The organism is Pseudomonas sp. MN1F (genome assembly GCF_009391885.1).
Classification (GTDB): domain Bacteria; phylum Pseudomonadota; class Gammaproteobacteria; order Pseudomonadales; family Pseudomonadaceae; genus Aquipseudomonas.
Map to the genome: position 1 here is coordinate 1 of NZ_VZII01000004.1, position 97,848 is coordinate 97,848.

The 97,848-nt window shown below is 63.3% G+C and carries 90 protein-coding genes, 1 tRNA gene, 2 pseudogenes and 1 riboswitch; of the genes and pseudogenes, 53 read left to right on the top strand and 40 right to left on the bottom strand.

Annotated elements, in window-relative coordinates:
* Positions 1–323: 323 nt before the first annotated feature.
* From F6X59_RS01485 to F6X59_RS01510, 6 genes are all read left to right on the top strand, one after another.
* Positions 324–1,967 (top strand): acetolactate synthase large subunit, encoded by a 1,644-nt coding sequence (locus tag F6X59_RS01485; protein ID WP_152954077.1) that lies wholly within the window; start codon positions 324–326, stop codon positions 1,965–1,967.
* A 194-nt stretch (positions 1,968–2,161) separates the two neighbouring features.
* Positions 2,162–2,716, top strand: a complete 555-nt coding sequence (locus F6X59_RS01490) for a UPF0149 family protein (protein WP_152954078.1) — start codon at positions 2,162–2,164, stop codon at positions 2,714–2,716.
* A gap of 124 nt (positions 2,717–2,840) precedes the next feature.
* Positions 2,841–3,464: a glutathione S-transferase family protein gene (locus tag F6X59_RS01495; RefSeq protein ID WP_152954079.1), complete on the top strand. Its 624-nt coding sequence runs from the start codon at positions 2,841–2,843 to the stop codon at positions 3,462–3,464.
* A gap of 28 nt (positions 3,465–3,492) precedes the next feature.
* Positions 3,493–5,505 carry a pyridoxamine 5'-phosphate oxidase family protein gene (locus F6X59_RS01500; protein WP_152954080.1) on the top strand — a complete coding sequence of 671 codons (2,013 nt, stop codon included), beginning with the start codon at positions 3,493–3,495 and terminating at the stop codon, positions 5,503–5,505.
* A 61-nt stretch (positions 5,506–5,566) separates the two neighbouring features.
* On the top strand, positions 5,567–6,463 hold the full coding sequence (locus F6X59_RS01505) for a LysR family transcriptional regulator (RefSeq protein WP_152954081.1): 897 nt from the start codon (positions 5,567–5,569) through the stop codon (positions 6,461–6,463).
* A 196-nt stretch (positions 6,464–6,659) separates the two neighbouring features.
* Complete coding sequence (locus F6X59_RS01510; protein ID WP_152954082.1) at positions 6,660–7,955, top strand: MFS transporter; 1,296 nt, start codon at positions 6,660–6,662, stop codon at positions 7,953–7,955.
* Between the two features lie 44 nt (positions 7,956–7,999).
* Here the strand turns inward: F6X59_RS01510 and F6X59_RS01515 are convergent, their stop codons facing one another.
* From F6X59_RS01515 to F6X59_RS01550, 8 genes are all read right to left on the bottom strand, one after another.
* Positions 8,000–8,869, bottom strand: a complete 870-nt coding sequence (locus F6X59_RS01515; protein WP_152954083.1) for an aldose 1-epimerase — start codon at positions 8,867–8,869, stop codon at positions 8,000–8,002.
* On the bottom strand, positions 8,869–9,789 hold the full coding sequence (locus F6X59_RS01520; RefSeq protein ID WP_152954084.1) for a DMT family transporter: 921 nt from the start codon (positions 9,787–9,789) through the stop codon (positions 8,869–8,871). Before F6X59_RS01520 ends, F6X59_RS01515 begins: the two co-directional genes overlap by 1 nt.
* 157 nt (positions 9,790–9,946) lie before the next feature.
* Positions 9,947–11,227 (bottom strand): TRAP transporter large permease, encoded by a 1,281-nt coding sequence (locus F6X59_RS01525; RefSeq protein WP_152954085.1) that lies wholly within the window; start codon positions 11,225–11,227, stop codon positions 9,947–9,949.
* Entirely contained in the window at positions 11,228–11,755 is a 528-nt protein-coding gene (locus F6X59_RS01530) for a TRAP transporter small permease (protein ID WP_152954086.1), read from the bottom strand.
* Positions 11,756–11,821: 66 nt separating this feature from the next.
* Positions 11,822–12,793 (bottom strand): TRAP transporter substrate-binding protein, encoded by a 972-nt coding sequence (locus tag F6X59_RS01535; RefSeq protein ID WP_152954087.1) that lies wholly within the window; start codon positions 12,791–12,793, stop codon positions 11,822–11,824.
* 65 nt (positions 12,794–12,858) lie between these two features.
* A complete protein-coding gene (locus F6X59_RS01540) occupies positions 12,859–13,734 on the bottom strand; it encodes an SMP-30/gluconolactonase/LRE family protein (RefSeq protein ID WP_152954088.1) in 876 nt (291 codons plus the stop codon).
* Positions 13,735–13,760: 26 nt separating this feature from the next.
* A complete protein-coding gene (locus tag F6X59_RS01545) occupies positions 13,761–14,567 on the bottom strand; it encodes an NAD(P)-dependent oxidoreductase (protein ID WP_152954089.1) in 807 nt (268 codons plus the stop codon).
* Between the two features lie 210 nt (positions 14,568–14,777).
* Positions 14,778–16,022, bottom strand: a complete 1,245-nt coding sequence (locus tag F6X59_RS01550) for an OprD family porin (protein WP_152954090.1) — start codon at positions 16,020–16,022, stop codon at positions 14,778–14,780.
* A 409-nt stretch (positions 16,023–16,431) separates the two neighbouring features.
* On the opposite strand from F6X59_RS01550, the gene F6X59_RS01555 reads away from it, so the two are divergent.
* Complete coding sequence (locus F6X59_RS01555) at positions 16,432–16,671, top strand: type II toxin-antitoxin system RelB/DinJ family antitoxin (protein ID WP_103449480.1); 240 nt, start codon at positions 16,432–16,434, stop codon at positions 16,669–16,671.
* Positions 16,661–16,945: a type II toxin-antitoxin system RelE/ParE family toxin gene (locus F6X59_RS01560; protein ID WP_152954091.1), complete on the top strand. Its 285-nt coding sequence runs from the start codon at positions 16,661–16,663 to the stop codon at positions 16,943–16,945. The genes F6X59_RS01555 and F6X59_RS01560 overlap by 11 nt, the downstream gene beginning before the upstream one ends.
* 88 nt (positions 16,946–17,033) lie before the next feature.
* On the opposite strand, the gene F6X59_RS01565 is transcribed toward F6X59_RS01560, so the two are convergent.
* The 5 genes from F6X59_RS01565 to F6X59_RS01585 form a co-directional block, all read right to left on the bottom strand.
* Positions 17,034–17,336, bottom strand: coding sequence for a helix-turn-helix domain-containing protein (locus F6X59_RS01565; RefSeq protein ID WP_152954092.1), 303 nt, complete (start codon positions 17,334–17,336; stop codon positions 17,034–17,036).
* 309 nt (positions 17,337–17,645) lie between these two features.
* Positions 17,646–18,182 carry a Bro-N domain-containing protein gene (locus F6X59_RS01570; RefSeq protein ID WP_152954093.1) on the bottom strand — a complete coding sequence of 179 codons (537 nt, stop codon included), beginning with the start codon at positions 18,180–18,182 and terminating at the stop codon, positions 17,646–17,648.
* Positions 18,183–18,577: 395 nt separating this feature from the next.
* The gene (locus F6X59_RS01575; RefSeq protein ID WP_152954094.1) at positions 18,578–20,050 is read right to left on the bottom strand and encodes a P-loop ATPase, Sll1717 family; all 1,473 of its coding nucleotides are present in this window, start codon (positions 20,048–20,050) and stop codon (positions 18,578–18,580) included.
* Positions 20,051–20,126: 76 nt separating this feature from the next.
* The gene (locus F6X59_RS01580) at positions 20,127–21,377 is read right to left on the bottom strand and encodes a ribonucleotide-diphosphate reductase subunit beta (RefSeq protein WP_152954095.1); all 1,251 of its coding nucleotides are present in this window, start codon (positions 21,375–21,377) and stop codon (positions 20,127–20,129) included.
* A 246-nt stretch (positions 21,378–21,623) separates the two neighbouring features.
* Entirely contained in the window at positions 21,624–24,503 is a 2,880-nt protein-coding gene (locus F6X59_RS01585) for a ribonucleoside-diphosphate reductase subunit alpha (RefSeq protein ID WP_152954096.1), read from the bottom strand.
* Positions 24,504–25,161: 658 nt separating this feature from the next.
* On the opposite strand from F6X59_RS01585, the gene F6X59_RS01590 reads away from it, so the two are divergent.
* A complete protein-coding gene (locus tag F6X59_RS01590) occupies positions 25,162–25,860 on the top strand; it encodes a response regulator transcription factor (protein ID WP_152954097.1) in 699 nt (232 codons plus the stop codon).
* Positions 25,857–27,458, top strand: coding sequence for an ATP-binding protein (locus tag F6X59_RS01595; protein ID WP_152954098.1), 1,602 nt, complete (start codon positions 25,857–25,859; stop codon positions 27,456–27,458). The genes F6X59_RS01590 and F6X59_RS01595 overlap by 4 nt, the downstream gene beginning before the upstream one ends.
* A gap of 3 nt (positions 27,459–27,461) precedes the next feature.
* Here F6X59_RS01595 and F6X59_RS01600 read toward each other — a convergent pair whose 3' ends face one another.
* Positions 27,462–28,163, bottom strand: a complete 702-nt coding sequence (locus F6X59_RS01600; protein ID WP_152954099.1) for a 4'-phosphopantetheinyl transferase — start codon at positions 28,161–28,163, stop codon at positions 27,462–27,464.
* A 49-nt stretch (positions 28,164–28,212) separates the two neighbouring features.
* Complete coding sequence (locus F6X59_RS01605) at positions 28,213–29,007, bottom strand: dienelactone hydrolase family protein (RefSeq protein WP_152954100.1); 795 nt, start codon at positions 29,005–29,007, stop codon at positions 28,213–28,215.
* 128 nt (positions 29,008–29,135) lie between these two features.
* Here F6X59_RS01605 and F6X59_RS01610 point away from each other — a divergent pair, with 128 nt between their 5' ends.
* The 4 genes from F6X59_RS01610 to F6X59_RS01625 all read left to right on the top strand — a co-directional run bounded on the left by F6X59_RS01610 (position 29,136) and on the right by F6X59_RS01625 (position 33,465).
* Entirely contained in the window at positions 29,136–29,741 is a 606-nt protein-coding gene (locus tag F6X59_RS01610; protein ID WP_152954101.1) for an outer membrane protein, read from the top strand.
* Positions 29,742–29,826: 85 nt separating this feature from the next.
* On the top strand, positions 29,827–30,504 hold the full coding sequence (locus tag F6X59_RS01615; protein ID WP_152954102.1) for a response regulator: 678 nt from the start codon (positions 29,827–29,829) through the stop codon (positions 30,502–30,504).
* Positions 30,501–31,847 (top strand): ATP-binding protein, encoded by a 1,347-nt coding sequence (locus F6X59_RS01620; protein ID WP_152954103.1) that lies wholly within the window; start codon positions 30,501–30,503, stop codon positions 31,845–31,847. Before F6X59_RS01615 ends, F6X59_RS01620 begins: the two co-directional genes overlap by 4 nt.
* 295 nt (positions 31,848–32,142) lie before the next feature.
* Positions 32,143–33,465: a dicarboxylate/amino acid:cation symporter gene (locus tag F6X59_RS01625; RefSeq protein ID WP_152954104.1), complete on the top strand. Its 1,323-nt coding sequence runs from the start codon at positions 32,143–32,145 to the stop codon at positions 33,463–33,465.
* 53 nt (positions 33,466–33,518) lie between these two features.
* On the opposite strand, the gene F6X59_RS01630 is transcribed toward F6X59_RS01625, so the two are convergent.
* On the bottom strand, positions 33,519–34,013 hold the full coding sequence (locus F6X59_RS01630; protein ID WP_152954105.1) for a SprT family zinc-dependent metalloprotease: 495 nt from the start codon (positions 34,011–34,013) through the stop codon (positions 33,519–33,521).
* A 140-nt stretch (positions 34,014–34,153) separates the two neighbouring features.
* A complete protein-coding gene (locus F6X59_RS01635) occupies positions 34,154–34,753 on the bottom strand; it encodes a Yip1 family protein (protein ID WP_054885573.1) in 600 nt (199 codons plus the stop codon).
* A 263-nt stretch (positions 34,754–35,016) separates the two neighbouring features.
* Between F6X59_RS01635 and ttcA the strand changes: the two genes are divergently transcribed.
* Together ttcA and F6X59_RS01645 are read left to right on the top strand one after the other, a co-directional pair.
* On the top strand, positions 35,017–35,841 hold the full coding sequence (gene ttcA, locus F6X59_RS01640; RefSeq protein ID WP_027918067.1) for a tRNA 2-thiocytidine(32) synthetase TtcA: 825 nt from the start codon (positions 35,017–35,019) through the stop codon (positions 35,839–35,841).
* Between the two features lie 4 nt (positions 35,842–35,845).
* Positions 35,846–36,517 carry a DNA-3-methyladenine glycosylase I gene (locus F6X59_RS01645; RefSeq protein ID WP_152954106.1) on the top strand — a complete coding sequence of 224 codons (672 nt, stop codon included), beginning with the start codon at positions 35,846–35,848 and terminating at the stop codon, positions 36,515–36,517.
* A 33-nt stretch (positions 36,518–36,550) separates the two neighbouring features.
* On the opposite strand, the gene F6X59_RS01650 is transcribed toward F6X59_RS01645, so the two are convergent.
* Genes F6X59_RS01650 through arsC form a run of 3 tightly spaced genes read right to left on the bottom strand, consistent with a single transcriptional unit; the run spans position 36,551 to position 37,912 of the window.
* Positions 36,551–36,964, bottom strand: a complete 414-nt coding sequence (locus tag F6X59_RS01650) for a DUF2069 domain-containing protein (RefSeq protein WP_110638818.1) — start codon at positions 36,962–36,964, stop codon at positions 36,551–36,553.
* Positions 36,957–37,562, bottom strand: a complete 606-nt coding sequence (wrbA, locus tag F6X59_RS01655; RefSeq protein WP_016501124.1) for an NAD(P)H:quinone oxidoreductase — start codon at positions 37,560–37,562, stop codon at positions 36,957–36,959. The genes F6X59_RS01650 and wrbA overlap by 8 nt, the downstream gene beginning before the upstream one ends.
* Positions 37,559–37,912, bottom strand: a complete 354-nt coding sequence (gene arsC, locus F6X59_RS01660; protein WP_110638817.1) for an arsenate reductase (glutaredoxin) — start codon at positions 37,910–37,912, stop codon at positions 37,559–37,561. The genes wrbA and arsC overlap by 4 nt, the downstream gene beginning before the upstream one ends.
* Before the next feature lie 85 nt (positions 37,913–37,997).
* Here arsC and F6X59_RS01665 point away from each other — a divergent pair, with 85 nt between their 5' ends.
* The gene (locus tag F6X59_RS01665; protein ID WP_152954107.1) at positions 37,998–38,462 is read left to right on the top strand and encodes a TlpA disulfide reductase family protein; all 465 of its coding nucleotides are present in this window, start codon (positions 37,998–38,000) and stop codon (positions 38,460–38,462) included.
* A 36-nt stretch (positions 38,463–38,498) separates the two neighbouring features.
* Here F6X59_RS01665 and F6X59_RS01670 read toward each other — a convergent pair whose 3' ends face one another.
* The 4 genes from F6X59_RS01670 to F6X59_RS01685 all read right to left on the bottom strand — a co-directional run bounded on the left by F6X59_RS01670 (position 38,499) and on the right by F6X59_RS01685 (position 43,219).
* A complete protein-coding gene (locus tag F6X59_RS01670) occupies positions 38,499–38,903 on the bottom strand; it encodes an META domain-containing protein (protein ID WP_346653357.1) in 405 nt (134 codons plus the stop codon).
* Positions 38,900–39,337 carry a hypothetical protein gene (locus tag F6X59_RS01675; protein ID WP_152954108.1) on the bottom strand — a complete coding sequence of 146 codons (438 nt, stop codon included), beginning with the start codon at positions 39,335–39,337 and terminating at the stop codon, positions 38,900–38,902. Before F6X59_RS01675 ends, F6X59_RS01670 begins: the two co-directional genes overlap by 4 nt.
* A 31-nt stretch (positions 39,338–39,368) precedes the next feature.
* On the bottom strand, positions 39,369–40,358 hold the full coding sequence (locus tag F6X59_RS01680) for a 2-hydroxyacid dehydrogenase (protein WP_152954109.1): 990 nt from the start codon (positions 40,356–40,358) through the stop codon (positions 39,369–39,371).
* Between the two features lie 101 nt (positions 40,359–40,459).
* Positions 40,460–43,219, bottom strand: a complete 2,760-nt coding sequence (locus tag F6X59_RS01685) for a response regulator (RefSeq protein WP_346653360.1) — start codon at positions 43,217–43,219, stop codon at positions 40,460–40,462.
* A gap of 193 nt (positions 43,220–43,412) precedes the next feature.
* On the opposite strand from F6X59_RS01685, the gene F6X59_RS01690 reads away from it, so the two are divergent.
* The 7 genes from F6X59_RS01690 (at position 43,413) to F6X59_RS01720 (ending at position 51,689) form a co-directional block, all read left to right on the top strand.
* Positions 43,413–44,129: a response regulator transcription factor gene (locus F6X59_RS01690; RefSeq protein WP_152954110.1), complete on the top strand. Its 717-nt coding sequence runs from the start codon at positions 43,413–43,415 to the stop codon at positions 44,127–44,129.
* A gap of 3 nt (positions 44,130–44,132) precedes the next feature.
* Entirely contained in the window at positions 44,133–45,500 is a 1,368-nt protein-coding gene (locus F6X59_RS01695) for a sensor histidine kinase (RefSeq protein WP_152954111.1), read from the top strand.
* Between the two features lie 94 nt (positions 45,501–45,594).
* On the top strand, positions 45,595–46,494 hold the full coding sequence (gene cysM / locus F6X59_RS01700) for a cysteine synthase CysM (protein WP_103449500.1): 900 nt from the start codon (positions 45,595–45,597) through the stop codon (positions 46,492–46,494).
* On the top strand, positions 46,495–47,853 hold the full coding sequence (rlmD, locus tag F6X59_RS01705) for a 23S rRNA (uracil(1939)-C(5))-methyltransferase RlmD (RefSeq protein ID WP_152954112.1): 1,359 nt from the start codon (positions 46,495–46,497) through the stop codon (positions 47,851–47,853). It begins immediately after the preceding gene.
* Between the two features lie 96 nt (positions 47,854–47,949).
* Positions 47,950–50,190 (top strand): GTP diphosphokinase, encoded by a 2,241-nt coding sequence (gene relA / locus F6X59_RS01710; protein ID WP_152954113.1) that lies wholly within the window; start codon positions 47,950–47,952, stop codon positions 50,188–50,190.
* Positions 50,191–50,289: 99 nt separating this feature from the next.
* Positions 50,290–51,123, top strand: a complete 834-nt coding sequence (gene mazG, locus F6X59_RS01715; RefSeq protein WP_152954114.1) for a nucleoside triphosphate pyrophosphohydrolase — start codon at positions 50,290–50,292, stop codon at positions 51,121–51,123.
* Between the two features lie 26 nt (positions 51,124–51,149).
* Positions 51,150–51,689 (top strand): DUF2058 domain-containing protein, encoded by a 540-nt coding sequence (locus F6X59_RS01720; protein ID WP_152954115.1) that lies wholly within the window; start codon positions 51,150–51,152, stop codon positions 51,687–51,689.
* 58 nt (positions 51,690–51,747) lie between these two features.
* Here F6X59_RS01720 and F6X59_RS01725 read toward each other — a convergent pair whose 3' ends face one another.
* From F6X59_RS01725 to purM, 4 genes are all read right to left on the bottom strand, one after another.
* The gene (locus F6X59_RS01725) at positions 51,748–51,930 is read right to left on the bottom strand and encodes a hypothetical protein (protein WP_152954116.1); all 183 of its coding nucleotides are present in this window, start codon (positions 51,928–51,930) and stop codon (positions 51,748–51,750) included.
* Between the two features lie 169 nt (positions 51,931–52,099).
* A complete protein-coding gene (locus F6X59_RS01730) occupies positions 52,100–52,810 on the bottom strand; it encodes a DUF3108 domain-containing protein (RefSeq protein WP_152954117.1) in 711 nt (236 codons plus the stop codon).
* An 8-nt stretch (positions 52,811–52,818) separates the two neighbouring features.
* Positions 52,819–53,472: a phosphoribosylglycinamide formyltransferase gene (gene purN, locus F6X59_RS01735; protein WP_152954118.1), complete on the bottom strand. Its 654-nt coding sequence runs from the start codon at positions 53,470–53,472 to the stop codon at positions 52,819–52,821.
* The gene (gene purM, locus F6X59_RS01740) at positions 53,472–54,530 is read right to left on the bottom strand and encodes a phosphoribosylformylglycinamidine cyclo-ligase (RefSeq protein WP_152954119.1); all 1,059 of its coding nucleotides are present in this window, start codon (positions 54,528–54,530) and stop codon (positions 53,472–53,474) included. Before purM ends, purN begins: the two co-directional genes overlap by 1 nt.
* Positions 54,531–54,976: 446 nt before the next feature.
* On the opposite strand from purM, the gene F6X59_RS01745 reads away from it, so the two are divergent.
* From F6X59_RS01745 to F6X59_RS01770, 6 genes are all read left to right on the top strand, one after another.
* On the top strand, positions 54,977–56,047 hold the full coding sequence (locus tag F6X59_RS01745; protein ID WP_152954120.1) for a DUF2066 domain-containing protein: 1,071 nt from the start codon (positions 54,977–54,979) through the stop codon (positions 56,045–56,047).
* A 12-nt stretch (positions 56,048–56,059) separates the two neighbouring features.
* On the top strand, positions 56,060–57,133 hold the full coding sequence (locus tag F6X59_RS01750) for an AI-2E family transporter (protein ID WP_152954121.1): 1,074 nt from the start codon (positions 56,060–56,062) through the stop codon (positions 57,131–57,133).
* A gap of 153 nt (positions 57,134–57,286) precedes the next feature.
* Positions 57,287–57,994 (top strand): DnaA regulatory inactivator Hda, encoded by a 708-nt coding sequence (gene hda / locus F6X59_RS01755; protein ID WP_152954122.1) that lies wholly within the window; start codon positions 57,287–57,289, stop codon positions 57,992–57,994.
* 127 nt (positions 57,995–58,121) lie between these two features.
* Positions 58,122–58,760 carry a C40 family peptidase gene (locus F6X59_RS01760; RefSeq protein ID WP_152954123.1) on the top strand — a complete coding sequence of 213 codons (639 nt, stop codon included), beginning with the start codon at positions 58,122–58,124 and terminating at the stop codon, positions 58,758–58,760.
* 135 nt (positions 58,761–58,895) lie between these two features.
* Positions 58,896–59,429, top strand: a complete 534-nt coding sequence (locus F6X59_RS01765) for a C40 family peptidase (RefSeq protein ID WP_152954124.1) — start codon at positions 58,896–58,898, stop codon at positions 59,427–59,429.
* A 96-nt stretch (positions 59,430–59,525) separates the two neighbouring features.
* A complete protein-coding gene (locus tag F6X59_RS01770) occupies positions 59,526–62,072 on the top strand; it encodes a dermonecrotic toxin domain-containing protein (protein ID WP_152954125.1) in 2,547 nt (848 codons plus the stop codon).
* 7 nt (positions 62,073–62,079) lie between these two features.
* Here the strand turns inward: F6X59_RS01770 and F6X59_RS01775 are convergent, their stop codons facing one another.
* On the bottom strand, positions 62,080–62,997 hold the full coding sequence (locus F6X59_RS01775; protein ID WP_152954126.1) for a LysR family transcriptional regulator: 918 nt from the start codon (positions 62,995–62,997) through the stop codon (positions 62,080–62,082).
* A 124-nt stretch (positions 62,998–63,121) separates the two neighbouring features.
* Here F6X59_RS01775 and F6X59_RS01780 point away from each other — a divergent pair, with 124 nt between their 5' ends.
* On the top strand, positions 63,122–64,180 hold the full coding sequence (locus tag F6X59_RS01780) for a tartrate dehydrogenase (RefSeq protein ID WP_152954127.1): 1,059 nt from the start codon (positions 63,122–63,124) through the stop codon (positions 64,178–64,180).
* 2 nt (positions 64,181–64,182) lie between these two features.
* Here F6X59_RS01780 and F6X59_RS01785 read toward each other — a convergent pair whose 3' ends face one another.
* Complete coding sequence (locus F6X59_RS01785; RefSeq protein WP_152954128.1) at positions 64,183–64,761, bottom strand: hypothetical protein; 579 nt, start codon at positions 64,759–64,761, stop codon at positions 64,183–64,185.
* Positions 64,762–64,927: 166 nt separating this feature from the next.
* Positions 64,928–65,149: riboswitch (cobalamin riboswitch) on the top strand.
* A 118-nt stretch (positions 65,150–65,267) separates the two neighbouring features.
* Here F6X59_RS01785 and cobO point away from each other — a divergent pair.
* From cobO to F6X59_RS01855, 15 genes are all read left to right on the top strand, one after another.
* Positions 65,268–65,879, top strand: a complete 612-nt coding sequence (gene cobO / locus F6X59_RS01790; RefSeq protein WP_152954129.1) for a cob(I)yrinic acid a,c-diamide adenosyltransferase — start codon at positions 65,268–65,270, stop codon at positions 65,877–65,879.
* A complete protein-coding gene (locus tag F6X59_RS01795) occupies positions 65,876–67,171 on the top strand; it encodes a cobyrinate a,c-diamide synthase (protein ID WP_372240273.1) in 1,296 nt (431 codons plus the stop codon). The genes cobO and F6X59_RS01795 overlap by 4 nt, the downstream gene beginning before the upstream one ends.
* Positions 67,168–67,818, top strand: a complete 651-nt coding sequence (gene bluB, locus F6X59_RS01800) for a 5,6-dimethylbenzimidazole synthase (RefSeq protein WP_152954130.1) — start codon at positions 67,168–67,170, stop codon at positions 67,816–67,818. Before F6X59_RS01795 ends, bluB begins: the two co-directional genes overlap by 4 nt.
* Positions 67,815–68,723, top strand: a complete 909-nt coding sequence (cbiB, locus tag F6X59_RS01805; RefSeq protein ID WP_152954131.1) for an adenosylcobinamide-phosphate synthase CbiB — start codon at positions 67,815–67,817, stop codon at positions 68,721–68,723. Before bluB ends, cbiB begins: the two co-directional genes overlap by 4 nt.
* Entirely contained in the window at positions 68,716–69,708 is a 993-nt protein-coding gene (cobD, locus tag F6X59_RS01810; RefSeq protein ID WP_152954132.1) for a threonine-phosphate decarboxylase CobD, read from the top strand. Before cbiB ends, cobD begins: the two co-directional genes overlap by 8 nt.
* A complete protein-coding gene (locus tag F6X59_RS01815; protein ID WP_152954133.1) occupies positions 69,705–71,159 on the top strand; it encodes a cobyric acid synthase in 1,455 nt (484 codons plus the stop codon). The genes cobD and F6X59_RS01815 overlap by 4 nt, the downstream gene beginning before the upstream one ends.
* Position 71,160: 1 nt before the next feature.
* On the top strand, positions 71,161–71,682 hold the full coding sequence (cobU, locus tag F6X59_RS01820) for a bifunctional adenosylcobinamide kinase/adenosylcobinamide-phosphate guanylyltransferase (protein WP_152954134.1): 522 nt from the start codon (positions 71,161–71,163) through the stop codon (positions 71,680–71,682).
* Positions 71,679–72,734 carry a nicotinate-nucleotide--dimethylbenzimidazole phosphoribosyltransferase gene (gene cobT, locus F6X59_RS01825; protein WP_152954135.1) on the top strand — a complete coding sequence of 352 codons (1,056 nt, stop codon included), beginning with the start codon at positions 71,679–71,681 and terminating at the stop codon, positions 72,732–72,734. Before cobU ends, cobT begins: the two co-directional genes overlap by 4 nt.
* A complete protein-coding gene (locus tag F6X59_RS01830) occupies positions 72,731–73,288 on the top strand; it encodes a histidine phosphatase family protein (protein WP_152954136.1) in 558 nt (185 codons plus the stop codon). Before cobT ends, F6X59_RS01830 begins: the two co-directional genes overlap by 4 nt.
* Position 73,289: 1 nt before the next feature.
* Positions 73,290–74,018: an adenosylcobinamide-GDP ribazoletransferase gene (locus F6X59_RS01835; RefSeq protein ID WP_152954137.1), complete on the top strand. Its 729-nt coding sequence runs from the start codon at positions 73,290–73,292 to the stop codon at positions 74,016–74,018.
* 146 nt (positions 74,019–74,164) lie between these two features.
* Complete coding sequence (locus tag F6X59_RS01840) at positions 74,165–75,343, top strand: glycoside hydrolase family 5 protein (protein WP_152954138.1); 1,179 nt, start codon at positions 74,165–74,167, stop codon at positions 75,341–75,343.
* A 42-nt stretch (positions 75,344–75,385) separates the two neighbouring features.
* Entirely contained in the window at positions 75,386–75,790 is a 405-nt protein-coding gene (locus F6X59_RS01845) for a MarR family winged helix-turn-helix transcriptional regulator (protein ID WP_152954139.1), read from the top strand.
* Between the two features lie 63 nt (positions 75,791–75,853).
* Entirely contained in the window at positions 75,854–77,056 is a 1,203-nt protein-coding gene (locus tag F6X59_RS01850; RefSeq protein ID WP_152954140.1) for an MFS transporter, read from the top strand.
* Positions 77,053–77,175, top strand: coding sequence for a hypothetical protein (locus F6X59_RS28530; protein ID WP_256592168.1), 123 nt, complete (start codon positions 77,053–77,055; stop codon positions 77,173–77,175). The genes F6X59_RS01850 and F6X59_RS28530 overlap by 4 nt, the downstream gene beginning before the upstream one ends.
* 46 nt (positions 77,176–77,221) lie before the next feature.
* Positions 77,222–77,773 (top strand): glutathione peroxidase, encoded by a 552-nt coding sequence (locus tag F6X59_RS01855; RefSeq protein WP_152954141.1) that lies wholly within the window; start codon positions 77,222–77,224, stop codon positions 77,771–77,773.
* A 117-nt stretch (positions 77,774–77,890) separates the two neighbouring features.
* Here the strand turns inward: F6X59_RS01855 and F6X59_RS01860 are convergent, their stop codons facing one another.
* From F6X59_RS01860 to F6X59_RS01870, 3 genes are all read right to left on the bottom strand, one after another.
* Complete coding sequence (locus tag F6X59_RS01860; protein ID WP_152954142.1) at positions 77,891–79,156, bottom strand: OmpP1/FadL family transporter; 1,266 nt, start codon at positions 79,154–79,156, stop codon at positions 77,891–77,893.
* Positions 79,157–79,302: 146 nt separating this feature from the next.
* The gene (locus F6X59_RS01865; protein WP_152954143.1) at positions 79,303–79,785 is read right to left on the bottom strand and encodes a hypothetical protein; all 483 of its coding nucleotides are present in this window, start codon (positions 79,783–79,785) and stop codon (positions 79,303–79,305) included.
* A gap of 248 nt (positions 79,786–80,033) precedes the next feature.
* The gene (locus tag F6X59_RS01870) at positions 80,034–80,258 is read right to left on the bottom strand and encodes a hypothetical protein (RefSeq protein ID WP_152954144.1); all 225 of its coding nucleotides are present in this window, start codon (positions 80,256–80,258) and stop codon (positions 80,034–80,036) included.
* A gap of 953 nt (positions 80,259–81,211) precedes the next feature.
* Here F6X59_RS01870 and F6X59_RS01875 point away from each other — a divergent pair.
* A pseudogene (locus tag F6X59_RS01875) lies at positions 81,212–81,553 on the top strand (sel1 repeat family protein); the annotation flags it as partial.
* 172 nt (positions 81,554–81,725) lie between these two features.
* Entirely contained in the window at positions 81,726–83,099 is a 1,374-nt protein-coding gene (gene rmuC, locus F6X59_RS01880) for a DNA recombination protein RmuC (protein WP_178120022.1), read from the top strand.
* On the opposite strand, the gene F6X59_RS01885 is transcribed toward rmuC, so the two are convergent.
* Together F6X59_RS01885 and F6X59_RS01890 are read right to left on the bottom strand one after the other, a co-directional pair.
* Positions 83,071–86,547 carry a hybrid sensor histidine kinase/response regulator gene (locus tag F6X59_RS01885; RefSeq protein WP_152954147.1) on the bottom strand — a complete coding sequence of 1,159 codons (3,477 nt, stop codon included), beginning with the start codon at positions 86,545–86,547 and terminating at the stop codon, positions 83,071–83,073. The two genes, rmuC and F6X59_RS01885, sit on opposite strands and share 29 nt — an antisense overlap.
* Before the next feature lie 111 nt (positions 86,548–86,658).
* On the bottom strand, positions 86,659–87,837 hold the full coding sequence (locus tag F6X59_RS01890) for an MFS transporter (RefSeq protein WP_152954148.1): 1,179 nt from the start codon (positions 87,835–87,837) through the stop codon (positions 86,659–86,661).
* Positions 87,838–87,986: 149 nt separating this feature from the next.
* Here F6X59_RS01890 and F6X59_RS01895 point away from each other — a divergent pair, with 149 nt between their 5' ends.
* The 3 genes from F6X59_RS01895 to F6X59_RS01905 all read left to right on the top strand — a co-directional run bounded on the left by F6X59_RS01895 (position 87,987) and on the right by F6X59_RS01905 (position 90,950).
* On the top strand, positions 87,987–88,718 hold the full coding sequence (locus tag F6X59_RS01895; protein WP_152954149.1) for a GntR family transcriptional regulator: 732 nt from the start codon (positions 87,987–87,989) through the stop codon (positions 88,716–88,718).
* A 102-nt stretch (positions 88,719–88,820) separates the two neighbouring features.
* Positions 88,821–90,095, top strand: a complete 1,275-nt coding sequence (locus F6X59_RS01900) for an MFS transporter (RefSeq protein WP_152954150.1) — start codon at positions 88,821–88,823, stop codon at positions 90,093–90,095.
* Between the two features lie 21 nt (positions 90,096–90,116).
* Entirely contained in the window at positions 90,117–90,950 is an 834-nt protein-coding gene (locus F6X59_RS01905) for an amidohydrolase (protein ID WP_152954151.1), read from the top strand.
* A gap of 93 nt (positions 90,951–91,043) precedes the next feature.
* Here the strand turns inward: F6X59_RS01905 and F6X59_RS28870 are convergent, their stop codons facing one another.
* Positions 91,044–91,907, bottom strand: a complete 864-nt coding sequence (locus tag F6X59_RS28870) for a methyl-accepting chemotaxis protein (protein WP_372240274.1) — start codon at positions 91,905–91,907, stop codon at positions 91,044–91,046.
* A pseudogene (locus F6X59_RS28875) lies at positions 91,899–92,963 on the bottom strand (methyl-accepting chemotaxis protein); the annotation flags it as partial. The gene F6X59_RS28870 and the pseudogene F6X59_RS28875, both read right to left, overlap by 9 nt.
* Positions 92,964–93,229: 266 nt before the next feature.
* Between F6X59_RS28875 and F6X59_RS01915 the strand changes: the two are divergent.
* Complete coding sequence (locus tag F6X59_RS01915; protein ID WP_152954153.1) at positions 93,230–95,107, top strand: MFS transporter; 1,878 nt, start codon at positions 93,230–93,232, stop codon at positions 95,105–95,107.
* A 10-nt stretch (positions 95,108–95,117) separates the two neighbouring features.
* Here F6X59_RS01915 and sugE read toward each other — a convergent pair whose 3' ends face one another.
* The 3 genes from sugE to rdgC form a co-directional block, all read right to left on the bottom strand.
* Complete coding sequence (gene sugE / locus F6X59_RS01920) at positions 95,118–95,435, bottom strand: quaternary ammonium compound efflux SMR transporter SugE (RefSeq protein ID WP_152954154.1); 318 nt, start codon at positions 95,433–95,435, stop codon at positions 95,118–95,120.
* 95 nt (positions 95,436–95,530) lie between these two features.
* Positions 95,531–96,496 (bottom strand): bile acid:sodium symporter family protein, encoded by a 966-nt coding sequence (locus tag F6X59_RS01925; RefSeq protein WP_152954155.1) that lies wholly within the window; start codon positions 96,494–96,496, stop codon positions 95,531–95,533.
* 133 nt (positions 96,497–96,629) lie between these two features.
* Positions 96,630–97,550, bottom strand: a complete 921-nt coding sequence (gene rdgC, locus F6X59_RS01930; RefSeq protein ID WP_152954156.1) for a recombination-associated protein RdgC — start codon at positions 97,548–97,550, stop codon at positions 96,630–96,632.
* Positions 97,551–97,766: 216 nt separating this feature from the next.
* On the opposite strand from rdgC, the gene F6X59_RS01935 reads away from it, so the two are divergent.
* Positions 97,767–97,842, top strand: a tRNA-Val gene (locus F6X59_RS01935).
* The last annotated feature ends 6 nt before the right edge of the window (positions 97,843–97,848 follow it).

Below are 97,848 nucleotides of genomic sequence, written 5' to 3' on the forward strand. Positions count from 1 at the left end.
TTTCCCCATGTGAGAGTAGGTCATCGTCAAGATTCATTTCGCAAAACCCCTATCTGCACATGCAGGTAGGGGTTTTGTCTTTTCCGCCCACCGGCAATGCGGCGCTATGACGCTGCAGCCAAATGTCTTTTGTCTGTATCCTCCTATCTGCACCGTTTGTACGGTGCGACAATATTTCTCGCAAATTAACGTGACTTGTTTGCGCTTAAGCTGCGTCAAGACTTAAGTTCGGGGCAATCCTGGCCCCCGAACCGAGCGATGCCAGCGTACCGTGCTGCGCATTTCTGGACTCCACCGTCCGATCACTTGAGGTTACAAGCAAGATGGCCAAGGCCGCCGATGTCGTTGTGCAATGCCTGGAAAACGAAGGTGTCGAGTATGTGTTCGGCATTCCTGGTGAGGAAAACCTCGACCTGCTGGAATCCCTGCGCAAGTCGAAGATCAAGCTGGTACTGACCCGCCACGAGCAGTCTGCGGGCTTCATGGCTGCCACCTATGGCCGCCTGACTGGCAAGACCGGCGTCAGCCTGTCGACCCTGGGCCCTGGCGCAACCAACCTGGTAACCGCCAGTGCGTACGCCTACCTGGGCGGCATGCCGATGATGATGATTACCGGCCAGAAGCCGATCAAGAAGTCCAAGCAGGGCCGCTTCCAGATCATCGACGTGTGCGGCATGATGGACCCCATCACCAAGTACACCCATCAGTTCGCTTCGGCCGACAACATCCCGGCCCGTATGCGCGAAGCATTCCGCCTGGCTGAGGAAGAAAAGCCCGGCGCCGTGCACCTGGAGCTGCCGGAAGACATCGCCGCCGAGCAGACCGACGCCCTGCCGATCCCGCGCAGCCTGCACCGTCGCCCGCTGGCCGAGCACGTGGCCATCGAAGCCGCCGTCGAGAAACTGAAGAAGGCTCGCAGCCCGATCCTGGTGATCGGCGCCGGCGCCAACCGCAAGATGACCGCCAAGGTCCTCAAGCAGCTGATCGACAAGACTGGTATCCCGTTCATCACCACCCAGATGGGTAAAGGTGTGGTCGACGAGCGCCACCCGCGCTTCCTGGGTAACGCTGCGCTGTCGTCCGGTGACTTCGTTCACCGCGCCATCGAAGCGGCCGACCTGATCATCAACATCGGCCACGACGTGATCGAGAAGCCGCCATTCTTCATGGTCCGTGGCGGCACCGAAGTCATCCACATCAGCTTCCGCTCCGCCGAAGTCGATGCCGTGTACTTCCCGCAGGTCGAAGTGATCGGTGACATCGCCAACGCCGTGTGGCAGATCAGCGAAGCGCTGAACGACACCGCGCACTGGGACTTCACCCGCCTCATGGCCATCCGTGAAGCCAACGAAGCGCAAATCGCCGAAGGCGCCGACGACAACCGCTTCCCGGTCTACCCGCAGCGTCTGGTCGCCGACATCCGTCGTGTGCTGCCATCCGAAGGCATCGTTGCCCTGGACAACGGCATCTACAAGATCTGGTTCGCCCGCAACTACAAGGCGCACAAGCCGAACACCGTGCTGCTGGACAACGCCCTGGCGACCATGGGCGCCGGCCTGCCATCGGCCATGGCTTCGCACCTGGTCTACCCGGATCGCCCGGTAATCTCGGTGTGCGGCGACGGCGGCTTCATGATGAACAGCCAGGAGCTGGAAACCGCGGTGCGTCTGGGCATGCACATCACCGTGGTGATCCTGCGTGACGACGGCTACGGCATGATCCGCTGGAAGCAGGCCAACATGGGCTTCACCGATTTCGGCCTGGACTACGGCAACCCGGACTTCGTCAAGTACGCCGAAGCCTACGGTGCCAATGGTCACCGCGTCGAAAGCGCCGAAGCCTTGCTGCCGCTGCTCGAGCACTGCATCAAGACCCCTGGCGTGCACGTGATCGACTGCCCGGTCGACTACAGCGAAAACGACCGCATCCTCAACAGCGAGCTGCGTGAGCGCGCGCTGGCGGTATAAGCCTTAGCGTCCTGTTCGCGGCGGTTCGGCGCCCCGATGAACCCGCCCCCACAGAGACTGCACAGCGTTTGATAGTTGTGCAATCCCTGAGGGGGCGGGTTCATCGGGGCACCTAACCGCCGCGAATGCTTTCTGCAGACCCGATCCCCCATGTGCTAGGGTGCACGCTAATCTTCACCCCAGGACACCCGCACATGCTCCCCGCCCTCAGCGAAAAAGAACTCGCCCGCCTCGAAGACCTGCTGATCACCTACGGCAACGATTATTCGGTGCTCAACCTGGCCGAGCTCAACGGTTTTTTCACCGCCCTGGCCAGCTCGCCGGTCGACGTGCTGCCAGAGCAATGGCTGCCCACCGTCGCTGGCGGCAAGGTACCGAAGTTCAAGAAACCCGCCCATGAGGAGGCCTACACCGCCTTGATGTTGCGCTATGCCTACCAGGTCGCCGAGCAACTGGCGGAGGACCTCGAAGGCTTCGAGCCGTTGTTCGAGGAGAGCGAGGCCGAGGAAGGGCCGGCGATCATCATGGAGGAGTGGTGCTTCGGCTACATGCGCGGCACGCAGGTCGCGGCTTGGGGCGAGTTGCCAGCAGAGCAGGATCAGCTGCTCAAGGCGATTTCACTGCATGGGCTTGAAGACAACTTCGAGTTGCTCGATGCCATGAGCTTCGATGAGTTGCAGGCTTGCGTGCCGCATGTGATTGAGGCTGCGCGGGGCTTGTACCGCTATCAGAAGCAGTCGCGGCACTGATCCGTCGATTATTTCGCTAGGCGAAATTATGGTTTGTCCCCGGCACTGATTCTGCTGCCAGCCGAATCAGCGCAGGATGGGCTCCACCTGGCACCACCCCGGTGCCAACCCTGGAGCCCAACCCATGATCAAACTCTACAACTTCCCCAAGTCTGGCCACGCCCACCGCATCGAGCTGATGCTGTCGCTGCTCGGCCTGCCTACCGAGCTGGTGTTCGTCGACCTGGCCAAAGGCGCGCACAAGCAGCCAGATTTCCTCGCCCTCAACCCGTTCGGCCAGGTGCCGGTGATCGATGACAACGGCACTGTGATCGCCGATTCCAACGCCATCCTTGTCTACCTGGCCAGCACCTACGACAAGGCGGGCAAGTGGCTCCCCCATGACCCGGTGAATGCCGCCCGCGTACAGCGCTGGTTGTCGGTTGCCGCCGGGCCATTGGCCTTCGGCCCTGCAGCCGCCCGCCTGGTGACGGTGTTCGGCGCTTCGTTCAACGCCGACGAAGTCATCGGTCGCGCGCACACCTTGCTCAAGGTAATGGATGCCGAACTGGCCAAGTCGGCGTTCCTCGCCGGCAATGAGCCGACCATCGCCGATGTTGCCAACTACTCGTACATCGCCCACGCCCCCGAGGGCAATGTCTCGCTGGAACCCTATCCCAACGTGCGCGCCTGGCTGGCCCGGATAGAAGCGTTGCCTGGCTTCGTCGCCATGCCGCGCACTGCCGCTGGCTTGCAGACCACCATCTGAGCCGCTACTCCACACGAGGACTGCCGCCATGCAGCAACTCCCCCGTCATCGCACTTCGCCCTGGCATGCCGGCGAGAAGCGCCTGCAGGAACAGGTCGGTGTTTCAGAGCGCATGGAAGTGTTCGGGCAGAAGGTCATTCGTGACTACATGCCCGACCAGCACCGCGCGTTCTACCAGCAGCTGCCGTTCATCGTCGCCGGCGCTGTGGACCAGGCCGGCAGGCCTTGGGCGACGCTGCTCGAAGGCCCGGAAGGCTTCGTCAGCTCGCCCGACCCGCGGCAATTGCGGATAGACACCCGCCTGGCCAGCGACGACCCGGCAACGCCCGGGCTGGCTGATGGCGAGGCGATCGGGCTGCTCGGCATCGAGCTACATTCGCGCCGGCGCAACCGCATTAACGGGCTGATCGCTCACACGGCGGGTGGGGCGCTGGAGGTGCGGGTCGAGCAGGCTTTCGGCAATTGCCCGCAGTACATCCAGCTGCGCGGATACCGCCGCGTCGATGAACCTTCGCAAGGGCGGAGCGATGCGCAAGGGCTGGATGCAACGACCACCCAGATGATCGCCAACGCTGATACCTTGTTCGTCGCCAGTTACATCGATCACGCCGACGGGCAACGTTCGGTGGACGTCTCGCACCGTGGCGGCCGCCCTGGCTTCGTCAGGGTTGAAGGCAACCGCCTGAGCATTCCCGATTATGCCGGCAACCTGCATTTCAATACCCTCGGCAACCTGCTGGAGAACCCGCTCGCCGGGTTGTTGTTCGTCGATTTCAGCAGCGGTGATGTACTGCAAGTGACCGGGCGCACCGAGGTGATACTCGACAGCCCGTTGATCACCGCGTTCGAGGGCGCCGAGCGGCTGTGGACGCTGGACATCGAGCACGTGGTACTGCGCCGTGCAGCGGTGAGTTTGCGCTGGGCCTTTGAGGAATACGCGCCAACCAGCTTGCTGACCGGCACCTGGGCCGAGGCGGAGCAGCGCCTTCAGCAACGTGAGCGGCAGCGCCAGTGGCTGGCCTGGCGGGTGGCGCGCGTGGAGCAGGAGAGTCGCGATATCCGCTCGTTCTATTTCGCTGTGGATGAGCCGGTCGCGTTCACGCCAGGCCAACACATTCCCGTGCGTATCCCGCTGGGGGCCGATGCACCGCTGATTCGCACCTACAGCCTGTCCTGCGCGCCGTCCGATGGCTACCTGCGGATCAGCGTCAAGGCGCAGGGCCCGGCGTCGCGCTATCTGCATGAGCATGTCAGGGCAGGGGACAGGCTGGAGGTGCGCCTGCCCATGGGCAGCTTCACCCTGGATAGCGCCAGCGACAGGCCTGTGGTGCTGATCGGTGCGGGCGTGGGCATCACACCATTGATCGCCATGCTGCGCGAGCTGTTGGCGAACGAGCAGGGGCGGCGCATCCATCTGTTCCACGGTGCCCGCAGCCTGAGTGATCTGCCGTTCCAGCAGGAACTGGCCGAATTGCGTCAGCGAGCCGGTGCACGTTTGAGCGTGCATCGTTCGTTGAGCCAGCCTGAGGCTGAAGCGGTGCAAGGGCGTGACTATGAGCACACAGGGCGCTTGGGTATCGAGCAGGTCAAGGCAACGCTGGGGCTGGACGATTACGACTTCTACCTGTGCGGTCCGGCCAGCTTCACCCAGGACGTGTACGAGGGGCTGCGCAGCGTGCATGTGCCGGATGCCCGCATTCGTGCCGAAGCGTTCGGGCCATCGACGCTGCGGCGGCATGGCGACGACAACCGGCCCACGCTGCAACAGCCTCCGCCTGCCAGCGAGCCGGTGCCGGTGTACTTCGCCAGCTCTGCCAAGGAGGCGCGTTGGGCGCCTGGTGCTGGCACCTTGTTGGAGCTGGCCGAGGCACGCGGGCTGTCGCCGGAGTTCAGTTGCCGGGGTGGGTCGTGCGGGACGTGCAAGACCAAGGTGGTGAGTGGGCAAGTGCATTACCCGAATCCGCCTGCCGAGATGCCGGAGGAGGGGACTGCGCTGATCTGTTGTGCGGTGCCGGCCCAGGCGTTGGTGCTGGAGCTGTGAGGCCGGCACAGGCAACGCAAATAACGGATAATGCCGACACCCCCGATGCCCAGGAGCGCGCATGGACCAGATCCACCTGATGAGGGTGTTCGTTGCCGTCGGCGAGCTCGAAAGCTTCGCCGCTGCCGCCCGCCGCCTGGACATCTCGCCCGCCGCCGTCACCCGTGCGGTCAGCGCGCTCGAAGAACAGATCGGGGTCAAGCTGCTGTTGCGCACCACCCGCAGCGTGCGCCTGACCGAGGCAGGCAGCCGCTACCTGGAGCACACCCGGCACATCCTCGCCAGCATCCACGAAGCCAACGAAGCCGCGGCCGGTATCAACGCCACGCCCAAGGGTGAACTGGCGGTCACCGCGCCGATCCTGTTCGGCAAGAAGTTCGTCATGCCCTGCATCGTGCGCTACCTGCAGCAATACCCCGAAGTCGATGTGTCGGCGTACTTCCTCGACCGCGTGGTGAACATGGTCGAGGAGGGCATGGACGTGGCCGTGCGCATCGGGCCGCTGCCCGACTCCGGCCTCAAGGCGCTGCGCGTGGGCCGGGTGCGGCGGATGCTGTGCGCATCGCCCGACTACCTCGCGCGGATGGGCGAGCCGCAGCACCCGTCGGACTTGCCGGAACATGCGGTGATCGCCACTACCACCCTCTCGCCGCGCGCTGGCTGGCGCTTCGGCCTGGCCGATGAGCCGACCCTGGTACGCATGAAGCCGCGGCTGACAGTCACCAGCAACGATGGCGCGATCGCTGCGGCAGTGGGCGGGTTGGGCATCGCCCGGCTGCTGTCGTACCAAGTGGTCGATGAACTGGCCAGCGGCCAGTTGCAGGTCATTCTCGCCGATTACGAGGAGGCTCCCTGGCCGATCCATATCCTGCACCGTGAGAGCAAGTACGGCTCGGCCAAGGTGCGTTCGTTCATCGACATGCTGGCGCAGGACCTGCGAGCCCGGCAATTGGACTGAGCGACGAGGTCGTACAACTAAGCTGGTTTACCCATAGGCTTGCAGCAAGAGCACCCTTTTGACGGGTCATGAATAATTGTTGTTGTACGATGACCTATGACGTGGCAATCTTCGCCTGAAACAATTTGTCTCATTTCGCCCTGCCGGCGCATGAGGCCGATCACCCGTCACTCTAAAAACAAGATTCAGGTGAACCATGAAGATCAAAGGCATCCGTTGGTGGATGGTCAGCCTTGTCACGGCCGGGCTCGTCGTCAACTACCTCGCCCGCAATACCCTCTCGGTGGCAGCCCCCACGCTGATGACCGACCTCTCCATCACCACCGAGCAATACGCCAAGATCGTTGCGACCTGGCAGATGTGCTACGCGCTCATGCAGCCGATCGCTGGCTGGCTCATCGATTTCATCGGCACCAAACTGGGCTTCGCCGTGTTCGCCCTGGCCTGGTCGCTGGCCTGTGCAGGGGCCGCGCTGGCCAGCGGCTGGCAGAGCATGGCGTTGCTGCGCGGGTTGCTGGGCATGACCGAGGCTGCCGGCTTGCCGGCCGGGGTCAAGGCCACCACCGAGTGGTTCCCGGCCAAGGAACGCTCGGTCGCCATTGGCTGGTTCAACATTGGCTCGTCCTTGGGTGCACTGCTGGCGCCACCGCTGGTGGTGTGGGCGATCCTGCACAGTGGCTGGCAGCTGGCGTTCGTCATCGTTGGCGTGTCCGGTGTGCTGTGGACCTTGCTGTGGATGCTGCTGTACAAGCATCCGCGTGATCAGAAGCGCCTGAGCGACGCTGAGCGTGACTACATCCTGTCCGGCCAGGAAGCCCACTTCAAAGCCGAGCAGCGCGAGAAGGGGGCCTGGAAGCGCATCTTCAAGACCCGCAACTTCTACGCGATCGCTTCGGCACGTATTCTCTCCGAGCCGGCCTGGCAGACCTTCAACGCCTGGATTCCGCTGTACCTGATGACCGAGCGGCACATGAACATCAAGGAAGTGGCGATGTTTGCCTGGCTGCCGTTCCTTGCTGCCGACATCGGTTGCGTGCTCGGGGGTTACCTGAGCCCGATGTTCCATCGATACTTCAAGGTGTCGCTGTTCACCTCGCGCAAGATGGTGCTGGTATTCGGCGCCAGCTGCATGATCGGCCCGGCTTGCATCGGCTTGGTCGAAAGCCCGTACATGGCGATTGTGCTGCTGTGCGTTGGCGGCTTTGCCCACCAGACCCTGTCGGGGGCGCTGTATTCGATCACTTCGGATTCGTTCAGCAAGGACCAGGTGGCGACCGCGACCGGCATGGGCGGGATGTGTGGTTACCTGGGCGCGGCGCTGTTTACCCTGGTGTTTGGCATCCTGGTTACGCAGATCGGCTACAGCCCATTGTTCGTGGTGCTGGCGGCGTTCGATATCGTGGCGGCAGTGCTGGTGTGGAAGGTCGCCCGCGAGGTCAATGGGGCTGCTTCGCAAAAACCGCTGGAAGCGTCGGCTGAAGCATTGGCGTAGGGTTTGAGATTCCGGGGCTGCAAAGCAGCCCCAATCTCAGGCAGTCACAATGGCTGATATTGCATCCTGAATCCCAGACTGGTTGTTTCTCCCTCCTGCAACAATCTCAATCCCGGCCGCCCCGGCAGATGATGCGCATTGATCGGGTGGCTAACCGGCTCGAAGCAAAAGAACGGCTGTTCATGGGGGCAGAACAACAGAAAGTGTTCGGCTCCGCGAGCGTTGCACACTAGCCGATACCCCGCGCCCGGTTGTTCGATCACACAGTTACCAGGCCATTCGCTAAAGGCGTGATCGACCACGGCTGCCGGCAATGCCTGTTCGGTTGAGAAGTTCCAGTGATCAGGTATCTCAGCTTGCCGTGACGGCAACGCTCCATTCTCCGCCAGCCAAACGGTGCGCGCCTGTGCATGCAATCGTGTATCGGGATGGCGCGGGAAGTACGGGTGCAGACCCAACCCATACCAGGTGGCCGCCGGGTCCAGATGCGTCACCTGCAGGTCAATGTTCAGGCAGCCCTCGTGCAGCTGCACATCAAGCGTCGCCCGGTAGGCGAACGGTATTGTGCTGTCGAGGCTCAAGCGGGCGTGGTGCTCGCTGTGGTGCTCCACCTGCCAGGCCTGTTGCCAGGCACTGCCGTGGATCGGGTAAGGGTCATGCCCGGTGTTCGGTGCCAGGGCCAGCCAGCCATCAGGGCGCTGAAAGCCGCCCTCGGCGATGCGGTTGGACCATGGCGCCAACGGGTAGCAGCCCAGGCGCCGCGGGTTGCCGCTGGCCAGGGCGGCTTCGTCGGCAGGGCGCAGCAGCGCCTGGCCGGTGGCGCTGGCCTGCCAGTTGACCAGGCTGGCGCCCAGTTCGGGGGCGATGCTCAGGCAGGTAAGGCGGTCTTGCAGGTGCAGCAGGGGGACGCTCATCAGGGCCTCCGGTAGGTCAGCAGGACGATGCCGCACACCACCACGGCGCCGCCAATCAATTGCACGCCACTGAGATGCTGGTCGAGCAATGCCCAGCCCAGCAGCAGCGTGGCGATGGGTTCGACGTTCATCACCGGCGCGTTCTGCGCCATGTTCAGCTTCGGCACGCAGACGAACAGCAAGGTGAAGGCCACGCCATACAGCACCACCAGGCTGGCCAGCGCCATCCAGCCGCTGGCGCTGCCAGGCAGCGACAAGCCGGCCGGCATCACGCCGCTGATACCGGCGACCAGCATGCTGGTGAACACGATCAGCAAGGTCAGCAGGCTGCGCACCGGGCCGCGCACGGCGGCCAGCTTGTGGTCGGTGATCCACAGGGCGCAGGCGAACACACAGGCGGCGCAGAACGCCAGGCTCACACCGATGGCCCAGTGCGGGTTGGTGTCGTGGTTGTCGCTCAGGTGGCTCGGCACGTCCAGCGCCAGCACCAGGCCGCAGAGGATCAGGCCCATGAACAACACGCTGCGCCCAGTCGGGCGGGTGCCGCCCAAGGCCCAGGTGAGCAGCGCCAGCAGCATCGGGAAGGTGTTGCCCACCAACAAGGCCAGGGCCACCGGAATGCGCGCCACGGCCGAATACAGGCACAGGCTCTGGGTGGCAATCAGCAGGCCCAGCAGCAGTTGCCAGCGCCGTGTGCCGGCAGGCAGGCCCAGCGGCTGGCGTTGCCACAGCACCAGGCTGGCCAGCACCAGCAAGGTGATGCCCGAGCGGCAGAGAATGGCCAGCAGCACGCCGGTGTCGTCGTCGAAGGCGATGCGCGCGGCGATATGGTTGCCGGCGAACGAACAGGCCAGCAGGGCCAGCAGGGCGATGGCCAGTTTGCGCGGGAAGAGGTTTGCAGCAGAAGAAGGGACAGCCATGTGCAGGATCCGTTTGCATTGAGAACCTGGGGCTGCTTTGCAGCCCATCGCAGGCAAGCCAGCTCCCACAGGGGTGTTGCAAGCCCTGAGTCCTGCGCGGTCCCTGTGGGAGCTGGCTTGCCTGCGATGGGCCGCAAAGCGGCCCCAATTACCAGCGTTACAAGACGACGCTCGGCAGCCAAAGGGAGATGGCCGGAATGTAGGTCACCGCCATCAGCACCATGAACAGCGCCACGTAGAACGGCAGCAGCGCCTTCACCGTGGCCTCGATGCTGACCTTGCCAATCGCCGACCCGACGAACAGCACCGCCCCCACCGGCGGGGTGATCAGTCCGATCCCCAGGTTGACCAGCATGATCATGCCGAAGTGCACCGGGTCCACGCCGATACCGGTGATCACCGGCAGCAGGATCGGGGTGAGGATGAGGATCAGCGGCGCCATGTCCATCACCGTGCCCAGCAGCAGGAGCATGAAGTTGATGCACATCAGGATCACATAGCGGTTGTCCGACAGGGTCAGGAACGCCGTGGTGATCTTCGACGGGATCTGCATCAGGGTCATCACGTAGCCGAAGCTGGCGGCGAAACCGATCAGGATCATCACGATCGAGATGGTCCTCACCGTGCGGTGCATCAGCTTGGGCAGGTCGCGCCACTTGTAGTCGCGGTAGATGAACATGGTCACGAAGAACGACCACACCACCGCCACCGCAGCCGACTCGGTCGCGGTGAACACGCCCGACAGGATGCCGCCGAGGATGATCACCATGGCCATCAGGCCCCACAGGGCTTCACCGGCGATCTTCAGCGCCTGGCGCAGCGGGATCACCTCGCCCTTGGGGTAGTTGCGCTTTTTGGCGAAGATCAGGCACAGGCCCATCATCACCGCGCTCAGCAGCAGCCCGGGCATCACCCCGGCCATGAACAGCGACGCGATCGACACCGTGCCACCCGCCGCCAGCGAGTACAGCACCGAGTTGTGGCTGGGCGGGGTCAGCAGCGCTTGCACCGAGCCGCTGACGGTCACGGCGGTGGAGAACTCGCGGGGGTAGCCCTTGCGCTCCATTTCCGGGATCAGCACCGAGCCCACCGAAGCGGTGTCGGCCACCGACGAGCCGGAGATGGCGCCGAAGAAGGTCGACGCGGTGATGTTCACCAGCGAAAGGCCGCCGCGCACGAAGCCCACCAGCACCCCGGCGAACGCCACCAGGCGCCGTGACATGCCGCCCTCGGCCATGATCGCACCGGCCAGCACGAAGAACGGAATGGCCAGCAGCGAGAACTTGTTAACCCCACTGGCCACCTGGATCATCATCGCCTGCAGCGGGATGTCGATGTACCAGGCGCCGATCAGTGCCGACAGGCCCAGGGCATAGGCCACCGGCATGCCCAGCAGGATCAGCGCAATGAAACTGCCCAACAGAATGAACGCATCCATTTACGCCGCCCCCTCGTTTTCTTCCACCAGGTCGAACCGCACCACCTTGCGCTGGCTCTGGTCGCCCAGCAGGAGTTTCTCCAGCACGAAGATCAGCGTCAGCACGCCACCGACCGGGATCGGCGCATAGCTCATGCCTACCCGCACGCTGGGCAGCGAGGCCATGTACTGGTTCCAGGTGGTGACGCACAGCTTGAAGCCGTAGCAGGTCATGAACACGCAGACCCCCACCATCAACAGCTGCGTGAACACCGACACCAGCCGGCGCAGCGGTTCCGGCAGCCGGTCGGTCACCATCGCCACCGCCATGTGTGCGCCGGCGCGGTAGCTGGCGGCGGCGCCGACGAAGGTGAATACCACCATCAGCATGATGGCCACCGGCTCCGGCCAGCTGGAGCCGGTGCCGAGCACGTAGCGGGCAAAGATGCCCCAGGGAATGATCAGCGTCATCGCCAGCACCGACAGCCCGGCGACCCAGATGCAGGCGCGGTACAGCGTGTCGTTGACGCTCAGGAAAAGCATTTTCATAGGCATCACCAAAGCGACAGGGCGACGGGCGTCGCACTGCCGAGGTCATCTTGAAAGGGGCGGGGGTTACTGGACCGCGTCGATACGCTTCATCAGGTCGGCATACTGCGCACCGTACTTCTCGCGTACCGGGGCGGTGGCGTCATAGAACGGCTTGGTGTCGACGGCGATGAACTCCACGCCGGCGGCCTTGAGCTTCTCTTCGCTGGCGGCGGACTTGGCATCCCACAGCACGCGCTCTTCCATCTGCGCCTCGCGGGCGAGCTTCTTCACCAGCACCTGCTGCTCGGGGGTGAGCTTGTTCCAGGTGGTCTTGGACATCACCACCGGTTCCGGCAGGATCAGGTGGTTGGTCAGGGTGAAGTACTTGGCGCTCTGGTAGTGGTTGTGTTCGAGCAGGGTCGGCGGGTTGTTCTCGGCGCCGTCGATCACCCCGGTCTGCAGGGCGCTGAAGATTTCGCCGGTGTCCATGGCGATGCCATTGCCGCCCATGGCGTTCATCATGTCGATGAACAGCGGGTTGCCCTGCACGCGAATCTTCATGCCCTTGAGGTCAGCGAGGCTGCGCACCGGCTTCTTGGTGTAGAGGCTGCGCGAGCCGCCATCCATCCACGCCAGCGCCACCAGGTTGAATTCGGAGTGGGTGATCTTGTCGAGGATCTCCTGGCCGATCTCGCCGTCGATGACCTTGCGCATGTGCTCATGGTCACGGAACACGAACGGCATGTTGAACACGTTCACGTCCGGCACGACCGGGCCGACGATACCGAGGCTGACGCGGGTCATCTGCACCGCACCGATCTGCGCCTGCTCGATCACTTCCTTCTCCGAGCCGAGCACGCCGCCGGGGAACATCTTGAAGGTGATTTCGCCATTGCTGGCCTGTTCGAGCTTCTTGCCCATGTTCTGTTCGGCGACCACGGTCGGGTAGCCGGCCGGGTGGATCTCGGCGAACTTGATGTCGAGTGCCGAAGCTGGCATCGACAGGCTGAAAGCGAACGGGAGTACGGCAAGAAGCAGCTTGCGTTTGAAGGTCATGGTGAAACTCCGTGGTTTTTATTATCTGGTTTCGCGCGTGAGTGTCGGGTGCTGCAATGTCGTGTTCAGCCGCGCCAGGCAGGTTCCTCCAGGCCCTGGACGCCGGGGCGCAGGGCGAACACGCCACCGGCCAGGGGCTGGTCGCTGAGGTCGCTGCCTGCAGGGCGGATCGAAGTGACGAACAAGGTGTCGAGGTTGGCGCCGCCAAAGGCGCACATCGCCGGCTTCTTCACCGGCACGCTGAGCGAGCGGTCGAGGCGCCCGTCAGGGGTGAAACGGTGGATCTGCCCGGCGTCGTTGCCGCAGATCCAGTAGCAGCCGTCGGCATCGATGGCAGCGCCGTCGGGGCGGCCGGGGAAGGCGCGCATGTCGACGAACAGCCGCTGGTTGTGCGGGGTGCCGCTGTCGATGTCGTAATCGAAGGCCCAGATCTTCTGCACGTTGGGGTGCGAGTCGGACAAGTACATGCGCGAGCCGTCCGGGCTGAAGGCCAGGCCGTTGGGCACGATCATGTCCTTGAGCTGCCGGTGCAGCCGGCCCTCGCCGTCGACCCGGTACAGCGCGCCGACGTGGGCGCCTTGCTGCATATCCATGAGCATGCTGCCGGCCCAAAAGCGGCCTTGGCGGTCGCAGCGGCCATCGTTGAAGCGCATGCCTGGTTGTGGGTGTTCGACCGCAGCGAACAGGCGGCTGTCGAGGCTGCCGTCAGCCCCGGCCTGCAACTGGAAGATGCCGCTTTCCATGCCGGCGAGCCAACCCCGTTCAGTGCGGGCGATGCAGGCGAGTATCTCGTCCCCCTGCCACACCTGATGGGCGCCGTCCTGCCAGCGGTGCAGCTGACGGGCCGGGATGTCGACCCAGTACAGGGCCTGTTCGCTGGGGTGCCACACCGGGCTTTCACCGGTGCCATTGCGGGCGTCGACGATCAGTTCGCAATGCATGCTGGAGCCTCCTGGCAGGGCGCGGATCAGCTGAATGGGCCGGCAGCGACGAAGGCGCCACCCTGGTAGACCATGCTCGGGTCGTCGGCGGCGGGTGCCGGTTTGGCCTCTACCGCAGCGCGGAACACTTCCGAGCTGTCCTTGGGCTGGTAGCCCAGGTGTTCGGCGTAGCGGTTGTCCCACCAGACGGTACGGTTGTCGGATGCGCCGTAGACCACGGTGTGGCCGACATCGGCGGTGAACAGGCCGCGCTCGATCAGCTGGGTGAGGTCGTCGTAGCTCAGCCAGGTGCTGAGCATGCGCGGGTTCTGTGGTTGTTCGAACGAGGAGCCGATACGGATGCTGACGGTCTCGATGCCGTAGCGGTCGAAGTAGAAGCTGGCGACATCCTCGCCGTAGCACTTGGACAGGCCGTAGTAGCTGTCGGGCCGGCGCAGGGCATGGGCGTCGATCGTCTGGCCCTGGCGGTAGAAGCCGATCACATGGTTGGAGCTGGCGAAGATGATGCGCTTGACCCCGTGCTGGCGTGCGGCTTCGTAGATGTGGAATACGCCACAGATGTTGGGGCCGAGGATGTCCTCGAAAGAATGCTCGGTGGACACGCCACCGAAGTGGACGATGGCGTCGACGCCTTCGACCAGAGCATGGACCGCAGCCTTGTCGGCCAGGTCGCAAGGGATGACTTCTTCATGGGGGCCGGTGGCAGGGGCCATCGGCGCGATGTCGGAAAGGCGCAGGACTTCGGCGCAGCCGGTGAGGCGTTGGCGAAGCACCTTGCCCAGGCCGCCTGCGGCTCCGGTGAGCAGCAGGCGCTTGAAGGGGGTGGTGGTCATGGCGGCTCTACTTGTGATTGTTGTAAGTTGTCGTATGACTTTGCTGATTATCGGCAGCGCTTTCCGAGGTTGTCAATGCTGTTTGCGTGGGATTCTCCGGCCTCATCGCGGCTAAAGCCGCTCCTACAGGTACAGCGTTGCCTTCAGGTGCCACGCGGGCCTTGAGGAGCGGCTTTAGCCGCGAACACGGGCCAAGCCCGTGCCATGCGATCACAACAACGACAGCGGATAGTTGAAGATCAACCGGTTCTCATCGAACTCGTTGTTGCTGTAGTCACGACGAATGCTCGAGTTGCGCCATTTCACGCTCAGGTCCTTGAACGGCCCGCTCTGGATCACATACGCCAGCTCCGACTCGCGCACCCATTCTTTGCCATCGGTCACCGCCCCGGTACGCACATCGTGGCCACTGATATAGCGGTTCATCAGGGTCAGCCCCGGCACCCCGAGCGTCACGAAGTTGAAGTCATGGCGCACCTGCCACGAGCGCTCCTCGGCATTGTCGAAACTGGAGTTGTAGCTGTCATTGGCCAGGGTCCCGCCGCTGGTGCCGTTGACCCGCATCCAGGTGTCGCCATCGACTTTCTGCAGCCCGACCCAGAAGGTGTTGCCGCCGTACTTGGCCGAGAACATCCCCGAATAGGTCTTGTTGTCCAGCTTGCCGGCGCGTTCCGAACCGTCCTCGCCACCGTGGAAGTAGCCCAGGTTGGCGCCGAGGGTCCAGTCGCCCAGCGGCTGGCTGTGGCTCAGTTGCAGGTACTGCTGCTCGTAGACATCCTTGAGCACCGCGTTCCACAGCCCGACCAGGGTGCGGTCCTGGTTGAACTTGTACTCACCACCGACGAAATTGAAGCGGTCCGACAGGCCGCGGCCGTAGCTCATGTCTTCCATGCTCGCGTCGTTGCGCGGGCTGTTGCCGCGGAACTGGCCGCCGTACAGGGTCAGCCCGGCAATTTCGCTGGAGGTCACCTGGCCGCCGCGGAAGGTCTGCGGCAGCGAGCGGCCATCGTCAGAGCGCAGGATCGGCAGCACTGGCATCCATTCGCCGATCTTCAGTTCGGTCTTGGAGATACGCGCCTTGCCCGCCACTGCCAGGCGCCCGTAGTCATCCGCCGGCCGTCCGTCATCATGACGTGGCAACAGCCCGGTGCCATAGGTGCCGCCACCGCCATCGAGCTTCACCGACCACAGCCCCAGCACGTCCGCGCCAAACCCCACCGGCCCCTCGGTGAAGCCCGAACGGGCATCGAGAATGAAGCTCTGGGTCCACTCTTCGGCCTTGCTCTGCGGGTTGCTGGGGTTGGTGAAGTTACGGTTGATGTAGAAGTTGCGCAGGCCCAGCACGGCCTTGCTGTCTTCGATGAAGCCTTGGGCGAGGCTGATCCCCGGCATGCCGCCGAGCAGGCTGGCGCCGATCAGCGCAAAGGGAAGGGATGTCTGGCAGATTTTCGACATGGGATGGGTCCGCTGATATTGTTTTTGTTATGTGTTGTCGTACAACTGCGGCGATTTTTATCAAGCCGAAAATCAACTGTCAACGCTTTGAAGATCAATAAATTCGAGCCGTCAAGTGAAAACTCATCGGCGATGGCTCTAGCTCAAGGACTTGGATGAATTTAAAGTCATACTATGACAGCGGGCACATGGATGGCCGCTGGCGCCTTTTTTTCGTTAACTGCTTCGGCTATGCAGAGCCTCGTGCCTAGCGCCTCACCCAGCGGTAGCGCGCTTGCCCGTGAACACCGGCGGAGTTGGTGCCATGAAGGCCCATCATTCCTAGGGTTCTTAAAGACGGACAGCAGTTGCGCAATGGCTAAGATAAGTGCATTGTAATGACGAATGTCTTTACCTGGAGGGTCGTCCCATGGCGTCCATCAATATCCGCGTCGATGACGAACTCAAAGCCCGCGCTTACCAGGAACTAGAACGGCTGGGCGTAACCCCTTCCGAACTCATGCGCCAGGCGCTGCAATACGTGGCCGAACGAGGCAAGCTACCTTTTCGACCCGTCCTGATGACTGAGGAAGACGAAGACCTGATCGCGATTGTGAGGGAGCGACTTGCCTCCCCGCAGCGCGTGAGGGTCCAACTGGATGACCTATAGTCTCGACTTCGATTCACGTGCGTTGAAAGAATGGAAGAAGCTGGGGGATACGGTTCGTCAGCAGTTCAAGAAGAAGCTGGCCGAGGTTCTGCTGAACCCGCGAGTGGAGGCCAACCGGCTTGGCTCGTTGCCCGATTGCTACAAGATAAAACTTCGCAGCAGTGGCTACCGCTTGGTCTATCAGGTCATTGATCAAGAGGTGGTGGTGTTTGTGGTGGCCGTTGATCGTCGCGAGCGCGATCAGGTTTATCGGAAGGCGGCCGAGCGATTGTAGTGACCCTTTCAACTGCTTTTCGCCCTTGAGTTCATTCCGCTCAGACTCCTCTACTGCACGCCTTTCAGGTTCGACTCTGCCGCCTCGATCAGAAGTCTTTCTCGGTCACCGATTTGAGACGCACCCTGTGTTCAGTTGCGAATGAAGCAGGGGAAGACATCGGCACGTCCTGGAATACCTCGTCGAGCAAGCCCAAGTGCCAGAGCGCGATCATGTAGCTACGCATCTCCACGGTCGGCGTTCCTGCCTCAATTTTGGCAAGCGTGGTGATGGACAATCCGGACTGAGCGGCAAGGTCTTTCTGGCGAATTTTTCGTTCAAGGCGCCTGGTTTTGGCCAGATGCCCTATTTTCATTAGCCTGTCGGCGCATGCCAAGGGAAAAACGTTCATTTTAAGACCTGCTATAGCAGTGCTTATGAGAGATAAAAACTACTATAGCAAGTCTTATGATTGAGAGGGGGTCGCATGCCCGGGCGTTATACATGACCCACTGCTCACATCAAGCGGCGTGGCGAATGGCACCGGCTCCGTCGGTGTTCGCGGGCAAGCCCGCTTCCACAGGATCTCCGTTTGCTCTGGGATCTCTTGGTACTTGTGGGAGCTGGCCTTGCCAGCGATGAGGCCGGCGAAGCCGGTGCCAGACACCGCGTCGTTTGCTTCGCTGGGCAAGCCCGCTCCCGAAGTACCTGCGCAGCCCAGCTAGACCCCGTGTAGTCTGAGTGCCCGCTGAGCACACTCCCGCCAGTTCATCCTGCGCTTCACCATCGGCGTCATCTCTGCATCTTCAGCCGCCATCACCACCGGCATATCCCGCATCCTCACCCAAGGCTCACTCTGCCAATACAACAACGTCGCCGTCCGCCCTCCAGGCCAGCACATTCGCCCCAGTCGCGGTGTATCCGCTTCTCCATCCACCTGGCCATCACGCAGCACCGCCACCACCTCATGGGTCAGCCACCAGCGCAGATGGCGGTTCTCCGGAACATGATGATGCGCCAGCAAGGTATACGCCCCGGACTCGCTGACCATCGTGGTCTCCTGATACTGCCCATAGCGCAGCAGTTGCACGTTGCGGTACTGGTCCGGGTCGAGCTTGCGGATGCAGTGTTCGTCGAAGAAGCGAGCGCTCAGCCGGCCGAGTTCGTGGGCGCAGAACCAGGCTTGGGATTCGAGCCATAGGGAGTGGAGGGGGCGGTTGTGGCGGGTGAAGAGCGTGGGGGTGCGAAGGTCAGTCATGGTTGGCCTCCGTAGTCCTGGATGAATTGAACTCGCCAGATGCATGTGCGAAAGGCGGGGTATTGCTAGCTTTTATAGGCATTTCCTTACCTCTACGTGATTTCAGCTTTCTTAGGGCTGGGTGTCGGGAGCTAAGAAATCCCACGTAGTGGACCGGACGTATTCCCCTTGCGGGTCTTGTATTAGTCCGCTCCCGACATAACACGTTTTCTGCGCGCAGGATTAGACCACAGGCACAAAAAAGCCGCATCTGTCGGGTGCGGATTGACCGCTACGTGAGGCGTTTCTTAGGCGCCGAACAATAGTTAAAACGCAGCGGTTTAACAGGTCAATCTGAAATTCTGTAGGACTTTTCTGATTTGATGCTGAGCCATCTTAATAGATGGCTCTTTTGGCTAGCGCTCTCGTCGAATGTCTATTTTTTCAGACAAAGCATAGAGTACTTTAGGGTCGCGAATCTCATACATGGTACTACCGTTTGGTCCTTTTTCTTCGCATCTAACAATCAGGCCAATGCTTTCCATGCCGACAATATAGTTCGTAGTTGAGCTGCCTGTTTTTGCCTGTTCGTTTAGCGCGTTAGCAGTAAATTTAGGGGCGTCAAGCTTGGAGAGGTGCGAGATGTAGGAGTATACATCCATTGAATTCTTTCTCGCAGTGCTCTTGCGCGGATAGTACTCGTAGAAGCTGAAACCTTTTACAAAGTTTGCAATTCCTGTTTGTACAGCGCTTTCAGTTAGTAGCTCTGAGTTTTTATTGCTTTTGTGCTGGGCTTTAAATATGTAGTTGAGCGCTTGGAGCATGTCTCGGGGGTTGCCATGAGAGATGTTCCATAATTTATCGAAGTCATTTGGGTTTGCCATGATGGATTTCATGGAGCTTACTTTGCTTCCGGAAAAGCTACCTAGGCGAGTATCAAGTAGTTTTTCAAGCTCATCTTTTTCCCACTTTATCTCTTCGCAGCAAAATTTGTTCTTCCTGAAATAGGGTAGGATTCTATTAAAGGGGATAGACCATACGGAGATAACAATTTGGATATCTCTATGAAGCAAGAATTTGTTATCAGTGAATAGCGGCTTTATGAATTCCGATATTTTATCAGCGTCATTCTCTAAGCGATGATCTTCATCGATTTTGTCCAAGCAAAAAACTGCTTTCTGGCCATTGATTTTTTTATACAAGGCTAGGGTTTTTTCTAGGATATGGTAGTTTTCGGGGCTTTGCTCCGGGTCGGAGATTTTATCAAGGCTGAGTTCTTTGAAAAAATCCCTTGCTTCAAAGGTGTTTGTTGAAGGGAGATTTAGGTGTTTTAGTACCGCATCTGAAGCTATGTCGATAGTAGATGAGGCAATGTTGTTTAGTAAGGACCTAAACGGATTGTAGATTTTGACTGCAAGTGCCTTGAGCGGGTTTTGCTGTATCGACTTTATCTTCTCGTGAGCCAATTCCATCGTGGTATGGTTGGCGTAGAATTTTATAAGATATGAGACCAGTATCTTTTCGTCGTTAGCAAGAAAAGCTTTTCTGACTCTTTTTGATGATAGGTCAAGAAGTAAACTTTTAGTTATCCCGATCAGGAAAAGATCATAGATCTTTTCGCTTGAGCTTTCGACAGGGACTGAAGAGAAATTGTCAATGTCGATGGTTTTTTTGTTGTTTGTGATCTCTTTAAGAAGTACGGTTTTACCTGTGCCTCGCTCCCCGTAGATGAATGCAGGTGCTCCGCTCTCTATATTCTGCCGAATCGGTGAGTATGCACTGGGCTGAACGAAGATATCCTTTAGGTCTTCAAGTTCATTTTCTGCGGTGAAAGCTGAGAAAGGGTATTTGTCAAAGCCAAATTTTTTATAGAATTTTTCGAATGACATATGCTGTCCGGAGGAAAGCCTCATTCCTGAGGCTTTCGTCGTTGCATGAAATTAAGATGGATTCAGTAGATAATGCTTAATCCCAGCTCAGCGCCCCACCCGTCTGATACTCGATCACGCGAGTCTCGAAGAAGTTCTTCTCTTTCTTCAAGTCCATGATCTCGCTCATCCACGGAAACGGGTTGGTAGTCCCCGGATATTCTTCCTTCAGACCAATCTGAGTCAGGCGACGGTTGGCGATGAACTTGAGGTAATCCTCCATCATCGCCGCGTTCATGCCCAACACACCGCGTGGCATGGTGTCACGGGCGTATTCGATCTCCAGCTGGGTCCCTTGCAGGATCATCTGGGTCGCTTCTTCCTTCATCGCCGCGTCCCACAGGTGCGGGTTCTCGATCTTGATCTGGTTGATCACGTCGATACCGAAGTTCAGGTGCATCGACTCGTCACGCAGGATGTATTGGAACTGCTCGGCAACGCCGGTCATCTTGTTGCGGCGGCCCATCGACAGGATCTGGGTGAAGCCGCAGTAGAAGAAGATGCCTTCCAGAACGCAGTAGTAGGCGATCAGGTTGCGCAGCAGCTCTTTGTCGGTTTCGACGGTACCGGTGTTGAATTCCGGGTCGGAGATGGCGCGGGTGTACTTCAGGCCCCAGGCTGCCTTCTTGGCGACCGACGGGATCTCGTGGTACATGTTGAAGATCTCGCCTTCATCCATGCCCAGCGACTCGATGCAGTACTGGTAGGCGTGGGTGTGGATCGCCTCTTCGAAGGCCTGGCGCAGGATGTACTGGCGGCACTCCGGGTTGGTGATCAGGCGGTACACGGCCAGTGCCAGGTTGTTGGCAACCAGCGAGTCGGCAGTGGAGAAGAAGCCGAGGTTGCGCATGACGATGCGGCGCTCGTCTTCGGTCAGGCCGTCCATGCTCTTCCACAGGGCGATGTCGGCGGTCATGTTGACCTCTTGCGGCATCCAGTGGTTGGCGCAGCCGTCGAGGTACTTCTGCCAGGCCCAGTCGTACTTGAACGGCACCAGCTGGTTGAGGTCGGCGCGGCAGTTGATCATGCGCTTTTCGTCAACGGCGACGCGGGCCGAGGAGCCTTCCAGCTCGGCCAGGCCTTCGGCGACGTCGAGGGCGTCGAGGGCGGCCTTGGCGCGCTTGACAGCGTCGGAGTCAGAGGCGGTGGCGGCGCGGGCTTCCAGGGCGGCGGCACCGCCGGCGCTGTCGAGCTTGTCGAGGGTGGCGGCGGCAGTGGCCTGCGCAGCGGTGTTGCCTTTGGCGGCGACTTCGCCGTCTTCCTTATCGAATTCGTCCCAGCTCAGCATGGTGAGATTCTCCTGCTTGAGGGCCATCTATGAAGTATGGCCGGTGGATCTTGGTTGCGGTGCGGTGCACGCAAATCTGGAGTGCCCGGGGAGGGCTGGCCGGGGCTTTGCAGTCACGGCTTATTGTGTCTGGCTGTGGAGAGGCGGCGGGAATGCCGGCCTCATCGCGGGTGAACCCGCTCGCACAGGGTCCGCAGTGATGCGGAAAACGCGTCGAGGCTTCCCGAAGGAAGCCTCAGCCCGGCCTTACTGGCAGGCTTCGCAATCCGGCTCGTCGATCGCGCAGGCCTTCGGCACTGGCGCGGGGCCCGCTGCCTGGACCGGGGCGCTGTCGCCACCGCTGGAAACGGCGTTGAGCTTGCCGGTGTTGATGGTCGACTTCTCGGTGCTGGTCGCGGCCAGGGCACGGAGGTAGTAGGTGGTCTTCAGACCACGGTACCAGGCCATGCGGTAGGTCACGTCCAGCTTCTTGCCCGAGGCGCCAGCGATGTACAGGTTCAGCGACTGGGCCTGGTCGATCCACTTCTGGCGACGGGAGGCAGCGTCGACGATCCACTTGGTCTCGACTTCGAACGCGGTGGCGTACAGGTCTTTCAGCTCTTGCGGGATACGCTCGATCTGCTGCACCGAACCGTCGTAGTACTTCAGGTCGTTGATCATCACCGAGTCCCACAGGTCGCGGGCCTTCAGGTCGCGAACCAGGTACGGGTTGATCACGGTGAACTCGCCCGACAGGTTCGATTTCACGTACAGGTTCTGGTAGGTCGGCTCGATCGACTGCGACACGCCAGTGATGTTGGCGATGGTCGCGGTTGGCGCGATGGCCATGATGTTCGAGTTACGAATGCCTTTCTGCACGCGGGCACGCACCGGCGCCCAGTCCAGCGACTCTTCCAGGTTGACGTCGATGTACTTCTGGCCACGGGCTTCGATCAGGATCTGTTGCGAGTCCAGCGGCAGGATGCCCTTGGACCACAGCGAACCCTGGAAGGTCTCGTAGGCGCCACGCTCGTCGGCCAGGTCGCAGGACGCCTGGATCGCGTAGTAGCTGACCGCTTCCATCGACTTGTCGGCGAACTCGACGGCAGCGTCGGAGCCGTACGGGATGTGCTGCAGGTACAGCGCGTCCTGGAAGCCCATGATGCCGAGGCCGACCGGGCGGTGCTTGAAGTTCGAGTTACGCGCTTGCGGCACCGAGTAGTAGTTGATGTCGATCACGTTGTCGAGCATGCGCACGGCGGTGTTCACGGTGCGTTGCAGCTTGGCGGTGTCCAGCTTGCCATCGACGATGTGGTTCGGCAGGTTGATCGAGCCCAGGTTGCAGACCGCGATCTCGTCCTTGTTGGTGTTCAGGGTGATCTCGGTGCACAGGTTCGAGCTGTGGACCACGCCCACGTGCTGCTGCGGCGAACGCAGGTTGCACGGGTCCTTGAAGGTCAGCCATGGGTGGCCGGTCTCGAACAGCATCGACAGCATCTTGCGCCACAGGTCTTTGGCCTGGATGGTCTTGAACACCTTGATCTTGTTGTACTCGGTCAGGGCTTCGTAGTACTCGTAGCGCTCTTCGAAGGCCTTGCCGGTCAGGTCGTGCAGATCAGGCACTTCCGATGGCGAGAACAGGGTCCACTTGCCGTCATCGAAGACGCGCTTCATGAACAGGTCAGGGATCCAGTTGGCGGTGTTCATGTCGTGGGTACGACGACGGTCATCACCGGTGTTCTTGCGCAGCTCGATGAATTCTTCGATGTCCAGGTGCCAGGTTTCCAGGTAGGCGCACACGGCGCCTTTGCGCTTGCCACCCTGGTTGACGGCAACGGCGGTGTCGTTGACCACTTTCAGGAACGGCACGACGCCCTGGGATTTGCCGTTGGTGCCCTTGATGTAGGAGCCCAGTGCACGCACAGGGGTCCAGTCGTTGCCCAGGCCACCGGCGAATTTCGACAGCATGGCGTTGTCGTGGATCGCGTGGTAGATGCCCGACAGGTCGTCCGGCACGGTGGTCAGGTAGCAGCTCGACAGCTGCGGGCGCAGGGTGCCGGCGTTGAACAGGGTCGGGGTCGAAGCCATGTAGTCGAACGACGAGAGCAGGTTGTAGAACTCGATCGCGCGGGCTTCTTTGTCTTTCTCTTCCAGCGCCAGGCCCATGGCCACGCGCATGAAGAACACCTGCGGCAGCTCGAAGCGCACGCCATCCTTGTGGATGAAGTAGCGGTCGTACAGGGTCTGCAGGCCCAGGTAGGTGAACTGCTGGTCGCGCTCGTGGTTGATCGCCTTGCCCAGTTTTTCCAGGTCGAAGTCGGCCAGTGCCGGGTTCAGCAGCTCGAACTCGATACCTTTGGCGACATAGGCCGGCAGGGCCTTGGCGTATAGGTCGGCCATCTCGTGGTGGGTGGCGCTGTCGGCCACTTCGAGGAAGCCCAGGCCTTCGGCGCGCAGGGTGTCCATCAGCAGGCGGGCGGTGACGAACGAGTAGTTCGGCTCACGCTCGACCAGGGTACGGGCGGTCATCACCAGGGCGGTGTTGACGTCCTTGATGGCCACGCCGTCGTACAGGTTCTTCAGGGTTTCGCGCTGGATCAGGTCGCCATCGACTTCGGCCAGGCCTTCGCAGGCTTCGCTGATGATGGTGTTCAGGCGCGCCATGTCCAGCGGCGCCAGGCTGCCGTCGGCCAGGGTGATGCGGATGCTTGGGTGCGGCTCGACCACGGACTCGGCGTTGCTGCGGGTCGCGCGCTCCTTGGCGCGCTGGTCGCGGTAGATCACGTAGTCACGGGCGACTTTCTGCTCGCCGGCACGCATCAGGGCCAGTTCGACCTGGTCCTGGATTTCTTCGATGTGGATGGTGCCACCCGATGGCATGCGACGCTTGAACGTGGCGGTGACCTGCTCGGTCAGGCGTGCAACGGTGTCGTGGATGCGCGACGAGGCAGCGGCGGTGCCGCCTTCAACTGCGAGGAACGCCTTGGTGATGGCCACGGTGATCTTGTCGTCGGTGTAGGGGACGACAGTGCCGTTGCGCTTGATCACGCGCAGTTGGCCCGGAGCGGTGGCGGCCAGATCCTGGTTGGAATCGGCGGCCTGCGGCGCCAAAGCCTGCGGGTTCTCGCGAGTCGTGTCGGTTTGCATGGGTGGGTGTCTCCACAGTTTCAATAGTGTTCAGGCGCCTTCTGGGCGCCCACCGTTCCGTCCACTTGCTCGATGGCCTTGGCGAGGATGCGTCATGCGCGCGCATCCACCCGCTCGGGCGTACCGACTTCGGGACAGATCAGGAAATGGGGGCAAGAACCTTGCCGCTCCCTGGCCGAAGTCAAATGCTCTGGGTTGAGCCAGAGCAGGCTGTTCAGTATCCGCTAGGAGCGGTTGGATCGTTGAAACCACGACGAGTTCTGCCAGAAAAATCGCTTGAATTTTTCTGCTGACTCATGCTTGGCGTGGGTGACTGAAACCCAACATCTAGTGGTTTGCTGCGCTGGGGATACAAGATAATGCGGTACAGGGGTCTTTGCAAGGCGATCGGCTGTGGATAACTTGTGCGTACTTTGTGAGTGAATAGTGGGTAATCGCTGTAGGCCTAGTGCCAAGTGGTGTTCACTATTTTTCTCTTGCTCGCTGCCCCCAGGCAGAATTTTGCGGGGGCGAACCCTACCACAAAAAACGGTTCAGTCGAGGTTACCGCCGGGCAGCTTGGCAGTGCCGGCGGGCGGCACGTAGTATCCGGGGGTGATGTTGCCTTTTGGTTAAAGGCGGGTACCGACATAAAAACAACAATACAAAGGCAGGGGCCATGGACCAACCCAGCAATCGCATCCTCATCGTCGAAGACGACCAGCGCCTGGCCGAGCTCACCGCCGAATACCTGCAGGCCAACGGCTACGAGGTCACCGTGGAGGGCGATGGCGCCCGTGCCGCTCGCCGCATCATCGACAGTCAGCCGGACCTGGTGATCCTCGACCTGATGCTGCCCGGCGAAGACGGCCTGAGCATCTGCCGCCGCGTGCGCGGCCAATATCCCGGCCCGATTCTGATGCTGACGGCCCGTAGCGACGAGCTCGATCAGGTCCAGGGCCTGGACCTGGGCGCAGACGACTATGTGTGCAAACCGGTGCGCCCGCGGTTGCTGCTGGCGCGGATTCAGGCCCTGCTGCGGCGCAGCGAAAGCACGGACAACAAGCGCCACGACCTGGCCTTCGGCCCGCTGCGCATCGACAACCGCCTGCGCGAAGCCTGGCTCGACGCGCAGCAGATCGACCTCACCGGTGCTGAATTCGACCTGCTCTGGCTGCTGGCCAGCAACGCCGGGCGGGTGCTGTCGCGCGAGCAGATCTTCACCGCCTTGCGCGGGGTCGGCTACGACGGCCAGGACCGCTCCATCGACGTGCGCATTTCCAGGATCCGCCCCAAGATCGGCGACGACCCGATCCACCCGCGGCTGATCAAGACACTGCGCAGCAAGGGTTACCTGTTCGTTGGCGATGCCCCATGAACCGCTCGATCTTCCTGCGCATCTACGGCGGCATGCTCGCTGTGCTGGTGCTGGTGGCGCTGCTTGGCGCGCTCAGCCTGCACCTGGTCAACGAAGTGCGCGCGGCCCAGCACCGCGAGCGGCTGGCCCAGGGCACGTTCAGCCTGATGGCCGACAACCTGGCGCAGCAGAACGAGACCGAGCGCAAGCGCTCGTTGCTGATGTGGGAGCGCTTGCTGGGCGTGCCGCTGGAGCTGCAGCCGATGTCGGCGCGCACACTCGATGGCGGCCAGCGCGCCCGCCTGTACCGTGGCCTGGTGGTGGTGGAGAAGACCGGGCCGCACGCCGCCCAGGTGCTGCGCAAGGTCGGCCAGGAAGACCTGTTGCTGGTGGCCCAGGTCAAGCAGGTCAGCGAGCAGTTGGCACGTGCCACGCTTTATCTGCTGGCCGATGAACTGGTGCGCTACCCGGTGACCGAGCAGCAGCAGCGCCTGGCAGACATCACCCAGAGCAAGGGCTTCGGTTTCGGCGTCGCCTTGCAGCGCATCGAGCGGGTCGGCCTGGACGATGACCAGCGGCGCCGGGTGGAGGAGGGGGATACGGTGATGGCGCTGGGGCGCGATGGTGATTCGATCCGTGTGTTCGCCGGCCTGCCAGGCTCGCCGCTGGTGCTGGAGATCGGCCCGCTGTATCAGCTCAACCCTTATCCGCCGCAGTTGCTGATCCTGATTGCCTTCCTCGGCCTGTGCCTGATCGGCCTGGTGGTGTACCTGCTGGTGCGCCAGCTGGAACGGCGCGTGTCGGGCATGGAAATCGCCGCCACGCGCATCGCCCAGGGCAGCCTCGACACCCGCGTGCCGGCCGGTGATGCCGATTCGGTGGGGCGCCTGGCTGCGGCCTTCAATGGCATGGCCGAGCACCTGCAGCGCTCGCTTAACATGCAGCGCGAGCTGGTGCGTGCGGTGTCCCACGAACTGCGCACCCCCGTGGCACGCCTGCGCTTTGGCCTGGAGATGATCGAAAGCGCGACCACCGAGCAGGCCCGCGCCAAGCACCTGGCCGGCATGGATGGCGATATCCAGGACCTGGACAAGCTGGTCGACGAGATGCTGACCTACGCACGCCTGGAGCAGGGCGCCCCGGCGCTGAAGTTCCAGCGTATCGAACTGGATGCCTTGCTCGACCGGGTGATCGAAGAGTTGGCGCCGCTCAACAGCAAGGTGCGCTTGCTGCGTGGGGCGTGCCAGGCCAGCGACGGCTGCTGGGTCGAGGCCGAACCGCGTTACCTGCATCGTGCGCTGCAGAACCTGGTGAGCAATGCCCTGCGCCATGCCGGCAGTGAGGTGCGCCTGAGCTACCAACTGGGCCAGCAGCGTTGCCGCATCGATGTGGAAGACGATGGCCCGGGCATCCCCGAAGGCGTCTGGGATCGCATCTTCACCCCCTTCACCCGGCTCGACGACAGCCGCACCCGTGCTTCCGGCGGGCATGGCCTGGGGCTGTCGATCGTGCGGCGGATCATCTACTGGCACGCTGGCCGCGCCACGGTGGGGCGCAGCGAGGCGCTGGGCGGGGCTTGCTTCAGCCTCAACTGGCCGCGTGAGCAAGCGCCGCAGTAAGGCTCAGACGCTGATCAGGCTGAGCAGGTGGCCGTCCTGCAGGCCGAACTGGCCTTCGACTTCGGCGCCTTGGCGCCATTCGGGTGACAGGTCGGTGAGCAGGCGCAGGCGGGCCAGGCCTGCGGCAGACCACTCCAGCACTTCGGCATGCTCGAAATAGAAGCGCTGTCGGGTCAGGGGGTAAAGCGCCTTGAACAGGCTTTCCTTGAGCGAGAAGGTCAGAGTAACCGTCAGGCCCAGCTGGCCACGGTCCAGGCGCTCGCGTTCGGCTGGCGTCAGGATCTCGCCCATCAATCGCTCGGCACGCGCGTCATCCAGCAGCGCTTCCTGGTCCAGGCCCAGGCTGCGGCAGGCACCATCGGCAGCGACCACCGCAGCGGCCCAGCCTTTGCCATGGGTGATCGAGCCGTGGATGCCGGTGGGCCAGATCGGCGAGCGGTCCTCATGGGTGCCGGGCACGTAGTCGCGGCCATCCAGGCGCTGCAGCGCGGCGCGGGCGCAAACGCGGCCGGCCAGGTACTCGGCCTGGCGCTTGGCCACCGAACGTTGCAGGCTGGCGCTGGGCACGATGCCGGCGCGCTGGAAGTCATCGGCGGCCAGGTGGGCGGGGTCGAAGGCGCAGCTGACCAGCACCGCACCGGGCAGCGGGCAGGGCAGGGGCCAGTGATGCTGGAGCGGGGCGCAGCAGGCGGGGAGTGTGTTCATGGCGACCATTGTGCCAGCCATGAGCCCTGCGAAGCAGCCCCAGCGATCTCTACTTGAATACTTGCTTGAAAAACGCCTGCATGTCCGCCCAGGAGCTCTTGTCCGCCGCCTCGTTGTAACCAATGTCCGGACCACCGTGGTCGCCATGGCTCAGCCGGTCCGCATCCGGGTTGGTAAACCCATGCTTGGCGCCCGGAATGCTGACGAACTGGTAGTTGACCTTGGCCGCGTCCATCTCCTTCTTGAAGGCATCCACCTGCTGCGGGGTGACCATGCTGTCGTCCGCCCCGTGTTCGACCAGCAGGTAGGCCCGCACCACACCAGGCTGGGTGACCGGTGTCTGGGTGGCCAGTGCGCCGTGGAAGCTCACTACGGCATCCAGCCTCGCACCCCTGCGTGCGGCATCAAGCACCACCTTGCCGCCGAAGCAGTAACCCACCGCACCGAGTTTGCGCTTGTCGGTGTTAGGCTGTTTTTTCAACAGTTCCAGCCCGGCGTCGAAGCGCTGTGCTGCCGCTTTCGGGTCCTTCATTGCCTCGGCCATGAACGCCTGGGCGTCCTGTGGGTGCTCGGTGTGCTTGCCGTCGCCATACATGTCGATGGCCAGTGCGTTGTAGCCCAGTGCAGCGAGGTCGCGGGCACGGCGTTTGGCATAGTCGTTCAGCCCCCACCATTCGTGCACCACCAGCACGCCTGGGCGCTTGCCATCCACGGCGTCGTTGTAGGCGTAGTAGCCAATCAGTGCCGTGCCGTCGTCGGCCTGGTATCGGATCTCGCGGGTTTTCACATCCGCTTGGGTGAGGGCGGCGCTGCACATCAGTATCAGGGCCAGCAGGACGCGCATGTTACTACTCCTTGTTTGGCAGGTAGATCGTTCAGCCGCGGTTCAGCCTGGGTTCAGCCGCGGTTCAGTGCACCCTGCTTACTCTAGCTTCCAGAGCGCAACAGCGCATTCATCTGGAGTACCGTGCTATGAAAACCTTCAATTCCCTGCTCGCCGCCATGGCCGTCTGCGCCGCTGGCATCACCAGCGCCCAGGCTGCGGAAGTAAACTTCGCCAGCCTGACCTATGGCCAGACCAGCGACAAGGTACGCAAGTCCGGGCTGCTGCAGAGCAACACCGACCACCTCAACGCCGACGGCATCATCGCCAAGGACGCTACCTGGGGCGTGCGCCTGGGCAAGATCAATGATCAGGCTCGCTACTACATGACCTACGACAACGTTTCCGGCGACCACAGCGGCTACAAGCTGCGCCAGGAAAACCTGCTCGGCAGCTACGACCTGCTCCTGCCGGTAGGGGACACCACCAAGCTGTTCGGCGGTGGCAGCCTGGGCATGACCAAGCTGACCCAGGATTCGCCAGGGGCCAGCCGTGATACCGGCTACGGTTATGCAGTGGGCTTGCAGGCCGGTGTTATCCAGGAGATTACCGACAATGCTTCGATGGAGTTGGGGTACCGCTACCTGCGCACCAATGCCGACACTGAGGTAGGTGCCAGTGGCGGGCCGAAGGAGGGCACCTTGCGCCTGACCAGCAGTGCACAAACCTACCTGGCGGCAACCTACAAGTTCTGACCGGCGAGCCAGGTTATCCTGTACCGGCCTCTTCGCGGGTTTACCCGCGAGCCGGTACAGGCAATACATTAAAGAGGAGCCCTGAATGAAACTGCTGGTGGTCGAGGACGAAGCCCTGCTGCGGCACCACCTCCATACACGCCTGGGTGAAAGCGGCCATGTGGTCGAAGCCGTGGCCGATGCCGAAGAGGCGCTGTACCAGGCCGAACACTTCCATTTCGACCTGGCCATCGTCGACCTGGGCCTGCCTGGCATCAGCGGTCTCGAGCTGATCGGCCGCCTGCGCAGCCAGGGCAAGACCTTCCCCATCCTCATTCTCACCGCCCGTGGCAACTGGCAGGACAAGGTCGAAGGCCTGGCTACCGGTGCCGACGACTATCTGGTCAAGCCGTTCCAGTTCGAGGAGCTCGAAGCGCGCCTGAACGCCTTGCTGCGCCGTTCCAGCGGTTTCACCCAGTCGACCATCGCCGCCGGCCCCCTGGTGCTGGACCTCAACCGCAAGCAGGCAACCCTGGATGAGCAGCCGCTGGCGTTGACGGCCTACGAGTACCGCATCCTCGAGTACCTCATGCGTCATCACCAGCAGGTGGTGGCCAAGGACCGCCTGATGGAGCAGCTCTATCCCGGCGACGAGGAGCGCGACCCTAACGTCATCGAGGTGCTGGTCGGCCGCCTGCGCCGCAAACTCGAGGGCGAGAACGGTTTCAAGCCGATCGACACGGTGCGCGGCCTCGGCTACCTGTTTACCGAGCGCTGCCGATGATCCGTTCGCTGCGGGTGCGGCTGATGCTCGCGGCGGCAGTGCTGGCACTGCTGTTCATGCTGGGCTTGCTGCCGGCCTTGCAGAAGGCCTTCAGCCTGGCCCTGAAGGAATCGATCGAGCAGCGCCTGGCCTCGGACGTGACCACGCTGATATCCGCTGCGCGCATCGAGCACGGCCAGCTGCAGATGCCCGAGCTGTTGCCGGACGAACGTTACAACCTGCCGTACACCGGCTTGCTGGGATATATCTTCGACCGTGACGGCAACCTGGTGTGGCGCTCGCGCGCCACCGCCGACCGGCACATCAATTACCGCCCGCGCTACGACGGGCGCGGCAACGAGTTCGCCCGCATCCACCAGGCGGATGGCGAAGAGTTCTTCGTCTATGACGTCGAGATCAAGCTGCTCGGTGGCCAGAGCGCGGCCTACAGTATCGTGGCGCTGCAGCCGGTGAGTGAATACAAGGCCACGCTCGATGGCCTGCGCGAAAAGCTCTACCTGGGCTTTGGCGCGGCCCTGCTGGCCTTGCTGGCGCTGCTCTGGGCCGGCCTGACCTGGGGGTTGCGCTCGTTGCGCCGGTTGAGCCTTGAGCTGGATGAGGTGGAGTCTGGCGCGCGGGATGGGCTCAGTGGCGAGCACCCGCGCGAACTGCTGCGCCTGACCCGTTCGCTGAACCGTCTGTTGAGTAGCGAGCGCGAACAGCGCACTCGCTACCGCGACTCCCTGGGCGATCTGGCGCACAGCCTGAAGACCCCGTTGGCGGTGTTGCAGGGCGTGGGCGAGAGCATGCAGCAGCGGGCTAGCGAGCGCGAACAGGCACGGGTGCTGCAGAGCCAGATCGAACGCATGAGCCAGCAGATCGATTACCAGCTGCAGCGCGCCAGCCTGCGCAAGAGCGGCCTGGTACGCCACCGCGTGCGGTTGCTGCCGGTGCTGGAGAGCTTGTGCAGCACCCTGGCCAAGGTCTATCGCGACAAGCGGGTGGAGGTCCAGCTGGATGTGCCTGCGCAGGCACATGTGCCGATGGAGCAGGGAGCGTTGCTGGAACTGCTGGGCAATCTGCTGGAAAACGCCTACCGGCTGAGCCTGGGGCACGTGCGGGTGAGCCTGCAGGAGGCGCCCGGCACGCTGACGCTGTGCATCGAGGACGACGGCCCCGGGGTACCGGCTGACCAGCGTGAGCGGATTCTCGAACGCGGCGAACGGCTGGACCGGCAGCACCCCGGCCAGGGCATTGGCCTGGCGGTGGTCAAGGACATCGTCGACAGCTATGACGCCGAACTGACCCTTGATGAATCCGCGTTGGGCGGAGCCGCCTTCTGCATCACCCTGCACCTTGATTGATCCGCTGCTCGGGCGGATTCCCGCCATATCCCTTGTACATTTCCCGCCACCGGGCGGAAATCCGCCACCTTTGCTCAGAAAAATCGCCCCGTCGTTGGGCATTTACAGCCCGTAAATACTGCCTCTGCACCCAGGATGGGCATTTTGGCATCGCCCTTGCTATCTCACTTGGCAGAGGCCTGCCCAGGCAGCTCGAACACAACGACAAATCCCTCCGGGTGCAGGAGGGTTAGCGATTCAGGTGCCCACACACCCTGGGAAGGGTGGAGCCGGCACACTTGAGGAAAAATGAGCCATGACGACACGTCAGCCGCTGTACAAATCCCTGTATGTCCAGGTGTTGGTCGCCATCACCATCGGCATCCTGCTCGGCCACTTCTACCCCGAAACCGGCGTCGCCCTTAAGCCTTTGGGTGATGGTTTCGTCAAACTGATCAAGATGGTCATCGCGCCCATCATCTTCTGTACCGTGGTCAGCGGCATCGCCGGCATGCAGAGCATGAAGTCGGTCGGCAAGACCGGCGGCTACGCGCTGCTGTACTTTGAAATCGTCTCCACCGTCGCTCTGATCATCGGCCTCGTGGTCGTCAACGTGGTCCAGCCTGGCGCTGGCATGCACATCGACGTCAGCACCCTGAACGCCAGCAGCGTGGCTGCCTACGCCGCCGCCGGCGCGCAGCAGACCACCGTCGGCTTCCTGCTCAACATCATCCCCAACACCGTGGTGGGTGCCTTCGCCAACGGCGACATCCTGCAAGTGCTGATGTTCTCGGTGATCTTCGGCTTCGCCCTGCACCGCCTGGGCAGCTATGGCAAGCCGGTGCTGGACCTGATCGACCGCTTCGCCCACGTGATGTTCAACATCATCAACATGATCATGAAGCTGGCCCCGGTCGGTGCCTTCGGCGCCATGGCCTTCACCATCGGCCAGTACGGCGTGGGTTCGCTGGTGCAGCTGGGCTACCTGATGGCGTGCTTCTACATCACCTGCCTGCTGTTCGTGCTGGTGGTACTGGGCGGTATCTGCCGCGCCCACGGCTTCAGTGTCCTCAAGCTGATCCGCTACATCCGTGAAGAGCTGATGATCGTGCTGGGCACTTCGTCCTCGGAATCGGCCCTGCCACGCATGCTGGCCAAGATGGAGCGCCTGGGTGCCAAGAAGTCGGTCGTCGGCCTGGTGATCCCGACCGGCTACTCGTTCAACCTCGACGGTACCTCGATCTACCTGACCATGGCTGCGGTGTTCATCGCCCAGGCCACTGACACCCACATGGACATCACCCACCAGATCACCCTGCTGCTGGTGCTGCTGGTGGCTTCCAAAGGTGCTGCCGGCGTGACCGGTTCGGGCTTCATCGTGCTGGCAGCCACCCTGTCGGCCGTTGGCCACCTGCCGGTTGCCGGCCTGGCGCTGATCCTCGGCATCGACCGCTTCATGTCCGAAGCCCGCGCACTGACCAACCTGGTCGGCAACGCCGTGGCCACCGTGGTCGTGGCCAAGTGGGTGAAAGAGATGGACGACGACAAGCTGGCCTCCGAGCTGGCTTCCGGTGGCGCGCCGCTGGAATTGTCGGTACCTACCGATGACCTGGGCGTTGCTGAAACCCCGGTTCGTTGATCCTGATGCGGTAAAAAAGAAGGCGACCCTCGGGTCGCCTTTCTTGTGCCTGGCTATTCGACGCGGGTTTCGCCGCTGTACACCAGAATCTCCCGGCAGCGCCGGCACAGATAGCGCCGCCCCTGGCGCACCAGCTTGTGCCGCTGCGCGGTAAACGGGAAATCAGCCTCCGGGCACGGGCAGCGGTAGATGTAGCGGGTCACCACGCGCCGTTGCACTGCATAGTTGTGGCAACGATTCGGCGGCAGTTCATAGACCCCGCGCATGATCAGCTGCCATTCCTCACCGTGGGCCTGGATGCGGTCGCCAAACAATTGGTGGGCCACCAGGTGTGCCACTTCATGGGCCACGGTCTGGCGCAAAAAGTCTTCCTGGTTCTCGCGATACAGTTGCAGGTTGAAGCGCAGCAGGTTCTCGTGCAGGTGGGCGACGCCGGCTTTCTGGCCGCGCAGCTTGAAGCTGACTTCCGGGCGCGGGAAGGGGCGTTTGAAGAAGGCTTCGGCTTGCTGGTAACAGGTTTCGACGCGTTGTTTGAGCAGCTCGGGCATGGCGGGGTGGTTCTCCTGACCGGGCATTATGCCGCATGCCTGTCGCGGTTGCCGAGCCACCGGTCAGCAGGCATCCGCACAAAGACAAAGGCCGCCTTGCGGCGGCCTCTGCTTGATGCCCTATGTTGGCTGGATCTGATCTAGTTGGTGTACACGGGCCCCACGCCCAAACCCCAGATGATCACGGTTGCAGCCATGATCGCCACCAGCACCACGAGGCCCACTGCCAGCACGGAGCTTGAGAACAGGAAGCCTTCATCTGACGGTATGTTCATGAACGTCGGCAAGCCGACATACAGCAGGTACACGGTGTAGCAAATGGCAGCGGTCCCCACCAGCATGCCCAGCCACAGGTGCGGATACAGCGCCGCCAGGCCACCGAGGAACAGCGGGGTGGCGGTGTAGGTGGCAAAGGCGATGCATTGCGCCATGGACGGGTTGGCGTCGTAGGTGCGGGCCATCCAGTGAATGAATGCGCCCATCACCGCAACCCCGGCGAGCATCGCCACGTAGGACATGATGCTCATCCATATTGCGCTATCCATGGTCAGCATCACTGCCGGCCGGCCGCCGATCACCCAACCCACCTGGGTTGTGCCGATAAAGGCCGAAATGGCGGGAATCGCCGCCAGGATGAGGGTATGAGTAAGGTACATGTGGCTGATGCTTTCTTCTTCGCCACGAATCTCCCGCCATTCCTGGTCGGGATGGGTAAACAGCCCCACAACGTGATGAATCATGCCGGTCACTCCTCTCAATATTGCCAATCGCCCCCCACATGGAGCGCAAGCGGCCCGAGGCCAGGACACCGAAGCAGAACGGTAATGTGGCCTTATGTCGCAGTATAGGAAGCCAATCCCCGCACAAACCCGGCTTTTTAGAGCAAATTGCGCTGTCAGGGCCGTTGTTGATTACCTTGAAGTCTTTATCGGAATCCCTACAGGTGCGCGTGGTTTGTGCGTAAAATAGCCGGCTTTTGTCACACCTCGCGGATCCAAGCGCTATGGGCACCCTCTCGGTCAACCAGAACAAACTGCAAAAACGCCTGCGTCGTCTCGCCGGCGAAGCCATCACCGACTACAACATGATCGAAGATGGCGACAAGGTCATGGTCTGCCTGTCTGGCGGCAAGGACAGCTACACCATGCTCGACGTTCTGTTGCACCTGCAGAAGGTGGCACCGATCAAGTTCGAGATCGTCGCGGTGAACATGGACCAGAAGCAGCCGGGCTTCCCCGAGCATGTGCTGCCGGCCTACCTCAAGGAACTGGGCGTCGAGTACCACATCGTCGAGAAGGACACCTACTCGGTGGTCAAGGAGCTGGTCCCCGAGGGCAAGACCACCTGCTCGCTGTGCTCGCGCCTGCGCCGCGGTACCCTGTACACCTTCGCCGATGAAATCGGTGCGACCAAGATGGCCCTGGGGCACCACCGCGACGACATCGTCGAAACCTTCTTCCTCAACATGTTCTTCAACGGCGCGCTCAAGGGCATGCCGCCCAAGCTGCGTGCCGACGACGGCCGCAACGTGGTGATCCGCCCGCTGGCCTACTGCAGCGAGAAGGACATCCAGGCCTACTCGGACATGAAGGAATTCCCGATCATCCCGTGCAACCTCTGCGGCTCGCAGGAGAACCTGCAGCGCCAGGTGGTCAAGGACATGCTGGTGGAGTGGGAGCGCAAGCACCCGGGCCGCACCGAGAGCATCTTCCGCGCCATGCAGAACGTGGCGCCGTCGCAGCTGGCCGACCGCAACCTGTTCGACTTCACCAGCCTGAAGATCGACGAGAACGCCACCCCGCGCTTCCTCGACGTGGTGAACATCTGAGGCCATGCGCGATTACCAGTGGCTGCATGCGTATTGCCTGAACCGCTTCGGCTCGGCCCAGGCACTGGAAGCCTTCCTGCCACAGCCGCGCACGCCGGCGCAGCTGCGCGATATCGCTGACGACCGCTACCTGTCGACCCTGGCCCTGCGCGTGTTTCGCGCCGGGCTCAAGCACAGCCTGGTCGATGCCAAGTGGCCAGCGTTCGAGCAGGTGTTCTTTGGTTTCGACCCGGAGAAGGTGGTGCTGATGGGCGCCGAGCACCTGGAGCGGTTGATGCACGACGAGCGTATCATCCGCCACCTGGGCAAGCTCAAGAGCGTGCCGCGCAATGCGCAGATGATCCTCGATGTGGCGAAGGAGAAGGGCAGTTTCGGTGCGTTCATCGCCGACTGGCCGGTGACCGATATCGTCGGGCTGTGGAAGTACCTGGCCAAGCACGGCAACCAGTTGGGCGGGCTGTCGGCGCCGCGCTTCCTGCGCATGGTCGGCAAGGACACCTTCATCCCCACCGAAGACATGGCGGCGGCGTTGATCGCGCAGAAGGTGATCGACAAGCAGCCGACCAGCCAGCGCGACTTGGCGCTGGTGCAGCAAGCGTTCAATCAATGGCACGCAGAGAGCGGGCGGCCGCTGTGCCAGTTGTCGGTGATGCTGGCGCATACCGTTAACCATTGAGTCCTTGGGGCCGCAAAGCGGCCCCCCCTGCATTCAACTGCCTTCGCCCGCCATGCGCCGCTCGAACTGAAACTTCCAGCGCACATACAAAAGCCCGGCAATGAACAATCCCAGGCTCACCAGCACTTCAACCCAGCCAAACACCGCACGTGCCGGGTCGAACGCTGCCAGCACGCCCTTGATGAAGTAGATATTCACCACGAAGCAGGTCCAGGCATGCGCCCGGGCACTGCCCATCAGCATGCCCGGCAGCAGCAACAGCAGCGGCACCAGTTCGATCGCCAGGATCACCTCGACCCGCGCCCCATGCAGGTTGGCGAACCACAGGTTGTTCACCACCAGCAGCGCGATCAGGCCGAAGAAGAACGCCAGGCTCAACGCCCGCGTCAGGCGCAGGCGCGGCGCCAGCCATTCGAGTGGCGGCAACACCTTGGGCTTTTTAGCCACGCGCGGCCTCCAGGGCCTTGGCGGTGGTCGCCAGGCGTTGGCCAAGGGCGCGACACAAGGCGATCTCATGCTGGTCCAGCTCACGCTTGCCATCGGCGCCGGCATGGTGGCTGGCGCCATAAGGCGTGCCGCCGCCACGGGTCTCCAGCAGCGCCGACTCGCTGTACGGCAGGCCCATCACCAGCATGCCGTGGTGCATCAGTGGCAGCATCATCGACAGCAGGGTGGTTTCCTGGCCGCCGTGCAGGCTGGCGGTGGAGGTGAACACGCCAGCCGGTTTGCCGACCAGTTCGCCACCCAGCCACAAGCTGCTGGTGCCATCGAGGAAGTACTTCAGCGGTGCGGCCATGTTGCCGAAGCGGGTCGGGCTGCCCAGCACCAGACCGGCGCAGTGGCGCAGGTCGTCGAGGGTGGCGTACAGCGCGCCGCTGGCCGGGATGTCCGGGGCCACCGCTTCGCACTCGGTGGAAATCGCCGGCACCGTGCGCAGGCGTGCTTCCATGCCGGCCAGTTCGATGCCACGGGCGATGTGCCGGGCCATTTCGCTGGTCGAACCGTGGCGGCTGTAATACAGCACCAGGATATACGGCGCACTCACGGCAGGATCTCCAGCACCTTCTCCGGCGGGCGGCCGATCACGGCCTTGTCACCGGCGATCAGGATCGGGCGTTCGATCAGCTTGGGGTTGTTTACCATGGCGTCGATCAACTGCGCGTCGCTCAGTGCCGGGTTTGCCAGGTCGAGGGATTTGTATTCGTCTTCACCGGTGCGCAGCAACTGGCGTGGGGCGATGCCCAGCTTGCCGAGCAGGGCCTTGAGGGTTGCGGCGTCGGGCGGGGTTTCCAGATAGCGCACGATGGTCGGTGCCAGGCCGCGTTGTTCAAGCAGTTCCAGCGCGCCGCGGGATTTCGAGCAGCGCGGGTTATGATAGAGCGTCAAGTCAGTCATGTCGGGTCGCATCCAGCTGGGTGTGGCGGCTATTCTAACCGCAGCGACTGACCTATTTGCTTGAAACTTCGAGAAGGATTGACCCATGGCAAGGCGTCTGGCAGCAGTACTGGCCATCACCGCGAGCCTTTTGCTCGGTGGTTGCGGTGCCGATTACGGCGTGGACCAAGATGGCAAGACGGTAAAGGCGGAACAGATCGACGGGCACTGGGTAGTGCTCAATTACTGGGCCGAATGGTGTGGCCCGTGCCGTACCGAGGTACCTGAGCTGAACCAGGCGGCCAAGCAGTGGGCGGACGATGGCATCAAGGTGGTCGGGGTGAACTTCGATGGCCTGCAGGGCCCGGAGCTGAAGCAGGCAGCGCAGGCCCTGGGCATCGGCTTCACGGTGCTGGCGCAGGACCCGGCCGAGCGTTATGACCTGCCCCGCAGCGAGGCGCTGCCGGTGACCTACATCATCGATGACAAGGGCAAGGTGCGTGAGCAACTGATGGGCGAGCAGACCCTGGAAGGGTTGCAGGCCAAGATCAAGGCCCTGAAAGGCGCCTGATGCAATTGGGGTCGCTGCGTGCGGCCCCAAGGATCTTCAGCCTTCTTCAGGCCAGAAGCGCAGCGGCTTGCCTTCGGCCGGCCAGAAGCGCATCTGTTCGATGGGCGACACATCCCAACGCTGAACCGTCTCCAACGCCTGCAGGAAGCGCTTTTCCTGCTCCATCAACGCCGGGGCACACAGTTTGCGGGTTTTGCCGACCTTGCCGAAGCTCAGGTGCTCACCGTCCAGAGTGTACGGCGCAAACCAGTGGTTGCAGCCAGCATTGCCATAGGCGCGGCCATCACTGGCCAGGGTCAGGGTCAGGTGGCTGTAGTCAATCAGCGGACGTTCGCCGATCCACTCCAGCACGTAGCTGCGTTCCTGCTGCAGCTTCGAAGGTTCGGCGGCGCAGCCGAGCAGGCCGGTGGCAATCAGCACGCCGGTCAGCAGATTCTTCACTCGGCGCTCTCCTGGCAACGCGGGCACAGGTGCTTGTGGCCACGGCTGGCCCAGCCCAGTTCGGCGATACGGGCGCTGGCAGCCGGCTGGCGGGCCGCTTTGCCGAGTTTGGCGTCGACGGCGAACTCGAAGTCCAGCACCGCGTCGCAGCTGTCGCACTCGACCTTCCAGGTGAGAATTTCCAGCTCGTTGAACACCGGGCCACTGGCCACGGCAACCCACTGGCCGCGTGGGTTGATCAGGTGGCGCACGCTGTCCACGGTCAGGCGCATGGCCAGGTCCTTGCTGCCCTTGAGGGTCACGATCAGGACGTCGCCCTTGTGCATCGAGCCACCGTTGCCGGTCACCTGGTAACGGCCCGGAACCAGGGCGCGACACTCGATCAGGGTGTGTTGCGGGTTGAAAAGGGTGTAGCGGAAATCGTGCTCGACCATGGGTCCTCCAGAAATGCCGCGTATCCTAGCATCAACCGCTGACCAGATTCTGCGGATTACCCGCCGCCCAGCGGATGATGTTGTCCAGGGTGGTGGCGGCGATCGCGTCCAGTGCTTCGCGGGTCAGGAATGCCTGGTGTGCGGTGATGATCACGTTGGGGAAGGTCAGCAGCCGTGCCAGCACATCATCCTGCAGCGGGAGGTCAGAGCGGTCCTCGAAGAACAGCTGGGCTTCCTCTTCGTAGACGTCCAGGCCCAGGTAGCCGAGCTGGCCGCTTTTCAGGGCGTCGATCAGTGCCGGTGTGTCGACCAGCGCGCCACGGCCGGTATTGATCAGCATCGCGCCTGGCTGCAACTGGTTCAGGCTTTGCGCATTGATCAGGTGCCGGGTGTGCTCGGTCAGCGGGCAGTGCAGGCTGATGATCCGCGCCTCGCGCAGCAGGTCGGGCAACGCCATGTAGCGCGCGCCAAGGGCCTGCAGTTCCGGGTTGGGGTAGGGGTCGTAGGCCAGCAGCTGGCAGCCGAAACCGGCCATGATCCGGGCGAAGGCGGCGCCGATCTGGCCAGTGCCGACCACGCCGACGGTCTTGCCATGCAGGTCGAAGCCGGTCAGCCCGTGCAGGGTGAAGTCACCTTCGCGGGTGCGGTTGTAGGCCCGGTGCAGGCGGCGGTTGAGCGCCAGGATCAGGGCTACGGCGTGCTCGGCCACGGCATGTGGCGAGTAGGCCGGCACGCGTACCACCGCAAGGCCAAGGCGCTGCGCGGTGGCCAGGTCGACATGGTTGTAGCCCGCCGAGCGCAGGGCGATCAGGCGCGTGCCGCCAGCGGCCAGGCGTTGCAGCACCTGGGCGTCGAGCTCGTCGTTGATGAAGGCGCAGACGACCTCGTAGCCGTGGGCCAGAGGGGCAGTGTCGAGGGTCAGGCGGGTGGGCTGGTAGTGCAGGTCCAGGGTGCTGTCGCTGGCGGCCCGGGTGAAGCTTTCCTGGTCGTAGTGCTGGCTGCTGAACAACAGAACGCGCATGGTGAGAGTCCTTTGCAGTGCATGTCTTGGGTTGTGTGGTGCCATTGAGACCGAGCGCCGCGCGGGCGGCGCTCGATCTCACGGGCGCCGAAAAAATCCAGTCAAGCGCTCAGCCGCGCCTGCGCCGCCAACCGATTGATCGCCGCATCCAGCTCATCCAGCGCCTGCTGTGCCTGCGGGCTGTCCTGCTTGAGCAGTGTCTCGCTGCGCTGACACGCCGCACGCAACTGCGGCACACCACAATAACGCGAGGCACCATTGAGCCGGTGCACCTGCTCGATCAGCGTCGCGCGGTCATCGGCCTCGCAGGCGCTGCGAATTGCCTGGCGGTCGCTTTCCAGCGACGCCAGCAGCATGGCCAGCATGTCAGCCGCGAGGTCCGGCTTGCCGGCGGCCAGGCGCAAACCTTCGTCCGGGTCCAACACGGGCAGCTCATGGCTGTCGCCATGCGGCTCGCTGGCAGGCTCCAGTGGCGACGTGCCCAGGCTCAGCCCGGTCCACTTCATCACTACCTGGGCCAACTGCCGTTCGCTGATCGGCTTGGTCAGGTAATCGTCCATGCCACTGTGCAACAGGGCGCGCTTCTCATTGGCCATGGCATGGGCAGTCAGGGCGACGATCGGCAGCGGGCTGCCACTCTGGGTCTTTTCCCACAGGCGGATCTGCTCGGTGCAGGCGCGGCCGTCCATGCCGGGCATCTGCACGTCCATCAGCACCAGGTCGAAGGGCTCGGCCTGTACCGCCTGCACGGCGGCATGGCCGTTGTCGACCGCCAGCACTTCGGCGCCCAGGTCTTCGAGCAACGTCTGCACCAGCAGCAGGTTGGCGGCATTGTCGTCGACGCACAGGATCTTCGCCCGGCGCTGGCTACTGCCAGACAACCCCGGTTCGGCCTGCGGCCGTCGCGGTTGCACCAGTTCCAGCAACAGGCGGCGCAACTTGCGTGTGCAGGTCGGCTTGGACAGCAACTGCCCATGGCCGTTGGGCAGGTAGGGGTGGTACATCGCCTGTTCGGTGGTTGGGCACAGCACCACGCACTGGCAGTGCAGGCGCTCCAGTTGCTGGTTGTACTGGCCGAGCTGTTCCGGTGAAAGCGTACCGAGGTTGGCGCCGAGCACCGCGAACTCGAATGGCATGCCGGCCTGGAAGCCCGCTTGCACGCCGTGCAGCAACTGGTCATAGGAAGCGAACAGGCTGACGCTCAGGCCGCAATCCTCAAGCTGGTGCTCCAGAGCCTGGCGCGCCAGCTCATGGCTGTCGACGATGGCCACCCTGCGGCCCAGCAACGGTTGCAGCGGCTGCTCCTCGATGTCGTCGTGTGCCTTGGGCAGGCTCAGGCTGATCCAGAACTGCGAGCCTTCGCCCGGTGTGCTGTCGACGCCGATCTCGCCGCCCATCTGCTCGATCAGGCGCTTGGAAATCACCAGCCCCAGGCCGGTGCCGCCGGGTTGGCGGGCCAGCGAGTTGTCGGCCTGGCTGAAAGCCTGGAACAGCGTGCGCACGTCCTGTGGTGACAAGCCGATGCCGGTGTCCTGCACGCTGATGCGCAGCTGGGCACTGTCTTCGTGTTCGTCATCGAGCATCGCCCGCACGACAATGGTGCCTTCGCGGGTGAACTTGATCGCGTTGCTCACCAGGTTGGTGAGGATCTGTTTCAGCCGCAACGGGTCGCCGATCAGCGAAGTTGGCGTATCGCGGTAGATCAGGCTGAGCAGCTCGAGCTGCTTGGCATGGGCGGCGGGGGCGAGGATGGTCAAGGTGTCCTGGACCAGGTCGCGCAAATTGAACGGGACGCTGTCGAGCACCAGCTTGCCGGCCTCGATCTTGGAGAAGTCGAGGATCTCGTTGATGATCCCCAGCAGGTTGTCGGCGGACTTCTCGATGGTGCTCAGGTAGTCCAGCTGCCGCGGGGTCATCTCGCTCTTCTGCAGCAGGTGGGTGAAGCCCAGGATGCCATTGAGCGGGGTGCGGATTTCGTGGCTCATGTTGGCCAGGAATTCCGACTTGATGCGGCTGGCCTCCAGGGCCTCCTTGCGCGCCATGTCCAGCTCGATGTTCTGGATCTCGATGGTTTCCAGATTCTGGCGCACGTCCTCGGTGGCCTGGTCGATGCTGTGCTGCAGTTCCTCATGAGCACCGTGCAGGGTCTCGGCCATGCGGTTGATGCCGCGAGCCAGTTCGTCCAGTTCATGGCTGCCCATGGCCGGCAGGCGTTCGTCGAGGTGGCCGTCCTTGAGCTGGTTGACCGTATGCTTGATGCGTGCGATCGGGTCATTGATGGTACGGCTCATGCGCATCGCCAGCAGCACACTGAGGGCCAGGCAGGCGAGGATCAGCAGCACGCTGGTGAACAGGTTGCGGTAGCCGCGCAGCAACGTGCCGTCGTGGGACAGTTCGATCTCGACCCAGCCGAGCAGGCGCTCGGTTTCGGCCGGTACGGCATCGGTGGCCAGGTCGCGGTGGTGGCCGAACACCGGCATCAGGTAACGGGTAGCGTCGTTGCCGGTGCGCTGCAGCAACTGCGTGCCGGTGCCGCCGCTGGGCGCCTGGTTGATCATGCTTGGCCCGGCATGGGCCAGGCGGCTGCGGTCGGGGGCGAGGAAGGCCACGGCGCGCACGTCGGCCTGCTCCAGGGTCTGCGCGGCGATGCGCTCCAGCTGGGCAGGCGCCAGGCGTGCCAGGGCCGGTGCGGCCAGCGGTGCCAGCTGCTCGGCGAGCATCTTGCCGCGCTGCAGCAGCTGGGTGCGCAACTGGTCTTGCTGCAGCCAGGTGAAATAGCTGCCCAGCACCAGTGCCATCAGGCTGGCTGGCAACAATGCCAGCAGCAGCACCCGGCTTCTGATTCCCAAACGATCGAGCACACTCGCCTCCTGTGATGTGCCTGGATGCCGTCGACGCTGCGACGGAACAATGCGGAAAGTTACTCCGCTGGCAGCGCTAATGCACCCTTTGAATGTCATTTCGTTGCCTGGCCAAGGCGTTGGTCGCAGGGCAGTTGCCTGGAAGGAGAGCTTGCACAATAATCGCGTAATTGAGAATGGATGGCAGTTGCCAATGAATCCTGTAACTAATTGCGCGTCCCGCATCCTGGCGATCGAGGACGATCCTGTCCTGGGTGCGTACCTGCACGAAGAGCTTCAGCGCGGCGGCTTCCAGGTCACCTGGTGCCGCAATGGCCTGGATGGCCTGGAGGCGGCCGGTCGGCAAACCTTCGATGTGGTGCTGATGGACATCCTGCTGCCAGGCCTCAATGGCCTGGATGCCCTGGCCCGGTTGCGCCAGCGCAGCGCCACGCCGGTGATCCTGATGTCGGCGCTGGGCGCCGAGGCCGACCGCATCAGCGGCTTCCAGCGTGGTGCCGACGACTACCTGCCCAAGCCCTTCAGCATGGCCGAGCTGCAGGTGCGGATCGAGGCGATCTTGCGCCGGGTTGCCCTTGAGCGGCGTCATCAGCCTCCGCTGGAGGTTGCCGGAAGCGCGATGTACTTCGACGAAGGCCTGTGCGATGTCAGCCTGGGCGGTCAGCAGGCTGGCATGACGCCGAGCGAATACCGCCTGTTCGACATCCTTCACCGCAATGTCGATGAAGTGCTGAGCAAGCCCTTCCTTTATCAGCAGGTGCTGCAGCGCGGCTACTCGCGGCACGACCGCAGCCTGGACATGCACGTCAGCCAGATCCGCCGCAAGCTCAAAGGTATCGGCTACCACGAGCGGCAGATCCGCACCGTGTGGGGCAAGGGCTACATGCTCAGTGCCGGCGAGGTGGAGTAAGCCATGCTCGATCGCCATTCGCTGTTCTGGAAGCTGGCCATCCTGCTGGTGGGTTTCTGCCTGTTGATGATCGGCCTCAGCTACACCTGGGGCCGCCATATGGAAACCCGCAACGCCTTTCTCGACCCGCCGGCCCGCCAGGTGCTGCGCGACTATGCCAGCGACGCCGAAAAGGCCTGGCGCACAGGCGGGCGGGAAGGGCTGGACCGCTGGGTGGCGATGATGCAACAGCGTGAGCATGGCTGGATCGGTGTGCTCGACCTGAATCTGCGGCCACTGGACAGTGCCATGCTCGGCCCTGCGATCATGCAGCGGCTCACTCGCCTGCGAGGTGTCGACTGGCCGATGAGCCGGCGCAGCGTCGACCAGCCTTGGTTGCGCATTCCGTTCCCCGGTGCGCCGCAGCAGGGCATGCTGGTGATCGAGTTGCCGCAGCGCTTCAACCCTGGCCAGTACCGGGTGTTCTGGCAAATCGTCACCAATGGCATCATCCCCGGCCTGTTCACCTTGCTGCTGTGTGTCGGCCTGTACCGCATGCTGATCGTACCGCTCAACCAGCTGCGCGAGCAGGCCAATGCCTGGCGTGCCGACCAGCTTTCGGCACGCCTGGATACACGTACCACGGCCCGCCACGACGAGTTGGGCGAACTGGCCCGGGCTTTCGATCAGATGGCCGAGCGCCTGCAAGGTACCGTGGTGATGCAGCAGCAACTGCTGCGCGACCTGTCACACGAAATGCGCACCCCACTCAGCCGCCTGCGCGTGGCCTGTGATGGCGAGACTGACCTTGCGCGCCTGCGGGAGCGACTTGGGCGTGAAGTGGACGGCATGCAGCAGCTGGTCGAGAACACGTTGCAACTGGCCTGGCAGGATGCCGAACGCGCGCCGATGAACCTTGAGCCGATTCAGGTTCAGGCGCTGTGGGACCTGCTGGCCGAAGACGCCAGCTACGAAAGCGGCTGGTCACCCGCGCGCTTGCGCTGCCAGCTGCCGGGCAATTGCTGGGTGCAGGGTAACCTCAATCACCTGGCCCAGGCCCTGGAGAACATGCTGCGCAATGCCATCCGCCATTCGCCGGAACACGGCCTGGTGCGGTTGGGCGGGCAGCGCGAAGGTGGGTATTGGCATCTGTGGCTGGAAGATGAAGGCGGGGGTGTGGCCGATGAGGATCTGGAGCGCATCTTCGCGCCGTTTTCCCGGCTCGATGGTTCGCGGCCCGGGGATGGCGGTTTTGGCCTGGGGTTGAGCATTGCCCGCAGTGCCATTCAGCGCCAGGGTGGGACCTTGTGGGCGGAGAATGGCAAGGCAGGGCTCAGGCTGTGCATGCGGCTGCCGCTTCATGTACCCGCGAAGCAGGCGACAGCCTTATAGCTTGTGGCTATAGCGACCACAGATTGCGTGATATGGCCGGGAAGGGTTTGCCGGTATGATAGGCACCCCTGCCGTCCGGATTGTGAAATACGCCATGACCTTGCAGTACCCAACCATCGCCGATTGCGTCGGCAATACGCCCCTGGTTCGCCTGCAGCGCATCGCTGGCGAAACCAGCAATACCCTCCTGCTCAAGCTCGAAGGTAACAATCCTGCCGGCTCGGTGAAGGACCGCCCGGCACTGTCGATGATCACACGCGCCGAACTGCGCGGCCAGATCAAGCCAGGCGACACCCTGATCGAAGCCACCTCCGGCAATACCGGCATCGCCCTGGCGATGGCGGCGGCGATCAAGGGTTACAAGATGATCCTGATCATGCCCGACAACTCCACCGCCGAACGCAAGGCAGCCATGACTGCCTATGGCGCCGAGCTGATCCTGGTGACCAAGGAAGAGGGCATGGAAGGCGCCCGCGACCTCGCCGAGAAGTTGCAGGCCGAAGGCCGCGGCCTGGTCCTTGACCAGTTCGCCAACGGTGATAACCCGATCGCCCATTACACCAGCACCGGCCCGGAGATCTGGCAGCAGACCCAGGGCACCATCACCCATTTCGTCAGCTCCATGGGTACCACCGGTACCATCATGGGGTGCTCGCAGTACCTCAAGGAACAGAACCCCAACGTGCAGATCGTCGGCCTGCAGCCGATGGAAGGCTCGGCCATCCCGGGTATCCGCCGCTGGCCCGAGGAGTACCTGCCAAAGATCTTCGATGCCACCCGCGTCGACCGCGTGATGGACATGTCCCAGCAGGAGGCCGAGGACACCACTCGCCGCCTCGCGCGCGAAGAGGGCATTTTCTGCGGCGTGTCTTCCGGTGGTGCGGTGGCAGCCATGCTGCGCCTGTCCCGCGAAGTGGAAAACGCCGTGATGGTCGCGATCATCTGTGACCGCGGCGACCGTTACCTGTCCACCGGCCTGTTCGACCCGAGCTAAATGTCCAAGAAAAAAAGCAACAGCGGCCTGCGCTTCCAGCCGGCCGGCGGCAACCGCACGCCCCAGGTCCCCGTGGGCAAGAAGCAGCGCCTGGATATCGAGCGCCTGGCCGGTGACGGCCGCGGCATCGCCTTCCTTGAAGGGCGCACCTGGTTCGTCAGTGGCGCCCTGGCCGGTGAAACGGTCGAGGCGCGGGTGCTCAATGCCCGCGGCAAGGTCGTGGAGGCGCGCCTGGAGCGCGTGCTGCAAGCCAGCCCCGAGCGCCGTCAGGCACCTTGCCGTCACTACGAGCGTTGCGGCGGCTGCAACCTGCAACACCTGCCCCACGAAGCCCAGCTGGCGCTTAAGCAGCGTACCCTGGCGGAGCAGCTGCAACGGGTGGCCGGCGTGCAGCCCGAAGAATGGGCCGCACCCCTGAGCGGGCCGGAATTCGGCTACCGGCGCCGGGCGCGGGTGGCGGTGCGCTGGGACGTGAAGGCAAAGCAGCTGGATGTCGGCTTCCGTGCCGAGGCCAGTCAGGAAATTGTCTCGATTGATGATTGCGCCGTGCTGGTACAGCCTTTGCAATCTATTCTTCGCCACTTGCCGAGCGTGTTGCGCTCGCTGGGCAAGCCACAGGCGATCGGCCATGTGGAGTTGTTCAGCGGTACCGCCGAAGCCGTGCTGGTGCGCCATGTGGCACCGTTGCCAGCGGACGACCTGGCACGCTTGCAGGCGTTCTGTGACGTGGCCAAGGCGCAGCTCTGGCTGCAGGGTGAAGGTGAGCCGGCACCCGTGGACGCCGAGGCGAAACTGGGTTTTGCCCTGGAGCCTTGGCAGCTGGAACTGGCCTGGCGCCCGGGCGATTTCGTCCAGGTCAATGCCCAGGTCAACACGGCGATGATCGAGCAGGCCCTGGCCTGGCTCGCACCGCAAGCTGACGAGCGTGTGCTGGACCTGTTCTGCGGCCTCGGCAACTTCGCCCTGCCGCTGGCGCGCCAGGCACGTGAAGTGGTGGCGGTGGAAGGTGTACAGGCCATGGTCGATCGGGCCGCGGCCAATGCCCGGAACAACGATGTGCATAACGCCGCGTTTTTTCAGGCCGATTTATCGCAGCCTTTGGCAGGTGCCGGATGGGCCGCCGAAGGCTTTTCTGCGGTACTCTTGGATCCACCGCGCGACGGTGCATACGAGGTGGTGCAAGGCATCGCCCGTCTCAACGCCAAGCGCTTGGTGTATGTATCGTGCAACCCGGCCACGCTGGCGCGAGACGCCCAGGTGCTGGTCGGCCAGGGGTACCGGTTAAAAAGGGCCGGGATTCTCGACATGTTTCCTCAGACGGCGCATGTCGAAGCCATGGCGTTATTCGAAGCGGGCTAGCGAACTGGCCCCTTGGTGCGGCTTCCACGGAAGCGAAGCCGTACGGTGATAGCCAGTGCACCCGTGTGGTGCGCTGTATGGAAAGGTAAAACAAAGATGGTACAGGTGAGAGTGCACCAGCCGGTCAACACAGACGGCAGTATCAATCTCGAAGCATGGCTGGATCATGTGGTGAGCGTCGATTCGGCTCTGGATCGCGTGGCGCTGAAAGATGCTTGCGAGTTCACCCAGGAAATCGAAAAGAAGGGCAATCCGGCCAAGCATTCGTGGGCCGATGGTACGTCCAGTTATCAGGCCGGCCTGGAAATCGCCGAAATCCTCGCCGACCTCAAGCTGGACCAGGACTCGTTGGTTGCGGCGGTGATCTATCGCTCGGTACGTGAAGGCAAGGTAACCCTGGCCGAAGTCGGCCAGCGCTTTGGCCCGGTAGTGTCCAAGCTGATCGACGGCGTGCTGCGCATGGCCGCCATCAGCGCCAGCCTCAGCCCACGGCAGTCGCTGGTGCTGGGCTCGCAGGCGCAGGTCGAGAACCTGCGCAAGATGCTCGTGGCCATGGTCGACGACGTGCGCGTGGCGCTGATCAAGCTGGCCGAGCGGACCTGCGCGATCCGGGCGGTGAAGTCCGCCGATGACGAAAAACGCCTGCGCGTGGCGCGCGAGGTGTTCGACATCTATGCGCCACTGGCCCACCGGCTGGGCATCGGCCACATCAAATGGGAGCTGGAGGACCTGTCCTTCCGCTACCTGGAGCCCGACCAGTACAAGCAGATCGCCAAGCTGTTGCACGAGCGTCGGCTGGACCGCGAGCGCTTCATCAGTGATGTGATGAACCAGTTGCAGAACGAGCTGCTGGCCACCGGGGTCAAGGCCGACATCAGCGGCCGGGCGAAACACATCTATTCGATCTGGCGCAAGATGCAGCGCAAAGGCCTGGAATTCAGCCAGATCTACGATGTGCGTGCGGTGCGCGTGCTGGTTCCGGAGGTGCGCGACTGCTATACCGCGCTGGGTATCGTGCACACCCTGTGGCGGCACATCCCCAAGGAATTCGACGACTACATCGCCAACCCCAAGGAAAACGGCTATCGCTCGCTGCACACTGCGGTGATCGGCCCCGAGGGCAAGGTGCTGGAAGTGCAGATCCGTACCCACGGCATGCACGAGGAAGCCGAGCTCGGCGTCTGCGCCCACTGGCGCTACAAGGGCACCGACGTCAAGCCGAGTTCCAACCACTACGAAGAGAAGATCTCCTGGCTGCGCCAGGTGCTCGAATGGCATGAAGAGCTGGGCGACATCGGTGGCCTGGCCGAGCAGCTGCGGGTCGATATCGAGCCCGACCGGGTCTACGTGTTCACCCCGGATGGCCACGCCATCGACCTGCCCAAGGGTGCCACGCCGCTGGACTTCGCCTACCGCGTGCACACCGAGATCGGTCACAACTGCCGTGGCGCCAAGATCAACGGGCGCATCGTGCCGCTCAACTACAGCCTGCAGACCGGCGAGCAGGTGGAGATCATCACCAGCAAGCACGGCAACCCGAGCCGTGACTGGCTGAACTCCAACCTGGGCTACGTCACCACCTCGCGGGCGCGGGCCAAGATCGTCCACTGGTTCAAGCTGCAGGCGCGTGACCAGAACGTCGCTGCCGGCAAGACCTTGCTCGAGCGCGAGCTCAGCCGCCTGGGCCTGCCGCAGGTGGACTTCGAACGCCTGGCCGAAAAGACCAACGTCAAGACCGCCGAAGACATGTTCGCCTCGCTCGGTGCCGGTGACCTGCGCCTGGCGCACCTGGTCAACGCCGCCCAGCAGCTGCTCGAGCCCGAGCGCATCGAGCAGATCGAGCTGACGCCGCGCAAGCCTACCGGCCCGCGTACCGGCAAGCGTGGCGATATCCAGATCCAGGGCGTTGGCAACCTGCTTACGCAGATGGCCGGCTGCTGCCAGCCGCTGCCGGGCGATGCCATCGTCGGTTACATCACCCAGGGCCGCGGCGTCAGCATCCACCGCCAGGACTGCGCCTCGGCGCTGCAGCTGGCCGGGCGCGAGCCGGAGCGGATGATCCAGGTAAGCTGGGGGCCGATCCCGGTGCAGACCTACCCGGTCGACATCGTCATCCGCGCCTACGACCGCCCAGGGTTGCTGCGCGACGTGTCGCAGGTGTTGCTGAACGAGAAGATCAACGTGCTGGCGGTCAATACCCGCTCGAACAAGGAAGACAACACCGCGCTGATGTCGCTGACCATCGAGATTCCGGGCCTGGATGCGCTGGGGCGCCTCCTGGGCAGAATTTCGCAGTTGCCGAACATTATCGAGACACGGCGTAATCGTACCCCTTGAGACTGCGGCGCCTGCATCGCGGATGAATCCGCTCCTACAGGAATGGCGCCTGTAGGCGGATTTATTCGCGATGAAGGCACCCCCGAAGGACCTGCTTAAATGACCTACACCCTCGAAGACCTGCTGCACCTCATGGCCCGCCTGCGCGACCCGCAGTACGGCTGCCCGTGGGACCTGAAGCAGAACTACGCGAGCATTGTGCAGCACACCATCGAAGAGGCCTACGAAGTCGCCGACACCATCGAGCGCGGCGATTTCGAGCACCTGCAGGGTGAGCTGGGCGACCTGTTGTTCCAGGTGGTCTACTACAGCCAGCTGGCCCGGGAAGAAGGGCGGTTCGAGTTCGATGGCGTGGTCGACAGCATCACCCGCAAGCTGATCCGCCGTCATCCCCACGTATTCCCGACTGGCGAGCTGTACGCGCCGCTGGACACCCCCAGCCTGAACGAGGCCCAGGTCAAGTCACGCTGGGAGGAGATCAAGGCCGAGGAGCGCGCCGAGAAAAGCACCCCTGAGCAACTGTCGCTGCTCGATGACGTACCGACGGCATTGCCGGCGCTGTCGCGGGCGGCCAAACTGCAAAAGCGCGCGGCTACCGTCGGTTTCGACTGGCCAGCGGCACTGCCTGTGCTGGACAAGGTGCGCGAGGAGCTCGATGAAGTGTTGCAGGCCATGGCCGACAACGACGCCGATGCCCTCGAGGATGAAGTCGGTGACCTGCTGTTTGCCGCCGTGAACCTTGCCCGCCACCTCAAGCAAGACCCGGAAAACGCCCTGCGCCGCGCCAACCGCAAGTTCGAGCGGCGTTTCCGCTTCATCGAACAGGCATTGCGCGACAGCGGTCGGCCGATTGAACAATGTAACCTTGACGAGCTGGACGCCCTTTGGGGTGAAGCCAAGCGTCAGGAAAAGAACCTGCCCAGCTGCGGCTGAGCTGATGCATAAGTGAGTGAACATTCATGAGCCTTTCCCTTCGCGACCAATTGCTCAAAGCCGGTCTGGTCAACCAGAAACAGGTCTCGCAGACCAACAAAGCTGAAAAGAAACAGAAGCGCATGGAGCACAAAGGCCAGGTCGAAATCGACGACAGCCAGCAGCGCATGGCCAAGGAAGCCATGGCCGAGAAGGCCAAGCGTGACCAGGAGCTGAATCGCCAGCAGCAGGAAAAGGCCGAGCAGAAGGCCCGCCTGGCGCAGATCAAGCAGTTGATCGAAGCCACCCGCTTGCCCAAGCTGACCACCGAGGACTACTACAACTTCGTCGACGACAAGAAGGTCAAGCGCATTGCCGTCAACGCCCTGATGCGCACCCGCCTGAGCAACGGCGCGCTGGCCATCGTGTCGCATGCCGGTGGCTACGAAGTGATCCCGCGCGAGGCGGCGGTGAAGATCCAGGAGCGCGACCCGAACCGCATCCTGCTACTCAATACCCATGTCGAGGAGGCGGACGAAGACGATCCGTACGCGGCCTACAAGATCCCGGACGATCTGATGTGGTAAACACGAAAAACCCCGCCGAAGCGGGGTTTTTTATTGAAAGACGGTGTCATGGCCTACTTCATTGAGTAGTGCGCTGGTTTTCCAGCTCTTCGAGCTCCGCCCGGTACTGGTGGGCTTCATGTTCATGGTGGAACATACCGACCAGTTGGCCTTGTTGATGCACATCCCAGATCCGCACACCAGCGGCCAGGCCTTCGTGGGACATTTTCGATTCGTCGCGTTCGGTTACTTGGACTGTCATCGTTAAACTCCACTGCTTGAGTTGGCTGCGACACTGTGTCGCACAACCCCTTTATAGAGTTTGTTAGCAGGCTAAGTAAATAAAACAGGCATGAAACAAGTTTCATGAAGGCCGGGCAAAAAGAAGCCCCGCGCAGGGCGGGGCTCCGGATGCTGCGGGCTGTAGCGGATCAGTTACCCTTCACCGTCTTGCCGTCGACCGTGCCATCCTGCAGCACGATCACGTACTCCTTGCCATCAGTCTCGACCTGGCGCAGTTGTACCAGCAGGTAATCCCAATCCTTGGCGAACCACAGCTCGGTGATGCGCTTGCTCTGGCTCGGGTCGCGCACGCGCTCGACCTTTACCGCGTCGACCTGGCCGGTCTTGGTGGTGACTTTTTCGGTACCGAGTACGCGGAAGTCATAGGCATCGATCTCGTCACCATCGACCACCTGGTAGGTCATGCTCTTCTTGCCAGCGGCCACATCGTGCTGCAGGGCCAGCTGGTAGGACGACTTGTCCAGCACGCCGCGGTTGAGCGGCAGGTTGATGGGGTCCTTGCGGTCGGTGCCGGTGATCTTCTTGGCGTTCCAGTCGAAGGTCAGGTCGACGGTCTTGGCCTTGCCCAGGCCGCCGCGCTCGAAGTGGTACTTCTGCGGCAGCAGGGTGTCGTTGTCCAGGCGCAGGGTGCTGTTCTCGGTCAGGCTGGCGATCATCATGGAGGCCTTGAAATTAAGGTCCCAGGTACCGTTGGCATTCTTGACCAGGCTGCGCTCGGCGGTGCCGCTCATGGGCAGTTGCTTCCAGTCGGCGGTGTAGCTGGCCGAGAACGGCTTCAGATCAGCTGCCTGGAGGGGCAGGGCGAGCACGGCGAGAGCCAATAGCAGGGCACGACGCATAAATTCTCCTAGGGTCGGATCAGGTGACCACTGGCCGGCAGCGGTTGGTCATCCAGTAAGGCACCCTGCTCACCCAGGCGCAAGCGCCCTTGGGCAAACCAGTGCACCGCCAGCGGGTAGATCTGGTGTTCCTGATGGTGGACCCTTTGGGCCAGGCTTTCCACCGTGTCATCAGACAGCACCGGAACCACAGCCTGTACGACCAGAGGCCCGCCATCGAGTTCCTCGGTGACGAAGTGTACGCTGCAGCCATGCTCGGCATCGCCGGCCTCCAGTGCCCGCCGGTGGGTATGCAGGCCCTTGTAGCGGGGCAGCAGCGACGGGTGGATGTTGAGCAGGCGGCCCTGATAGTGGCGCACGAAGTCGCCACTGAGGATGCGCATGAAGCCGGCCAGCACCACCAGGTCCGGGGTAAAGCCGTCGATGCGCGCCATCAGCGCGGCATCGAAGGCTTCGCGGCCGTCGAACTGGGTGTGGTCGAGCACCACGGTGTCGATACCGACCGCCTGGGCCCGTTGCAGGCCATAGGCATCGGCGCGGTTGGAAACCACCGCGGCGATGCGCACCTGGCTGTCCTGCGCGCGGCAACTGTCGATCAAGGCTTGCAGGTTGCTGCCGGAACCCGACAGCAGTACCACTACATTGCAGGGCTTGCTCGGCATCAGTGTGCCTTGAGGTTCTGCAGCTCGACCTGGGCGGCGCCTTCGGCGGCTTCGGCGATGTGGCCGATGACCCACGGCTGCTCACCGGCGGCGCGCAGTTCGTTCAGGGCCGCTTCCACCTGATCCTGGGCCACGCAGATGACCATGCCGACGCCGCAGTTCAGGACGCGGTGCATTTCGTGCTCGTCGACGTTGCCTTTTTCCTGCAGGAAGTCGAACACTGCCGGGCGCTGCCAGCTGGCCACGTCAACCACGGCCTGGGCGTTCTTCGGCAGTACGCGCGGGATGTTGTCCAGCAGGCCGCCACCGGTGATGTGGGCCATGGCCTTGACGGCGCCAGTGTTCTTGATCAGCTGCAGCAGTGGCTTGACGTAGATGCGGGTCGGCGCCATCAGCAGCTCGGTCAGCGGCTTGCCGTCGAGCTGGGTGTTCTCGATATCGGTGGCGGACACTTCGAGGATCTTGCGGATCAGCGAGTAGCCGTTGGAGTGCGGGCCGGAGGATGGCAGGGCGATCAGCGCGTCGCCGGTGGCAACCTTGGAACCGTCGATGATCTCGGCCTTTTCCACCACGCCGACGCAGAAGCCGGCCAGGTCGTAGTCTTCGCCTTCGTACATGCCTGGCATTTCGGCGGTTTCGCCGCCGACCAGGGAGCAGCCAGCCAGTTCACAGCCGGCGCCGATGCCGGTGACCACGGTGGCGGCCACGTCGACGTTCAGCTTGCCGGTGGCGTAGTAGTCGAGGAAGAACAACGGCTCGGCGCCGCAGACCACCAAGTCATTGACGCACATGGCGACCAGGTCCTGGCCGATGCTGTCGTGCTTGTTCAGGTTCAGTGCCAGGCGCAGCTTGGTGCCGACGCCGTCGGTGCCAGAGACCAGCACCGGCTGCTTGTAGCCGGCCGGGATCTCGCAGAGGGCGCCGAAGCCGCCCAGGCCACCCATGACTTCAGGGCGTGCGGTGCGTTTTGCCACGCCCTTGATGCGTTCGACCAGTGCTTCGCCGGCGTCGATGTCTACACCGGCGTCCTTGTAGCTCAGGGAGGGTTGCTTGCTCATTGATCCAGGCCTTTAAGAGGGAGGGATTCGTAAAAACGACCATGACGGCCAAGGCCGGCTATGAAGCGGCGGCTGCCTGAAACGTCAGTGGTCTGTGAAGGCGCGCGATTTTATCAGGGTTGCCGTGCAGCGGCCATCCTCAGGCCGACGGGCAGGGCATGAAATGGGTAAAAAGTTGAGATGTCTGCCGCCAGAGGTGTATCGCCTGGTAGATCGAGCGCGGTGACGTCACAGGAGGAACTGGCCCGAAACAGACGCAGGAGCGGTTTATCCGCGATGTGCCGCGCGGGCGGCGCTCGAGCTCACCGGCGCTGAACCTGTTGCGGCGAACACCTGTCAGACCCAGCACATCTCCCCGGCAATCAATCTTTCACCCCTCGCGACTGGTTACCTGGTGCCCCCGTGTATAAGGTATAGGCATTGCGGCAAGTGGACAGGAATCCTCCATGCGTTTATCCAACATTCTGGCAGCCAGTTGCCTGGCCCTGATCTCAGCCACCGCCCTGGCTGAAAATGTCTCCGGCCTGTACCAGGTGCGCGAGCCGCTCGAAGGGCAGGGCGCCGAAGCCCGCTCCGCAGCCACAGTCAAGGCCTTCGATACCTTGGTGCTGCGCCTGACCGGCGACCCCAAGGCGGCGCAGAACCCGGCGCTGGCCGACTTGCGCAAGGACCCGCAACAGGTCATCAACCAGGTCGGCACCGAGGCCGGGCCACCGGAGTCGGTGCTGGTCGAGTTCGACCCCGGCAGTACCGAACGTGCCTTGCGCAAGGCCGGCCTGGCGCTGTGGGGCAGTAACCGGCCCTCCATCCTCGGCTGGTGGCTCAACGACAGCGCCGAAGGCAGCAACCTGGTCGGTGACGGCCAGGCCAGCGCCCAGCCGCTGCGCCGAGCGGCCCAGCACCGTGGCCTGCCGCTGCGCCTGCCGCTGGCCGATCTGCAGGAGCAACTGGTAGCCAATGCCAAGCAACTCGAAGGCACTGACCCGGCGCCCTTGCGGCAAGCCTCGGAACGCTACGGCGCCGATGCCATGTTGGCCGTGCACGCCCATGAAGCCGATGGCAAGTGGCAAGGTAAATGGCAGCTGTGGCAGGGCGACCAGCGCGAGCAGGGCAACGTTGAGGCCGCTGACCAGGCGGCCTTGGCAGACGCTGTCATGCTGGCGGTCAGCAGCCGCCTGGCGCCGCGCTATGTGATCAAGGCCGGTGCCAGCAGCCTGCTGCAGTTGCAGGTGCAAGGCATGAACCTGCAGCGCTATGCAGAGCTGAGCCGTGTACTCGAGCCTTATGGCCCGCGCCTGCAACTGGCCGAAGGGGCAACCTTGACCTATGCGGTCACCGGCAACCGCGAGCAGTTGCGTGCCCAGCTGGGCCTGGCCAAATTGCAGGAAGTGCCACCCGAGCAGGCACCGCCGACCCCGGTCACACCTGCTGCGCCCCCGGGTGCAGCAGCTGGCCAGCCAGGCACGCCCGCACCTGTCGCCGCCAAACCGTTCGACGGCCTGCGATTTCATTGGTAAGGGGCGCGATCGATGACTGACATGCGTCGCTGGATCGGTTGGGGTGCTGCGCTGCTGATCGCCGTGCTTCTTTATAGCCTGCACAACATTCTCACACCCTTCCTGGTAGGCATCCTGCTGGCCTACCTGGCCGACCCGCTGGTCGACCGCCTGGAGCGCATGGGCCTGTCGCGTACCTGGGGTGTGGTGGTGGTGTTCGGCCTTTTCACGCTGGTGCTGATGGCCTTGCTGCTGGTGTTGGTGCCGCTGCTGGCCAAACAGTTGCTGCGCCTGTACGAGCTGGCGCCGCAGATGCTCGACTGGCTCGAGCATGTGGCGCTGCCGTGGGTGCAGGGGCGCCTGGGCCTGGCCGACGGGTTCTGGAAGTTCGACAAGATCAAGGCTGCCATTGGCGCACACATGGGCCAGACCACCGACATCGTCGGCATGTTGCTGTCCCACGCCACCGCGTCGAGCCTGGCACTGATCGCCTGGTTGGCCAACATGGTGCTGATCCCGGTGGTGGGCTTCTATCTGTTGCGCGACTGGGACCTGATGATGGCCAAGCTGAGGGGCCTGTTGCCGCGCCAGCGCGAGCCCCAGGTGGTGAGCCTGGCGGGCGAATGCCATGAAGTACTGGGTGCGTTCGTTCGCGGGCAGTTGATGGTGATGCTTGCGCTTGGCGTCATCTACTCTGCCGGCCTGATGCTGGTCGGGCTCGAACTGGGCCTGCTGATCGGCATGCTTGCGGGGCTGGCGGCCATCGTGCCTTACATGGGCTTCATCATTGGCATCGGTGCTGCGTTGGTGGCCGGGCTCTTCCAGTTTGGCGGTGACCTGTATCCGATGCTCGGCATCGTCGCCGTGTTCATGGTCGGGCAGGCGCTGGAGGGCATGGTGCTGACCCCGTTGCTGGTCGGTGACCGCATCGGCCTGCACCCGGTGGCGGTGATCTTCGCCATCCTCGCCGGTGGCGAACTGTTCGGCTTCACCGGGGTGTTGCTGGCGTTGCCGGTGGCGGCGGTGATCATGGTGCTGCTGCGGCATGTGCATGACCTGTACAAGGAATCGGACATGTATGCCGGGGATGTCGACCCGGATTTGTGACCTGGGTGCCGGGTTGCGTCGCCCCAAAGTGGCGCAACTCGTTGATTTTCTTTGTGCTATCCGCCTGCATGATTGTGCGCCCTGCAATGCGGGTATAGACTTTGCACATTGTTCACCAAAGGCCCCCTGCGGTCCTGCCGACCGCCCGCGAGCATGAAACCACCGATCCAGTTGCCCCTGGGTGTGCGCCTGCGCGATGACGCCACCTTCATCAACTACTATCCGGGCGCCAATGCCGCGGCGTTGGGCTATGTCGAGCGGCTGTGCGAAGCCGACGCCGGCTGGACCGAGAGCCTCATCTACCTGTGGGGCAAGCAGGGCGTTGGCCGCAGCCACCTGCTGCAGGCCGCCACCCATCGCTTGCAGCAACGCGGCGAACCGGCGGTATACCTGCCACTGGCGCAATTGCTCGAGCGCGGCGTGGAACTGCTCGATTACCTGGCCCAGTACGAGCTGGTGTGCATCGATGACCTGCACGTGATCGCCGGCAAGGCGGATTGGGAAGAGGCGATGTTCCACCTGTTCAACCGCCTGCGCGACAGCGGCCGCCGCCTGCTGCTGGCGGCTTCCGCTTCACCTCGCGAGCTGCCGATCAAGCTGCCTGACCTCAAATCACGGTTGACCCTGGCCCTGGTCTTCCAGATGCGTGGCCTGTCCGATGAAGACAAGCTGCGCGCCCTGCAACTGCGCGCCTCACGCCGTGGTCTGCACCTGACCGACGAAGTCGGCCATTTCATCCTTACGCGCGGGACGCGCAGCATGAGCGCGCTGTTCGACCTGCTCGAACGCCTCGACCAGGCCTCCCTGCAGGCCCAGCGCAAGCTGACCATCCCCTTCCTGAAGGAAACCCTCGGCTGGTAACGCCCGTAAACACTGGGCTCTGAGGCGAAAAACGAAAAAGTCACATCTTTTTCGATAAAATTTGCAAATGGCCATGATAGAGGGCATAGTTTCACCCTTCTAAAGGATTACAGACACGGTCGTGCCCATGCTGAAGCGCTTCGCACCCCTCGTGCCCCTCGCACTCGTGACCCTGCTTATTGGCTGCGCGGCCCACGGCCCGGATTCCCAGCCCCAGGATCACACCCCGATTGCCTCGCAATCGGTCAACAAGGCCAAGGCTTCGCCTTCGTCCGTTTTCGGCGAAGAAGAACAGGCCACTGAAGATGACCTGGAGGCCTTCTCCAGCAGCAAGCCGTATCAGCTCCCGGTGCTGGCAGACAGCATCCTTGAGCGCGGCATGGCGCTGATCGGCACCCGCTACCGCTTCGGCGGTACCTCGGAAGCCTCCGGTTTCGACTGCAGCGGTTTCATCGGCTACCTGTTCCGCGAAGAGGCCGGCATGAACCTGCCGCGCTCGACCCGCGAAATGATCAACGTCGATGCGCCGAAGGTGGCTCGCAACAAGCTCAAGCCAGGCGACCTGCTGTTCTTCAGCACCAATGGCCGTGGCCGTGTCAGCCATGCTGGCATCTACCTGGGTGACAACCAGTTCATCCACTCCAGCAGCCGCCGCAGCGGTGGTGTGCGCATCGACAGCCTCGGTGACCGCTACTGGAGCAAGACCTTCATCGAAGCCAAGCGTGCCTTGGCCATGGCGCCGACTACCAATATCGCGCGCAACTGATATCAAAATGATATATCCTGCCGCGGCGGCGTAGCTGAAAAGCTCGCCGCCGTGCGCATTTACAGAAAGCGTCTAATCTAAATTCTCAACTCTTTTCGGCTGCGGCCGTTCGGTCTCAGACAGGAAGTTCTGGCCATGGCGATGATGGCGCGCTTCGCATTCCTTTCCCTGGTGGCATTGCTTGCCGCCTGCTCCAGTCGTGCCCCGGCGCCGGCTCCTGTGGTGCAGCCACAGTTCACCTACAACCAGCCAGAAGGCTCGCCGCTCGCCGACGACGTGCTGATCCGCGCGATCGGTCTGGTTGGCACTCCGTATCGTTGGGGTGGCAACACACCGGACTCCGGCTTCGATTGCAGCGGCTTGATCGGCTATGTGTACCGCGATGCGGCGGGTATCAGCCTGCCGCGCTCGACGCGCGAGATGATCGTCATGCGCGCACCCACCGTGGACATCAACTCATTGCAGTCGGGTGACCTGGTGTTCTTTGCCACCGGTGGTGGTTCGCAGGTTAGCCATGCCGGCATCTATGTAGGAGAAGGGCGCTTCGTGCATGCGCCCCGCACGGGCGGTACGGTACGCCTGGATTACCTCTCCAACAGCTATTGGTCCAAAGCCTACCTGCAGGCCAAGCGGGTCATCCCGCAAGGGAACCTCGCGCAGAACCGCTGATTTTGCGCCGCCCCCGCCTGGGGCATACATCTACCACTCCACGTTGCCGCGAGGTCGCCAGTATGCGCCTGCGATAGCAACGCTTTGGAGTGGGCCATGAATACCCTTGATGAACGAATGAACCGCAGCCTGGATAGCCTGGATGAGGCGCGCCCGCTGGTGCGCCTGGTGGACCAGATCCTCACGGACTTCCCTGACTTGTATGAGCTGGCACATCACCATGCCGCGCAGCTCCTGCACACGCACACCGGCAAATGGATGAACCCACGGTTGGTCTGGTGGCACCAGTTCAACCACGAACACAGCAGTGCGCGCAGCTTCACGGGCTGGCAGCACAGCGGTCCACCGCAGAAGTCGATGGTGATGACCGAGTTGCTGATCGAGCGTTTCGACCTGTACTACCAGGATGCAGCCGATGAGCTCGACCAGCGCGGAGGCTTCTACCTGCAAGGGCCCCACGCCTCTACCTACAATGAACGCAATGAAGTACCGATGTTGGGCAGCGAGGTGCAGAAGGATCTGTGGGCCCTGGACCTGGCGGTGCTGTATCGCGAATCGGTTGAGCGCTTCTGGTCGAGCAACGCTAGCCATTTTCGTACGTTGTCCAAGATCAACCTGCTGGGGCAAGTGACCGCGGCCTTGCTCGACAAGCGTATTACGGCACAAGACGCCCAGCGTCTGCGCAGGCTGGTGGCCCCGGAGCTGGCCAACGTGGCCATGCCTTCGCTTGCCATGCTGCAAAGCCAATCCACTGACAACAGCTTGGCCGTCAGCCGTTATACCTTCGGTGAGGGAGACAGGGGCTGCCTGCTAACGATGCAGGCGGCTGATGGCCGGGTGATCGCCTATTTGCCTTGGGCGGCCGAGGCATTGCGGGGTTTCGATTCGGCGCAGGCGATGGCCTCCTGGCTGCGTACCCAGTTGCAGGCCGAGGGCGCGTTGCAAGCGTTCGTCATGGCGGCCCACAATAACCCTCGCGACAGGTCGGTCAACCAGCTGATCAGGGTGCACCTGCAAGGCATCGCCAATAGCCGTGACGATGAGGCCGGGTTGATTGCGTTGTCGCTGTTCAAGCGCTCGCTCGGCAGCGATCTTTTTGCTTGGCTGTGCGATCAGGCTGCCGCAGAAATGCGCCGCAACGGGCAGCTGCTGCAAGACAACGCGGGACTGCGCAAGGCCATGTGTAGCGGCTACCTCTCGGCTTTCCTGAACGTCTTTGGCGGCCTTGCGCCGCTGGGCTGGCCGATGTCACTCATGCTGCTCGGGGCCACTGTCGCCAAGGTCGGGCTGGATGTGGATGCGGCGCTGCACGCCACCGATGAGCAGCAACGCAAGCAGGCGTTGCGTTCGGCGATGATCGAAAGCATCTATGCGACCTTCAACATGGTGGACATCGGCTTCGCCTCGATGCATGCCTCGTTGGCTTACGAAACCCCGCCTCACGAGGTCAGCGTCAGTCTCGATGACTGGCAGCCGGTGGAGTCAGCCAGCGTGGCGGTAGAGGGGCAGGAGAGCAATGCCGTGCTCGACGGCGAGCTGACGCAGAGCGGGCGTTTGCGTGGCATACGTGTCGATCAGGACGGTCGCTGCTGGATCACGCTCAATGGCCTGAGCTATCGCGTGCGCTACAGCCACGAACTGGCGGTCTGGCTGGTGGTGCCCGCAGACAATCCGTTCGCCTTCGCTGCGTTGCAGCCGTTGCGCTTGAACGAGGTCGGCGAGTGGGAGCTACTGGCACCGCCACGGTTGCACGGCGGTATGGCGCCGGAGGAGGAGGGCCTGCCCATTACCCGGTCATCTTTCTGGGACGTCTATACGGTCAGTGAGGGCGCGCGGCTTGGGCGACTGGCGGCCAGGGCATTGCGCAGGCAAAAAGCCCTGCTGGCGAGCTGGCCAGTGGCTGAGTTGCCGCGCGGCCGGGTCCCCGACCTCGATGCGCTGGGCCTGGACTGCGTGATGGTCGGCGGCAAGCGTTACTATTCCTACCGCTATGGCAGCCAGTACTTCAATACCCTGATCGAGTACTACACCAGCGATGAGTCACAAGTGAATGACGTTTTCCGTTGGGGTACGTACAAATACGGTGATGAAGACACATACATCGCCGACCTGGCCGACAGTCTGGGACTGCTGCCCAAGAATAACCAGGTGACGCTGTACCGAGGTGGCAACCATTCCCGTGGCACCGGCGGAGACGCTTACAGGGCCGGTCATTTGCGGGTGGGTGATGTGCTGGTCAATACCGACATCACCTCGTTTACCGAAAACCCCTACAAGGTTGCCGAGTTCGCCTCGGTGCCGAGCCGGCAAGTGCCAGACGGCTTGCCGGGGCGCTTCGATAACAGTTCGGTGGTGTTCGAGCTGCCGGCCGGGCAATACCGTGATGCCACGCCGGTCAGTGCGTTTTCCCTGTACTGGGATGAGGCCGAGAGCTTGTTCCTGCCAGGGCATTACTTCCGCATCGAGGGCCTGGAGGAGGTCAAGGGCGAGCACTACCAGTTTATCAAGGTGACCCTGAAGCAAACCGTCAAGCCTGCTGACGGGGTGGTGTACGACTTGCGTTCCGGGTTGCAGTTCAACGAAGCGGACTACCGCAGGCGTTTTCGTACACCCGCCCTGGTCGAGCGTTTCTTCCCAGGTTGATTGCGACCTAGTCGACATCCTCCAGGTCGAGGTGGTCGATGCGCTCGAAGCGCTCGATGAGAAAGTCGATCAGGCGTCGAACCCGTGCTGAAAGGTGCAATTGCTGTGGGTACACGGCATAGACATCGGCGCGGGTAGGCGTCTGGTCTTCCAGCAACAGGCGCAGGCGCCCGCTGCGCACGTAGCGGGCGATGTCCCACTCGGCGCGCAGGAGGATGCCGTGGCCCTGCAGTGCCCAGTTCAGCGCCACTTCGCCATCATTGCAGCTCAGTGCGCCTCGGACCTTGATGTTCTGGGTGCGTCCGCCGTTGGTAAAAGTCCACACGCCGTAGGGCGATTCGTTCTGGCGCAGGAAAATGCAGTTGTGCTGGGACAAGTCTGCAAGCTTCTGCGGCGTGCCGTGTTTTTCCAGATACAGCGGTGAGGCACACAGCAATCGGCGGTTGGAGGCGATCTTGCGGGCGTGGAAGGACGCATCCGGCAAACTGCCGAAACGGATGCCCAGATCGAAGCCATGACTGGCCAGGTCCAGCGGATGGTCGCTGATCTCCAGTTGCACCTCGATGTCCGGATGGCGGGCATAGAAATCAGCCAGTGCCGGGCCAATGTAGCGGCGGCCAAAGCCCAATGACGCGTTGACTCGGATCAGCCCCTTGGGTTCGGCGCGGTGCTGGCCGATCAGTTGCTCCACTTCATCCACCTGGGCGAGGATCCGCGCAGCATGGGCGAAGTACAGCTCGCCCTCGGCGGTCAGGCTCATGGAGCGGGTGGTGCGGTTGACCAGGCGGATGCCCAGGCGCGCTTCCAGCGCAGCCAGGCGCTTGCTCACCGCCGGTGGTGTCACGCCCAGCTCACGCGCCGTGGCGGCCAGGCTGCCTTGCTTGGCCAGCAGGTGGAAGAAGCCCAGGTCCTGTGTCGGATTCATCATTAACCCATGGTTACTTAAGAGGTAATCCAGGGTTAACTGCTGCCCTGATTTCACTACATATACTCGCCCCATCCCCGTTGGCACAAGCCTGGCGGGCCACCATAAGCATGGGAGTCGAGACATGAACAACTACAAGATCGCCGCCATCCCGGGTGACGGCATCGGCGTCGAAGTGATTGCGGCGGGTGTGGAAGTGCTGCGGGCCCTGGCTGCCAGGCGCGGTACCTTTGGCATCGATTTCGAGCACTTCGACTGGGGCTCGGAACGCTACCAGCGTGAGGGCCAGTACATTCCCGAGGGTGGCCTGGAGTCGCTCAAGGCCTTCGACGCCATCTTCTTCGGCGCCGTTGGCAGCCAGGAAGTACCCGACCATGTCTCTCTGTGGGGCTTGCGCCTGCCGATCTGCCAGGGCTTTGACCAGTACGCCAACGTGCGCCCGGCGCGCGTGCTGCCTGGCGTGACCAGCCCGCTGGCCAAGGGCAAGGCTATCGACTGGGTGATCGTGCGCGAGAACTCCGAAGGCGAATATTCCGGCAGCGGTGGCCGGGTGCATCAGGGCCTGCCGATCGAAGTGGCAACCGAGGTTTCGACCTTCACCCGCGTGGGCGTGGAACGCATCCACCGCTTCGCCTTCGAACTGGCCCGCACCCGCCCGGCGAAGCACCTTACCCTGGTGACCAAATCCAACGCCCAGCGCCACGGCATGGTGCTGTGGGATGAGGTGTTCGCGGAGGTGGCCCAGGATTACCCGGACGTGCGCACCAACCGTGAACTGGTGGATGCCGTGACCACCACCATGGTGCTCAAGCCCGAACAGCTGGATGTGGTGGTAGCGACCAACCTGCATGCCGACATCCTCTCGGACCTGGCCGCTGCGCTGTCTGGCAGCCTGGGCATCGCGCCCACTGCCAACCTCAACCCGAACCGCGAATTCCCGTCGATGTTCGAACCGATCCACGGCTCGGCCTTCGACATCACCGGCAAGGGCGTGGCCAACCCGGTCGCGACTTTCTGGACCGCGGTAATGATGCTTGAGCACCTGGGCGAGGCCGCCGCTGCGCGTGAGTTGATGGCGGCCATCGAAGCAGTGACCGAAAGCGGCCTGCACACGCCGGACCTGGGCGGCAAGGCCACCACGCGTGAGGTGACCGATGCGGTGCTGGCGCTGATCCGCCGTTAAACTCAGGCCTGCTTCAGCAGCAGTGCCACCCCAGGGAAATACTGGCCCAGCTCGTTGTGCAGCTTGCGATAGGCATAAGGGAAGTACCAGGCAATGGCACAGGCTGTGTGCTTCTGCAGGTCATCGACCAAGTCTTGCAGCTCTTCCGGGCTGGCATGCTGGCCTGCCTTCCAGGGTGTGACGAACAGTGCACCGGCCTTCAGCTGGCTGGGGTAGGCCACCTGGCGGGCGAGGGTGGCGGTTTCCTGCAGGGCTGCTTCCATGTCCAGCTGGGCGATTTTTGGCCAGCGCTGGCTCACGCTCAGGTAAAGCGCCTCGTCGGCGCTGCAGATCGACAGGTCGCAGCGCCTCTCCTGCTCGCCCTCGTCACGTTGCTTCTTGCTGGCAAACTGCGGCAGTGCTGCCAGTTCGGCCTGCCAGGCGGCTGCGGCGAGTATGCCGATGTTGGCGGCGGTGCCGTGCCAGTAGGGGGCCTCGGCATCACCATTGAACTGGTTGAAGCGGTCGATGCAGTCTACCCAGCGCTCCAGTACCGGTTGCAGAAACTCCAGGTGCGGGTTGTTGATGATCTGGCCTTGCATGCTACGCACTCCTGTTATCGTTGTGATCGCGTTCAGTGCAAAGTGATGGCTATGTGATATCACTGCGCTCAGTGTGGCACAAGCTGGCGGATCGGCCATTGACCCTGGCCAGTTCTGCCGAAGTAAAAGGCCCCGTTCGATTGACGCTCCCAGTGCAACCCTCTAACCTTCGCGGCGTGTTTCAGGTGCCCTGCCAGCCCCGACTGGGCAGGGTGAAACTGGGAAGCCGGTGGTCGCCAGCATGGCGCGATTCCGGCGCTGCCCCCGCAACGGTAGGTGAGTAGCGGCCGCGCAGGGCCACTGGGTACGAATACCCGGGAAGGCGCGCAGGCCAGGGCCGATTGCCCGCTCACGAGCCCGGAGACCGGCCTGGAACTGCCAACGGCATCACGGAGGGTGATGCGCGGTGCACCGTGGCTGCGGCCATGGCTCCTGCGCGTTCTCCGTCTGCCCGCCTATTACCTGTCGTCGCATTTCATGTGGCGCCAGCCTGCGGAGAACCCTTCATGAGCGAATCCACCGAACGCGACGAACGCCACCTGGCGCGCATGCAGCGCAAGAAGGCGGTCATCGACGAGCGCATTGCCAATTCCCCCAACGAGTGTGGCCTGCTGCTGGTGCTCACCGGCAACGGCAAGGGCAAGAGCAGCTCGGCCTTCGGCATGCTGGCCCGCGCTTTGGGCCATGGCATGCAGTGCGGCGTGGTGCAGTTCATCAAGGGCCGCAACAGCACTGGTGAAGAGCTGTTCTTCCGGCGCTTCCCCGAGCAGGTGCGCTATCACGTGATGGGCGAGGGCTTCACCTGGGAGACCCAGGACCGCCAGCGCGACATCGCCGCCGCCGAAGCCGCCTGGGCGGTCTCACGCCAGTTGCTGCAAGACCCGAGCGTGCAGTTCGTGGTGCTCGACGAGCTGAACATCGCCCTCAAGCACGGCTACCTCGACCTCGACCAGGTGCTGAGCGACATTCAGGCTCGGCCACCGATGCAGCATGTGATCGTCACCGGCCGTGCAGCCAAGCCCGAGATGATCGAACTGGCCGACACCGTCACCGAGATGGGTATGCTCAAGCACGCCTTCCAGGCCGGTATCCGCGCACAGAAGGGCGTCGAACTGTGAGTGAAACGCGCAGCTGCCCGGCGGTGCTGATCGCCGCCCCCGCCTCCGGCCAGGGCAAGACCACCGTGACCGCAGCCTTGGCCCGCCTGCACCGCAACCTTGGGCGTAAGGTGCGGGTGTTCAAGTGTGGCCCTGATTTCCTTGACCCTATGATTCTGGAGCGGGCCAGCGGCGCGCCGGTGTACCAGCTCGACCTGTGGATGATCGGTGCCGAGGAAAGCCGTCGCCTGCTGTGGCAAGCCGCAGAAGAAGCCGACCTGATCCTGATCGAAGGGGTAATGGGCCTGTTCGATGGCACCCCGTCCAGCGCTGACCTGGCGCGTCATTTCGGCGTGCCGGTGCTGGCGGTGATCGACGGTACCGCCATGGCCCAGACCTTCGGCGCCCTGGCCCTCGGGCTGGCGCGCTACCAAGCCGACCTGCCGTTCGCGGGCGTACTGGCCAACCGTGTCGGCAGCCTGCGCCATGCGCAACTGCTCGAAGGCAGCTTGACCGAAGGCCTGCGCTGGTATGGCGGCCTGTCGCGTGAGCGCGGTATCGAGCTGCCCAGTCGCCACTTGGGTCTGGTCCAGGCCAGCGAACTGAACGACCTGGATGCCCGCCTTGATGCCGCTGCCGAAGCCCTCGGCGCCAGCTGCGATGCCGCCTTGCCGCCGCCGGTAGCGTTTGCCGCGCCTGAACCGCAGCCGTGTGCTGGGTCGCTGAGCGGTGTGCGCATCGGCGTGGCACGTGACGAAGCGTTCGCCTTCACCTACGGCGCGAACCTTGATCTGTTGCGCGACCTGGGCGCGCATCTGTCGTTTTTCTCCCCTTTGCATGATCGTGAACTGCCGGTAGTGGACAGCCTGTATCTGCCAGGGGGTTATCCGGAACTGCATCACCAGGCACTGGCTGCCAATACGCCGATGTGCGAGGCGATCCGTGCCCATCACGCCCAGGGCAAGCCGTTGCTGGCCGAGTGCGGCGGCATGCTGTACCTGCTCGATGCGCTGACCGATGTCGCTGGCGAGCGTGCCGAACTGCTCGGCCTGCTGCCGGGCGAGGCGAGCATGCAAAAGCGCCTGGCGGCCCTGGCCCTGCAGGCCGTGGAACTGCCGGAAGGCACCCTGCGCGGGCACACCTACCACCATTCGCTGACCAGCACCGGCCTGGAGCCGATCGCCCGGGGCCTGAGCCCCAACGGCGGGCGCGGCAACGAAGCGGTGTATCGGCTGGGCCGGCTGACCGCCTCCTATGTGCACTTCTACTTCCCGTCCAACCCCGATGCGGCGGCGGCGCTGTTGCGACCATGAGCGATCACGCCTACAGCGCCGCCGAGCGCGCCGCGATCTACCGCGCCATCGGTGAGCGCCGCGACATGCGCCACTTTGCCGGTGGCGCGGTCGCGCCGGAGCTGCTCGGCCGCCTGCTGGCTGCCGCGCACCAGGCGCCCAGTGTTGGCCTGATGCAGCCTTGGCGCTTCATCCGCATCACTCAGCGTGAGCTGCGCGGGCGCATTCAGGGCCTGGTCGAAGAGGAGCGGGTGCGCACCGCCGAAGCCCTGGGTGAGCGCTCCGATGACTTCATGAAACTCAAGGTCGAGGGCATCAGCGACTGCGCCGAAGTGCTGGTAGCGGCGTTGATGGACAACCGCGAGCCGCACATCTTCGGCCGCCGCACCTTGCCGGAAATGGACCTGGCCTCATTGGCCTGCGCCATTCAGAACCTGTGGCTGGTCGCCCGTGCCGAGGGCCTGGGGTTGGGTTGGGTGTCGCTGTTCGACCCGCAAGCCCTGGCCGCGCTGCTGGGCATGCCCGCCGGCGCCAAGCCGGTGGCAGTGTTGTGCCTGGGGCCGGTCAGCGAATTCTACGCGCAGCCGATGCTGGTACAGGAAAACTGGGCGCAACAACGCCCCTTGAGTGAAATGCTGTTCGAGAACCAATGGGGAGAACGCCCATGAGCGTGGCCTTGCTGACTGTGGCCGGAGTGGCGCTCGATGCGCTGCTGGGCGAGCCTGAGCGCCGGCACCCGCTGGTGGGCTTCGGCAACCTGGCGTCGAGCCTGGAGCGCCGCCTGAATGCCGGTGGGCGCGGCTGGCGCAGCCATGGCGTGAGTGCCTGGTTCCTGGCCGTGGTACCGCTGACCCTGGTGGCACTGATCCTGTCCTGGCTGCCCTATGTCGGCTGGCTGGTGGACGCCCTGGCGCTCTATTGCGCGCTCGGTTTGCGCAGCCTCGGCGAGCATGTGCTGCCGGTGGCCAATGCTTTGCGCCAAGGTGATCTGCAAGAGGCGCGGCGCCGTGTCGGCTATCTGGTCAGCCGGGAAACCCGCGAACTGGACGAGCCAGCCGTGGCCCGCGCAGCCACCGAGTCGGTGCTGGAAAACGGCAGCGATGCGGTGTTCGCCGCGCTGTTCTGGTTTGTCGTGGCCGGTGCGCCGGGGGTGGTGCTGTACCGCCTGAGCAACACCCTGGATGCGATGTGGGGTTACCGCAACGAACGCTTCGAGCGCTTCGGCTGGTGCGCCGCACGCATCGACGACGTGCTGAACTACATTCCCGCCAGGCTCGTGGCGCTGACCTACGCACTGCTGGGCAAGACCCGCCTGGCCCTGGCCTGCTGGCGCAAGCAGGCGCCGCTGTGGGACAGCCCCAACGCCGGGCCGGTGATGGCCTCCGGTGCCGGTGCGCTGGGTGTCGAACTGGGTGGCCCGGCGGTGTACCACGGCGAACTGCACGAGCGCCCGCGCCTGGGTGACGGGCCGATGGCCGATGCCGAGGCCATCGAGCGCGGCTGGAGCCTGGTGCAGCGTGGCGTCTGGTTGTGGGTGCTGCTGATCTGCGTGGGAGCCTATCTGAATGCTTGAACACGGTGGCCGCCTGCTGCGGGCAGTGCGGCAATACGCAATCGCCCGTGAAGACTGGCTGGACCTGTCCAGTGGCATTGCCCCTTGGCCTTACCCGATTCCGCCCATTGCGCTGGATGCCTGGGCACGCCTGCCGGAAACCGACGACGGTCTCGAAGACGCCGCGCGACACTATTACGGTGTGCGGCAACTGTTGCCGGTGGCAGGTTCCCAGGCGGCCATCCAGGCCTTGCCCCTGTTGCGCCCGCCGGGGCGCGTGGGGGTGCTGACGCCGTGTTACGCCGAGCACCCGCATGCCTGGCAGCGGGCGGGGCATCAGCTGATCGAGCTGGATGAAAGCCAGGTCGAGGCACAGCTCGATCAGCTCGACGTGCTGGTGCTGGTCAATCCGAACAACCCGACCGGGCGGCGGGTGCCGCGTGAACGGCTGCTGGCCTGGCATGCGCGGCTCGCAGAGCGCGGAGGCTGGCTGCTGGTGGACGAAGCGTTCATGGACAACTCACCGGAACACAGCGTGGCGGATTGTGCCGAACACCCCGGCCTGATCGTGCTGCGTTCGTTCGGCAAGTTCTTCGGCCTGGCCGGTGTGCGGCTGGGCTGTGTAGTGGCTGAACCCTCATTGTTGCGGCGCCTAGCCGAATGGCTCGGGCCGTGGACCGTCAGTGGTCCGACCCGGGTGCTGGCGCAAGCCTGCTTTGCCGACCACGCGGCGCATCAGGCCCAGATCGAACGCTGCGCCCAGGCCAGCCAGCGCCTGGCTATGCTGCTGCAAAGCTGTGGCCTGGCGCCTAGCGGCGGCTGCGACCTGTTCCAGTACGTGCGCAGCGAGCGCGCAGCCCAGCTGCATGACTTTCTCGCCCGCCGCGGCATCCTCGTGCGCCTGTTCGAGCAGCCGGCTGCCGTGCGCCTTGGCCTGCCGGCAACTGCCGCCGACGAGCAGCGCCTCGCCCAGGCCCTGACTGATTACCAGAAGGAAACGGCATGACCACCCTCATGGTGCAAGGCACCACCTCCGATGCCGGCAAAAGCACGCTGGTCACCGCCTTGTGCCGCTGGCTGTTGCGCCAGGGCGTTGGCGTGGTGCCGTTCAAACCGCAGAACATGGCGCTCAACAGCGCGGTCACCGCCGACGGTGGCGAAATCGGCCGCGCCCAGGCGGTGCAGGCCCAAGCCTGCCGCCTGGCACCGCACACCGACATGAACCCGGTGCTGCTCAAGCCCAACAGCGACACGGGCGCCCAGGTGATCATCCACGGTCGTGCCGTCACCAGCATGAACGCGGTGGCTTATCACGACTACAAAGTCATCGCCATGCAGGCGGTGCTGGCCTCGCACCAGCGCCTCAGTGGCGCCTACCCGGTGGTGATGGTAGAGGGGGCGGGGTCGCCGGCCGAAATCAACCTGCGTGCCGGTGACATCGCCAACATGGGCTTCGCCGAGGCGGTCGACTGCCCGGTGATCCTGGTGGCCGACATCAACCGAGGTGGGGTGTTCGCCCACCTGGTCGGCACCCTCGAACTGCTGTCACCGAGCGAGCAGGCGCGGGTCAAGGGCTTCGTCATCAACCGCTTCCGCGGCGACATCGCGCTGCTGCAGCCGGGCCTGGACTGGCTGGAGCAACGCACCGGCAAACCCGTGCTGGGCGTGCTGCCCTATGTCACCGACCTGCACCTGGAAGCCGAGGATGGCATCGACACCCGCCAGGGCGCCAAGCAGGAGCGCGTGTTCAAGGTGATCGTCCCGGTGTTGCCGCGCATCAGCAACCACACCGACTTCGATCCGCTGCGCCTGCACCCGCAAGTCGACTTGCAGTTCATCGGCCCAGGCCAGCCGATTCCGGCCGCCGACCTGATCATCCTGCCCGGCTCCAAGAGCGTGCGCGGCGACCTGGCGCAACTGCGCGAGCGTGGCTGGGACAAGGCCATCGAGCGGCACCTGCGCTATGGCGGTAAGCTCATCGGGATTTGTGGTGGCCTGCAAATGCTCGGCCGCGAAGTGCACGACCCGCTCGGCCTGGAGGGCGCCGCCGGTTCCAGCCCTGGCCTCGGCCTGTTCGATTACCAGACGGTGCTCGAAGCCGACAAGCAACTGCGCAACGTTGCCGGGACCCTGAGCCTTGAAGATGCGCCGGTCGCCGGCTATGAAATTCATGCTGGCGTCACCGCCGGGCCTGCCCTGGAGCAGCCCGCCGTGCAGCTCGCCGATGGCCGTTGTGACGGTGCTGTCAGTGCCGATGGCCAGGTCCTCGCCACCTACCTTCATGGCCTGTTCGAGGGCAGCCGGTCGTGTGCCGCGCTGCTGCGCTGGGCGGGGCTGGAGCATGCGCAGACCATCGACTACGAGGCCCTGCGCGAACGTGACATCGAGCGCCTGGCCGACCTGGTGGAAAAGCACCTGGACACCGCCTTCCTGCGAACGCTTTGTGGAGTCGCCTGACATGCGCAACCTGATCCTCGGCGGCGCCCGCTCGGGCAAGAGCCGCCTGGCCGAGCAACTGGCCAGCGACAGCGGCCTGCCGGTCACCTACATCGCCACCAGCGAGCCGCTCGATGGTGAAATGAACGAGCGCGTGCGCCTGCACCGCCAGCGTCGGCCCGACGACTGGGGGCTGATCGAAGAGCCCCTGGCCCTGGCTGCCGTGCTGCGTGCAGAAGCTGCTGAAGGTCGTTGCCTGCTGGTGGACTGCCTGACCTTGTGGCTGACCAACCTGCTGATGCTCGAAGACCCGCAGCGGCTGGCCGCTGAGCGCGATGCGCTGCTCGACTGCCTGGCGCATTTGCCCGGCACAATCATCCTGGTCAGCAACGAAACCGGCCTGGGCGTGGTACCCATGGGCGAGCTGACCCGCCGTTACGTCGACCTGGCCGGCTGGCTGCACCAGGCCGTTGCCGAACGCTGCCAGCGCGTGGTGCTGACCGTGGCCGGCCTACCTCTCATGCTCAAAGGACCCGCTCTATGAACCAAGCCTGGTGGCGTGATGCCTGCCAACCCCTCGACAACGCCGCCATGGACCAGGCACGCGCCCGTCAGCAGCAGCTGACCAAACCTGCCGGTTCGCTCGGTCAGCTGGAAGGCCTGGCCGTGCAACTGGCTGGCCTGCAAGGCCGCGAGCGGCCGACTCTGGATCAGGTCGCTATCACCATTTTCGCGGGCGACCATGGCGTGGTTGAAGAAGGTATTTCGGCCTACCCGCAGGCAGTCACCGGGCAGATGCTGCGCAACTTCGTCGGTGGTGGCGCGGCGATCAGCGTGCTGGCGCGCCAACTGCAGGCCAGCCTTGAAGTGGTCGACCTGGGCACCATCGACCCTGATTTGGAACTGCCAGGGGTGCTGCACTTGCGCCTCGGCGCCGGCACCGCCAACTTCGCCCGCCAGCCGGCAATGACCGATGCCCAACTGCAGGCAGCCTTGCAGGCGGGGCGTGACAGCGCCTTGCGTGCTGCGGCCGCTGGCGCGCAGCTGTTCATCGGTGGCGAGATGGGCATCGGCAACACCTCTGCCGCTGCCGCGCTGGCCAGTACCTTGCTGGCCTGCCCGGCACGTGAGCTGAGCGGGCCGGGTACCGGCCTGGACAGCGCCGGTGTTCGCCACAAGGCCGAAGTGATCGAGCGCGCCCTGATGCTGCACGGCCTGCGCGCCGACCAGCCGCTGCAGGCGCTGGCCTGTGTCGGCGGCTTCGAGATCGCTGCACTGACCGGTGCCTATCTGGCCTGCGCCCAGCAAGGTATTGCCGTGCTGGTGGATGGTTTCATCTGCAGCGTCGCGGCATTGCTGGCGGTGCGCCTCAATCCGCAGAGCCGAGACTGGCTGCTGTTCGCTCACCAGGGCGCCGAGCCTGGGCACAAGGCCCTGCTCGCGGCACTGCAGGCCCAGCCCTTGCTGGCGCTGGGCCTGCGCCTGGGCGAGGGCAGTGGAGCCGCCCTGGCGGTGCCGCTGATGCGCCTGGCCTGCGCCCTGCACGGGCAAATGGCGACCTTCGCCGAAGCAGCGGTGGCGGACCGCCCGGCATGATCCTCGACCTGCTGCGCCACGGTGAAACCGAGCAGGGCGGCGGCCTGCGTGGCAGCCTGGACGATGCCTTGACCGACAAAGGCTGGGGCCAGATGCGTGAAGCGCTGGCAGGTGCAGGCCCCTGGGATGTGCTGGTCAGCTCGCCATTGCAGCGCTGTGCGCGGTTTGCCGAGCAGTTGGGCATGCCGGTTCAGCTCGAAGCCGATTTGCAAGAGTTGCACTTTGGCGAGTGGGAAGGGCGCAATGCCCTGCAGATCATGCAAACGCAAGCAGACGAGCTTGGGCGTTTCTGGGCCGACCCGTACAGCTACACACCGCCCGCTGGGGAGCCCGTCGCTGCCTTTGCCGAGCGAGTTCTGGCTGCCGTCGGGCGCCTGCGTCAGCAGCATGCCGGCAAGCGCGTGCTGCTGGTTACCCATGGCGGCGTCATGCGGCTGCTGCTGGCACGTGCTCGCGGGCTGCCGAGAGCGCAGTTGCTGCAGGTCGAGGTTGGCCATGGCGCCCTGATGCGCCTGGCGGTGGACGAAGATGGCGCGATGCTCGAGGTGCTTTGACATGTTGCCGTTCTGGATTGCCCTGCAGTTCCTCAGCAGCTTGCCGGTGCGTTTGCCGGGGATGCCCGAACCACGTGAAATGGGCCGATCGTTGTTGTGCTACCCGCTGGTAGGGTTGCTGTTCGGTCTGTTGCTGTGGCTGGCCAGCCACCTGCTGCAAGGTGCTGCGGCGCCGTTGCACGCGGCCCTGTTGCTGACACTGTGGGTGTTGCTCAGTGGCGCGTTGCATCTGGATGGCCTGGCCGACAGTGCCGATGCCTGGCTGGGTGGCTTCGGTGACCGCGAGCGCACGCTGCAGATCATGAAAGATCCGCGCAGCGGGCCGATTGCCGTGGTCACTCTGGTGCTGGTGCTGCTGCTGAAGTTCTGCGCTTTGTGGATGCTGGTGGAGCAGGGCGCGGGCATGGCCTTGCTGCTGGCGCCGGTGGTGGGGCGGGCGGCGATGCTCGGGTTGTTTCTCGGCACGCCTTACGTGCGCCGCGGGGGCCTGGGGCAGGCGCTGGCCGAGCACTTGCCGCGGCGTACGGCCGTGTGGGTTCTGCTGGCCAGCCTGCTGCTGTGCTTACTGGTGGGTGGCACCCACGCGATTTTGCCAATGCTGGCGGCGATCGCTGTGTTCTTCGGGTTGCGCCGGTTGATGTGCAAGCGTCTGGGTGGGACCACGGGTGATACCGCAGGCGCAATGCTGGAGATTCTCGAACTGACTGTGCTGTTGGGCTTGGCGATTTAGGAATAGTCCTACAGTGCCTGGCGAAATTCCTTACGGATTAATTTTGCTGTCAATTTTCGGAAAATCGCTGAAAAAATTCAGGAAATGACGCATCTTCTGCAGCTGTCTATGCTCGCGGTTTCTCTTCCATCGCGAAGGCATGGACAATGCGACGACTCCTGCTGGCCTTGTTGCTGGTCGCCGTCAGCGGCGCCGTTACGGCAGCCGACCTGATCGACTTCTGGAACACCCCGCGCCACGGCGGCAACAGCTTCAATCGTTTGCCGCCGGACCAGGCCTACTTCGATGCATTGAGTGCATACGGCGCGAGCTGGGTACGGCTGTCCTACGACAAGTGGAAGCCGGCGCAGCGTGACTTTCTGTTGGGCAATGCGGACCGGTATGAGCAACTGGCCGCCGCCGACCTCAAGCAGCTGCGCGAGACCCTGGATCGCGCCCACAGGGCAGGGCTCAAGGTGGTCATTGCGCCGCTATCGCTGCCGGGCATGCGCTGGTCGCAAAACAACCAGGGGCAGTTCGATGACCGTCTGTGGCAAGGCAACGGATACGCCCGGCAAGCGGCCAACTTCTGGCGAGATCTGGCCCAGGAGTTGAAAGACCACCCAGCCATCGCCGCCTACAACCTGGTCAACGAGCCTGCCCCCGAGAAATTTGGTGGCCTGGCGGAGCACGCTTCGGCTGAGCGCATGCAGCAATGGTATGCCCAGGCACGGAGTGGGGCGCGTGACCTGCCTGCGCTCTACACGCAATTGATAGCGGCGATACGCGAAGTGGATGCCAAGACCCCGATAATGGTCGACGCCGGCTGGTACGCCAGCGCCGACGCCTTTGGTTACTGGCAAGTGCCCTTGCAGGATGATCGCGTGCTCTACAGCGTGCACATGTATGAGCCCTATTCGGCCACCAGTGCGCCGAACCTGTCGCGCAAGGTCCCAATCGATTACCCCGGTTTGGTGCCGTTTGCGGGTGAAATCCAGCAATGGGATGCCGAACGGGTTCGTCAGTTTATGGAGCTGCCGTTAGCCTGGATGGAGCGCATGAAGCTGCCACGTTCCCGGCTGGTCGTGGGGGAGTTCGGGTGCATGCGCCGGCTGCCCGGTTGCAGCGAGTATCTGGAAGATGTCCTCTCGGTCATGGACCGGCATCGGTTGCACTGGGCCTTCTACAGCTTCCGCGAAGACAACTGGGATGGCATGGACTACGAACTGGGATCGGCAAAGGTGCCGTGGCGGTATTGGCAAGCGATCGAGCAAGGTGCTCCCGACCCGTTGGCACGCGAGGCCACAGTTGAGTTCGAGCCGATTCGGCGGCGTTTGGCAGACTGAAACTTCTTGCAACAACCCGGGTGCGGGTATATACACGTATTCATGTTGACCAGTGAATGCATCTGCACCCATCTGCGTCGCGCCGCCCGCGGGGTGAGCCGGCATTACGACGAGGCCCTTGCCGGCTTCGGCATCAATGTCGCCCAGTTTTCCCTGTTGCGTCACCTGCAGCGGCTCGATCGCCCCAGTATCACCACGCTGGCCGAGGCCATGGGCCTGGAGCGCAGTACCTTGGGCCGTAACCTGCGCGTGCTGGAGGCCGAAGGCCTGGTAGCCCTCGCTGATGGCGATGACCAGCGCAACCGCATGGTGTTGCTGACCGAGGCGGGAGCTGCACGTTTGCAAGCGGCCCATCCTGCCTGGGAGCGGGCGCAATCGATGCTGGTCGAGCAGTTGGGTGATGGGCAGCGTGACGAGCTTGTGCGTTTGCTGGAGCGGCTTGCCTGAATCATTACGACTAGAAGCGGGTATATACCCGTACAACCTTGCGATGTGCTGGAGATAACGACAATGACTTCGGTGTGGCGAACCAGCGGGTGGGTACTTGTGGGGGCCGCGTTTATCCTGGCGCTATCCCTGGGTGTGCGGCACGGTTTCGGCCTGTTTCTGGCGCCGATGAGTGCCGACTTTGGCTGGGGCCGTGAAGTGTTTGCCTTTGCCATCGCCCTGCAGAACCTGATCTGGGGCCTGGCGCAGCCGTTTGCCGGTGCGCTGGCTGACCGCCTGGGTGCGGCGCGGGTGGTGATTATCGGTGGCATTCTCTATGCCGCTGGCCTGCTGTTGATGAGTACCGCCGATTCGGCCTGGTCGCTGTCACTCAGCGCGGGCCTGCTGATCGGTATCGGCCTGTCTGGCACCTCGTTCTCGGTCATCCTCGGTGTGGTCGGCCGCGCTGTGCCAGCGGAAAAACGCAGCATGGCCATGGGTATCGCCAGTGCTGCCGGTTCCTTCGGCCAGTTCGCGATGCTCCCCGGTACCCTCGGCCTGATCGAATGGCTGGGGTGGTCGTCGGCGCTGTTGGTGCTTGGTTTGCTGGTGGCGCTGATCGTGCCCTTTGTCGGCCTGCTGCGTGACCGCCCGCTGCCCAGTCATGGTGCGGAGCAGACGCTGGGCGAGGCGCTGCGCGAAGCGTGCTCGCACTCCGGTTTCTGGCTGCTTGCGCTGGGCTTCTTCGTCTGTGGCTTTCAGGTGGTGTTCATTGGCGTGCACCTGCCGGCCTACCTGGTCGACCAGCACCTGCCGGCGACCACCGGTACCACGGTGCTGGCGCTGGTCGGGCTGTTCAACATCGTTGGTACCTACACCGCTGGCTGGCTGGGTGGGCGCATGTCCAAGCCACGCCTGCTTACTGCGTTGTATTTGCTGCGTGCCGTGGTGATTGCGCTGTTCCTGTGGGTGCCGGTGACTCAGGTCAGCGCCTACCTGTTCGGTATCGCCATGGGGCTGTTGTGGCTTTCCACGGTGCCTTTGACCAATGGCACCGTGGCCACGGTATTCGGCGTGCGCAACCTTTCGATGCTCGGCGGCATCGTCTTCCTGTTCCACCAGTTGGGCGCTTTCCTCGGTGGCTGGCTGGGTGGCGTGGTGTATGACCAGACCGGCAACTATGACCTGGTCTGGCAGATCTCGATCTTGCTCAGCGTGCTGGCAGCGGCGCTCAACTGGCCGGTGCGTGAACGGCCGGTCGCCCGCTTGCAGGTACAGGCGGCATGAACCGCTATCTGGCCCGCGGGCTGCTGCTGGCGGCTGCGGCATTGTTGCTGGCGCTGGTGTGGTGGGGCTGGCAGCGGGGTGGGATGGCGTTGATGCAACTGGGCATGAGCGTTTGTTAAGCGCTACCCTGCAAGTTCAAGGATTGTCTTGCAGGAGGAATGAATCATGCGTGCCCAATGGTTGACGATGCCGTTGCTGGTTCTGCTGGCCGCCAGTTCCAGTTGGGCTGCCGATTGCCCGGCGCTGTTGCAGGGCAGCTTGCCTGAATTGCGTGGCAAGGAGCAGGTTGATCTGTGCCAGCGCTTCGGCGGCAAGCCGCTGGTGGTGGTCAATACGGCCAGCTATTGCGGTTTTGCGCCGCAGTTCGAAGGGCTGGAAGCGACCTACAAGGAGTACCACGAGCAGGGCCTGGAAATGCTCGGTGTGCCGTCCAACGACTTCAAGCAGGAAGACGCCGACAGTGAGAAGACGGCCAAGGTTTGTTACGCCAACTACGGTGTGACCTTCACCATGACCAAGACCCAGGCGGTTCGCGGCCAGGATGCGATACCGCTGTTTGCCGAGCTGGCGCATCAGAGCAGTGCGCCGAAGTGGAATTTCTACAAGTACGTGGTGGATCGCCAGGGCAAGGTGATTGGCAACTTTTCGAGCCTGACCAAGCCTGATGATCCCGCCTTCAGGGCGGCGATCGAGAAGGCGATAGCCTCGCACCCGTAGGTGGGTCGTCGTTAGGGCGCACCAATGGACTACTTGCGTGAGTCGTTGGGCGACAGCTGGCAAGTGCTGGCATGAATAAACCGCCACGAGGGCGGTTTATTCATGCTGCTGTACGAATCAGAAGCGGTAGGTGAGCGAGGCACCAATACCGTGTGCGCTGTTCTCGTACTTGGCCTGGTAGCGACCCTTGGTTGGGCTTGCCAGGTTGACCTTGGTGTCCTCTTCCCACAGGTAGGAGTAGGCCACGTCGATGGTCATGTCGTCGCTTGGGCTCCAGCCAGCGCCAATACTGATCGCCTTGCGATCACCCGTAGGAATGCGCGGCGAGCGGTCAGTGTTGTTGGTTGGCGACTGGTCGACAGAGAAGCCGGTACGCAGAACCCACTCCTTGTTCACCTTGTAGGAGGCGCCAATGGCGTGAGCCCACGTATCATGCCAGTTCTGCTCTTCGGTAATGGTACCAAACTGGGCTCTCAGCGGTGCCGGGACGTCGTTGTTGACAGTGATGTTCTCCAGGCGGCTCCAGCGGGTCCAGGTGCTGCCTGCATACAGGGTCCACTGGTCGTCCAGTTCGTGGGTGACCGAGAAGTCCACCGACTCAGGCGTCTTGATCTTCAGGGTGGCATCGAACTTGCTGCCGCTGAAAGGCCCGATCAGGGCGTTGTTGATCTTGGTGTCGCCTTCCAGTTTGTAGTCGACCATGGAGTGGTAGGTCAGGCCGACGCGGGTGCGGTCGGTGGCCTGCACCAGGATCCCGATGTTGTAACCAACGGCAGTGTCGTCACCCTTGATCTTCACTTCGCCATCGTTCACGCCTGGAGAGCGCGGGTTGATGGTGTTCGAGCCCAGTTCGCCCTTGATACGGTTGATGGTCGGGCCGAAACCGATCGACACCTTGTCGTTGAAGGCGTAGCTGACGGTAGGTTGGAAGGTGATGACCTCGACGTGGCTCTTCTTGCCCCAATAGCGAGCGGCGTCACCGCTGCCATAATCGGTCACCAAGCCGTATGGGACGTAAACACCAAAGCCGACGCTCCAGTGCTCATCGATCGGTTTCACGTAGTAGCCCATTGGGACGCCAACGGTAGGCACCATGTCACCGTCGGTTTCGCCTGGCAGTGGGCGGCTGCCCGGGCCCGAAATGTCAGTCTTGGCGATTACTGCTGCTCCGCCCACGGTCACTTCCTGGCGTTTGAGGCGCGACATGCCGGCAGGGTTGCCATACACGGTGCTCGCGTCTTCGGCAGAAGAAGAACGACCAGCAAAGCCGGTACCCATGCTGCTGATGCTTTGTTCGTTAAGTGCGAAGCCGGCAGCGAACAGTTGGCTGGATGCCAGGGCAACGGCTACGCCGAGGGAGGTTTTGAGCATTGCTTTTTTCATTATTAGAAACTCCTTGTGATCTCCGGGGCGAAAAGCTACCAACAAATCACGCGCCGCGCTATAGCCCATATCACAGGAGATAGAGCGGTTTTGTAGGACAATCCGACCAAAATTCCCTTTTTTCCGGTAATAGCGTAGGACGCTTCTTAAGATGCCTGTGGCAATTTCTGCTCAATGCACAATTGCCAGGCCTGGGTGAAGTCGCGCAGGCGACCTTGAGGGTGGAAAATCTGCCGCCAGATACGTGCCAGGCCGAGCAGGTCGTCGGCCGCTGGCAGCGGCGTGGCCTGCTCTTCAATGAGCATCCAGGCGATGGCGGTGGAGTAGCGCAGGTTCACCGTGAGCTCCAGGTGCGGCCCGCCAAGGAAGGCGTGCTGGCTGGCCAGGCCGCGTACCAGGCTGGCCAGCTCCGGGTCACGGGCAAGAAAGTGGTCCCAGACGGCCTGGTGACGGCTTTCACCTATGCGGTAGAGGCCGTGGCCGCGGCGGTCGTGCAAGGCTGAACCGAGTGCCGATTGGCAGGCCGCGATACCCAACAGAAGGGCCTCGGCGCTGGCGCAATGACGATTCAGGTAGACCAGGGTTGGTCGGATCACATACTGACACAATTCACTCGCCGCGATACCCATGATGCCCTCGAGCAGTAAAGGGCCGACGGGCGCTGGAGCTTGGCAGCTGGTAATTGGTCAGGCCCGCCGGAAGCGGTAAGGACCGCTCGAGTTGAAGTGTAGTGTGATAATCGTGGTGTAAAGGGCTGTTTTTAAATCGATTGCTGCCTGCTGCCCTGCGCTATATGCCTTGCGGCAATTAGGCCAAGAACGATCAGGCAGCCCGTGGCAGGTGCCATTCAGCCTTTGAATACCCCGATATTCGCCACTCACGCGGTTAGCGATTGACGGGTGCGGGCGATTACCGCCTGCAGAGGTTCCGAGCGGCTGTACTGTTCGGGGTACAGGCGTTCGGTGTGGCAGGCGATGCCGTGCTCGTCCACCAGGGTGAAACTGAAGCTGCCCTTGCGTGGGGCAACGATAAGGCACTTCAACGGCGAGAAGGCTTGGGAGAGGGTGCCAATGGCAGCCTGAATTTGATGATGAGTTTGCATGTTATTTGGAGGTTCCTGCTTTAAACACGGGGTTATGATCCGTGCATGATAGAAACGTTCCAGTGACGCCTTTATTAAGGGACGAACGAACCTGACTGGAACAGGGCAGCCAGAGAGAGCGCAATCAATGTGTGGGCGCTTGGGCTGACTGGTAGGTACTTCAGAAGGCAGGCAGCACACCGGGGCCAAGGTTCTAGGCCATCGGGGTGGAATCCTGATCAATCTTCCGTTTGATTCGTGCTTGAGCAGCGCATGGCTGGCGAGTGAATCATCGAGGGGGCCGGTCCTGGTTTCAGCAGCGATCGTTCGGGAGAGCGATGGGCTGCAAGGACGCTTCTGGCCAGAATTGACTTTCAGCTTGGTACTAACGAGGCGCACCTTACCGAAAATGTGACGCCATTGCAAGCTTTGTACGTTTGTTCAGGCTAGCCGTGCAGTATGGCGCGTCTTTCGCCTGATGGGAAGAGGGGGCAACTGGCCTCCAACCGGCCCGATGTGCCAATTTCGTGCATCCAAACGCAGGCTTTCGGTGCACTTGTTCACATTCGAGGCGTGACTTGTAACAGCCCGGCAACAGCCCGGTTCAGGCTCGCCAATGACTTGACTGGCACCTTAAGTCAATGAAAAAAAACACTAATTTTTGCTGGTGAAAAAATCGTCAGTTTGACTGTAAGCCCCATTTCACGGGGGTTTGCGGGCTCATTGGAAGGGTTGTCCACCGAGTTATCCACAGGAACTGTGGATTGTCCCGAGCGCTTGCTCTAGGACGGGCGTGCCAGCAAATCAGAGATCTGTCCGACAATCGACAGGCACCAACCGAGCAGCCAGTCATCCACTCGGAAACGTCAAGAAAAAATCATCGAAAAAAATTTCAATCCTCCGGAAATCGACAGGCCATGCACAAAAAAAAGGAGTAGAGTGGCGCGCCTTTCGAGTTGCCATCCCTGTCGGTCATGAAGTTTCGCGGTAAATCCCTCGCTAGCCCCGCTGTTGCCTCATCAGCCCCTGCGCCCAAACGCTTTTCCCTGAAAGTGGCCCTCTGGCTGCTCGACAGCCCGCGCCTGGGTGACAAGCAGCAGGTCAAGCACCTTGCCGGGCGCCTGCTCAAGCAGCCTGCGCGTGAAGGCGTGGTAGTTGCGCAGAGCCGGCTGGGGCAGATGCTCTGCCGTGATTGCGGCAATGCCCGGGACCGCCGCATCGGCCACGAGCTGCTGCGTCAGGCGGCGCGGGCCGGGGACCTGCGGGCGCAGCTGGAGTACGCGCGGCTGTTCCAGGCCGATGCGCCGGAACAGGCGCCCGACCGGGCAGACTGATAAGCTGCACTCAACGCGCATTAGTGTGATCGGGGTAAGCATGACAGTGGATCTGACCAGCATTCTGCTGGGCTTGGTGGCAGGGGCCTTGCCTTGCCTGGGGTGGGTCATGCAGGTGCAGCGCCGTCACGGCGCGCGGCAGGGCGAGCTGGCCCTGCTCGAGGAGCGCCTGAACAGTGCGCAACTGGCTCAGGCCGGCCTGCAGGCGCAACTGGACGCCAGCCGCGACGAGGTCAGCGACCTCAGCGAAGCCAACACCGTCAAGCAGACTCAACTGGCCGCGCAAGGCCGTGAACTGGAGCTGCTGCAGATCGACCGCGACAATGCCCGTGATGCGGCTCACGCCTGGCACCTCGAACGCGCCAATCGCGAAGCCGAACTGCGTCGCCTGGAGGCCCAGACCGCGCGCCTGGAAGCCGAGCTGCGCGAACAACAGGACAGCCACCAGCAGCGCCTGGAAGACCTTCAGGAGGCCCGTGACACCCTGCGCGCCCAGTTCGCCGACCTGGCCACGAAAATCTTCGACGAGCGCGAGCAACGCTTCGCCCAGACCAGCCAGCAGCACCTGGGCCAGTTGCTCGACCCGCTCAAGGAGCGCATCCAGGCGTTCGAAAAGCGCGTCGAGGAAAGCTACCAGCAGGAAGCCCGCGAGCGCTTCTCGCTGGGCAAGGAGCTGGAGCGCCTGCAGCAACTCAACCTGCGCCTGTCCGACGAAGCTACCAACCTGACCCAGGCACTCAAGGGCCAGAAAACCCAGGGCAACTGGGGCGAGCTGATCCTCGAGCGGGTGCTGGAACATGCTGGCCTGGAGAAAGGCCGCGAATACCAGACCCAGGTCAGCCTGAAGAGCGCCGACGGCGAGCGCTTCCAGCCTGACGTGCTGATCATGCTGCCCGGCGACAAGCAAGTAGTGGTCGATGCCAAGGTCAGCCTCACCGCCTACCAGCAATTTGTCGGCAGCAATGACGAAGCCGCGCTCAAGCAGCACGTGCAGTCGCTGCGTAACCATGTCAAAGGCCTGTCGAGCAAGGATTACAACCGTCTCGAAGGCCTGCACAGCCTGGATTTCGTGCTGCTGTTCGTGCCGATCGAGGCGGCCTTCTCGGCAGCCTTGCAGGCCGAGCCCAACCTGTTCCAGGAAGCCTTCGACCGGCAGATCGTGATCGTCAGCCCGACCACCTTGCTGGCCACCCTGCGGGTCATCGACAGCTTGTGGAAGCAGGAACGTCAGGGCCAGAACGCCCGCGAGATCGCCGAGCGCGCCGGTTGGCTGTACGACAAGTTCGTGCTGTTCATCCAGGACCTGGACGAACTCGGCAACCGCCTGCAGCAGGTCGACAAGGCCTACGCCGCAGCACGCAACAAACTGTGCGAAGGGCGCGGCAACCTGGTCAGCCGCAGCGAACAGCTCAAGCTGCTCGGTGCGCGTGCCAGCAAGAGCCTGCCGGCCGAGCTGCTGGAGCGGGCACTGTCAGACGAGGCGCTGGCCGACGAGGCGGTTACTGAACCAGGCTCAGATGGCGATTGAGCAGGGCGCGCAAGGCCGCCGGTTTCACCGGTTTGGCCAGGTAATCCAGGCCTGCGCCATGCACGGTAGCCAGGGTTTCCTTGCTGCCGTCGGCGCTGATCACCACGCCGGGCACCGGCTCGCCCAGGCGCGCACGTAACCAGCCCATCAGCCCGGTGCCGGTTTCGCCGTCATCCAGGTGGAAGTCCACCAGCGCCAGGTGCGGGCGCATGCCCTTGGCCAGCAGCGCTTCGCATTCGGCGCGGTTGCGTGCAGTCCACACCTGGCAGCCCCAGCGGCTGAGCAGGCTGTTCATGCCGATCAGGATGCTGTCTTCGTTGTCCACGCACAGCACCTGCAAGCCGGCCAACGGCTGGCTCGCGGTTTCCACCGGGGCGCTCGGTGCTGCCGCAGCCTGATGGGCAATCGGTACCTTGACGCGGAACACCGTGCCCTTGCCGGGCCAGGAGCGCACTTCCAGCGTGTGGCCAAGCACCCGGCACAGGCCGTCGGCAATCGCCAGGCCCAGGCCCAGGCCTTTTTCGGCGCGGGTCTGGTGGCTGTCCAGGCGCTTGAATTCCTGGAAAATCACCTGCAGCTTGTCGTCGGCAATCCCCGGGCCACGGTCCCACACCTCCAGCCACAGGTGTTCGCCCTGGCGGCGTACGCCTAGCAGGATCGGGCTCTTGCCGTAGCGCAGGGCATTGGTAAGGAAGTTCTGCAGCACCCGGCGCAGCAGCTTCATGTCGCTGTCGACTCGCAGGCGGCTGCCGCGCAGGCGGAACTCCAGGCCCTTTTCGGCGGCCAGCACCTTGAACTCGGCGCCAAGGGTGTCGAACAGTTCGTTGAGGGCGAAGGGTTTGGCGTCGGGGGTGATCTTGCCGTTTTCCAGGCGTGAGATGTCCAGCAGGTCGCTGATCAGCTCTTCGGCCGAGCGCAGCGAGCTGTCCATGTGCTGCACCAGCTGCTGGGCCTCTTCGTTCATGCCTTCGGCCTGCTGCGACAAGGCCGCGGAGAACAGCCTTGCGGCGTTCAGCGGCTGCATCAGGTCGTGGCTGACCGCAGCCAGGAAGCGGGTCTTGGACTTGCTTACCGCTTCGGCCTGGCTCTTGGCTTCCGACAGCGCCTGGTTGAGTTGCGACAGCTCGTGGGTACGTTCGGCCACGCGCTGCTCCAGGCGTTCATTGGCGTCGCGCAGCGCCTGTTCGGCCTCGCGGAATGGGGTGATGTCGGTGAAGCTCATGACAAAGCCGCCGCCGGGCATCGGGTTGCCGATCAGTTCGATTACCCGGCCGTTGGGGAACAGCCGCTCTGAAGAGTGGGCACGGCCCTGGCGCATCCAGTGCAGGCGTCGCGCCACATGGACTTGCGCCTCGCCCGGGCCGCACAGGCCGCGCTCGGCGTTGTAGCGGATGATATCGGCGATCGGCCGGCCGACGCTGATCAGCCCCTCGGGGTAGTTGAACAACTCCAGGTAGCGGCGGTTCCACGCCACCAGATGCAGGTTCTGGTCGACCACGCTGATGCCCTGGTTGATGTTCTCGATGGCGCCCTGCAGCAAAGCACGGTTGAACTGCAGCACCTCGCTGGCTTCATCGGCGATGCGCACCACGTCCTCAAGCTGCATGTCGCGGCCTTCGATGGCGGCCTTGACCACGGCACGGGTCGAGGAGGTGCCGAGCACGCCGGCAAGCAGGCGTTCGGTGTGCTCGATCCAGTCGCCGTCGGCGTTCTGGTTGGGGTTGAACCCTTTGCCCTGGCGATAGGCGAAGCGGATGAAGCTTTGTCGTGCGCGCTCCTCGCCAACGAAGCGCGAGGCGAGGGTGAGCAGGTCTTCGATCTGCACCGCCAGCAACGGTTTGCTGCTGGGCCGGGCGCTGGTCTGCTGGCCGATGAAGCGGCCGGCCTGCCAGTGTTCCGACACGCGGGTGCGCGACAGCATCGACACCCACACGAACAGGGTGAAGTTGCCCGCCAGCGACAGCACCACGCCCTGGGTCAAGGGGCTGATCGGCAGGTTGAGTGGGTTGCCGTGCAGCCACGCGAGGCCCGGGAACAGCCCCAGCGACAGGCCCAGGCTATGGGCGATGATCGGCAGCACCAGGGTGTAGAACCACAGGAAGATGCCCGCTGCCAGGCCGGCGAACACGCCACGGCGGTTGGCCTGCTTCCAGTACAGCGCGCCGAGCATGGCCGGGGTCAGTTGGGTGACGGCGGCAAAGGCGATCTGGCCGATGGTCGCCAGGCTCGCGGTAGAGCCGAGCAGGCGGTAGCTGACATAGGCCAGCAGCAGGATCACCACGATGGTCACCCGGCGCACCGACAGCATCCAGTGGCGGAACGCTTCGAACGGCCGCTCGGCGTTGTTGCGGCGCAGCAGCCAGGGCAGCAGCATGTCGTTGGAGACCATGGTCGACAGCGCCACGGCCTCGACGATGACCATGCCGGTGGCGGCCGAAGCACCGCCGATGAAGGCCAGCAGGGCCAGGCTAGGGTGCGCTTCGGCCAACGGCAGGCTGATGACGAAGGAATCGGATATCACCGTACCCGGCAGCAGCATCTGCCCAGCCAGGGCGATCGGCACCACGAACAGCGCAGCCAGGGCCAGGTACAGCGGGAACACCCAGCGCGCCAGGCGCATGTCCTGGGCTTCGATATTCTCCACCACGGTGACGTGGAACTGCCGCGGCAGGCAGATGATCGCCATCATCGCCACGGCGGTCTGTACCACCATCGACGGCCAGTTGATGGTTTCCTGCCAGTAGTTGTCCAGCTGCACCGACTGGCGCGCCTGGGTGAACAGGTCGTCGAAGCCGTCGTACAGGTTGAACACCACGAACACGCCCACGGCGAGGAATGCCAACAGCTTGATCAGCGACTCGAAGGCAATCGCCAGGACCATGCCGCGGTGGTGCTCGGTGACATCCAGGCTGCGCGTGCCGAAGACGATGGCGAACAGTGCCAGCACCAGCGATACCACCAGTGCGGTGTCCTGCACGCGGGTGCCGGTGGCGTCGGCGTTGGCGCCGATCAGCAGGTTGACGCCGAGTACGATGCCCTTCAGTTGCAGGGCAATATAAGGCAGCACGCCGACCAGACAGATCAGCGCCACCACCACGGCCAGGGACTGCGACTTGCCGTAGCGGGCGGCAATGAAGTCGGCGATCGAGGTGATGTTCTGCTGCTTGCTGATCAGCACCATCTTCTGCAGCACCCACGGCGCGAAGATCAGCAGCAGGATCGGCCCGAGGTAGATCGGCAGGAACGCCCAGAGCTGTTCGGCCGCCTGGCCGACCGCGCCGAAGAACGTCCAGCTGGTGCAGTACACCGCCAGCGACAGGCTGTACACCCACGCACGCAGGCGCGGCGGCAACGGCGTGCTGCGGCGGTCGCCGTAGAAGGCGATGGCGAACATGACGGCCATATAGGCCAGGGCGACCACGGCGATCAGCCCGCTGGACAACGACATGAAGACTCCGGAGCAAAAAAGATAACGCGGTCCCGATCAATCAGTCTGGCACGCAGGCGGCGGTTCGTCAGCGCCGACGATGGTCGCAGCGGTGAGTCGTCGCAGGCAGCATCAAGCTCTGCGGGTGCCCAGCCAGTAGAACACCCCTGCCAGTATCACCGACATCACCAGCAGGTAGAAGATCAGCCCCGGCCACCACCGCCCCAGGGCGAAGCCCACCATCACCGGCCCCAGCGCCGCCCCGAGGTTGGACAGGTTCTGCGCCCCGTAATACACCCCGCGCAGGTGCTCAGGGGCGATCAGGTCGATGAACATGTACTCGGCAGGGATCACGATGATCTCACCGAGGGTGAACACCAGCATTGCCAGGCACCAGGCCAAGGGCGACCCGGCCGCCGCAAAACCCAGCAACCCGGCAATGAACAGCGCCATGCCGGCCAGCAGCCAGGGCATCAGCTGCTGGCGGCCGATGCGCCGACCGATCAGGTACTGCAGGGCGATCACCGTGACGGCGTTGGTGGTCACCAGGTAGCCGACCAGCCGCGCCGCCTCGCTGGCGCTGCTGGTCACCACCAGGTACTGCGACAGATAGGCGGTGAACTGGCCGAACACCACCGCACTCAGTACCCCGCCCAAGGTGAAGCACACCAGCCGACGGTCACGCGCCAGCCCCAGCGCCACCTGAGTGAACCCGGCGCCCGGCTGCTCCTGTGCGCTGGCCTGCAGGCCACGGTCGCCGAGCCGCCAGTAGGCCAGGCACATGCCCAGGCCGGTCAGCGCAGAGGCAACGAACGGCAGGTGATCGTCCAGCTCCAGCATGGCCACGCCGAGCAGCGGGCCGACGGCATAGCCGACGTTGCTCAGGGTGTACTTGATGGCGAACACCTCGGCCCGTTGCTCCACCGGCAGCAGCGCGCAGAAGCCGGCCTTGGCGGCGATGTCGACCACCGCCAGGGCCAGGTTGATCAGCACCAGGCAGGTGAAGAACAGCCACACCGAACGGCTGGCGATGGCCGCCACGAAGGCGAGGGCGAAGACCAGCGTGCTGGCGCTGACCAGGGTGTGGTTGCGCACGGTGTCGACCAGGTGCCCGCCGTACAGGCTCAGCAGCGAGGCGACGATCAGTGCGCCACCGATCAGCAGGCCGATCTGGCCGACCGACAACTTGAAGTTGTCGGCCAGGTAAACCACCAGGTAGGGCAGGGTGAGGGCACGGGCGACAGTCAGCGTGAACGTGGTGGCCAGTAACAGGCGGACGCTGGCGGGATAGCCTTTCAGGGCGGCGAGCATTACCACGTCCTTGTTGTGGGGATTTCCGATGCTTGAGGATAAGCGAGGCCAGCGACGGCGACCAGCGGAGGATTGACAGCCCGTACCCCACGGGGAATACTCTCCGAAAATTCATATATATGTTTACATAACAAGACGAGAGCCGACCCATGCACCCACTGTCAGGTGATGCTCGACTACCACGCTATCAACAGCTGCGCGATCACCTGATCGAGCAGATCGCCAACAACCGCTGGCGTCCGGGCGAGGCCATTCCCACCGAAGCCGCCCTGGCCACCGAGTTCGACATGTCCGTCGGCACCGTGCGCAAGGCCGTCGACGTGCTGGTCGCCGAAGGCGTGCTGGAGCGTCAGCAGGGCCGCGGCACCTTCATCCGCCGCCCGCAGTTCCAGTCTTCGCTGTTCCGCTTCTTCCGCTTCGAAAGCGCTACCGGCGAGCGGCTGATGCCGGAAAGCCGCATCCTCTCGATCGAGCCGGTATTGGCACCGTCGGCCGTTGCCCAGGCCTTGGGCCTGGCCGTCGAGGCCGAGGTCATCCGCATTGTCCGTACCCGTCTGCTCGGCGCCCAGCCGGTGCTTGCCGAGGAAATCTGGCTGCCGCGCCAGACCTTCCAGCCACTGCTCGACGTCGAGCTGGATAGCAAAGGCCCGCTGCTCTACCCCATCTACGAGGAGCTGTGCGGCCAGGTGGTTGCCTACGCCGAAGAGACCCTGACCGCCGAAGCGGTCGACGCAGCCCATGGCCGCCTGTTGCAACTGCCGGTCGACAGCCCGGTGGTGGTGATCGAGCGCCTGGCCCGCGATTACGCCGGCAAACCGCTGGAATGGCGCCGCTCGCGCGGCCACGCGCAGCACTTCCGCTACCGCGTCGAGATTCGCTGAGCCGTTAAGCCGGCCGCTTCGCCCGTTACCCGTCTGCGCCGTTCTGCCACGGCGCAGTGGCTTCGCCTGCCCGTAACACACACGACTAGAAGGATAACAATCATGTTCAGCTGGTACCGCCAGATCACTTCACGGGAACGCAAGACGTTCTGGGCCTGTTTCGGTGGCTGGTCGCTCGATGCGCTGGAAGTGCAGATGTTCGGCCTGGCCATCCCCGCGCTGATCGCCGCGTTCTCCCTGACCAAGGGCGATGCCGGCCTGATCAGCGGCCTGACCCTGGTTACCTCGGCAATCGGTGGTTGGCTCGGCGGCACCCTGTCGGACCGTTATGGCCGCGTGCGCACCCTGCAGTGGATGATCCTCTGGTTCTCCTTCTTCACCTTCCTTTCGGCGTTCGTCACCGGCTTCTACCCGTTGCTGTTCGTCAAGGCCATGCAGGGCTTCGGCATCGGTGGCGAGTGGGCGGCCGGTGCGGTGCTGATGGCCGAGACCATCAACCCGAAATACCGCGGCAAGGTCATGGGCACCGTGCAGAGCGCCTGGGCCGTGGGCTGGGGCCTGGCAGTGGGGCTGTTCACCCTGATCTATTCGCTGGTGCCGGCCGAGTACGCCTGGCGGGTGATGTTCTTCGTCGGCCTGCTGCCGTCGCTGCTGATTATCTGGGTACGCCGCAACGTGCCAGAGCCGGACAGCTTCCAGCGCCTGCAGAAGGAGAAGGCCATTCCCGGCAGCTTCTTCAAGTCGATGTCCGGCATCTTCCGCCCAGAGCTGCTGCGCGTGACCCTGCTCGGCGGCCTGCTGGGCCTGGGCGCGCACGGCGGTTACCACGCGGTGATGACCTGGCTGCCGACCTTCCTCAAGACCGAACGCAACCTGTCGGTACTGAACTCCGGTGGCTACCTGGCGGTGATCATCTTCGCCTTCTGGTGTGGTTGCGTGGTCAGCGGCCTGCTGATCGACCGCATCGGCCGGCGCAAGAACATCCTGTTGTTCGCGCTGTGCTGCGTGCTCACGGTGCAGGCCTATGTGTTCTTCCCCCTGAGCAATACCCAGATGCTGTTCCTCGGCTTCCCGCTTGGCTTCTTTGCCGCCGGCATCCCGGCCAGCCTGGGGGCGTTCTTCAATGAGCTGTACCCGGCCGACGTGCGCGGTGCCGGGGTCGGCTTCTGCTACAACTTCGGCCGCGTGCTGTCGGCGGTGTTCCCGTTCCTGGTCGGCCACATGAGCGAATCCATGTCGCTAGGTAGCGCGATCGGTATCGATGCCGGCATCGCATACGGCGTGGCCATGCTCGCCGCGCTGTGCCTGCCGGAAACCCGTGGCCGCAACCTTGAGGCCACGCCAGCGCCGGAAATGGCTGGCGCTGTCGCCAAGTAACCTGACTGTCCTGTGATGACCATGCCCGACGTTCCCGTTTCACACCTGACCGCCATCGACAGCCATGCCCACGTGTTCAGCCGTGGGCTGAACCTGGCCAGCGAGCGGCGTTACGCGCCCAGCTACGATGCGCCATTGGGTGACTACCTGGGCCAGCTGCTGGCCCATGGTTTCAGCCATGGCGTGTTGGTGCAGCCCAGTTTCCTGGGCACTGACAACCGCTACCTGCTCAGCGCCCTGCAGACCGTGCCGGGGCAGTTGCGCGGGGTGGTGATGCTTGATCGGGACGTCGAGCGCGAGACATTGCAGGAGATGCATCGGCTTGGGGTCAGGGGCGTGCGCCTGAACCTCATGGGGCAGAACCTGCCAGACCTGACGGGGGCCGAATGGCGACCGATGCTGGAGCGTGTTGGCGAACAGGGCTGGCACCTGGAACTGCACCGCCATGTCGCGGACATTCCTGCGCTGGTGCGGGCCCTGGAGCCTTATGGGCTGAACATTGTGGTCGACCATTTCGGTCGGCCCGATGCCCGCCTGGGGCTTGGGCAGCCGGGGTTTGCCGAGCTGCTGACGCTGGGTGGCAAGGGCAAGGTGTGGGTCAAGGTGTCGGGTATCTACCGGCTGGAAGGCACGCCGGAGCAGAACCTGGCGTTTGCACGTCAGGCCCTGTGTGCGCTTGAAGCCCATTATGGTGCCGAGCGGTTGATGTGGGGCAGCGATTGGCCGCATACCCAGCATGAGTCAGTGGTGAGCTTTGCCAGGGTCGTCGAGCAGTTCGAAGCCTTGGGCTGCTCGGCTGAATTGCGCCGGGCGCTGCTGGCGGATACCGCGCAGGCGCTGTTCGGGTTTGAATGATCGGGGGCTTTTACCGGCCCCTTCGCGGGTGCAGGCGAAGTCACTCTAAAAGATGCCCCGCTGCCGACACCGGCAGCAGGGCATTTTTGTCGATCAGAAGCGGAACCGGCTGATCATCTGCTGCAACTGCCCACCCAACCGCGCCAGCTCCACGCTGGACGCCGAAGTCTGCAGGCTGGCTTCAGCCGTCTGCTCGGAAATATCACGCACCGTCACCACACTGCGGCTGATCTCTTCAGCCACCGCGCTCTGCTGTTCCGAAGCCGCCGCAATCTGCTGGTTCATCAGCTGGATCCCCGACACGCGCTGGGTAATCCCCTCCAGCGCTACCCCGGCCTCACGCACCAGTGCCACGCTGCTTTCGGTCAGGCTCTGGCTCTGCTCCATCAATTCGCTCACCGAGCGAGTGCCTTCCTCAAGGCTGCCGATTGCCGATTCGATCTCCAGTGTCGATGCCTGGGTGCGCTGTGCCAGGCTGCGCACTTCATCGGCCACCACGGCAAAGCCACGGCCTGCTTCACCGGCTCGGGCCGCTTCGATGGCGGCATTGAGCGCGAGCAAGTTGGTCTGTTCGGCCACGGCCTTGATCACGTCCATGACCTTGCCGATACGCTGGCTCTCGGTGCGCAGCGCCCCCATGGCCTCGCCCGTGGCATCCACCTGGCTGGCCAGGCGGCTGATCTGGGCCACGGCGCGGTTGACCACGCTGTCACCTTCGCGGGCTTCCTCGTCGGTGGCGCTGGCGGCCACGGAGGCCTCGCCGGCATTGCGCGCTACCTCGTGCACGGTGGCGGCCATTTCCTGCATGGCCGTGGCCACCTGGTCGGTTTCCACCTTCTGGTTGTTGGCACCGGCACTGGTCTGCTCGGTGATTGCCGAAAGCTCCTCGGTAGCGCTGGCAATCTGCGAAATGCCATCGCGCACCTGGGCAATCAGCTCGCGCAGGTTGCGGGTCATGCCCTGCAGGGCGTTCTGCAGTTGGCCGACTTCGTCGCGGCGGCGGCTGGCCGGTTGTTCGCTGAGGTCACCGGCAGCCACCTGTTCCATGGTTTTCAGTGCCTGGCGCAGCGGCTGGCTGATCTGCCGGGCAATACCCATGGCAGCCAGGGCACCGAGCAGCAAGGCGAGCAGGGTAGTGGCGATCTGCAGGGTGCGGGCGAAATGGCTGTCCTTGGCGACCCACACGGCCTGGTCGTCCAGCAGTTGACCGATGACACCATTAAGGGTCTCGATGTCGTTGGCCATGGCGGCGCGGTAGCCCACCAGGTTGCTGACCTCGCCACGGAACGCCTCGACGGCCTTCGCATAGGCGTGCACCTGTTGCTCCAGTTGCTGGAAATGCTGCGGGAAATTGCCGTTGAAGCGGGCGACCAGCCCAGGCAGGTCGTTCACCGTGCTGGCGATCTGGGCGTTCATCAGCTTCTCGGTCTCGGCGTTGGTGTTTCCGGTGTAGCCGCGAACGTGATAGCGCAGCAGGATCAGGTTTTCGCGGATCTGGTTGATGGCCTCAATGCGCACGAAGCGCTGCTCGGCATCGGGCAAGGCGCGTACCTGGTTGCGAATCTGCTCGATGCTGGCAAACGACTGGGTGGCCAGTTCGCCCATCTCCTTCTGTGCGGCGCGCATCTTCTCATAGGCGCGGAAACTGGCGGCCTGGTTGCCGCTGTAGCCCTGCAAGGCCTGATCGGCGGCATTGATCAGCGCATGGCTCTGCGCCTTGACCATCACCTCGCGCAGCTTGGCCAGCGTCGGCTTGAAGGCGTCCAGCGCAGCCTGCAGTTGCTTGCTCTCGGCTGGGGCGCCATTGGCCATGGCATGACGCAAGCGCGCTTCGCGCAGGTCGCCGAGGGCGTCGTTGAGGCGCGATACATCGCTGACTACCTCGCTGCGCCGTACCAGGCTGCCCAGGCCGTCCCAGCTGATCAGCGACTGCACCAGTGTCAGGCACAGCACCAGGCCGAAACCGAGGAAGAGTTTGTGGGCGATCTTGAGGTCGCCAAACCAGGTAAACATTACTGCCGAGCTCCTTTTCTTATGCGTTGGAGGAGACCTGAGGTCTGTTCCTTCTGTCAGATATAGTCATCTATATGAATTATCGGCTCATGTAACAAAATCTGAACAGTGATTGGGCTGAAATTAATGTCACTGTGATATCAAATTGTGAGCGGGTTCCGGTGTTGCCCCGTGTTTCTTGCCAGGCACAGGCTTTCCCATGCAGATTTGTGGCTCGCAGCGCTTCGCGTGCCTCCAATGACAAAAGACACTCAGGAACAAGGACGATGAGTCACCCCTCGCAATTCACCTTGCTCGGCAAGCGGCGTTTCCTGCCGTTCTTCGTCACCCAGCTGCTGGGTGCCTTCAACGACAACCTGTTCAAGCAGTCGCTGATCCTGGCGATCCTGTTCAAGCTCAGCCTGGGCGACGGTGACCGTTCGATCTGGGTCAACCTCTGCGCGCTGCTGTTCATCCTGCCGTTCTTCCTGTTCTCGGCGCTGGGCGGGCAGTTTGGCGAGAAGTTCGCCAAGGACGCGCTGATCCGCGCGATCAAGCTGGCCGAGATCGTCATCATGGCGGTTGGCGCCATCGGCTTCGTCACCAACCACCTCACGCTGATGCTGCTGGCGCTGTTCGGCATGGGCACCCACTCGGCGCTGTTCGGCCCGGTGAAGTACTCGATCCTGCCCCAGGCCCTGCGTGAAGAAGAGCTGGTCGGTGGTAACGGCCTGGTGGAGATGGGCACTTTCCTCGCCATCCTGGTCGGCACCATTGGCGCCGGGGTGATGATGGCCCACGACAGTTACGCCACGGTGGTGGCCGGCGGCGTGGTCGGCACTGCCGTGCTGGGTTACCTGGCCAGCCGCTGGATCCCCCGGGCCGCGGCTGCGTCGCCGCAGATGACGCTGGACTGGAACATCTTCAAGCAGTCGTGGGTGATCCTGCGCATGGGCCTGGGGCAGACCCCGGCGGTGTCGCGCTCGATCGTCGGCAATTCGTGGTTCTGGTTCGTCGGCGCCATCTACCTGACGCAGATCCCGACTTACGCCCAGGAGTGGCTGCACGGCGACGAGACCGCAGTGACCCTGGTACTGACCCTGTTCTCGGTGGGCATCGCCCTCGGTTCGCTGCTGTGCGAACGCCTCAGTGGGCGCAAGGTGGAAATCGGCCTGGTACCGTTCGGCTCGTTCGGCCTGACCCTGTTCGGCCTGCTCTGGTGGTGGCACTCGGGTGACGTGCCAGCTGGTGACCAGCCGCACGACTGGCTGGCGCTGCTGGGCATGCACCAGGCCTGGTGGATCCTGATGTCGATCGTCGGCCTCGGTGTGTTCGGCGGGTTCTACATCGTGCCGCTGTATGCCCTGATCCAGGCGCGCACCGCTGAAGACCAACGGGCCCGGGTGATCGCCTCCAACAACATCCTCAATGCCCTGTTCATGGTGGTCTCGGCGATCTTCACCATTGTCCTGCTGAGTGTGCTCAAGCTGAGCATCCCGCAGCTGTTCCTGGTGGTGTCGCTGCTCAACGTGCTGGTCAACGCCTACATCTTCAGGATCGTGCCCGAGTTCACCATGCGCTTCCTGATCTGGCTGCTCAGCCATTCGATGTACCGCGTGCAGCACCGCGACCTCGAACGCATCCCCGATGAAGGCGCGGCGCTGCTGGTGTGCAACCACGTGTCGTTCGTCGATGCGCTGCTGCTGGGCGGGGCGATCCGCCGGCCGATCCGCTTCGTCATGTACTACAAGATCTACAACCTGCCGGTGCTCAACTTCGTGTTCCGCACGGCGGGCGCCATTCCGATTGCCGGGCGCAACGAAGACCAGGCCACCTACGAGCGAGCCTTCGCGCGTATCGCCGAGTACCTGGCGGACGGTGAGTTGGTGTGCATCTTCCCGGAGGGCAAACTGACCGGCGATGGCGAGATCGATGTGTTCAAGGGGGGCGTCAGCCGCATCCTTGAAGAAACCCCGGTGCCGGTAATTCCGCTGGCGTTGCAGGGCCTGTGGGGGAGCTTCTTCAGCCGCGACCCGGCCAAGGGCTTCTTCAAGCGCCTGTGGTCAAAGGTGACCATCGTGGCGGGCGCCGCCATCCCGGTGGAGGCGGCGCAGCCAGAGACCTTGCGTGAGCAGGTCAGCCGCCTGCGCGGCGGCCTGCGTTAAGGAAGGGGAATCAGCTGGCGCTGACTTTCAGGCCTATCAGGCCGGTAATGATCAGCGCCACGCTGGCCAGCCGTACCAAGGCCATCGACTCGCCGAACAGGATGATCCCGGCGATCACCGTGCCGACGGCGCCGACGCCGGTCCAGATGGCATAGGCAGTGCCCAACGGCAATTCCTTCATGGCCAGGCCCAGCAGGCCCAGGCTGATGGCCATGGCAGCGACGGTGAGTACGGTCGGGAGGGGTTTGCTGAAGCCGTCGGTGTATTTCAGGCCGACGGCCCAGCCGACCTCGAACAGGCCGGCGAAGAACAGGATGATCCAGGACATGATGCGTCTCCATCGTTGTGAATGATGGGGCCGTCCCCGGGATGGTCACGCGGTGCGTCGTGAGGTCGTCCTCACAGTGGCCATCAGGGTACACATCATTGCCTGGCCGGCTCAACCTCTTCAATGGCGGCCGATGAATCCTCCATCCTGCGGAACCAGGTCGACAGCAGCGCCCCGGAAATGTTGTGCCAGACGCTGAACAGCGCGCTCGGTACCGCCGCCAGCGGCGAAAAATGCGCCGCCGCCAGCGCCGCCCCGAGCCCCGAGTTCTGCATCCCCACCTCCAGTGCCAGCGACTTGCGCTGGGCCAGCGGCAGCTTGCAGAGCCGGCCGGTGAGGTAGCCCAGCAGATAGCCAAAGGTGTTGTGCAGCACCACCACCGCCATGATCAGCAACCCCGATTCGGCGATCTTGGCCTGGCTGGCCGCCACCACCGCGCAGACGATCATCACGATGCTCACCACCGACACCAGTGGCAGCACCTGCACCGCCATCTGCACCCGCGCACCCAGCAAGCGCTGGGCCACTACGCCGAGCACGATCGGCAGCATCACCAGCTGCAGGATCGACCAGAACATGTCCATGAAGGACACCGGCAGCCAGGCTGAAGCCAGGAACCAGATCAGCGCCGGGGTCAGCAGTGGGGCGAGCAGGGTGGTTACCGCGGCGATCGCCACCGCCAGCGCCAGGTCGCCTTTGGACAGCCAGACCATCACGTTCGACGCCGTGCCGCTCGGGCAGCAGCCGACCAGGATCACGCCCACGGCGATTTCCGCCGGCAGGTGGAACAGCTGGCACAGCAGCCAGGCCATGCCCGGCATGATCACGAAATGCGCCACCACGCCCAGGGCCACGCGCCAGGGCTGGCGGGCGAGGGCGGCAAAATCGTCGAGCTTGAGGGTCAGGCCCATGCCGAACATCACCAGGCCCAGCAGCGGCACGATGGCCACCTTGAGGGCGATGAACCACTGGGGCATCAGGAAGGCCAGTACGGCGAACACCAGCACCCACAGGGCGAAGGTGTTGCCGACGAAGCGGCTGAGGGCGGCGAGGGCGCGCATTGGGAAACCTCCGGTTTCAGCTTCAAGTGGCAAGCTTCAAGCTGCAAGTGAAAGCAGTACGGTGCCGCATGGGGCACCGCACTATCGCTTTTGATTGTTCTTGTAGCTTACAGCTCGAAGCTTGCAGCTGCTTTTAGACCCCTTGCGGAATCTCTTCGCCACCGAGCACTTCGAACAGCGCCGGCAGGAACTCGGCAAAGGTCATCATCATCAGCTGGAAGCTGGCATCGAACTGCTGCGCGGCTTCGTCGCCACCGTCCTGTTCGGCCTGCTCCTGCAGCAGCTCTTCGAACTTCAGGCGCTTGATCACCATCTTGTCGTCGAGCACGAACGACAGCTTGTCCTGCCAGGCCAAGGCCAGCTGAGTGACTACCTTGCCGGTGCTCAGGTGCAGCTGGATTTCCTCGCTGGTCAGGTCCTGGCGCTTGCAGCGCACGATGCCGCCGTCTTCGGCGGTGTCACGCAGCTCGCATTCGTCCAGCACATAGAAACCTTCGGCAGCCTGTTGCGACTTGACCCAGTCGGTCATGGTCGCGGTCGGTGCGATCTTCACCGTGGCCGGGCGCACCGGCAGCGAGCCCATCACTTCACGCAGGGTCGACAGCAGGTCTTCGGCGCGCTTGGCGCTGGCCGAGTTGACCAGGATCATGCCAAGGCGCGGGGCGATGGCGGCGAAGATCATCGAGCGGCGGATAAACGCGCGCGGCAGGAAGGCCTGGATGATCTCGTCCTTGATCTGGTCGCGCTCCTTCTTGTAGACCTTGCGCATTTGCTCGGTCTCGATCTCTTCGACCTTTTCCTTCACCGCATCGTTGACCACGCTGCTCGGCAGGATACGTTCTTCCTTGCGCGCGGCAATCAGCAGGAACTCGCCGCTGACGTGCACCAGGGGAGCGTCTTCACCCTTGCCGAATGGCGCGATGAAACCGTAGGTGGTCAGCTCCTGGCTGGCGCACGAGCGGGCTGGCTTGGTGGCCAGCGCAGCTTCCAGCGCTTCAGGCTCGAACGGTACTTCCTGGGTCAGGCGGTAGGACAGCAGGTTCTTGAACCACATGGGGGGCAATCTCTCCTTAATGCATAAGGCGGGCATTATTCTCCGAGCAGTGCTCCAAGGCCAACCCTGTCAGAGGGCCAGCAGTGCCATATAAGGGAAGAAAAGCCTCGGCTGCGCTAGGTCTTTGAAAGGCTTGGAATTTTTTTTGAGAAAAATTAAAAAAGTGCTTGCCAGGGTGGCAGGCCGTCCGTAGAATGCGCGCCACACCGAGACGAAGGGTGATTAGCTCAGCCGGGAGAGCATCTGCCTTACAAGCAGAGGGTCGGCGGTTCGATCCCGTCATCACCCACCACTCGAT

What these genes read in the sequence shown, in the direction of transcription:
- F6X59_RS01485 (WP_152954077.1), top strand. Translation starts at nt 324, where the DNA reads ATGGCCAAGGCCGCCGATGTCGTTGTGCAATGCCTGGAAAACGAAGGT.
- F6X59_RS01490 (WP_152954078.1), top strand. Translation starts at nt 2,162, where the DNA reads ATGCTCCCCGCCCTCAGCGAAAAAGAACTCGCCCGCCTCGAAGACCTG.
- F6X59_RS01495 (WP_152954079.1), top strand. Translation starts at nt 2,841, where the DNA reads ATGATCAAACTCTACAACTTCCCCAAGTCTGGCCACGCCCACCGCATC.
- F6X59_RS01500 (WP_152954080.1), top strand. Translation starts at nt 3,493, where the DNA reads ATGCAGCAACTCCCCCGTCATCGCACTTCGCCCTGGCATGCCGGCGAG.
- F6X59_RS01505 (WP_152954081.1), top strand. Translation starts at nt 5,567, where the DNA reads ATGGACCAGATCCACCTGATGAGGGTGTTCGTTGCCGTCGGCGAGCTC.
- F6X59_RS01510 (WP_152954082.1), top strand. Translation starts at nt 6,660, where the DNA reads ATGAAGATCAAAGGCATCCGTTGGTGGATGGTCAGCCTTGTCACGGCC.
- F6X59_RS01515 (WP_152954083.1), bottom strand. Translation starts at nt 8,869, where the DNA reads ATGAGCGTCCCCCTGCTGCACCTGCAAGACCGCCTTACCTGCCTGAGC.
- F6X59_RS01520 (WP_152954084.1), bottom strand. Translation starts at nt 9,789, where the DNA reads ATGGCTGTCCCTTCTTCTGCTGCAAACCTCTTCCCGCGCAAACTGGCC.
- F6X59_RS01525 (WP_152954085.1), bottom strand. Translation starts at nt 11,227, where the DNA reads ATGGATGCGTTCATTCTGTTGGGCAGTTTCATTGCGCTGATCCTGCTG.
- F6X59_RS01530 (WP_152954086.1), bottom strand. Translation starts at nt 11,755, where the DNA reads ATGAAAATGCTTTTCCTGAGCGTCAACGACACGCTGTACCGCGCCTGC.
- F6X59_RS01535 (WP_152954087.1), bottom strand. Translation starts at nt 12,793, where the DNA reads ATGACCTTCAAACGCAAGCTGCTTCTTGCCGTACTCCCGTTCGCTTTC.
- F6X59_RS01540 (WP_152954088.1), bottom strand. Translation starts at nt 13,734, where the DNA reads ATGCATTGCGAACTGATCGTCGACGCCCGCAATGGCACCGGTGAAAGC.
- F6X59_RS01545 (WP_152954089.1), bottom strand. Translation starts at nt 14,567, where the DNA reads ATGACCACCACCCCCTTCAAGCGCCTGCTGCTCACCGGAGCCGCAGGC.
- F6X59_RS01550 (WP_152954090.1), bottom strand. Translation starts at nt 16,022, where the DNA reads ATGTCGAAAATCTGCCAGACATCCCTTCCCTTTGCGCTGATCGGCGCC.
- F6X59_RS01555 (WP_103449480.1), top strand. Translation starts at nt 16,432, where the DNA reads ATGGCGTCCATCAATATCCGCGTCGATGACGAACTCAAAGCCCGCGCT.
- F6X59_RS01560 (WP_152954091.1), top strand. Translation starts at nt 16,661, where the DNA reads ATGACCTATAGTCTCGACTTCGATTCACGTGCGTTGAAAGAATGGAAG.
- F6X59_RS01565 (WP_152954092.1), bottom strand. Translation starts at nt 17,336, where the DNA reads ATGAACGTTTTTCCCTTGGCATGCGCCGACAGGCTAATGAAAATAGGG.
- F6X59_RS01570 (WP_152954093.1), bottom strand. Translation starts at nt 18,182, where the DNA reads ATGACTGACCTTCGCACCCCCACGCTCTTCACCCGCCACAACCGCCCC.
- F6X59_RS01575 (WP_152954094.1), bottom strand. Translation starts at nt 20,050, where the DNA reads ATGTCATTCGAAAAATTCTATAAAAAATTTGGCTTTGACAAATACCCT.
- F6X59_RS01580 (WP_152954095.1), bottom strand. Translation starts at nt 21,377, where the DNA reads ATGCTGAGCTGGGACGAATTCGATAAGGAAGACGGCGAAGTCGCCGCC.
- F6X59_RS01585 (WP_152954096.1), bottom strand. Translation starts at nt 24,503, where the DNA reads ATGCAAACCGACACGACTCGCGAGAACCCGCAGGCTTTGGCGCCGCAG.
- F6X59_RS01590 (WP_152954097.1), top strand. Translation starts at nt 25,162, where the DNA reads ATGGACCAACCCAGCAATCGCATCCTCATCGTCGAAGACGACCAGCGC.
- F6X59_RS01595 (WP_152954098.1), top strand. Translation starts at nt 25,857, where the DNA reads ATGAACCGCTCGATCTTCCTGCGCATCTACGGCGGCATGCTCGCTGTG.
- F6X59_RS01600 (WP_152954099.1), bottom strand. Translation starts at nt 28,163, where the DNA reads ATGAACACACTCCCCGCCTGCTGCGCCCCGCTCCAGCATCACTGGCCC.
- F6X59_RS01605 (WP_152954100.1), bottom strand. Translation starts at nt 29,007, where the DNA reads ATGCGCGTCCTGCTGGCCCTGATACTGATGTGCAGCGCCGCCCTCACC.
- F6X59_RS01610 (WP_152954101.1), top strand. Translation starts at nt 29,136, where the DNA reads ATGAAAACCTTCAATTCCCTGCTCGCCGCCATGGCCGTCTGCGCCGCT.
- F6X59_RS01615 (WP_152954102.1), top strand. Translation starts at nt 29,827, where the DNA reads ATGAAACTGCTGGTGGTCGAGGACGAAGCCCTGCTGCGGCACCACCTC.
- F6X59_RS01620 (WP_152954103.1), top strand. Translation starts at nt 30,501, where the DNA reads ATGATCCGTTCGCTGCGGGTGCGGCTGATGCTCGCGGCGGCAGTGCTG.
- F6X59_RS01625 (WP_152954104.1), top strand. Translation starts at nt 32,143, where the DNA reads ATGACGACACGTCAGCCGCTGTACAAATCCCTGTATGTCCAGGTGTTG.
- F6X59_RS01630 (WP_152954105.1), bottom strand. Translation starts at nt 34,013, where the DNA reads ATGCCCGAGCTGCTCAAACAACGCGTCGAAACCTGTTACCAGCAAGCC.
- F6X59_RS01635 (WP_054885573.1), bottom strand. Translation starts at nt 34,753, where the DNA reads ATGATTCATCACGTTGTGGGGCTGTTTACCCATCCCGACCAGGAATGG.
- ttcA (WP_027918067.1), top strand. Translation starts at nt 35,017, where the DNA reads ATGGGCACCCTCTCGGTCAACCAGAACAAACTGCAAAAACGCCTGCGT.
- F6X59_RS01645 (WP_152954106.1), top strand. Translation starts at nt 35,846, where the DNA reads ATGCGCGATTACCAGTGGCTGCATGCGTATTGCCTGAACCGCTTCGGC.
- arsC (WP_110638817.1), bottom strand. Translation starts at nt 37,912, where the DNA reads ATGACTGACTTGACGCTCTATCATAACCCGCGCTGCTCGAAATCCCGC.
- F6X59_RS01665 (WP_152954107.1), top strand. Translation starts at nt 37,998, where the DNA reads ATGGCAAGGCGTCTGGCAGCAGTACTGGCCATCACCGCGAGCCTTTTG.
- F6X59_RS01675 (WP_152954108.1), bottom strand. Translation starts at nt 39,337, where the DNA reads ATGGTCGAGCACGATTTCCGCTACACCCTTTTCAACCCGCAACACACC.
- F6X59_RS01680 (WP_152954109.1), bottom strand. Translation starts at nt 40,358, where the DNA reads ATGCGCGTTCTGTTGTTCAGCAGCCAGCACTACGACCAGGAAAGCTTC.
- F6X59_RS01690 (WP_152954110.1), top strand. Translation starts at nt 43,413, where the DNA reads ATGAATCCTGTAACTAATTGCGCGTCCCGCATCCTGGCGATCGAGGAC.
- F6X59_RS01695 (WP_152954111.1), top strand. Translation starts at nt 44,133, where the DNA reads ATGCTCGATCGCCATTCGCTGTTCTGGAAGCTGGCCATCCTGCTGGTG.
- cysM (WP_103449500.1), top strand. Translation starts at nt 45,595, where the DNA reads ATGACCTTGCAGTACCCAACCATCGCCGATTGCGTCGGCAATACGCCC.
- rlmD (WP_152954112.1), top strand. Translation starts at nt 46,495, where the DNA reads ATGTCCAAGAAAAAAAGCAACAGCGGCCTGCGCTTCCAGCCGGCCGGC.
- relA (WP_152954113.1), top strand. Translation starts at nt 47,950, where the DNA reads ATGGTACAGGTGAGAGTGCACCAGCCGGTCAACACAGACGGCAGTATC.
- mazG (WP_152954114.1), top strand. Translation starts at nt 50,290, where the DNA reads ATGACCTACACCCTCGAAGACCTGCTGCACCTCATGGCCCGCCTGCGC.
- F6X59_RS01720 (WP_152954115.1), top strand. Translation starts at nt 51,150, where the DNA reads ATGAGCCTTTCCCTTCGCGACCAATTGCTCAAAGCCGGTCTGGTCAAC.
- F6X59_RS01725 (WP_152954116.1), bottom strand. Translation starts at nt 51,930, where the DNA reads ATGACAGTCCAAGTAACCGAACGCGACGAATCGAAAATGTCCCACGAA.
- F6X59_RS01730 (WP_152954117.1), bottom strand. Translation starts at nt 52,810, where the DNA reads ATGCGTCGTGCCCTGCTATTGGCTCTCGCCGTGCTCGCCCTGCCCCTC.
- purN (WP_152954118.1), bottom strand. Translation starts at nt 53,472, where the DNA reads ATGCCGAGCAAGCCCTGCAATGTAGTGGTACTGCTGTCGGGTTCCGGC.
- purM (WP_152954119.1), bottom strand. Translation starts at nt 54,530, where the DNA reads ATGAGCAAGCAACCCTCCCTGAGCTACAAGGACGCCGGTGTAGACATC.
- F6X59_RS01745 (WP_152954120.1), top strand. Translation starts at nt 54,977, where the DNA reads ATGCGTTTATCCAACATTCTGGCAGCCAGTTGCCTGGCCCTGATCTCA.
- F6X59_RS01750 (WP_152954121.1), top strand. Translation starts at nt 56,060, where the DNA reads ATGACTGACATGCGTCGCTGGATCGGTTGGGGTGCTGCGCTGCTGATC.
- hda (WP_152954122.1), top strand. Translation starts at nt 57,287, where the DNA reads ATGAAACCACCGATCCAGTTGCCCCTGGGTGTGCGCCTGCGCGATGAC.
- F6X59_RS01760 (WP_152954123.1), top strand. Translation starts at nt 58,122, where the DNA reads ATGCTGAAGCGCTTCGCACCCCTCGTGCCCCTCGCACTCGTGACCCTG.
- F6X59_RS01765 (WP_152954124.1), top strand. Translation starts at nt 58,896, where the DNA reads ATGGCGATGATGGCGCGCTTCGCATTCCTTTCCCTGGTGGCATTGCTT.
- F6X59_RS01770 (WP_152954125.1), top strand. Translation starts at nt 59,526, where the DNA reads ATGAATACCCTTGATGAACGAATGAACCGCAGCCTGGATAGCCTGGAT.
- F6X59_RS01775 (WP_152954126.1), bottom strand. Translation starts at nt 62,997, where the DNA reads ATGAATCCGACACAGGACCTGGGCTTCTTCCACCTGCTGGCCAAGCAA.
- F6X59_RS01780 (WP_152954127.1), top strand. Translation starts at nt 63,122, where the DNA reads ATGAACAACTACAAGATCGCCGCCATCCCGGGTGACGGCATCGGCGTC.
- F6X59_RS01785 (WP_152954128.1), bottom strand. Translation starts at nt 64,761, where the DNA reads ATGCAAGGCCAGATCATCAACAACCCGCACCTGGAGTTTCTGCAACCG.
- cobO (WP_152954129.1), top strand. Translation starts at nt 65,268, where the DNA reads ATGAGCGAATCCACCGAACGCGACGAACGCCACCTGGCGCGCATGCAG.
- bluB (WP_152954130.1), top strand. Translation starts at nt 67,168, where the DNA reads ATGAGCGATCACGCCTACAGCGCCGCCGAGCGCGCCGCGATCTACCGC.
- cbiB (WP_152954131.1), top strand. Translation starts at nt 67,815, where the DNA reads ATGAGCGTGGCCTTGCTGACTGTGGCCGGAGTGGCGCTCGATGCGCTG.
- cobD (WP_152954132.1), top strand. Translation starts at nt 68,716, where the DNA reads ATGCTTGAACACGGTGGCCGCCTGCTGCGGGCAGTGCGGCAATACGCA.
- F6X59_RS01815 (WP_152954133.1), top strand. Translation starts at nt 69,705, where the DNA reads ATGACCACCCTCATGGTGCAAGGCACCACCTCCGATGCCGGCAAAAGC.
- cobU (WP_152954134.1), top strand. Translation starts at nt 71,161, where the DNA reads ATGCGCAACCTGATCCTCGGCGGCGCCCGCTCGGGCAAGAGCCGCCTG.
- cobT (WP_152954135.1), top strand. Translation starts at nt 71,679, where the DNA reads ATGAACCAAGCCTGGTGGCGTGATGCCTGCCAACCCCTCGACAACGCC.
- F6X59_RS01830 (WP_152954136.1), top strand. Translation starts at nt 72,731, where the DNA reads ATGATCCTCGACCTGCTGCGCCACGGTGAAACCGAGCAGGGCGGCGGC.
- F6X59_RS01835 (WP_152954137.1), top strand. Translation starts at nt 73,290, where the DNA reads ATGTTGCCGTTCTGGATTGCCCTGCAGTTCCTCAGCAGCTTGCCGGTG.
- F6X59_RS01840 (WP_152954138.1), top strand. Translation starts at nt 74,165, where the DNA reads ATGCGACGACTCCTGCTGGCCTTGTTGCTGGTCGCCGTCAGCGGCGCC.
- F6X59_RS01845 (WP_152954139.1), top strand. Translation starts at nt 75,386, where the DNA reads ATGTTGACCAGTGAATGCATCTGCACCCATCTGCGTCGCGCCGCCCGC.
- F6X59_RS01850 (WP_152954140.1), top strand. Translation starts at nt 75,854, where the DNA reads ATGACTTCGGTGTGGCGAACCAGCGGGTGGGTACTTGTGGGGGCCGCG.
- F6X59_RS28530 (WP_256592168.1), top strand. Translation starts at nt 77,053, where the DNA reads ATGAACCGCTATCTGGCCCGCGGGCTGCTGCTGGCGGCTGCGGCATTG.
- F6X59_RS01855 (WP_152954141.1), top strand. Translation starts at nt 77,222, where the DNA reads ATGCGTGCCCAATGGTTGACGATGCCGTTGCTGGTTCTGCTGGCCGCC.
- F6X59_RS01860 (WP_152954142.1), bottom strand. Translation starts at nt 79,156, where the DNA reads ATGAAAAAAGCAATGCTCAAAACCTCCCTCGGCGTAGCCGTTGCCCTG.
- F6X59_RS01865 (WP_152954143.1), bottom strand. Translation starts at nt 79,785, where the DNA reads ATGGGTATCGCGGCGAGTGAATTGTGTCAGTATGTGATCCGACCAACC.
- F6X59_RS01870 (WP_152954144.1), bottom strand. Translation starts at nt 80,258, where the DNA reads ATGCAAACTCATCATCAAATTCAGGCTGCCATTGGCACCCTCTCCCAA.
- F6X59_RS01885 (WP_152954147.1), bottom strand. Translation starts at nt 86,547, where the DNA reads ATGTCGTTGTCCAGCGGGCTGATCGCCGTGGTCGCCCTGGCCTATATG.
- F6X59_RS01890 (WP_152954148.1), bottom strand. Translation starts at nt 87,837, where the DNA reads ATGCTCGCCGCCCTGAAAGGCTATCCCGCCAGCGTCCGCCTGTTACTG.
- F6X59_RS01895 (WP_152954149.1), top strand. Translation starts at nt 87,987, where the DNA reads ATGCACCCACTGTCAGGTGATGCTCGACTACCACGCTATCAACAGCTG.
- F6X59_RS01900 (WP_152954150.1), top strand. Translation starts at nt 88,821, where the DNA reads ATGTTCAGCTGGTACCGCCAGATCACTTCACGGGAACGCAAGACGTTC.
- F6X59_RS01905 (WP_152954151.1), top strand. Translation starts at nt 90,117, where the DNA reads ATGCCCGACGTTCCCGTTTCACACCTGACCGCCATCGACAGCCATGCC.
- F6X59_RS28870 (WP_372240274.1), bottom strand. Translation starts at nt 91,907, where the DNA reads ATGACCCGCAACCTGCGCGAGCTGATTGCCCAGGTGCGCGATGGCATT.
- F6X59_RS01915 (WP_152954153.1), top strand. Translation starts at nt 93,230, where the DNA reads ATGAGTCACCCCTCGCAATTCACCTTGCTCGGCAAGCGGCGTTTCCTG.
- sugE (WP_152954154.1), bottom strand. Translation starts at nt 95,435, where the DNA reads ATGTCCTGGATCATCCTGTTCTTCGCCGGCCTGTTCGAGGTCGGCTGG.
- F6X59_RS01925 (WP_152954155.1), bottom strand. Translation starts at nt 96,496, where the DNA reads ATGCGCGCCCTCGCCGCCCTCAGCCGCTTCGTCGGCAACACCTTCGCC.
- rdgC (WP_152954156.1), bottom strand. Translation starts at nt 97,550, where the DNA reads ATGTGGTTCAAGAACCTGCTGTCCTACCGCCTGACCCAGGAAGTACCG.